The organism is Streptomyces sp. 147326 (genome assembly GCF_045000215.1).
Taxonomy (GTDB): domain Bacteria; phylum Actinomycetota; class Actinomycetes; order Streptomycetales; family Streptomycetaceae; genus Streptomyces.
In genome coordinates this window covers 3,294,420-3,407,804 of record NZ_CP134201.1, presented here as the reverse complement: position 1 = coordinate 3,407,804, position 113,385 = coordinate 3,294,420, and the positions used below count along the sequence as shown (strand labels likewise).

Here is a 113,385-nt window from a genome sequence, read left to right as displayed (position 1 = left end):
GAGAGGATCAGCTCGTCGCGGTAGGCCGCGAAGTCCTGCGCGAAGATCTTGCCGAAGTTCAGCTCGGCCGATCCGGGCGGCGGCCCGTAGTTGTTCGCCAGGTCGAAGTGGGTGACGCCGAGGTCGAAGGCGCGGCGCAGGATCGCCCGCTGGGACTCCAGGGACTTGTCGTCGCCGAAGTTGTGCCAGAGGCCGAGGGAGATCGCGGGGAGCTTGAGGCCGCTGTGGCCGGTGCGCCGGTACTCCATGGAGTCGTAGCGCGAGGGCTCTGCCCGATAGGGATTGGTATCAGTCACGTTGTCCTCCCTATCACGGACTTGTGACAGACCGAGTTGGGTACCCCATCCCGCCGCGCAGTAATGTGGCCGCCTCGGGGGAGACCGCAAATGGCACGGGGGCATTGCACGGAGGGGCTGGAAGATCGTGAAGCTGCGCGACCTGGTGTACAGGCTTTACGCACGCCGGGTGGAAGGCCGCCTCGACCATGACGCGGCGCCCAAGCACATCGGCGTCATCCTGGACGGCAACCGTCGCTGGGCGAAGGCGTCCGGAGGTACGACGGAGCAGGGCCACCAGGCCGGAGCCGACAAGATCTCCGAGATGCTCGGCTGGTGCACCGAGACGGACGTCGAGGTCGTCACCCTGTGGATGCTGTCCACCGACAACCTGGACCGGCCCGAGGTCGAGCTCCGCCCGCTGCTCAACATCATCGAGAACACCGTCCGGGGCCTCGCCGCGGACGGCCGCTGGCGCGTCCACCACGTCGGCAACCTCGACATCCTGCCCGCCGGGACGCAGACGGTGCTCAAGGAGGCCGAGCAGGCCACCCACGACGTCGACGGGATACTCGTCAACGTCGCCGTCGGCTACGGCGGCCGTCAGGAGATCGCGGACGCCGTCCGCTCGCTGCTCCTGGAGCACGCGCGGAAGGGCACCTCGTTCGAGGAGCTCGCCGAGATCCTCGACATCGACCACATCGCCGAGCACCTCTACACGCGCGGCCAGCCCGACCCGGACCTCGTGATCCGCACCAGCGGCGAGCAGCGGCTGTCCGGATTCATGCTGTGGCAGAGCGCGCACTCCGAGTACTACTTCTGCGAAGTCTTCTGGCCGGCCTTCCGCAAGGTCGACTTCCTGCGGGCCCTGCGCGACTACGCGGCCCGCCACCGGCGCTACGGCACCTGAGCCCCGCGGGCCCCCGCGAGCCGTCGCGGGCCGTCGCAGCTCCCCCTCGGCCCCCTTCCGGAACCCTTCACCAGGGATTCACCGAGCGTCCGTCATATGCCATGGCATGGCCTGGCCTGATCGGGGAATATCCCTTTCAGGTCGATGCCCGATCCACGGGTGTCGAGTCTCAGCGGACGGCATGGGGTCGTCCGCCCGGGAGGCCCTTTGCACCAGGACGCACGTGCGGTTCGCACGGACGAAGTGGGAGGGCCGGAAATCGGCCCCGGCATGGGTGCCGATGACCGGTCCGGTCTTCATGGCCCGACCTCTTCCGAGGGGGTACGTCCTTCCGTGGTGACCAGCACAAAGCGCCGCCTGCCCGACAGGCGGACCTACGTCCTCGACACCAGCGTCCTGCTGGCAGACCCCAACGCGATCTCCCGCTTCGACGAGCACGAGGTCGTGCTCCCGATCGTGGTGATCACCGAGCTGGAGGCAAAGAGGCACCATCCCGAACTCGGCTACTTCGCGCGCCAGGCCCTGCGCCTGCTCGACGACTTCCGGGTCCGGAACGGTCGCCTCGACGCCCCCATCCCGCTGGGCGATCTGGGCGGCACCCTGCGTGTCGAGCTCAACCACTCCGACCCGGGCGTCCTGCCCGCCGGCTTCCGACTGGGGGACAACGACTCGCGGATCCTCGCCGTCGCCCGCAATCTGCAGGCCGAGGGCTACGACGTCACGGTGGTCTCGAAGGATCTCCCGCTGCGCATCAAGGCCTCCTCCGTGGGGCTGATCGCGGAGGAGTACCGGGCAGAGCTCGCGATCACCGATGCCGGCTGGACGGGCATGAGCGAGGTCGCCCTCTCCGGAGAGCAGGTCGACCTCCTCTACTCGGAGGAGCGGCTCTACGTGCCGGAGGTCGCCGAACTGCCCGTGCACACCGGACTGGTCCTGCAGTCCGAGCGCGGCAAGGCGCTCGGCCGGGTCACCGCGGACGGCAACGTGAAGCTCGTACGGGGCGACCGCGAGGCCTTCGGGCTGCACGGCCGCAGCGCCGAGCAGCGCATCGCGCTGGACCTCCTCCTCGATCCCGAGATCGGGATCATCTCGATGGGCGGCCGGGCCGGCACCGGAAAGTCCGCGCTGGCCCTGTGCGCCGGCCTGGAGGCGGTGCTGGAGCGGAGGCAGCATCAGAAGGTGATGGTCTTCCGGCCGCTGTACGCGGTGGGCGGCCAGGACCTCGGCTACCTGCCCGGGGACGCCTCCGAGAAGATGAGCCCCTGGGCGCAGGCGGTCTTCGACACCCTCTCGGCGGTCGCCGGGCGCGAGGTCATCGAGGAGGTGCTGAACCGCGGGATGCTGGAGGTCCTGCCGCTCACCCACATCCGCGGCCGTTCGCTGCACGACGCCTTCGTGATCGTGGACGAGGCGCAGTCGCTGGAGCGGAACGTCCTGCTGACCGTTCTGTCCCGGATCGGGGCGAATTCGCGGGTCGTTCTGACCCACGACGTGGCCCAGCGCGACAACCTGCGGGTCGGCCGGTACGACGGAGTCGTCGCCGTGGTCGAGAAGTTGAAGGGGCATCCGCTCTTCGCGCACGTCACCCTCACGCGGTCCGAGCGCTCCCCGATCGCCGCACTGGTCACCGAGATGCTCGAAACCCTCTGACCCCGGCGGCCCCCTTCCGGGCAGTCGAAACGGTCAAAAACCACATAGCGGGAAGGTGAGTTGGCGCCGCCCGGCAAAGGCCCGAGAGCCTAGCCGGGCGGCGTCGTGCTGCACAGCCCTTTGGTGAAATCGACGGCGACATGCCAGGTGTGACCTTTCCCACGCAACGGAGAATTGCCTTGCGGTGTCGCGTTCCGGCAGAGTCTGGTTTCCGTCAGGCCCCGCATACGGCACTCCCCCAGACTTCGTCCGGGGGGACCCCCAGTACCTCCCGTGAGGTACGACGCAGCACCACAACTCCACAGTCGAATGCCGTATGCCGCCCGGAGTTTCACGGAGCAGCCCCCGCGAGGGAGTTGCCCACGGGCCCGCGCCTCCAGTGACCGTAGAACCACGGAGGCCAGAGTCGAGGGGCACTTTTGCGCCCGCGCGGTCACTGCGGACGCTGCTGGAAGGACACCGTGTGAGCCGGATCTCGGTCCGGGGGTTCGCCGTGGCTTCGGCCACCGCGGTCACCACCGTCGGCGCAGTCGTGGGCGTTGCCACCGGCGACCCCACGAACGATCTCGAGACGACCGCTTCCGGCGCGACTCTCCTTGCCGAAATCCCGGTCGGCGATCAGGCGCAGGTCCAGAGCGCGTCCCTGACGCAGCAGGCCGACACCATCGCCCACGCCGCCGACGCCGACGCCAAGCGCTCGGCCGAGGAGGCCGCACGCCTGCAGGCCGCCGAGGACGCCAAGGCGAAGAAGGCCGAAGCGCAGAAGGCCGCCGACGAGAAGGCGAAGAAGGAACGCGAGGCGAAGGAAGAGGTCGCCAGCCGCTCCGCCGCCCGCGACGCCGGCGACTTCGCCCCCCAGAGCTCCTACACGGTCGCCCAGGTCAAGGCCATCGCCCAGCAGATGGTCCCGGCCGGCCAGTTCCAGTGCTTCTCGAACATCATCAACCAGGAATCCACCTGGAACTACAAGGCCGTGAACTCGTCCTCGGGCGCCTACGGTCTGGTCCAGGCGCTGCCCGGTTCGAAGATGGCCTCGGCCGGCGCGGACTGGCGCACGAACCCCGCCACGCAGATCAAGTGGGGCCTGAACTACATGAACGTCCGCTACGGCAGCCCCTGCGGCGCGTGGAGCTTCCACCAGGCCAACGGCTGGTACTAGAAGCACGCTCAACCTCGGGGAGCCCCGCACCGTCCTACGGTGCGGGGCTCCCCGCGTGTACGGTCTCGTGGTGTGCCCGTAGACGGGGGCGGGGGAAGGAAGTGACATGGCGAAGCGGGAAGGCTGGCTCGGCCGGCTCGGGAACAAGCTGAACCGGATGGAGGCGCGGCTCAACGAGCGGCGCGCCGAGGTCGAGGCCGAGACCATCGGGGACCCGCGGGGTGCCGCCGCGTCCGCGCCGGCGGAGCCCGAGCCGCCCGCCACCGCGCCGCCCGTTGCCGACCCGCCGCACCCGGCCCCGCCGGCCGTCCCCGAGCGCCCCGACCCGGCGAGCGTGGTCCCGTGGGGGATGCGCGTCGCCGCCGAGGCCAGCTGGCGGCTGCTGCTCCTCGCCGGGATGCTCTGGGTGCTGATGAAGGTGATCAGCGAAGTCCGCCTGGTCGTCCTCGCCTTCGCCGCCGCGATGCTCGTCACCGCGATGCTCCAGCCCTTCGTCGTCCGGCTGCGCCGGCTGGGCCTGCCGCGGGGGCTGGCCACGGCCGTCACGGCGATCCTCGGCTTCGTGGTCATCGGGCTCGTCGGCTGGTTCGTGGTCTGGCAGGTCATGGAGAACCTCGACGACCTCTCCGACCGGGTCCGCGACGGCATCAACGAGCTCAAGCTCTGGGCACTGGACAGTCCGTTCCACGTGACCGAGAAGCAGATCAACGACATCGCGAAGAACCTCAGCGAGACCATCGGCACGAACACCGAGCAGATCACCTCCGCCGGCCTGCAAGGCGTGACGGTCCTCGTCGAGGTCCTCACCGGCATACTGCTCGCGATGTTCTCGACGCTCTTCCTGCTCTACGACGGCAAGCGCATCTGGAACTGGGCCCTGGGCCTCGTCCCGTCCGCCGCCCGGGCCGGTGTCGCCGGGGCCGGTCCGCGGGCCTGGCGCACGCTGACCGCGTACGTGCGCGGCACGGTCATCGTCGCCCTCATCGACGCCATCTTCATCGGCCTCGGCATCTACTTCCTGGACGTGCCGATGGCGGTGCCGCTGGCCGTCTTCATCTTCCTCTTCGCCTTCATCCCGCTGGTCGGCGCAGTGGTCTCGGGCGCCCTCGCGGTGGTCGTGGCGCTCGTGACCCAGGGCGTGTTCACCGCCCTGATGGTGCTGCTCGTGGTGCTGGCGGTGCAGCAGATCGAGGGGCACGTGCTGCAGCCCTTCATCCTCGGCCGGGCGGTACGGGTGCACCCGCTCGCGGTGGTGCTCGCGGTGGCCGCCGGCGGCATGATCGCGGGCATCGGCGGTGCGGTGGTCGCCGTTCCGCTGGTGGCGGTCACCAACACGGTGGTCGGATACCTGAGGGCGTACTCGCGCGAGCAGCTCCGCCACGGAGCCGGCATGGTCGGTCCGGCCCCGCACGGCTCGACGGCCCTGGGCGTCGTACCCGACAGCGAGGACCGCAAGTCCTAGCCCGAATCGATCGATTCGCCCCTGCCCCGACGTCGAGGAGGTCAGGGCTGCAATGATCAACGACGCGCGCATGCCGGTGGCGGCGCTCAGGACTTGGGACTGCAGGGGGCGGACATGATCACCGATCCGGAGCTCGACGCGGAGTGGGACACGGCGGAGCCGGCGGAGGTGGCGGAGCCGCTCGCGCCGCGCGAGCGCGCGGCGGCGGGCACTTCGCGGCCGTGGCTGTGGGCGCTGGGCGGGGTGGTGGCGGCGTCGGCGGTGTGGGCCGGCGGGCTGTACGCCCTCGGGGACCGGCCGGCGGCGCCGACGCTCTCGTACCGGGCGACGGAGAACCTGTGCGAGGACTTCAAGGCTCAGACGCTGGGCGGGCTGGCCGGAGACCTGCACAAGAAGAGACCGATGAACCAGGAGAGCGACCACCCTGCCGTGTACGGGGCAGCGTGCGTGAGGAACAACGTCGATGGCATGCCGGACTTCATCGTGACCGCGCGGGTCGACCTGCACAAGAAGGTCGACCCCTCGACCGAGTTCGAGGTGCCGCCGCTCAGGGCGATGGCCGACACCGGCGACGTGCGCAGGGAAGCGGTGCCGGACCTCGGTGAGGATGCCGTCATGATCGTGTCCGCCTCTGGTCAGCTGCAGGAGCTCAAGGTGCTGGACGGCGCTGCGGTGTTCACCGTCGAAGTGTGGGCCGGCACCTACGCGGAGAAGAACGACCGACCCGCCACTGACGCCACCGCGGTCCAGGCGGCGATGATCGAGGACATGCGCGAGCTCATGGTGGCGCTGAAGAACTAGGGGGACGGGATGATCACAGAGCCCGAGTTAGACGGGGAGTGGGAGTCGGCGCGGCCGGCCGAGGTCGCGCAGGACACCGTGGTGCACGAGGCGAGGGGGCCCCGCCGGCCGTGGTGGCCGGTGCTGGTGGCCGTGGTGGCCACCTCCGCGCTGTGGGCGGGCGGGGTGTACGCCTACGGGGACCGGCTGAAGGAGCCGGAGATCCGCTACCGGGTCACGGAGAACCTGTGCGACCAGTTCAAGGCGCCGGCCCTGGCCGGGGGGCTGGGCGGGTTCACGGACTCCGCCCCGCAGAAGGGCGGCCGGCATCCGGCCATGGACTGGGCTTCGTGCAGCCACAACGGTGACCGTTCGGTGGCCGCCGGGGGGTTCTTCGTCGCCGCGGTGGTGGAGCTGCACAAGAAGACGGATCCGGCGCCCGAGTTCGAGCTCGGCTCCCGGTACGACCGGGTGCTCGGCGAAGGCGTTGCCGACCACTGGGAGTCGGTCCCCGGTCTGGGGGAGCAGGCTCTCCTCAGTACCCCCGGTGCCGCCGACGGCCTCCAGCTGAGGGTCCGTGACGGTGGCGCGGTGTTCACCTTCGAGGTGATGTTCTACGACCGGACCGAGGACGATCCGGACCCGCAGGCGAGGCTCTTGGCACGGCCCGGCCGGGACACGCTGGCAGCGGCGGCGGTCGAGGACGCGCGGGCGCTGATGGCCGCACTGAGGAAGTGAACGCGCAGGGCCCCCGCGGCCGGAGACGGCTGCGGGGGCCCTGACGGTCGTACGCGTGCCTACTCGGCGGCGAGGGCGGCCTCGGCGTCGAGGGTGACGGCGACGGCCTGGATCACCGAGGCGATCTTGAAGGCCTCCTGGATCGTCTCGCGGTCGACGCCGGCCTTGCGCAGGACCTGCTCGTGCGAGTCCAGGCACTGACCGCAGCCGTTGATCGCGGAGACCGCGAGCGACCACAGCTCGAAGTCGACCTTCTCCACGCCCGGGTTGCCGATGACGTTCATCCGCAGGCCGGCGCGCAGCGTGCCGTACTCCGGGTCGGAGAGCAGGTGCCGCGTGCGGTAGAAGACGTTGTTCATCGCCATGACCGCGGCGGCGGACTTGGCGGCGGTGTACGCCTCCGGGGAGAGGTTCGCCTTCGCCTCGGGCTCCAGCTCACGCAGGACGCGCGGGGAGCGGGCGGCGATCGCGCAGGACAGGACGGTGCCCCACAGCTGCTGCTGCGGGAGGTCGCTGTTGCCGATGACCGAACCGAGGTTCAGCTTCAGGTCCTTGGCGAAGTCCGGTACGGCCGACTTCAGGGCGTCCAGGGACATCCGTCACTCACCGGCCAGCAGCGCGCCGGCGTCGATGGTGGCCTCGCCCTTGTTCCAGTTGCAGGGGCACAGCTCGTCGGTCTGCAGGGCGTCGAGGACCCGCAGGACCTCCTTGGGGTTACGGCCCACGGAACCGGCGGTCACCATCGAGAACTGGATCTCGTTGTTCGGGTCCACGATGAAGACGGCGCGCATCGGGAGGCCGTCCTCGCCGAGGATGCCGAGCTCGGCCGACAGCTCGCGCTTGATGTCGGACAGCATCGGGAAGGGCAGGTCACGCAGGTCGGCGTGGTCCTTGCGCCAGGCGTGGTGGACGTACTCGGAGTCCAGCGAGAAGCCGAGGACCTGCGCGTCGCGGTCGGCGAACTCGTCGTTCAGCTTGCCGAAGGCGGCGATTTCGGTCGGGCACACGAAGGTGAAGTCGAGCGGCCAGGCGAAGACGACCTTCCACTTGCCTTCGTAGGTCTTGTGGTCGATCTGCGCGAACTCAGCTCCGGCCTCGAGCGAGACACAGGCGGTCAGGTCGAAGGCCGGGAACTTGTCACCAACAGTGAGCACGCGCTCTCCTTGAGAATAGGAAAATAGCCCCTTTTGGGGGTTTTCCGAGGGGGTTGGACGTATCTCACATGCTGACACACCTGCATTGATTGCAGAAATAGCTAGTCTTGTGGTGGGTGATCGGAGGTACCTATCAGTGGCCGTGGGTAACAGGGGAGCGAAGCAGCCGACCCTCGCACAGTTGCGCGCCTTCGCGGCCGTCGCCGAGCACCTGCACTTCCGGGACGCCGCCGCGGCCATCGGGATGAGCCAGCCGGCGCTCTCCGGAGCCGTCTCCGCGCTGGAGGAGGCCCTCGGCGTGCAGCTGCTGGAGCGCACCACCCGCAAGGTGCTGCTCTCCCCGGCGGGCGAGCGGATCGCGGCCCGGGCGCAGGTGGTGCTCGACGCGGTGGGCGGGCTGCTGGAGGAGGCCGAGGCGGTACGGGCCCCCTTCACCGGGATCCTGCGGTTCGGGGTGATCCCCACGGTGGCCCCGTACCTGCTGCCGACCGTGCTCGGGCTCTTCCACCGGCGCTACCCCCGGATGGACCTCCAGGTGCACGAGGAGCAGACCGCGACCCTGCTGGAGGGGCTGGCCACCGGACGCCTGGACCTGCTCCTGCTGGCGGTGCCGCTGGGGGTCCCCGGGGTCACCGAACTGCCCGTTTTCGACGAGGACTTCGTCCTGCTCGCGCCCAGGGAGCACGCGCTGGCCGGGCGCCGGGACATCCCGCTGGAGGAACTGCGGGGACTGCAGCTGCTGTTGCTGGACGAAGGGCACTGCCTGCGGGACCAGGCCCTCGACATCTGCCGGGAGGCGGGGCGCACCACCGGGGCGGACGTGACGACGACCGCCGCGGGGCTCTCCACCCTCGTCCAGCTGGTCGCCGGGGGGCTCGGCGTGACGCTGCTGCCGCGCACCGCCCTGCGCCTGGAGACCGCCCGCAACGAGTACCTGTCCACCGGGTACTTCGCCGAGCCCGCGCCCTCGCGGCGCATCGCCCTGGCCATGCGCACCGGGACCGCCCGCCAGGAGGAGTTCCGGACGATCGCCGCCGCGCTGCGCGAAGCCGTACGCCCGCTCCCGGTGTGGCCCACCGACTAGGGGGAGCCGCGGGCGCCACCGGGAACGGGCGTACGGGTCAGGGGCGTACGGGTCAGGGGCGGCGTCAGGCGCGTACGGGGGTCACTCCGTGCGCAGGCCGTCCGGGCGCATCAGCCGCAGCAGCGGCGGCAGGCTGAGCAGGGTCACCACGACCACCACACCCGCGCCGGCCGCCGTCATCCCGAGCACCGACGCCCAGTCGATCCGGACCGGCTGGGCGGCCATGCTCATCAGGACGGCGCCCAGCCCCACGCCCGCCCCGGCCGCCAGCACCAGGCCCAGCACGATCGGCACGGCCGTCTGCCACAGCACCGACAGGCTCAGCGTGGAGCGCTTGGTGCCGAAGGCGACCAGGGAGGAGAGCAGCCGCCGGCGCTCGCGCAACTGCTCCAGCTGGGAGACGAGCAGGCTTGCGCCGATCAGGACCAGTACGGCGGTGGCGCCGAAGAACAGCCCCGTGCGGATCGAGGAGTAGCCGGCGGCTTCCGTGGTGTGCCGCAGCGTCATCGCCGTGGCGAACGGGTCCGCCTTGAAGACGGCGGTGCGCGCCCGGTCCAGGGGGTCCGGACCGGACTCGTCGACCTGGACGAAGATCCGCGCGTCCGGGAATGCACCGATCTCCTTCGGCGCGGCCGACGGGGTCACCAGCAGGCCGCTGCGCAGCTGCCCGGTGGGGTCCTCCCGGCTGGGGACCGTGCGGGCGTCCGCCGGGACCTTCCACTTCGCCGGACCGGGCCGGTCGGCCGTCCCGGACCCGTAGCCCCTGACGTTGCCGACGAACAGCTCGTCGCCGGGCTTCGCCGTGGCCCCGTAGACGTCCTCCGACGTGGAGCCGGTCAGGACGAAGGCGTCGCCGTCCTTGCAGGAGTCGAGTGTCGCGACCTCGCCGAGCGCGTCGCAGGTGCCGATGGTCACCTGGACCGTCTCCTCCGCCGCGGGCACCTGGTGGGCGGCCTGAGCGGAGGTCAGCGGGACGGCGCGGGTGACGCCCGGCACGGCGGAGATCCGCTGCGCGAGGTCGTCCATGCGCGTCTCCGCATCGCGGTTCACCATGACCGCGACGGCGGCCCTGCCGGGATCCTGGCCGGTCGACTTGGTGTAGTCGCCCTCGACGCCCGCGAAGAGCATCTGGAGGGCGATGGCGCCCGCGACGGCCACGGCGATGCCGTTGACCAGGCGGGCGGCCGCGCCGCTGTTGACCTGGAGCCGGCGCACGGCCAGCTGCCAGGAGACCGGGCCGGCGGACATCCTCGCGACGAGACGTTCCAGCAGCCAGGGGAGCAGCACGGTGATCCCGACCAGCAGCAGCACCACGCCTCCGGCGACCTGCCACTGGTTGAACCTGCCGTGGTCGTTGCCGCGGCCGCCCATGGGCACGAGCAGAGCGAGCCCGACCAGCGGGAGCAGCAGCCGCCACCAGATCCGGCGCCGGGAGGGCTTGGCCGTACGGACGACGCCCAGCGGCTCGATGACCACACCGCGCAGCGCGAACAGGGTCACGGCCACCGCCGCCGCGGGCACCGCGAGGGCGACCAGGACGGCGAGCCAGGGCGCCGGGTCGAGGTCGGCGGGGAAGACGCTGCGCTGCTGGAGGCTGACGCTGCCGACCAGGGAGCGGCCGACGGCGAAGAAGCCGGTGCCCAGCACCAGTCCGACCAGAGAGCCGGCCAGTGCCTCGCCGGCCGCGATCCGGCGCACCATCCTGCTGTCGGCGCCGACCAGCCGCAGCGCGGCGAGCCGCCGGTCGCGCCGCTCCCCGCCGAAGCGGACGGCGGTGGCGATGAACACGGCGACGGGCATCAGCAGGGCGACGAACGTCAGGACGACCATCAGCATGAGCACGGGGTCGAGGCCCTCGCGCTCCGCGTCGTAGCCGAAGGTGGTGACGCGCTCGACGCGGTAGTCCTCGGGGCCGTTCTTCCGGAGGGTGTCGCTGCCCAGGTAGAAGATCAGTTCGCCGGGGCCGACCAGCCCCGGGGCGCCGACGATCTCACTGACCCGCGCGTCGAGCCGCTCGCGCAGCAGGGCGCCGTCGGAGGAGTTCAGCAACGCGTCGAGGGCGGGGGAGAGGGCCATCTCGCCCGGGCCGGGGATCCGCTTCAGACCGGGCGGCAGCGGGGCGTGGGGGCCCTCGGCCCGGACCACGTGCCCCTCGATGTCCTTGCGCTGGTACGTCTGGCCGATGCGGGCGATCAGCAGGGTGTCGGGCCCGGGGGCGTCGGCCCGCTCGGAGCTCATCGTCGACCGTGCGTCGCCGCGCTCGTACCGCGCGGCGAGGGCGCCGGGGATCGCGGTGCTGATCAGCAGCAGCGCGACGCCGAGACCGACACCGACACCGGTGAGCAGGGTGCGGATCCATCCCTCGCGGCCGCCGCCGAAGGCGAAGCGGGTGCCCATGCCGAGATCGCGGGCCCAGACCTGGAGCCGGCTCATACGAGCCGCTCCATGTCGCGGGACTTCCCGTCGCGCACGACGATCTCACGGTCGGAGTAGGCGGCCACGCGCGTCTCGTGGGTGACGAGCACGACGGCGGCGTTCGCGGAGCGGGCGGTCTCCGTGAGCAGCTGCATGACGAGTTCGCCGTTGAGGGAGTCGAGGGCTCCGGTGGGCTCGTCGGCGAAGATCACCCGGGGGCGGGTGACCAGGGCGCGGGCGACGGCCACGCGCTGCCCCTGACCGCCGGATATCTCGCCGGGCCGCTTGGCCCCGAGGTCCTCGACCTGGAGCTGCTCCATCCAGTGCAGGGCGGTGCGTTCGGCCTCCTTGCGCTTGACGCCGGTCAGGCGCAGCGGGAGGGCGACGTTCTCCACGCAGGTCAACTCCGGTACGAGCTGGCCGAACTGGAAGACGAAGCCGAACTCGGTGCGGCGCAGCTCGCTGCGCTCGGCATCGCTCATGGAGGTGAGCTCGCGTCCGGCGTAGGTGATGGAGCCCGAGTCGGGAGGGACGATGCCCGCGAGGCAGTGCAGCAGCGTCGACTTGCCGGAGCCCGAGGGGCCCATGACGGCGACGACCTCGCCGGGGTGGATGGAGAACTCGGCGCCGTCGAGGGCCTTGGTGGTTCCGAACGCCTTGCGCAGGTCCGTCGCGGCGAGGAGGGAGCCGGCCGGGGTCATCATCGGCGGACCTCCCGCGCGAGCTGGTCGAGGCGGGCCGCGGTGAGCTCCAGCCACCGCAGGTCCGCCTCCAGGTGGAAGAGGGCGTGGTCGCAGACGAGCTGGTCGGCTATGTCGCCCTTGCGCTTGCGCTGGGTGAGGATGCGCATGAGGCGCAGGTGCTCGGCGCGCTGGGTGTCCAGCAGCTCGTCGGCGCGGCGGCCGGTGAGCAGGGCGAGGACGACCTTGGTGTAGAGGGTGGAGTGGAGGTAGGGCTCGGGCTTCTCGGGCTGGGAGAGCCAGGCCTCGACGTCGGTGATCCCGGCGTCGGTGATGGCGTACCGCTTGCGTTCGGGCCCGCCGCCGCTCTCTATGCCGTCGACCTCGACGAGGCCGTTCTTCAGGAGGCGGGACATGGTCGAGTAGACCTGCCCGTAGGCGAGGGGGCGGTCGTGACCGAATTTCTCGTCGAAGGCGCGCTTGAGGTCGTAGCCGTGGCGCGGGCCGGCCTCGAGGAGGCCCAGGAGCGTGTGACCGATGGACATGACGGCGACTCTACACCGTGTGTATACGCGGAGTGTATAGAGGGAGGGGAGGCGGGGGCCGGACCGCGCCGAGCGCGGTCCGGCCCCTGGACGTGGTCAGTCCGCGGACTTCGGGGGCCGGCCCCGGCGGGGGATGGGGCCGGGGCTGGAGGGGAGGCGGCCGGCCTCGGCGAGGGCGCGGCGGAGCAGGAACTCGATCTGCGCGTTCGCGCTGCGCAGCTCCTCGCCGGCCCAGCGGGCCAGCGCCTCGTACACCTGCGGATCGAGCCGCAGCAGTACCTGCTTGCGCGCCTGCCGGCCCGCTGCCGGGCTCTGCTCGCCGCCGGGGGTCACTGGTAGAGGGTTCCCGTGTTGACCACCGGCTGGGCCGCGCGGTCACCGCACAGGACGACCATCAGGTTCGAGACCATGGCCGCCTTGCGCTCCGGATCCAGGTCCACGATGTCCTGCTCCGCCAGACGGGTCAGCGCCAGCTCGACCATGCCCACCGCACCCTCCACGATCTGCTTGCGTGCCGCCACGACCGCGCCCGCCTGCTGGCGCTGGAGCATCGCGGAGGCGATCTCCGGAGCGTACGCGAGATGCGTGAAGCGGGACTCGATGATGTGCACGCCGGCCGCCTCGACGCGCGCGTGCAGTTCGACCGCCAGCTTCTCGGTGATCTCCTCGGCGTTCCCGCGCAGCGACAGGCCGCCCTCCTCGTGCGAGTCGTAGGGGTACTCGATCGCGATGTGCCGGACCGCCGCCTCGGTCTGGGTCTCGACGAACTCCGTGAAGTCATCGACCTCGAAGACGGCCCGCGCGGTGTCCTCGACCCGCCACACCACGACCGCCGCCAGCTCGATCGGGTTGCCGTAGGCGTCGTTGACCTTCAGGACGGCCGTCTCGTGGTTGCGCACCCGGGTGGAGATCTTCTCGCGCGAGGTGAGCGGGTTGACCCAGCGCAGTCCGTCGGCGCGGATCGTGCCCCGGTAGCGGCCGAAGAGCTGCACGACCCGGGCCTCGCCCGGCGCCACCGTGTTCAGGCCGCTCATCGCTATGACGGAGCCGAGGATCGTGAGGACGCCGAGGGCGATCAGCGCCGCCTTGGCCGCGACGGCCGTCGCCGCCGCGCCCGCCGCGATGAGGCCCCCGCCCGCCAACAGGCCCGCCAGTCCGAGGAGTAGGGCCAGACCGCCACCCACGCTGCGCGCGGTGAACTCCCGTACCCCGTCCGGTGTGGCGATTTGGTTCGTCATCATTTGCCCCGTTTCTGTGGTCACGGCCGCTCGGACCGCCTAGCAAATTGATATCACTTTTTTGCGTTGCGGCAACCCTTCGGCTTAGGTGAGCGTCGGTTCCAGTGATGTGGGTGCTCATTCTCACGTCCGGATTGACCGGTATTGGTAAGGGTTGACCATCCTTTGTCACAGCCTGCGGTGTTAGCTTTCTGAGCTGACGTCGGGGGGGTAATCGAGCGGAGCGGGAGCGATGGGCCGAGCAGAAGTGCGTAAGGCGCAGCAGCGCGGTGCGGGGCGTGCGCCGAGCAGACGCGCCAACGGCGCCAACGGCGCCAACGGCAAGGGCGGCGCCGGCAAACGCAGCGGCATACGTCGCCTCTTCACGTGGAAGAAGATCCTCGGGGCGTTCCTCGGGACGATCCTCCTCCTCATGGCCGCGGCGATCGTCCTCTACTTCTCGGTGGACGAGCCCACCGACCCGAACGACCAGGCCACGCTCCAGAGCAACACCTACCGCTACTCCGACGGCTCGATCATGGCCAGCACCGGCACGAAGAACCGCGAGCTCGTGCCGATCGACAAGATCCCCGAGGACGTCCGCACCGCGTTCATCGCCATCGAGAACAAGTCCTTCTACAGCGACCGCGGCATCGACGTGATGGGCGTGGCCCGGGGCCTGTTCAACACGGCCACCGGCAAGGGCAAGGCCGGTGGCTCGACGATCACCCAGCAGTACGTCAAGAACTACTACCTGACGCAGGACCAGTCGGCGACGCGCAAGCTCCGGGAGCTGGTGATCTCCCTCAAGGTCGACCAGCGCATGGAGAAGGACGACGTCCTCGTCGGCTACCTGAACACGAACTTCTACGGCCGCAACGCGTACGGCATCCAGGCCGCGGCCCAGGCCTTCTACGGGGTCGACTCCGACAAGCTCACCCTGGAGCAGGGTGCCTACCTCGCCGCCGTCATCCAGGCGCCCAGCCAGTACGACCTGGCGACGGCCGGCCCGAACGGCAGGCGGCTGGTCAACATCCGCTTCGACGCCGTCCTCGACAACATGGTCGAGATGGGCAAGCTGGACCCGGCCAAGCGCAAGACCATGACCCTCCCGCCGCCGATCAAGCCCAAGCCCCGCCCGGGCATGGACGGCCAGAAGGGCTACCTGGTCCAGGCCGCCAACGACGAGCTGAACAAGCAGAACATCACCGACGCCCAGATCGCGGCCGGCGGCTGGAGCATCACGCTCAACGTCGACAAGGCGAAGCAGGCGGCGCTGGAGAAGGCCGTCGACGACGAGCTGGAGTCGAAGCTCGACCGCAAGGACACCAAGGGCCGGCCCCAGGACCAGAGCGTCCAGGCCGGCGCGACCTCCGTGGACGCGAAGACCGGTGCGATCGTCGCCATGTACGGCGGCCAGGGCCTGACGGAGAAGTCCGAGAGCAACGCCCTGCGCAAGGACTACCAGCCGGGCTCGACCTTCAAGCCGGTCGTGCTCGCCTCCGCCCTGGAGAACGGGTCGAAGACCCAGGACGGCAAGCCGATCACCCCGAACTCGCTCTACGACGGCACCAGCAAGCGCCAGGTGGTCGGCAGCAAGATCCCGTTCAACCCGCAGAACCAGGACAACCTGAACTACGGCGAGCCGTTGATGACGGTCCAGGAAGCCACCGACTTCTCGGTGAACTCCGTCTACGCGCAGATGATCGTGGACGTGAAGCCGCCCAACGTGAAGAAGACGGCCCTGGCACTCGGCATGGTGGACCGCGAGGGCTGGCCCGAGGACAGGCCGGCCATGGCGCTCGGCACGATGACCGCGAGCACCGTGGAGATGGCCGGCGTCTACGCCAGCTTCGACAACCACGGCAAGAAGGTCACGCCGACGATCATCAAGAGCGCCGAGCACAAGGAACGCGAGTTCACCCCCCAGCAGGCCATCGGCAGCCAGGCCATCAGCCGCAAGACCGCCGACACCGTCACCAAGGTGCTCCAGGGCGTGGTCAACGACGAGGGCGGCTCCGGCAACAAGGTCAGGAGCAGCTCCTACCAGGCGGCCGGCAAGACCGGTACCAGTGAGTCGAACTTCTCCGCCTGGTTCACCGGCTACACGCCCGAGCTGGTCACGGTCGTCGCGATGTTCGGCGAGGAGCCGGGCAGCCACACCCAGGTCACCTTGACCGGCACCGCCGGCCTGGGACGCGCGGGCGGTTCCAGCTTCCCCGCCTCGATCTGGAAGGCGTACACGCTCGCCGCGCTCAAGGGCGTGGACACGGGCAAGTTCGACACGTCGGACGCGGAGATGGGCCCGACGCAGGCGCCGTCCCGCAGCACCTCCCCGTCGCCCACGACGAGCCAGTCCTCCAGCCCGCCGGCGTCCAGCAGCAGCCCGGCGCAGTCCCCGACGACGCCGGTGAGCCCCACGCCGACGAAGACCGGCCCGACGCCGACGACCACGCCGACGGCGACGCCGACGACCACGCCGACCAAGACCGGCGGTCCCAAGCCGCCGGACCCGCCGATCTTCGGTGGGAACGAGGGACGCTGACAGACCGCCGCCCCGCAGCCTTCACGCTGCGGGGCGGCGGTTTTTTCACAGGCTCCCGGTCTTGCGGGCCTCAGGAGCCCGACACCGCCGCCGCGATCCGGTCGCCGATGCCGCGTCACTTCCCTGCAGGGGTCGGTCGGTTCGCTGCCTGGTCAACGCCGCTCCTGTGCCCCCGGCAACGAGAGCTCGAACCAGACCACCTTTCCGCTGCTCAGACGGGTCGCACCCCAGCGGCGGGCCATCCGGTTGACCAGGAACAGGCCGCGGCCGCCCTCGTCGGTGTCCCGCGCCCGGCGCTGGCGGGGCAGCTGCGGGGAGTCGTCGCCGACCTCGCAGCGCAGCACGTCCGTACGCAGCAGGCGCAGGGTCACGGGCCGCTCCGCGTACCGGACGGCATTGGTGACCACCTCGCTGACCAGCAGCTCCAGCGAGTCGCTCAGCTCCTCCAGGCCCCAGCGGGTCAGTGCGCGGCGGGCGAACCGGCGGGCCCGGCCCGGAGCGGTCTCCTCCGGGTCAAGGAACCAGTACGCGACGTCACTGGGCGCGATCCCGTCGAAACGGGCCGCGAGCAGCGCGATGTCGTCGTCCCGGTCGCCCGGACCGAGCATGTCCAGCACGTCGTCGCACAGGGCCTCCAGCGGCGGCGGGTGGTCCAGGCCGGTCAGCTGGGCGGTGGTGGCCAGCCGCTCCCGCAGCTGCTCGATGCCGGTCCACACGTCCCGCAGGCGCGACTCCACCAGGCCGTCGGTGTAGAGCAGCAGGGTGGCCCCTGCGGGCGCGTCCAGCTCCACGGCCTCGAAGTCCACGCCGCCGACGCCGATGGGCGCGCCGGGCGGCACGCGGAGCACCTCGGCGCGGCCGCCCAGGTGCAGCAGCACCGGCGGCGGGTGGCCGGCGTTGGCGATGGTGATCCGGTGAGCGACCGGATCGTAGACGGCGTACAGGCAGGTGGCCATGCGGTCGGAGCCCAGGCGCTGCGCCTGCTCGTCCAGATGGTGCAGGACCTCGGCGGGCGGCAGGTCCAGCTGCGCGAGGGTCTGCGCCGTGGTCCGGAGCTGGCCCATGATCGCGGCGGAGGTCATGGAGTGGCCCATGACGTCGCCGACGACGAGCGCGACACGGCTGCCGGGCAGCGGTATGGCGTCGTACCAGTCGCCGCCGACCCGCGCCGTCTCGGCGGCGGGCAGGTAGCGGGAGGCCAGGCGCACCCCGGTGGGCTGCGGCAGGCTGTCGGGCAGCATCGTGCGCTGCAGCTCGTCCGCGATGTACGCCTCACGGCCGTACAGGACGGCCTTGTCGATGCCCAGCGCGGTGTGGGTGGCCAGCTGGGCGGCGACCAGGAGGTCGTTCTGCTCGAAGGCGGGACGCTCGGGGCTGCGCAGGAAGACGGCGGCGCCGATCACCCGCCGGCGGCCGCGCAGGGGCGCGAGCACGGCCCGGTTGCCGCGCGGCAGCGGATGGTCCACGCCGAGCAGCTCGGGCAGCGCCGCCCGGGCGGCGGCGGAGGACCCGAAGACGGGCCGTACGCCGCGCAGCACTTCGGCGAGCGCGCCGCCGGGCCGGATCTCGCACAGCTCGGCCGCCGGCAGGTCACCCTGCGGGCCGACCAGCGGCAGCTGGCTGAAGTCGAGCTCGCCGGTGGCCCCGGCGGCCCCGGCGAGGTCCATCCCCGCGCCGATGGTGCTGCTGATGTCCGTCAGGTCGTCGATCGGCCGGAGCCGGTCGGTGCGCCGGAGCCTTAGAACGACCGGGCCGACGGGCCGCTCGTCACCGACCGGGAGCGGGTCGCGCAGGTAGACGAGGATGGCGTCCGAGAAGGTGGGCACGGTGGCCCGGCACAGGCCGAGCACGATCTCGTCGAGGTCGATGCCGCGGGCGATCCGCCGGGTGGCGGCGCCCACGAAACGCAGCCGGTCACCTTCGCGGCGCGCGGCGGTCGCCTCTCCGGCGCCCCCGCCCGGTATGCCGGTCCCGCCGCCGTGGCGGTCGCCTCCGGTGCGGTACCCGCTGTTCTGCCCGGCACTCTCGTCCGCGCCGGGCGCGGTGCCGCCGCTCGTGGTGCCGGGGTCGAGGTCGTCTCCGCGCGGGCGGGGCGGCTCGGAGGGGGCGCCGTGTCCGGCGGTGGCGCCCGCGGCGTTGCGGGCGGCCGCGCCGTCCCGCAGCCGGACGCCGTCCTGGTCCTGGCCCTGGAGCGGGTCCGAGGAGGCCGGGACACCGGACTCGCCCGGCGCGGAAGCCTTGCGGCGGGGCCGGGGGAGTCCGGCGGCGCCGCCCGCGGAGCGGGCCGAGCGCGCGTCGGAAGCCGCCGCGGCCGCGCCGCCGCCCGGCTCTGCGGCATGCCCGGCGCCGGCGCTCGGCGCATGCGTGCGTACGGCCTCGGAGGCGATGGGCGCCTTGCCGTGGCCGGCCTCGTCCGTACCTCCGCCGGAGGCGACGGGCTGCGGGCCCTCCTGGGAGGTGGGGTACTCCGTCACGCGTGGAATTCCGTCCGTTTGCGCTCGATGTGCGCTGCACTCAACTCGGTCAGTCGCGGTATACCCGCTCAGCGGCCCGGGCACCATCGCCCCGAGGTTCCTCTTTGCTCCCGCCCCCGCGCCGACCTCCCGTCAGGTTCCGCGTGTGGCGCGACACTTGTGGATGCACGGCCCGAACGCACCGTCCCGCGCGCGCGACCTCGCGGAGCACGATCCTACGTTTGAACCCCGGGGGCGCATCAAGGGTCTCATGAGGTCATATGCGCCGGGGTGCGGTCCCAGTCCTCCGGAAGGGCCGGAATTCTCCAGGCGGGATCCGGCCGCCAGTCCTGCCAGTCGCCGGAGAACGGAGTTCCCCATTCCTTGATCACCTCGACCGCCGCGCGACCGGCGTGCCGGACCCGCAGCGCCTGCTCCCGGTCCATCAGGCCGGACCGCTGCGCCTGGGCGAACTCGTCCTCGTCCAGCCACTTCCAGCTGCGGTCCGGGTAGACGGCGATGTCGAGGAAGTGGTCCACGGAATCCACCCCGCCGGCCCACCGCGACCGGGGCTCCTCCAGGTTCACGTACCAGTTCTTGAACCGCCAGCCGTGTCCCCAGAACAGCCATACCGACCACGGGTCCCCGGGCCGGGCCAGCTTCAGCACCCCGCCGCCGAACCAGCGCGAGCGCACGGTCGTCCGCGGCGCGGTGTAGCGGGTGGCGAGCGGTTCCTCGTGGACGGGGGTGCCGTCGGCCAGGACCGGCTTGACGCACTCGGTGCCCGGGGCCATCCAGACGGCCAGCAGCTCGTCCGTGTCCTGAACCACCGTCACCGGGCGGCAGATGTGCACCGGGCCCTTCAGCCCCGGGGCGTGGTCGCGGTAGCGCCAGAGGATCTGCTCCCCGGGCGCCCAGCGCGTGCCCTGCGCGGGGCCCTGCGGCGCGCCGTGCGCCGAGCCGCTCCCGGGCTTGAAGGTACCTGTCATGCGGAGATCTTAGGGCGGGGGCCCGCGCCCCCGCTGCGGTGCAGGTCACTGGGGGGTTGGCGGACGGGAATCGACCGGATCCGGCCCCCGCCCGGGGGCCGGGTCCGGCGGGTCACGGGTGCGTCATGCGCAGCACGTCCAGGGCCTCGTCGAGCTGCTCCAGGGTGAGGGCGCCGCGCTCCACGTAGCCGGACTCCAGGACGACCTCCCTGATCGTCTTGCGCTCGGCGAGGGACCTCTTGGCCACCTTGGCGGCCTCCTCGTAGCCGATGTAGCGGTTGAGCGGGGTCACCACGGAGGGCGAGGACTCGGCGTATTCCCTGGCCCGCGCCTCGTTGGCGGTGATCCCGTCCACTGTGCGGTCGGCCAGCAGGCGGCTCGCGCTGCCGAGCAGCCGGATCGACTCGAGGAGGTTCCTGGCCATCACCGGGAGCATCACATTGAGCTCGAAGTTGCCGGCCGCGCCCGCCACCGCGACGGTGGCGTCGTTCCCCATGACCTGTGCGGCGACCATCAGGACGGCCTCCGGGACCACCGGATTGACCTTCCCGGGCATGATCGAGGAGCCGGGCTGGAGATCCGGGAGATTGATTTCGGCCAAACCGGTACGCGGCCCGGACGCCATCCAGCGCAGGTCGTTGGAGATCTTGGTGAGCGAGACGGCGACCGTACGGAGCATCCCGGAGGTCTCCACCAGCGCGTCCCGCGCCCCCTGGGCCTCGAAGTGGTCGCGGGCCTCGGTCAGCGGCAGCCCGGTGGTGGCGGCCACCTCGGCGATCACGGCGGCGGAGAACCCGGGCGGGGTGTTGATGCCGGTGCCCACCGCGGTGCCGCCCAGCGGCAGTTCGGCGAGGCGGGGGAGGGCCGCGCGCAGCCGCTCGACGCCGTAGCGGATCTGGGCCGCGTACCCGCCGAACTCCTGGCCCAGGGTGACCGGGGTGGCGTCCATCAGGTGGGTCCGCCCGGCCTTGACCACCTGCGCGAACTCGGCCGCCTTGCGCTCCAGCGCGGCGGCGAGGTGCTCCAGGGCCGGGATCAGCTCGCCGGTGACGGCGGCGGTGGCGGCGATGTGGATGGACGACGGGAAGACGTCGTTGGAGCTCTGCGAGGCGTTGACGTGGTCGTTGGGGTGCACCTCCCGGCCGAGCCGTTCGGTGGCGAGGGTGGCGATCACCTCGTTGGTGTTCATGTTGGACGAGGTCCCGGAGCCGGTCTGGAAGACGTCCACGGGGAAGTGGTCGTCCCAGCGGCCGTCCGCGACCTCGGCGGCGGCGGACCGGATCGCGTCGGCGACGTCCTGGCCGACGACGCCGAGCCGCGCGTTCACCACGGCGGCCGCGGCCTTGATGCGGGCGAGGGCCTCGATGTGGGCGCGTTCCAACCGCTGCCCGGACACGGGGAAGTTCTCCACCGCGCGCTGGGTCTGGGCGCGCCATTTGGCGTGCAGGGGCACCTGTACGTCGCCCATGGAGTCGTGCTCGATCCGGAACGCGTCGGCCTGCTGATGTTCGGTCATTTTCCTGGCCTCCTCAAAAACTTGAGCAATTGTCTTGTTCGAAGTGTTCCCAACTCCCCTACCGGCCAGTAAATACCGTGGGTAACACTGACATCTGGGGAGGCGTTCATGGCACGTGCACGTACGAGACCCATGCTCAGATCTACCTTCGCCGCCGTCGCGGCGATCGCGGCCGCCCTGGGCGGCGTCACCGCCGTCACCCCCATGGCCCAGGCGGCGGCCCCCGCGGGGGCCGTCACCCCCCTCTCGCCCGAGCTGGAGGCGATCCGCGCCGCGGAGTCCACCAGGATCTACGGCGACGCCGCCGTCCGCCCGCTGAACGAGCGCAAGACCGGCCTGATCTCGCTGGGCGACAGCGAGATATCGGGCGAGGGCGTGGGCAACTACGACCCCGCGACCAACACGCCGAACAACCAGTGCCACCGCTCACCCGACTCGGCGATCCACCGCACCGGCATCCCGGCCGACCTGACCTTCAACGTCGCCTGCTCCGGCGGCTACACGGGCAACATCAGGATCGGCGGCAGCAAGCAGTACGCCGACGAGCTGGTGCAGAGCGACAGCCTGGCCATCAAGGCCCGCAACACGAAGATCAAGATGGTCCTGCTGGTCGCCGGCGCCAACGACGACCTGCAGTTCGGCCCGGTCATGACCGACTGCGTGACCCGCTGGGTGCTCAGCCAGGGCACCTGCGAGCCCAAGTACGGGCCCGGCTGGCAGGGACGCGTCGACGGGCTCAAGCCGAAGGTGGAGGCCACCGTCGCGGACCTCAGGACGGTCATGCGCGACGCCGGTTACGCCGACTCCGACTACAAGCTGGTCGTGATGGGCTACCCCAGCCCCATCGGGCCCGACTTCTACGACAACCCGAGCTTCCCCGGCAAGCTGCCCGGCGGCTGCGCCGGCTACGACTCCGACGCCACCTGGGGCCGCAACTACGCGGTGCCCACCTTCGAGAAGGGCATGCGCGCGGCGGCCCTCGCCTCCGGCGCCACCTACCTGGACAACTCGCGGCTCTTCCACGGGCACGAGGTGTGCATGGAGGACACCTGGGCCCGCGGGCTCTACCTGGACCTCGGGGACCACTTCCCGTGGGACGAGAACACCGCCCGCCAGTCCTTCCACCCCAACTACCGGGGCCACGGCGCCTTCGCGTCCTGCCTGACCCAGCTCTACGACTCGGGCCTGCGCGAGGCATCCTGCGCCGACCCGGCGAGCACCGGGACGCCCGTCCTGCAGGCCGGGGCCTGGGACGACAAGTTCAAGCCCCTGAAGAACGAGGCGACCGGCAACTGCCTCGACTCCTTCGGCGGCTCCAGCGCCAACGAGACGAAGATCGTGGGCTGGGACTGCCACGGCGGCCGGAACCAGGGCTGGTGGTACGACGCCGCCCGCGAGTCCGTCCACATCGAGCTGACCCAGGACCGCTGCCTCGACGCCCCCGGCGCCAACTACGGCTCCGGCTCCGGCCTGATCATCTGGAACTGCCACGGCGGCGCGAACCAGCGGTTCGTCCGCGACGGCGCCACCCTCCGCCCCGCCGCCGCCCCGGGCATGTGCCTGACGGTGGCCGCCGCCCACGAGCCGCTGCGCCTGCAGACCTGCAACGGTTCCGCCAACCAGCGCTTCGTGTAACCCCGATCCGCCCGTACGACCCCCCACGCCCGGCCGGCGCACCCCGGCCGGGTGTCACATGTCGCGCAGCAGCTTGCGCACCTCGCGCGGCCGGTTGGTGATCAGCGTGTCGACGCCGAGGCGCACGCACAGCTCCACGTCCTCCGGCTCGTCCACGGTCCACACCCGTACGGACAGCCCCTTGGCCTTCAGCCGGGCCACCATTCCCGGGTCCCGGCGCACGAGGTCGATGCCCGGGCCCGCGTGCGTCGCGTACGGGGGCCGGACCGGGCGCAGCCGCCGCTCCATCAGGTAGACGGCGGGCAGGCCGGGCGCGAGCCGGTGCAGCCGGGTCAGCGCGCTCCGCGAGAAGCTCATCACCTCGACGCGGCCGCTCGCTCCGTCGGCAAGCCCGTACTCCCGGAGCATCCGCACCAGTTCGGCCTCCAGCCGGCCGCCCGCCCGCGTCGGGTGCTTGGTCTCGACGGCCAGCCCCACGGGCCGGGGCGCGGCCAGCGCCTCCCGGAGCAGGTCCTCGAAGAGCAGCACCCGGGCCCCGCGGTGCTCGTCGCCCTTCCACCCGCCGAAGTCGAGGGCGCGCAGCTCCTCGTGCGTCATCCCGGAGACGACCCCCCGCCCGTCGGAGGTCCGCTCGACGCGCCGGTCGTGCACGCACACCAGCCGCTGATCGGCGGTGAGCCGCACATCGCACTCCAGCGCGTCGGCCCCGTCGGCGATGGCCTGCCGGTAGGCGGCCAGGGTGTGCTCGGGGTGCTCGTGGGAGGCCCCGCGATGGGCGACCACGCGCACGGCCCGGTCGGTGCGGAGATGCGTCTGCGTCATGCCCCAGACGTTATCCGGATGCGCGGGACGCACCGGTACCGCATCCTGCCCGGATGGACGAACAGCAGGTGTACGTGACCTTTCACTGCGAGCCGTGCGAGGAGTGCGTCCAGGAGGACTGGCAGTTCATCCGGGACGGCGAGCTGCACTGGGCGGGGTTCGAGCACTGCCCGCGGTACGAGGCCTACGCCTGCGACGACGGCCGGGGCGTACCGCCGCCGTGGGTCCGGGAGCGCATCGTGGCCCGGGAGGGCACGGTCCACGTGCCGGTCGGCGGGCCCGACGGGGTGCCGATCGCGCTGCTGCGCCGGGTGTACGGGCTGAGCATCGCCGAGGTCATGGCCGCGCGGAAGGAGGGGTACCGGGCCACCCCCGTTGAGGCCCGGTACCTGTCGGGTCCGACGCCGTGACTACGGCTTCGGGGCGAGTGGGGCCGGGGTGACCTTGTAGCCGCCCTTGGTGACCTCCGTGAAGGGGGCCGGGGCCATGCAGGTGCCGGCCGGGGGCTCGGTGAAGGAGCCGTCGGGCTTCGGGTCGAAATTGGCGATGCCCCACGAGAAGCCGACGCGGTCGGGCTCGCCGCGCGTGCCGTCCTGGACGCTGAGGCCGATCCGCAGGCCCTCCCAGCCGACGTTCGAGGTCTTCACCACCGCGGTGACCGTGGCCGCCCTGCCGCCCGTGACCACGCAGTCCACCTCCGCCTCGGAGACGGCGGTGAAGCCCGTCGCCTTGACGTGGTGGTAGACGGTGACCTTGCCGACGGCGTCCGTCGGCAGGCCCTTCTCCCCGCCCTTGGCCTGCAGAGGCCGGCTCCAGGGGGCCGACGTCGCGTCGACGGTGAAGCGGATGTCGTCCTCGGGGGCGTACGGGTAGAACACGGTCCCGAGCCCGTGCACCGAGGCGGGCTTCGCCCCGGCCGGGGCCGCCGGGGCGGGGGCCGCGGCCATCAGGGTCCCGAGCAGGGCGGCGGATCCGGCGACGGCCAGGGCGCGCGTGCGGTTCTTCATCGTGAACTCCCGTGCGGTGAAGGTGGAGAGGCCCGAGGGCTGCTCGGTCACGGGTAAAGCCTCTCCGTCCGCCGCCCCCCGATCCATCCGCCGATCGGCACGAACGCCCGAGGGACCCTCTGCCGATCGGCAGAGGGCCCCTCGGGGACGTGGCTACAGACCCGGGCCGCGGACCGGGATGTGGGTGAACGTCGGCTCCGGGGCCGGGTTCTGGAAGAAGTCGTTGCCCTTGTCGTCGACGACGATGAAGGCCGGGAAGTCCTCGACCTCGATCTTCCAGACCGCCTCCATGCCGAGCTCCTCGTACTCCAGGACCTCGACCTTCTTGATGCAGTCCTGCGCCAGGCGCGCCGCCGGGCCGCCGATCGAGCCCAGGTAGAAGCCGCCGTGCGTGCCGCACGCGTCCGTCACCTGCTGGGAGCGGTTGCCCTTGGCCAGCATGACCTTGGAGCCGCCCGCCGCCTGGAACTGCTCGACGTAGGAGTCCATGCGGCCGGCCGTGGTCGGGCCGAAGGAGCCGGAGGCGTAGCCCTCGGGGGTCTTCGCGGGGCCGGCGTAGTAGACCGGGTGGTCCTTGAGGTACTGCGGCATCTCCGCGCCCGAGTCCAGCAGTTCCTTGATCTTGGCGTGCGCGATGTCGCGCGCCACGACCAGCGGGCCGGTCAGCGAGAGGCGGGTCTTGACCGGGTGCTTGGTCAGCGTCGCCAGGATCTCCTCCATCGGCTGGTTGAGGTCGACGGAGACCACGTCCGCGGACTCGTCGAGGTGCGAGTCCGTGGTGTCGGGCAGGAAGCGCGCCGGGTCCGTCTCCAGCTGCTCCAGGAAGACGCCCTCGGCGGTGATCTTCGCGGTCGCCTGGCGGTCGGCCGAGCAGGACACGGCGATGGCCACGGGCAGCGAGGCGCCGTGGCGCGGCAGGCGGACGACGCGGACGTCGTGGCAGAAGTACTTGCCGCCGAACTGCGCGCCGATGCCGATCTTCTGGGTGAGCTCGAAGACCTTCTCCTCCAGGCCGAGGTCGCGGAAGCCGTGGCCCGTGGCGGAGCCCTCGGTGGGCAGCTCGTCCAGGTAGTGCGCGGAGGCGTACTTGGCGGTCTTCAGCGCGTGCTCGGCGGAGGTGCCGCCGACGACGATCGCCAGGTGGTAGGGCGGGCAGGCCGCCGTACCGAGCGAGCGGATCTTCTCCTCCAGGAACTTCATCATGGAGGCCTCGTTGAGGACCGCCTTGGTCTCCTGGTAGAGGAAGGACTTGTTGGCCGAGCCGCCGCCCTTGGCCATGAAGAGGAACTTGTACGCGCCGCCGTCGGTCGCGTACAGCTCGATCTGCGCGGGCAGGTTCGAGCCGGTGTTCTTCTCCTCCCACATGGTGATCGGGGCCATCTGCGAGTAGCGCAGGTTCAGGCGGGTGTACGCGTCGTAGATGCCGCGCGACAGCGCCGCCTCGTCCGCGCCCTCGGTCAGCACGTTCTGGCCGCGCTTGCCCATCACGATCGCCGTGCCCGTGTCCTGGCACATCGGCAGGACGCCGGCCGCCGCGATGTTCGCGTTCTTCAGGAGGTCGAGCGCGACGAACTTGTCGTTCGAGGAGGCCTCGGGGTCGTCGATGATGCGGCGCAGCTGCGCGAGGTGCGCGGGGCGCAGGAAGTGCTGGATGTCGTGGATGGCCTCTTCGGCCAGCTTGCGCAGCGCCTCGGGCTCGACCTTGAGGAACGTACGGCCGTCCGCCTCGAAGGTGGACACGCCCTCGGCGGTCACCAGCCGGTAGGGGGTGGTGTCCTCGCCCAGGGGCAGCAGGTCGGTGTACGCGAACTCCGGCATCGTGTGGCCAATCCTCACTCGGCAGACAGCGCTGGCGACCAATTGGCAGCGCAGTCCACCAGCGTAGAACCTCCCGCCGGGGACGTGTCTGTGAGGTAAGGCTCACTCGGCAGTATCGCGATCTATCGTGTCTCGCTATGCTGGGTGCCGTGGACCTGGAAAAGCAACCCGCCTCCCCCGCAGCAGCAGCCTCTCCCGCCGAGCTGCGCGCCTCCGATGCCGACCGGGACCGGATCGCGCAGATCCTCGGCGACGCCCTCGCCGAAGGCCGGCTGACCTCCGACGAGCACTCCGAGCGCCTGGACTCGCTGTACGCCTTCAAGACGGTCGGCGAGCTGGAAGGTCTCGTACGGGATCTGCCCGCACCCGGCGGCTCCCATGCCCCGTTCCCGCAGCCGGGTACCACGGCGCCGCCCGGCGCCGTGGTACCCGCCGAGACGATCGTCGCCGTGTGCAGCAGCTCCGCCCGCAAGGGCCGCTGGCGGCCGGGTGCGCACACCCGTGCGGTCTCCGTGATGGGCGACATCACCATCGACCTCACCGAGGCCGTCTTCGAGCAGCAGGTCACCGAGATCAACGTGACCTGCGTCCTCGGCAACGTCGAGGTCCTGGTCCCGGAGAACGTCACCCTGCGCGGCTACGGCAGCGGCGTCCTCGGCAACTTCGAGGTGCGCGGCGAGGGCCGCGGGGAGAGCGACCCGCAGGCGCCGGTGGTGATCGTCCGGGGCTTCGCCCTGCTCGGCAACATCGAGGCACGGCCCAGAATGGGCGCGCGCCTGGTCGATCTGGCCCGCAAACTGCGCAAGCGCCTGGACGGCTGAAAGCCGCTCACGGCGGGGGTCGCGTTTCGGACGAACCCCCGGCGCCCGGCGGCACCCGGTGCATAGGGGCGCGTGCAGCGGGTAGGGACAGGTGCATCGTCTCTCGCTCGCGTACCCGTCGTCAGGAGTAGACCGTGCCGCATCCGCCGCATCAGTCCCTGAAGGTTGCCGCCGTGCCGAAGCCGCGGGTGCCGGCGAGGGCTGAGGACGGCCCATGGCATGCGGAGGCGGTGTGCCGCAGGGACGAGGCGGGGCTGTTCTTCGCCCCCTCCAAGGAGCCCACGGCGGCCCGGCTCTCCCGCGAGGAGGCCGCCAAGCGCGTCTGTGCCCGCTGCCCGGTCATGGTCGCCTGCCGGGAGCACGCACTCCTCCAGCCCGAGCCGTACGGAGTCTGGGGCGGCCTCACCGCCGCCGAGCGCCGGGTGGTGCTGGCGCGCATGCGCCGCAGGTCGGCCGAGCTGCGCCAGGCACCGGCGGCCAGCCCCGTCGCAGCCGCGGGCTAGCTCCCGCCTGCGGCCGGCCCGGGGCGCGCGCAGCCCCGTACGAGCCGCGTGGACGCGGCAAGAGCCGCTTGGACACAGCAGAGGGGCGGTCACCGCCGCACACGGTGACCGCCCCTCTCGCTGTGGACGCGCGCTGTCGGCCTGCTGCAGGCCTACTGCGCGCGGTCGAAGTCGATCGCGCTGTACGCGCGCAGCTTCGACAGGCGGTGCGTGGAGTCGATCTGCCGGATCGTGCCCGACTTCGAGCGCATGACCAGCGAGGACGTCGTCGCGGTCTCCGAGCGGTAGTGGACGCCGCGCAGCAGCTCGCCGTCCGTGATGCCGGTGGCGACGAAGAAGACGTTGTCGCCGGACACCAGGTCGTTGGTGTGCAGGACCCGGTCCAGGTCGTGACCCGCGTCGATGGCCTTCTGGCGCTCGGCCTCGTCCTTCGGCCACAGCTTGCCCTGGATGGTGCCGCCGAGGCACTTGATGGCGCAGGCCGAGATGATGCCCTCGGGGGTGCCGCCGATGCCGAGGAGCAGGTCCACGCCGGTGCCCTCGCGCACGGCCATGACCGAGCCCGCGACGTCGCCGTCCGAGATGAACTTGATCCGGGCGCCGGTCTCGCGGATCTCCTTGACGATGCCCTCGTGGCGGGGGCGGTCCAGGATGATGACGGTGACGTCCTCGACGGCCATGTTCTTGGCCTTGGCGACGCGGCGGATGTTGACCGAGACGGGGGCGTTGATGTCGACGAAGTCGGCGGCCTCGGGGCCGGTGACGAGCTTCTCCATGTAGAAGACCGCGGACGGGTCGAACATGGTGCCGCGGTCGGCGGCCGCGAGCACGGCGATGGCGTTCGGCATGCCCTTGGCGTTCAGGGTGGTGCCGTCGATCGGGTCCACGGCGATGTCGACCTCGGCACCGGTGCCGTCGCCGACCCGCTCGCCGTTGAACAGCATCGGGGCTTCGTCCTTCTCGCCCTCGCCGATGACGACGACGCCGTTCATCGAGACGGTGGAGATCAGGGTCCGCATCGCGTTGACCGCGGCGCCGTCGGCGCCGAGCTTGTCGCCGCGCCCGACCCACCGGCCCGCGGCCATGGCGGCGGCCTCGGTGACCCGGACGAGTTCCAGGGCGAGGTTGCGGTCGGGGGCCTCCGGAGAGACTTCGAGCTGGGGCGGCAGGTTGTGCTCGGTCATCGGAGCGCACCTTTCTGTACGGCGACGGCCGGGAAGTGAGGGTGCTGGAACTCTATCGGTACGTCGACATATTGAGCAGGGCGGGTCACGTATGAGCGGAATATCGGTCAGGCGTTTGGCCTGAGCGGACACCTTGCGGGCCCGTGGGGCAATCTCAAGCGTCCGCCGTGCGGCCCGCCGGCGCGACCCCGGCGGTGATCGCCCCCCTGTGATGCGGGACGATGGTGCCGTGGCAGGTATGAAAGGCAAGCAGACGGTCTGGGACATGGTCCGGTCGCTGGGGGTGATCGGCATCGTCGTCGCCGGGATCTACCTCTTCGTCCCCCATGACGAGGAGGCCGATCCGATGCGCGCGGTCGACTACCGGGTGGAGACGATCACGGCTCGGCGCGCGGCCCCGTACCCGGTGGCGGCCCCGGTGGGGCTCCCGGAGCAGTGGCGGGCGACCTCGGTGACGTACGAGCGCAAGAACGCCAGCGCCTGGCACCTGGGCTTCCTCGACCCGGAGAAGCAGTACGTGGCGGTGGAGCAGTCCACGGACACCTCGCCCAAGTACCTCGCCCGGGTCACCCAGCAGGCGACGGCCACCGGACAGACCCAGCAGGTCGGCGACACGGCCTGGGAGCGCTGGGGCGGCGAGAAGTACGACGCCCTCGTCCGCCGGGAGCAGGGCCACGTCACGGTGGTGACGGGGACGGCCTCGTTCGAGCAGCTGGGCGCGATGGCGGCGGCGCTGGAGTTCAAGCAGGGCAGCTAGGTCCTGCCCCGTACCGTCCCGTGCGGGCCGGTCCCGTGCGGGCCGGTCCCGTGCGGGCCGGTCCCGTGCGGGCCGGTCCCGTGCGGGCCCGGACCGGCCGGCCGGCGCAGATGTGCGAGAAGGGCCGTGCGCCCAGGGATCCCGGGGCGCACGGCCCTTCTCGCGTACTGCAACCCCGCGGCTACGGCCGCGGCCGGGCTCAGACGGTGGTGACGACCTCGTCGAAGGCCAGGCGCGGGGAGCGCGGGAAGGCGGCGTCCTCGCCCGGCTTGCCGATGTTGACGACCATCAGCGGGGTGTGGTCGGCGTCCAGGAACTCCTTCTGGATGCCGCCGAAGTCGGCGCCGGTCATCGGGCCCGCGGCCAGACCGGCGGCGCGGACGCCGACGATGAAGTACGCGGCCTGCAGGGCGGCGTTCAGCAGCGCGGACTGCTCGCGGACCGGGCGCTCGGCGAAGAACATGTCCTTGGCCTGCGGGAAGTGCGGCAGCAGCTGCGGGAGCTCCTCGTGGAACTCGTTGTCCGCGGAGAGGATCGCGACCAGCGGCGCGGTGGCGGTCTTCGCCGCGTTGCCCTCGGCCATGTGCTTGACGAGGCGCTCGCGGGCCTCGGGGGAGCGGACCAGGGTGATGCGCAGCGGCGTCTGGTTGAACGCGGTGGGGCCGAACTTCACCAGGTCGTAGATCGCCTGGACCTGCTCCTCGGTGACCGGCTCGTCCGAGAACGAGTTGGCCGTGCGGGCCTCGCGGAACAGCAGGTCCTGCGCGGCGGAGTCAAGAACGAGAGACATCGGAAAGCCTTCTTCCATACGGAGGTGAAGCGATGTCCCAGACTCTACGGCCGAAGTAGATGAATTTTCAACTAAATCTCCCTGATGGTGACCGGGATCACTCCTCCTCGGCCGGCTCGCGCGCCGCCAGCGCGGAGTCCAGGCGGGCCCGGGCGCCCTCCAGCCAGTGCCGGCAGACCTTCGCCAGCTCCTCGCCGCGCTCCCAGAGCGCCAGCGAGTCCTCCAGCGAGGTACCGCCCGCCTCCAGCTTGCGGACGACCTCGATGAGCTCGTCGCGGGCCTGCTCGTACCCCAGCGCGGTCTCGGCCTCTGCCATTCCCTTTTCCACCCTATGTGTGTAGTGCAACCAGTTGGTTGCGGCCGTGTGTCGTGTTTCCGGGTGCCGCTGCCCGCTGCCCGCTGCCCGCTGCCCGCTGCCCGCTCCTCGCTACTCGGGCGGAGCGACCCGTACGGAGAAGGTGCCCTCCGCCACCCGTGCGCGCAGCACCTCGTCCGCCGCGAGCCCCTCCGGCGAACGCACCACATGGCCGTCGGCCCGCTGCAGTACGGCGTACCCGCGCTCCAGGGTCGCGGCCGGGGACAGCGCCACCACCCGGGCGAGCGTGTGGGCGAGCTCCGAGTCGGCCCGGTCCAGCAGGTGCCCGAGCGTGCGCCGGCCGCGCGCCAGCAGCGCGTCCAGCTCGTCCTCCCGGATCTCCACCATCCGCTGCGGGTGGACGAAGACCGGCCGGGCGAGGGCGTGCGCGAGCCCCCGCTCCTCCCGTTCCAGCAGACCGGTCACCGCGCGCAGCCCCCGGCCCTGCAGCTGGCGTACGCGCTCCAGCTCCTCGCCCACGTCCGGGACCACCTTCTTCGCCGCGTCCGTGGGCGTGGAGGCCCGCACGTCCGCGACCAGGTCCAGCAGCGGGGAGTCGGGCTCGTGGCCGATCGCCGAGACCACGGGGGTGCGGGCCGCCGCGACCGTGCGGACGACCTCCTCGTCGGAGAAGGGCAGCAGATCCTCCACGCTGCCGCCGCCGCGCGCCACGATGATCACGTCGACCTCGTCCAGGGCGTCGAGCTCCTTGACCGCCTGGATCACCTGGGGCACCGCGTGCACCCCCTGGACGGCGACGTTGCGCACCTCGAAGCGGACGGCCGGCCAGCGGCGCCGGGCGTTCTCCAGTACGTCCCGCTCGGCCGCCGAGGCCCGCCCGACCACCAGCCCGATCAGCTGCGGCAGGAAGGGCAGCGGCTTCTTGCGCTCCAGCGCGAAGAGCCCCTCGGAGGCCAGCGACCGCTTGAGCCGTTCCAGCCGGGCGAGGAGCTCACCGATGCCGACGGGCCGTATCTCGGTGGCCCGCAGGGACAGCTGCCCGCGCGGGGCGTACCACTCCGGCTTGGCCAGCAGGACGACCCGCGCGCCTTCCGAGACCACGTCCGCGACCTCGTCGAAGACCTGGCGGAAGCAGGTCACGCTGACCGAGATGTCGTGCGAGGGGTCGCGCAGCGTCAGGAAGACCACCCCCGCTCCCGGCCGCCGCGAGAGCTGCGTGATCTGCCCTTCCACCCACACCTGACCGAGCCGCTCGATCCAGCCCCCGATGAGCCGGGACACCTGGCCTACCGGCAGCGGCGCCTCGGCCGACGTATTCAGACCCATGCACGCAGGCTAACGGGCTCCGCTGACAGCGTCTCAGGCTCCGGGGCGGGTGTCGGGTCCCGCGGCCGCGGAATCCCCGGGTCCGCCCGGTGTGCGAGAGGCGCCCGGTGTGCGAGAGGCGCCGGGTGTGCGCGAGGCTCCTGGTGTCCGCGAGGCCCCGGGTGTGCCGCGTGTGCCCGGTCCGTCCGGTGTGCCGGGTCCGGCCGGTCCGCCGCGCCGGCCGCGCTGGGCGAGGAGCACGCCCAGGCCCACCGCCAGCCACACCGCCCCCACCACCTGCGCCGTCCAGGAGGCCTCCACGATCACCGCGACGGTCACCGCGGCGCCGAGCACCGGCATCACCAGGTGCTTCCACCAGACCGGCGGGCCCTCCCGCCGCTTCACCACGAACCACCCCACCACCGACGCGTGCAGCAGGGTGAAGGCCACCAGCGCGCCGACGTCCACGACGGACACCAGGTGGTCCAGCCCGTCGTCGCGCCGGGCCGCCCACACGGCGGCGGCCAGCGTGATGGCGGCCGCCACCAGCAGGGCGAGCCGCGGGGTGCCGTCCGAGGTCCGCGCGAGCGCCCGCGGCAGCCGCCCCTCCCGGGCCATCGCGAACACCAGCCGTCCGGCCGCCGCCTGCCCCGCCAGCGCCGCGAAGGCCGCCCCGATCGCCTTGCTGACCGCCACCAGGTCGTGCAGCCAGGTGCCGACCGAGGACTCCACCGCGTCGTAGAAGGCCGGTCCCTGCAGCCCCGGATCGGCCGCCAGCTCCGCCGCGGACACGGGCATGAGCAGCGCCGCCAGGTAGCTCTGCGCGACGAACAGCAGCCCGGCCAGCGCCAGGCAGAAGAGCACCGCCCGCGCCACGCGCTCCGAGCCGTCCGCCCGTCGCCCGCCACCACCCTTCCGAGGAGCTTCGCGCCCCTTCTCGCTCACCTCCTCGGCGAAGGAGGCGATCGCGTCGAAGCCGAGGTACGACAGCACCGCCACCGACACCGCGCCCAGCACCGCGGCCGTGCTGAAGCCGAGCGAGCCGTCACCGGTCAGCGGCGAGAGCCAGCCGCGCCGCGCCCCGCCCTGGGCCAGTACGGTCACCGCGGCGACCAGGAAGACGAGCAGCACGAGGATCTCCAGGGCCAGCACCGCGAAGCCCACGCGCGCGGCCGCCCGTACGCCCCACAGGTTGAGGAGCGTGGTGATCACGACGGCCAGGGCCGTCCACACCCACGGGGAGACCTCCGGCACCAGCGCGTTCATCGCGATCCCCGAGAAGAGGTACGCGACCGCCGGGATCAGCAGGTAGTCGAGCATCGCCATCCATCCGGCGATCAGCCCGGGCCCCTCGCCCAGGCCCTTGCGGGCGTAGGTGAAGACCGAGCCGGCCTGCGGGGCGACCCGCACCATCTGGGCGTAGGAGAAGGCCGTGAAGGCCATCGCGACGGTCGCGGCGAGGTAGACGAGGGCGACCGCGCCGTGCGACTTGGCGTCCAGCGTGCCGAAGACCCCGACGGGGGCCATGGGGGCGATGAAGAGCAGCCCGTAGACGACCAGGTCCCGGAAGCCGAGGCTGCGCCGCAGCGGGCCGGCCGGGGCCCGCTCCGGTGGCGGTGCCGCCGTACTGGGATCCGGACCCGGCACCATCGGCCCTCCGAGGGATGCTGTGAACACGCTTGCGATCAAGTGTGGGACGGACGGGGGACGAACGGCCTGCTGGGGACCCCCGTACGATGGAGGGCATGACTGCTGCCGCTTCCCGCCGTGTCCTGCTCGCCGCCCCTCGCGGCTACTGCGCGGGCGTCGACCGAGCCGTGATCGCTGTCGAGAAGGCTCTCGAGCAGTACGGCGCGCCGGTCTACGTCCGCCACGAGATCGTGCACAACAAGTACGTCGTCCAGACGCTGGAGAAGAAGGGCGCCATCTTCGTCGAGCGGACGGAGGAGGTGCCCGAGGGCTCCATCGTGATGTTCTCCGCGCACGGCGTGGCGCCGGTGGTGCACGAGGAGGCGGCGCGCGGCAAGCTCGCGACCATCGACGCCACCTGCCCGCTGGTCACCAAGGTGCACAAGGAAGCCGTCCGGTACGCGAACGAGGACTTCGACATCCTCCTCATCGGCCACGAGGGCCACGAGGAGGTCATCGGCACCTCCGGCGAGGCCCCGGACCACATCACGATCGTCGACGGCCCGGACGACGTCGCCAAGGTCGAGGTGCGGGACGAGTCGAAGGTCGTCTGGCTGTCGCAGACCACCCTCTCGGTCGACGAGACGATGGAGACGGTCGACGCGCTGAAGACCAAGTTCCCGCTGCTGGTCTCGCCGCCGAGCGACGACATCTGCTACGCCACCTCGAACCGGCAGGCCGCCGTCAAGGTGATGGGCGCCGACTCCGACCTGGTCATCGTGGTCGGCTCGAAGAATTCCTCGAACTCCATCCGCCTCGTCGAGGTCGCCCTGGACGCCGGCGCGGGCGCCGCGTACCTCGTCGACTTCGCGAGCGAGATCGACGAGGCCTGGCTGGAGGGCGTCACCACCGTCGGCCTCACCTCGGGCGCCTCGGTGCCGGAGGTCCTGGTCGAGGAGGTCCTGGAGTGGCTCGCGGCGCGCGGTTACGCGGACGTGGAGATCGTCAAGACCGCCGAGGAGTCGATCGTCTTCTCGCTGCCCAAGGAACTCCGTCGCGACCTGCGCGCGGAGGCTGCCGAACTGGTCGCCGACAAGTAACTCCTTTCGTACGGTATGTCCATGCAGATCTTCGGCGTGGACATCGGCGGATCCGGGATCAAGGGCGCTCCCGTGGACCTGGACCGTGGCGACCTGGCGCTAGAGCGCCACAAAGTACTGACACCGCAGCCGGCCACCCCCGACGGGGTGGCCGGCTGCGTCGTCGAGGTGGTGCGCCACTTCGACTGGGACGGCCCGGTGGGGGTCACCTTCCCCGGGGTGGTCACGGGCGGCGTGACCCGTACGGCGGCCAACATGGACAAGGCGTGGATCGGCGTCGACACGGCGGACCTGCTCTCGGGGCGCCTGGGCGGCGGGCCGGTCACGGTCCTCAACGACGCGGACGCGGCGGGGATCGCGGAGATGACGTACGGGGCCGGGAAGGGGCGGGACGGCACCGTCATCCTCCTCACCCTGGGCACGGGCATCGGGAGCGCCCTGTTCCGGGACGGGCTGCTGGTCCCGAACACCGAGCTCGGCCACCTGGAACTGAAGGGCCACGACGCGGAGACGCGGGCCTCGGTGAAGGCCAAGGAGGACCACGGCCTCACCTGGGAGCGCTGGGCGCACCGGGTGCAGAGGTACCTGGAACACGTGGAGATGCTCTTCTCCCCCGACCTCTTCATCATCGGCGGCGGCGTCAGCCGCAAGCCGGAGAAGTTCCTCCCGCTGATCGAGGACGTACGGGCCGAGATCGTGCCGGCGAAGCTGCAGAACAACGCGGGGATCGTGGGCGCGGCGATGGCGGCGAAGGGGTCCGCCGGGGCCGGGGCCGGGAGGGGTTAGGAGGTCGAGGCGGTCCGGCGGGGGAGCCGCCTCTTCCCGATCAGCACCGCCTTGCGCACGACGACGATCAGCGCGGCGACCAGCGTGCCCGCGTACAGCCAGCCGGCGTGCAGGGACAGGGCGGACACCAGCCCCATCAGCTGCCCGCCGAAGCCGCCGGAACCGCCCGAGATGGGCCACACCCCGGCGGCGAAGGCGATGGGGGCGCTGATCGGCGCGGTGATCAGGTCGGCGGGCCGCACCCAGAGCGCGGCGGCGGCCGCGACGGGCACGAAGAGCAGCCCGTAGACGAAGAGCGAGGAGCCGAAGAGCAGCCAGCAGATCCCGGCGACGAGCACCATGCCGGCGCACGCGAACAGCCCGCCGCCGAGCCCCGTCAGCCGGGGCCGGGGCATCCGCCGCGCCGGCACGGGCCGCGGGGCGCCGCCCTGGGCGGGCACGGCCGTCGGCGGCCGCCGACGCTGGGCCGGAGGTCGCTGCGGGTGAGGGGCCGGTCGCGTGCTGTATTGCTCCACCCCACCAAACTAGGCGGGGAGGCGGCCGGATCGGGCCCCGGACACGCGTACATCGACCGCCACTCATCGGAAAGTAAACTGTCCGGTGGCCCACCTCCGGGCCGCCGCCCCCTCCAGCTACGGGAAGTCGCCAACGTGTCGCTCACGATCGGAATCGTCGGCCTGCCGAATGTCGGCAAGTCGACCCTGTTCAACGCCCTGACCAAGAACGACGTGCTGGCGGCCAACTACCCGTTCGCCACGATCGAGCCGAACGTCGGCGTCGTCGGCGTCCCGGACCAGCGCCTCGCCGTGCTGGCCGGCATCTTCGGCTCGCAGCGGGTCCTCCCGGCGACGGTCGACTTCGTCGACATCGCGGGCATCGTCCGCGGCGCCTCGGAGGGCGAGGGCCTGGGCAACAAGTTCCTCGCGAACATCCGCGAGTCGGACGCCATCTGCCAGGTCATCCGCGCCTTCAAGGACGAGAACGTCGTCCACGTCGACGGCAAGGTCTCGCCGAAGGACGACATCGAGACGATCAACACCGAGCTGATCCTCGCCGACCTCCAGTCCATCGAGAAGGCGGTGCCGCGCCTGACGAAGGAGTCCCGCCTCCAGAAGGAGAAGGTCGCGGTCCTGGCCGCCGTCGAGAAGGCCCAGAAGATCCTGGAGGAGGGGCACACCCTCTTCTCCCGCGGCATCACCAAGGGCACGGAGCAGGGTGACCTCCTCCACGAGCTCCACCTCCTCACCACCAAGCCCTTCCTCTACGTCTTCAACGTGGACGAGGACGAGCTGACGGACGACGCGTTCAAGGCGGAGCAGTCCGCGCTGGTCGCCCCGGCGGAGGCGATCTTCCTGAACGCCAAGCTGGAGGCGGACCTGGTCGAGCTGGACGACGAGGAAGCCCTCGAACTCCTCCAGTCGGTCGGCCAGGACGAGCCGGGCATGGCCACCCTGGGCCGCGTCGGCTTCGCCACCCTGGGCCTGCAGACCTACCTGACGGCCGGCCCGAAGGAAACCCGCGCCTGGACGATCAAGCAGGGCGCCACCGCCCCCGAGGCGGCCGGCGTGATCCACACCGACTTCCAGCGCGGCTTCATCAAGGCCGAGGTCATCTCCTTCGCGGACCTGGTCGACTGCGGCTCGGTCGCCGAAGCCCGCTCCAAGGGCAAGGCCCGCATGGAGGGCAAGGACTACGTCATGCAGGACGGCGACGTGGTCGAGTTCCGCTTCAACGTCTGAGCGGATGAAGTAACACCACGTCACTGACGTGGCGGACATGCAGGTCAGAAGGGGTCGGGCTCCGATGAGCCCGACCCCTTCGTCGTCACCGTGTTGGATGGGCGCTGGATGTTCCGACGTGGAGTCAGCGGCAATCGGGTCTCGTGAACGGTGGACCGGTGTCCCACGTGAACGGCCCAGACCACCAGCTCCCCGTTGTCGATCGTGTAGACGATGCGGTGGTCGCCGACGCGCAGACGGCGTCGTTCGGGCTGGGACACGAGTGCGGTGGTGTTGAAGCCGAGGGGGTCGGTTTCCAGCTCGGTCAGCTTGGCCAGGATGCGCAGCGCCATGTCGCGGGGGATCTTCCGAAGCTCGGCCTGCGCCTCGGGGCGGAACACGGTTCGGTACTCACTCACCGCGTGCCAGCGTCTCCCTCATGATGTCCTCGATCGGGATGCCGGGTGCGGGGTTGGCCATGCGCTCGTCGATGATCCGATTGATCTCGCGCTCTTCCCGCTCCTGGTACTTGCGCAGCACCTCGATGGAGACGACGGCGGCGACCTCCTTGCCTCGGCGCGTGATCACTGTGGGCACGTCGTCGCGGTCTGCGCGCTCCACGACCTCCGCCAAATGCGCACGCACGTCGCGGATGGACTCTATGGGCAGTGGCTGCGTCATGCGCCCAAGGGCACCGAGTGTCCCATGTGTACACAATGACGGTAGGTATCCCACCTCGGGCGGTCGCGGGTGCTGGATGAACGCGCCCGGTGCGTTTTCGCAGTTCAGGTCCTGCGCGGGACGTTCCGCTTCAGCATCTGAGTGGATGCTTGCGGTGCAAGGTAGTGGCGGACTATCTTGTGCCGCATGACAAAGGAACTGCCCGCGGCCGGTGACCAACGGCGCAGTCAGCTCCTGCGCGGGGTGCTCGACCTGTGTCTGCTCTCGCTGATCGCCGAGCGGCCGCGGTACGGCTTCGAGTTCGCCGAGGCGCTGGCCGGCGGTGGGATGGAGCTGGTCAGTGACGGCAGCATCTATCCGCTGCTCGCACGGATGGAGCGGGCGGGGCTCGTGTCCTCGTACCGCGCTCCGTCGCCCAGCGGCGGTGCCCCGCGCAAGTACTACCGCCTGACCGAGGCGGGGCGTGCCGAACTGAGCGGGGGCCGGGCCGACTGGCAGGCCTTCGCCGGGGCGGTGGGCCGGATCCTGACCGGCACGGAGTCCACGGGGGACAGCACACCATGACGAACGCGCAGATACTCGCGGCCTGCCGCAGCAACTGGGAGTACCGGGGGGTCGACGGGGCCTCCTTGCGCGAGATGCTCGACGAGCTCTCCGCGCACCTCGAAGACGCGGAGGCCGCCGGCCGCAGCGCGCAGGACGTCGTCGGCCGGGACGTCCGGGCCTTCGCCGCCTCCTGGGCGCGGGCGCGCGCCCCGCTCTCCCGGCGGGCGCCGCGCACGGTGGCCATGGCCTGCTTCGTGGCCGGCTGGCTCCTGCTGGGCGCGTACCTGATCCGGTGGACCACCGAGGTGGACGTGACCGCCGCTTTCCTCGCGTTCTGGCTGGCCACCGGCACCGCCACCGTCGCCTGGGAGCTGCGGCGGGGCAGCATCGGCCTGCGCAAGAGCTGGCTGGTCGGTCTCGCCGTCGGGCTGCCCGCGGCGGTGCTCGCGATGCGGCTGGTCGGTGACGGGGTGCTGTTCACGCTGCCGTTGTGGGCCGCGCCGCTCCTGCTGCTGCCCGGACTGCCGTACGCCGTCGCCGACGCGCGCGCCGCGAGGCGCGGCCGCCGCAAGGTCGGAGCCGAAGCCGAAGCCGATGCCGGAGCCGGAGCCCGCGAGTTGAGCTGAGGACAGCGGAAGCCCCGGCCGGGGATCGGCTCGTGGCCGAGGCCGTCGAGCCGATCCACGAGGCCGCCGCCGCGCTCAGAGGCCGCGGACCGAGGCGATCGTGAACGTGGTGGGGGTGCCCGAGCCCGGGGACATCGGACCGCCCTTGTCGAACTGCGAGCGGACCACCAGCGTGCGGCCCGGGGTGTGGGCGAGGGTGGTGGGGATCTGCAGCGACGGGTCCGTGATCGTACGGGTCAGCCGGGCGCGGGTGCCGTCCGCGGAGAGCTGCCAGCGGGTCAGCGTGTTGGTGGTGTTGTGCGCCACGCGCAAGGTGGCGTCGGGGGAGAGGTCGAGGCCGTCGGCGGCCTTCAGGTCGCCGCCGGTGAGGGCGACCCGGCGGACGGCACCCGTGCGCAGGTCGATGCGGAAGAGCTCGCCCTCCGCCATGTCGACGGTGAGGAGGTAGCGGCCCGTCGGGTCAGAGACGATGCCGTTGAGGCTGAACCCGCCCGCCGGCCGGGGGCGCAGGGCCGGGGTGAGGTCGTAGGCCTCGGTCAGGACGCCGCTGCCGACGGCCAGCTGCTGCGGGGTCACGCGGTAGACCACGCCGCGGAAGCTGTCGGTCAGGTAGGCGGTGCCGTCCGGGGTGATGGCCAGGTCGTTGACGAAGCGGGCGGTGCTCCCCGCGGCCACCTCGAAGTGGGCGATCCGCGCGCCGGTGGCGGTGTCGTAGACCGCCACGCCCGTGGTGGAGTCCGTGACCCACAGGCGGCCGCGGGCGTCGACCCGCAGGCCGTTCGCCGTGTGCCGGCCGTCGGTGCCGGCGGGCAGGAACACCTCCGCCTCGGGCCGGCCGGGGCGCGCCCGGTAGACGGTGCCGTCCGCGTACGAGCCGACGTAAACGGTGCGGGTGCGGGGATCCGTGGCGATGCCCTCGGGGTAGACCTTCGCGCCGGGCAGGGCGAAGGCCGTGGATATCCGGCAGTCGGTCGCCTGCGCGGGTGCCGCGCCCACGGTGAGGGCCGCGGCCAGGGCCGTGGTGAGGGCCATGACCGCGCTGGGCAGGAACTTCTTCTGCGGTGCACGCATGAACAGGTGTCCTCTTCTCGATGTGTGAGGACGAAGATAAGTTAGAGCTCTAATGCATGCAAGGGTCGTAGGATGCGTGAATGACCTCCATGCCCCCCGAGGAGCGCATCGGTGCGCACATCAAGCGCGCCGAGCAGGCACTTCTCGCGGCGAAGAACGTTGCGTGCAAGCCGGCCGCGGTAACGGTTCCGCAGTACGCCGCGCTGCTCTGGCTGGCCGAGAAGCCCGGCATCTCCGCGGCCGCGCTCGCCCGGCTGTGCGGGGTGACGCCGCCGACCATGAACACCGTCCTGAAGAACCTCCAGGAGCGCGGGCTCATCGAGCGGACCCCGCACGAATGGCACCGCAACGTGCTGGAGACCCGGCTCACCGGCGAGGGGCGCGCGGTGATGGAGCTGGCGGACTCAGGCGCCGTACGGGTGGAGCGGGCGCTCGCGGCCGCATTCAGCGCCGAGGAGCGGGAGTTGCTCATCGGGCTGCTCGGGCGCTGCGCGGAAGTGCTCGACGCCCAGCGCTGACAGCTCGGGTTCCGCCGAGATCCCCGTCATTTTTTGCTCGGATTTGGAACTGTGCGGGGGTTTCGCGCATCAGCACTAGGGGATGCCCAGCCGTTCTGCCCTCGGGGCAGTCAAGACCGTTCGGAGCGAAGTTCGTGCACCAGTACCCGCAGCGCCCGCGGCCTGATGACCAGCCGTCGTACGAGGAGTACCCGCCCCGCGGACAGGGACAGGGACAGGGACAGGGACAGGGGCAGGGCCACTACGAGCAGCCGCAGCACCAGGGATACCAGGGATATCAGGAGTACCAGGAGCAGCAGCCGCACACGCAGCACCAGCACCAGCACCAGCAGTACGGCGAGCAGCCCCCCGCCGACGAGTACCCGCAGCCCAGGCGTTCCCGGCGCCGAATATGGATCAGCGCGGTGGTCGCCCTCGCGCTCCTGCTCGGCGGCGGCGGTTTCGCCGCGTGGAAGCTGGACTGGTTCTCGGGCAACGGCGAGGCGGTGAGCTTCGGCAAGAACCCGCCCCCGGCCGCGGAGAAGAGCGAGCCCGGATCCCCGGCCACCCCGGCCAAGCCCTCCGGTGACCCGGACGTGCTCATGCCGACCGGCCCGAAGTCCGACTTCAAGCAGACGGCCAAGCTCGACGACGGCACGATCATCGCCAAGACCCGCCTCGCGGGCGCGAAGTCCGGCTTCGAGGGCGATGTGTGGGTGTGGGCGCCCAAGGAATACGACGACCCGAAGTACGCGAAGAGCGGTTTCCCGGTGCTCATCGCGCTCCCCGGCGGCAACGGCTTCCCGGCCAACTACTGGTCCGACCGCAGCCTCGGCCTCCAGAAGGCCATCAGCGACGGCGTCCAGGCCGGCACCAGCCTGCCGTTCATCGTGATCATGCCGGTGCTGAACCCGGACGCCAAGTACTACTACGACGGCTCCGACATCCCGGGCCAGGCCAAGATGGGCACCTGGATGGCCGAGGACGTTCCGGACTTCGCCAAGGCCAACTTCCGTACGTACAAGTCCCGTGACGGCTGGGCCTTCATGGGTTCCTCCTCCGGCGCCTTCGTCGGCATGAAGACGGTCCTGCAGCACCCGGACAAGTTCAAGGCCGTGATCGCAAGCGGCGGCGAGATCGTTCCCGACTCTCCGCTGTGGAAGGGCCACCAGGCGGAGATGGACGCGAACAACCCGGAGAAGCTCGCGAAGAAGCTGATCGACACCAACGGCCCCGAGGTCTACATCAACTTCCAGATCGGCACGAAGGAGAGCGGGAAGGAGCGGATGACGAAGTTCGTGCAGCAGTACGGCAAGGGACCCGTCAAGACGACCATCCGCGACATCCAGAACGGCGAGCACAACGGCTGGCACTACGTCCGGGGCATGAAGGAAGGCTCCCTGGAGTGGGTCAGCAAGGTGCTGAAGGGCCCGAAGCCCGAAGCCGGCTGACCTCCGCGCGGGCACCGCGAGGCCGCCGTTCGGCCGCCTCGTGGTGCTCACCACGTCCCGCCCGTCCCAGGCAACCCATCCGGTCGTTCATACCTCTGTAAAGGGTGTAAGGGGGACCGATCGGTCCGACCCGCGCTCCGAGGCGAGCGCCGGAGAAGGAACGGGACAAAAACCGTGCAGCATGACCAGCAAGGCGACGGCAGCCCCATGACCAAGGGCAGCAGCCGTCGCCCCCACCGCCTGCGCCTGATTCTGATCAGCGGCGGACTCGCGCTCACCCTCGCCGGTGGCGGAGCGGCCGCCTACAAGTTCGGCCTCTTCTCCGACCTAGGGGATCCGGTCTCCTTCGGGAAGGTCCAGGAGAAGGCCGCCGTCGCGGCCGACGTGCCGCCCGAGGTGCTCATGCCCACCGGGCCGGCCGCCCAGTTCGTCCGCACCAACCGGCTGCCGGACGGCACGCAGATCGGCCGGACCACCCTCACCGGCAAGAAGTCCGGCTTCACCGGCGACGTGTGGGTGTGGGTGCCCAAGGAGTACGACGACCCGAAGTACGCCAAGAGCGGCTTCCCGGTCCTGATCTCCCTGCCCGGCGGCCGCGGCTACCCCACGAACTACTGGGGGACCGGCCCCGGCCTCGGCCTGCAGAAGGCCGTGAGCGACGGGGCCAAGGCCGGCACCAGCCTGCCCTTCATCCTCGTCATGCCGGTGCACAACGCCGACACCAAGCACCACTTCGACGCCTCGGACATCCCCGGAGAGCCCAAGATGGGCACCTGGATGGTCGAAGACGTCCCCGATTTCGCGAAGGCCAATTTCCGGACCTTCACCTCCCGCGACGGGTGGGCCTTCATGGGCTCCTCCGCCGGCGGATTCGGCGCCTTCAAGCACGTTCTGAAGTACCCCGACCGGTTCAAGGCCGCGATCGCGAGCGGGGTCGACATCGTCCCCGATTCCCCGCTGTGGAAGGGGAACACGCAGGCCATGGACGAGAACAACCCCGAAAAGCTCGCCGAGAAGCTGATCAGGGCGGGCGGTCCTGACGTCTACATCAACTTCCAGATCGGCACCGCGGAGAGCGGCCGCGACAAGGCCGAGAAGTTCATGAGCGACTACGGGAGGGGCCCCGTGCACACCTCGCTGCAGGTGATCCAGGATGGTGAGCACAACGGAAAGTCGTACGTGCGCGGCATGAGGGAGGGCTCCCTGGAGTGGATCAGCAAGGTGATGAAGGGACCGACACCCGATCCCGCCGTGCGATGAGCACGGTGGTGAAGGGGGCCTACGCGGCCGCCGCCGCGGGGATCGCGGCCGTGTGCGCCGTCGCGTTCCTGGAGGTGCCCGGCGACCGTCCCGTGCTGCCCTTCCCCACCGTCGGCGTCCTCATGGCGGGCGGCGAGCACTGGTGCACGGCGAGTGTCGTCGACAGCCCGAAGGGCAATGTCGTCGCCACCGCCGCGCACTGCGTGGCCCCCGCCGGCGAGGACGGCCGGCCGGGCGAGGTGGCCCACGACGGCCTCGCCATCGGCGAGCTCTCCTTCGCCCCCGCCTTCTCCGGCGAGGGCGCCGGCACCCAGCCGCTGGGGGTGTGGAAGGTCCGCTCGATCCACGTGGACGACCGCTGGACGAAGTGGGGCGAGGACACCGCCGACTTCGCCTTCCTCACCATCGCGCCGGACGAGGACGGGCGCAGCGTCCAGGACGCCGTCGGCGGCCGCGCCGAGGCCCCGAAGCCCGAATGGACCTCCGGGTACGACCGGGACGTGACCGTCGTCGGCTATCCGGAGTCCGAGCACAACCCGCAGAACAAGCCCGTCTCCTGTACGACGCAGACCCGCCACGACGACGAGGACCCCGACATGCTCTACATGAGCTGCGCCGGGTTCTGGACGGGCACCAGCGGCAGCCCCTGGATCGCCGACCGGGGCGGGGCGGACCACGCCGGACGGCTGATCGGGGTGCTGAGCGGCGGGGACACGGACGTGGACTCCACGGCCGCGCTGTTCGACGAGCACGCGAAGGCCCTCTACGAGAAGGCCGCGCGGGGCTGAGCCCGCGCCCGGGGCTCGCTACTTCTTGCGCTCCGTGCTGACGATCACGCCCACCGCCGCCACGACGATCGCACCGCCGACCACGATCGGCCAGGTCAGGGCCTCGCCGAGGATCAGCGCGCCGAGCGCGACGGCCACGACCGGATTGACGTACGCGTACGTGGCCACCAGCGACAGCGGCGCGGCCTGGAGCAGCCACACGTACGCGGTGAAAGCGACGAGCGAGCCGAAGAGCACCAGGTAGCCCAGGGCCAGCCAGGAGGCGGTGGAGAAGGCCGCCGGGTCCAGACCTCGGTGCTCGCCGCGCAGCAGGCCGACGACCACCCCGCCCACTCCGCCGACGAGCATCTGGTACGCGCTGCCCGCGAACGGATTGCCCGGCAGCGGCAGCTTCGACGCCGAGAACGAGCCCAGCGACCACAGGACGGAAGCCACCACGACCAGCAGCACCCCCGACAACCGCACCGTCCCGCTGAGGCCCGGACTGGTCAGCACCGCGAGGCCGGCCAGGCCGATGAGCACCCCGCCCAGGGTGCGCAGCGGAGGCCGGTCACCGGTGCTCGCCCGCAGTACCACCAGCCACATCGGCACCGCCGCGACCAGCAGCGCGGCCAGGCCGGACGGAACGGAGGTCTCGGCGAGCACCACCAGGCCGTTGCCGCCGAGGATCAGCAGTAGGCCCACCAGCACCGCCGAGCCGAGCTGCGCGCGGGTGGCCTTGAGCGCGGCCGGACCGTACCGCCAGGCGACGGCCGCGGCCAGCAGGAGGCCGGCGGTGATGAAGCGGGCTCCGGCGGAGAGGAAGGGCGGCATGGTCTCGACGACGATCCGGATGCCGAGGTAGGTCGAGCCCCAGACGACGTAGACCAGGGCGAGGGCGATCCAGACCGCGCCGGTGATCCTGCCGTGCGACGCGGCCGCCGCCTTGTTGTCCACCGGAGCTGATGTACGCATGACGGGATCCTATGGTCGTTGCCCCATGCAGGCTTCTGGACGTCTCAGCCCTTGAGCAGGGTGTTCAGCTCGCCGTAGGGGAGGGAGTGGGCGAGGGCTCCGTACGTGCCGTCGGAGAGCAGCTCCTCGGCGGCGCGGCGGACCACGGCGTACGCGGCCTCGGCGACCCAGGAGCCGAGGCTGACGCGGGACACGCCGAGGGCGCCGAGGGCGGCGACGGCCGGGGCGTCGGGGCCGAGGAGGACGTTGAGGGGGGCGTCGATGCCCTTGGCGAGCTCGGCGACGGTGGCCGGGTCGAGCACGCCGGGCACGAAGATGCCGGTGGCTCCGGCGCGGAGGTAGGCGGCGGCACGGACCAGGGTCTCGTCGAGGCGGGTGGCCGGGTCGCCGAGGCCCCTGAGGTACGTGTCGATGCGGGCGTTGATGTAGAGCGGGACCCCGGCGGCATCGGCCGCGGCCCGGGCGGCGGCCAGGCGCTCGGCCATCTCGGCCGGGGCGCGGTGGGCGCCGTCCTCGATGTTGATGCCGACCGCGCCGGCGGCGAGCACCCCGGTCACGGTCTCGCCCACGGCGGCGGGGTCGGCGCCGAAGCCGCCCTCGATGTCGGCGGTGACGGGGACGGAGACGGCGGACACCACGCGGGCGACGAGGTCGAGGGCCCGGTCGCGGGCGAGCGCGTCGCCGTCGGGCGAGCCGAGGGACCAGGCGACGCCGGCGCTGGTGGTGGCGACGGCGGGGGCGCCGGCGGCCTCGACGATGCGGGCGCTGGCGACGTCCCAGGCGTTCGCGAGGGCGAGGGGGTTCGCGGAGGTGTGCAGGTCCGCGAACGCGGTGGCCTTGGCGGCGAGGTCAGGATGCGTGGTCATGGGCCCACTTCACCAGACCGGGCGGACCCGGGCTCGCGGTTTTCCGACATCAAGGCCGCCCCCACCACTGGGCCTCCGCCCCAGCCCCCGTACGGCGCTCCGCGCCCGCGCCTCAAACGCCGGCGGGGCTGAAAGATCGGGGCTCCGCCACGGGTCTGGGCGGAGCCCGGGAAGGCGGCCCGCGGGGGCTTGCGGTGCGGGGTTCGGGCGGAGCCCGGGAAGTGGGCCCGCGGGGGCTTGCGGTGCGGGGTTCGGGCGGAGCCCGGGAAGTGGGCCCGCGGGAGCCTACGGTGCGGGGTTCGGGCGGGGCCCGGGGGTTGGGGTTACGGGGCCAGGCCCGTTTTGGCGCCCGCGCCGCAGAGGGGGATCACCGCGGTGCGGCCCTGCAAGGGGTCGGAGGGGGCGCCCGGCCCCACCGCCGCCCAGCAGGCCGCCGCCGTCGGTTCGACGAAGAGCCCGCGCCGGGCCAGGTCCCGCTGGGCCTCGCGCAGCCGGCCGTCCGGGACCGTCAGGAAGGTGCCGCCGGACTTGCGGACCGCAGCCAGGATCTGCCGGGCGCGCGGCGGCGCGGGGATCGCGATCCCCTCGGCCAGGGTCGGCAGCTGCGGAACCGGATCCGCGTCCTCGGCGCCGGCCGCGAAGGCCGTCGCGAGCGGAGCCACCGCTTCCGACTGCACCGCGATCAGCGCCGGCGGCCGCACCCCGCGCCGGGCCAGCTCCTCCACGGCCAGCGCGGCCCCCAGCAGCAGGGTCCCGTTGCCCACCGGCACGACCAGTACCTCCGGCAGCCGCCCGCCCAGTTCCTCCCACACCTCGTACACGTACGTCTTGGTCCCGTGCAGGAAGTACGGGTTGAAGACGTGGCTCGCGTAGAAGACCCCGGGCGCGTCCGCCTCCGTACGGGCGGCCTGCGCCGCGGCCTCGCGTCCGCCCGGGATCACCCGCACGAGCGCCCCGTGCGCCCGCATCTGTTCGGTTTTCTTCTCCGATGTGCCCTCGGGCACATAGATTTCACAATGGAGCCCGGCCCGGGCGCAGTACGCCGCGATCGACGTCCCCGCGTTGCCGCTGCTGTCCGCCACGACCCGTTCCGGAGCCAGCCGTCGGGCCAGCTCCACGAGCATCACCGCGCCCCGGTCCTTGAACGACAGCGTCGGCATCAGGAAGTCGAGCTTGGCGTGAACCCGCTCCGCCAGCGGCACCAGCGGAGTGTGGCCCTCCGCCAGCGACAGCGAGAACGCCCCCGGCAGCGGCAGCGCCGACCCGTACCGCCAGAGCGAATTCGGCCCGGCGGCGGGCTCCAGCGGCGCGGCCGGATCCGGCGTGAAGTCGAGGTCCCAGGGCCCGCCACAGACCGGGCACCCCCAAGGCGCAGTCCGGACGTCCGCGCGTGTACCGTCCTCGGAGCAGACGTAACCGGGGGTTGCGTGCGTCATGTGCGGATCGCCTTCGCTCGATCATGGCCGCTGTATGGCACGGATGTTACGCGTCCGTTGTCCTCTTGTGGGTCGCGCCGGGGGTGGGCCAACCTTTCGAAGGCGGCAGCCCGTTGGGCCATCTGCATTGTCATGGCCACGCTTGCGCGGCACCGCTCCACCCCCCGCAGTGCACCACCTATGAGGAGGACCCGTCACATGCCCGTGATGCGTCACACGAGCCGGAAAATCGCCGGCATCAGCGCGACCGCGGTCGTGGCCCTCGCGCTCGGCTCGGCCGCCGCGCTGCCCGCCTCGGCGGCCGACATCGGCGTACGGGGCGTGATCCAGAACGCCGGAGCCCCCGGATCGGTCCCCGGCAGCTACATCGTGACCCTGAACGACACCGCCGCCCGCTCGACCGCCCCGAGCGGCAAGGCCGTCGCCAAGCGCTACGGCGCGAAGATCGACAAGACGTACAGCGCGGCCCTCAACGGCTACTCCGTCGAGGTCTCCGAGGCGCAGGCCAAGAAGCTGGCCGCCGACCCGGCGGTCAAGTCGGTCGTGCAGAACCGTACCTTCACCGTCAGCGCCACCCAGCCCAACCCGCCGTCCTGGGGCCTGGACCGCGTCGACCAGCGCGCGCTCCCGCTCAACCAGAGCTACACCTACCCGGACCAGGCGGGCGAGGGCGTCACCGCGTACGTCATCGACACCGGTGTCCGCATCACGCACCAGGACTTCGGCGGCCGTGCCTCCTACGGCTACGACGCCATCGACAACGACAACACCGCCCAGGACGGCAACGGCCACGGCACCCACGTCGCCGGCACCGTCGCTGGCGGCGCGTACGGCGTGGCCAAGAAGGCCAAGATCGTCGGCGTGCGCGTGCTCGACAACAGCGGTTCCGGTACGACGGCCCAGGTCGTCGCGGGCATCGACTGGGTGACCCAGCACGCCGTCAAGCCGGCCGTGGCCAACATGTCGCTCGGCGGCGGCGCGGACTCCGCGCTCGACGCGGCCGTCCGCAACTCCATAGCCTCCGGCATCACCTACGCCGTGGCCGCGGGCAACGAGTCGGGCAACGCCTCCACCAAGTCCCCGGCGCGCGTCACCGAGGCCATCACGGTCGGTGCCACCACCAGCTCCGACGCCAAGGCGAGCTACTCCAACTACGGCACCGTCCTCGACATCTTCGCGCCGGGCTCCTCCATCACCTCCGCGTGGGGTACGGGCGACACCGCCACCAACACGATCAACGGCACCTCGATGGCCACCCCGCACGTCGCGGGCGCGGCCGCCGTCTACCTCTCGCAGAACCCGGCCAGCACCCCGGCCCAGGTGGCCACGGCCCTGGTCAACTCGAGCACCCCGGACGTGGTGACCGGCCCGGGCACCGGTTCCCCGAACCGCCTGCTCAACGTCGGCGCCCAGGGACCCGTCCCGCCGGGCAAGCGCTTCGAGAACGCCGCGGACTACGCGATCAACGACAACGCGACCGTGGAGTCCCCGATCACCGTCAGCGGTGTCACCGGCAACGCCCCCGCGACGCTGAAGGTCCCGCTCGACATCAAGCACACGTACATCGGTGACCTCAAGGTGGACCTGGTGGCGCCCGACGGCACCGTCTACGTCCTGCACAACCGCGCCAACGGCGGTGCCGACAACATCGTCAGGACCTTCACCGTGAACGCCTCGGCGGAGACGGCGAACGGCGTCTGGAAGCTCCGCGTGAACGACAACGCGAGCGCCGACACCGGGAAGATCGACTCCTGGGCGCTCCAGTTCTGAGCAGCCGGGACGGCGGGCATGTGACCCGGCCGTGAGCAACAGCGGGGGCGACCGACTTGTCGGTCGCCCCCGCTGCGTACTATTTCGCGCATTCGTTCGCGCATGCGTTCGCACCCTCCGCGGGTGCCGCCCGTGATGCCCCGCGACGCGCCTGCGATGTCCCTGCGACGCCCGATGCGATGGAGTCCGACCCCGTGAGCACCCCGCCGAGTCCTCCTCCCGGACCGGGCCACTCCTGGCCCCCGCCGTCCCCGCAGCCGGCCTGGGGACCGCCGCCCGGATACGGGCAGCAACAGCCGCCGCCGCTCAACGGTTTCGCGCTCGCCTCGTTCCTGTCCGGGCTGTTCTGCTTCGCGCCGCTCGCCATCGCCTTCGGCATCGCGGCCCTCGTGCAGATCTCGAAGAACCGCGAGCGGGGGAAGGCTCTGGCGATCGCCGGCCTGGTGCTGTCCGTGGTGATGACCGGAGGGCTGTTCCTCGCCGCCGAGCGGGTCTCCTCGGCGGTCGGCGACCCTTTCGACGGGCTGAGCGAGTACACCGAGGTCGAGGGCGTGCTCACGGACGTCGACGAACTGCGTGCGGGCGACTGCTTCAACGTCGAGGACGGTGAACTGCTCGACGAGCGGCCCCTCATGTACAAGATCGACTGCCGGGAGAAGCACCACGGCGAGGTCACCGCGGCGAAGCGGCTCGACGGGGTGGTGGACACCCCCGGCTCGGACGCGGCCCGCCGTGCGTCCGAGGACGCGTGCTGGCAGGCCCAGGACGAGTACGCGATGGACACGTGGGCGCTGCCCGACCAGGCGGAGATGTTCTACTACGCGCCCTCCCGCCAGTCCTGGGGCCAGGGGGACCGGCTGCTGCTCTGTGTGATCGGCACGAACTCGATGGAGCTGCGGGGCAGCCTGCGCCAGGACACCGGAATGCTCAAGCCCGAGCAGGTGGCCTTCCTGCGGGCCGCCAACGCCGTCGAGTTCGTCATGAGCCGGCCGCCCGAGGAGGGGGTCGGCGACACGCTGGGGAAGCACCAGATGTGGGCGCGCCGGGTGCACGCGGCACTGGGCGAGGAGGCGAAGGTGCTCCAGGGGCACGCGGGCCGGCCGGGGCTGGAGAAGAAGGTGCCGGCACAGCTCAAGGAGATCGAGGCGGCCCGCGCGGAGTGGCTGCGCGCCTCGCAGGCGAAGACGCCGGGGGAGTTCGACAAGCAGTGGGACCGCGCCGTGGCCGCGATGTCCATGGAGACGGAGCAGGCGCTGCGCGGTGCGTACGGGCTTTCGATGGCGATCCCGGAGTGGCTGGAGGACGGCGAGGAGGACCCGGAGGACGCGGACGGAGGGCCCGGCCGGGGGCCCTCGAGGGGGGCGGCGTGACGTCGACGGGGTAACGCGCGGTAACGGGTTTGAGTGACCTGGCTTCATCACTTCGGGTGAAACTCTGGCCCTTGCTTGCGGTCTACAACCGTCGGTTGCCAGGGTGTAGCTGTCTGTCAACCTGATGGGAGTGGCCAGTGACTTTCGGTGAGCAGCCGGCCTATCTGCGCGTGGCCGGGGATCTGCGACGGAAGATCGTCGACGGTTCTCTGCCCCCGCACGCCCGGCTCCCCTCCCAGGCCCGCATCCGCGAGGAGTACGGGGTCTCCGACACCGTGGCCCTGGAGGCCCGCAAGGTCCTCATGGCGGAGGGTCTGGTCGAAGGCCGGTCCGGGTCCGGCACGTACGTACGGGAGCAGCCGGTCCCGCGGCGCGTGGCCCGCTCCGGCTACCGCACGGGCGGCGCGTCGACGCCGTTCCGGCAGGAGCAGGCGGACGCGGGGGCGCGCGGCACGTGGGAGTCCAGCAGCGAACAGGCGGCCGCGCCCGCCGAGATCGCGAAGCGGCTCGGCATCGAGCCGGGCGAGCGGGTGATGCGGACACGGTACGTCTTCCGCGACGCGGGGGAGGCGATGATGCTGTCGACCTCCTGGGAGCCGCTCGCCGTGACCGGCCGGACCCCGGTGATGCTGCCGGAGGAGGGGCCGCTGGGCGGCTCCGGGGTGGTGGACCGGATGGCCGCGATCGACGTCGTCGTGGACAACGTGGTGGAGGAGGTCGGCGCGCGGCCGGGGCTGGCGGAGGAGCTCGTGCAGCTGGGCGGGGTGCCGGGGCACGTGGTCCTGGTCATCGGCCGCACGTACTTCGCCTCCGGGCGCGCGGTGGAAACGGCCGACGTGGTCGTCCCGGCCGACCGCTACCGCCTGTCGTACCACCTCCCGGTGCGGTAGCCGCCCGCCGGATGTGCAGGTGCGCCCCCGCTGCCGGGGCTCCGCAATTTCAGCCTCTCCGGCGTTTGAGGAGCGGGGTCTGGGGCGGAGCCCCAGTAGCGGTCCGCACCGGTGAGCGGACAGGGGACGCGAGGGGTGTAACCCGTCGTGACGAGGGGGTGGGGGGTGTAACCGCCGGGCAATGGGCAAGGGTGACGGGCCGTCACGTGCGGGCCATACGGTCCGGCGGTACGGCATGGGCGCCCTCGCCAAGGTGCAGGCCTGGACCCAGCCGGTCTGGCTGATCGGGCTGGTGCTGCCCTTCGTGGTGCTCGCCTTCCACGCCCCCGACGCGTGGGGCGCCTTCGCCGGCTTCGGCGGGACCGAGGGCGCCGGGTCCGGGTTTTCGTGGACCGGCTTCGGGTTCGGGACCGGCATCGCGCTCTCGCTGATCGCGCAGATCGGGGAGCAGGCCGACTACCTGCGGTTCATGCCCGCCAAGACCCCGGCCAACAGCCGCAGGTGGAACCTCGCCGTGCTCGCCGCCGGCCCCGGCTGGGTGGTCATCGGCGCGGCCAAGCAGCTCGGCGGTGCCTTCCTCGCCTTCGTGGCCCTGGAGGCGGTGGGCCGGACGCACGCCCTGGAGCCGATCGCCCCGCAGGTCGAGGCCCTGCGCCCGTGGCTCGGCGGCTTCGCGCTGCCCGCCGCCGCGCTCTTCGTGATCGCCTCCCAGATCAAGATCAACGTCACCAACGCGTACAGCGGATCGCTGTCCTGGTCGAACTTCTTCTCCCGCGTCACCCACCGCCATCCCGGCCGGGTCTGGTACATCTTCCTCAACCTCGGCATCGCGCTGACGCTGATGGAGCTGAACATGTTCGCGATGCTCGGCAAGCTGCTGGGCTTCTACTCCAACGTCGGCATCGCCTGGATCGCCGCGGTCGCCGCCGACCTCGTGATCAACAAGCGGCTCGGACTCAGCCCGCCCTACATCGAGTTCAAGCGCGCCTACCTCTACGCCGTCAATCCGGCGGGTTTCGGCTCGATGGTGATCGCCTCGACCGTCTCGATCCTCGCCTTCTTCGGGCTGTTCGGCACCTACGCGGAGGCCTTCTCCACCTTCATCGCCGCCGGACTCGCCCTCCTGCTGTGCCCGTTGATCGCCTGGATGACCAGGGGGAAGTGCTACCTGGCCCGGCCCAACACGGTGACCGGCCCGGGCGTCGCCGTCGAGGACGTCACCGCCACCCACGTCTGCTCGGTCTGCGAGGCCGCGTACGAACTCCCCAACATCGCCGACTGCCCTGTCCGATCGGGGCCGATCTGTTCCCTGTGCTGCTCGCTCGACGCGACCTGCGGGGACGTCTGCCGCAAGGAGTCACGGGGCGGTGCGGTGATCCTGCCGATGCCGTCGGTGCGCCCCGTCTGAACCGGCGCGCACGGCCCACTCGTACGCATGGCCGGATGCGTACGCCTGCGAGGTACCTCTTCGTGAAAACCCGTATCCGCTGCGTAAAGGTCGGGCGTAAGCTCGGGCATATGCGCAATGCGGTTTCCCGGGCAGGTACGTCGGCGGAGGGTGAAACGCGATGAACGACAGCGGTGCCCTGCTCCCGTGGCTGGTCATACGTCAGGACGACAACGGCAACCGCTACCGGGTGGGCCGGTACGCCACCCGGGCCGAGGCCCAGAAGGTCGTCGACAGCCTCGACGACCGAGGACACAAGCAGCTCTACTGGGTCGAGCGGATCGGTCAGACCGCCACGATGAACTGAGCATCCAGTGTTGACATAGGCTCCGCCCATGACTGTACGAGTGGTCGTGGGCGGAGCCCTTTGTCATGAGGGGCGTCTGCTGGCCGCGCGCCGCAGCGCACCGCCGGAGCTCGCCGGACGCTGGGAGCTGCCGGGCGGGAAGGCCGAACCGGGTGAGTCCGTCCCCGAGGCGCTGGTGCGCGAACTGCGCGAGGAGCTCGGCGTGGAGACCGAGCCGCTGGAGCGGATCCCGGGGGAGTGGCCGCTGAAGCCCGGTCTCGTCCTGCACGTGTGGACCGCGCGGCTGCTGTCGGGAGTGCCCGCGCCGCTGGAGGACCACGACGAGCTGCGCTGGCTCGGACCGGAGGAGCTGGAGTCGGTGGACTGGCTCGACCAGGACCGGCCCGCGGTCGCCGAGGCCGGCCGCCGGCTGCGGCGCGGGGAGGGCGTCCCGGACGGTAGCCCGGACGGCGGTCCGGGCGCCCGCCCGGAAGGAGGTCCGGACGGCGGCGGGGGCGCGTGACGCTCGCGCGGTAGGCCGTCTGTGCCACAGTGCGCCGGTGGGCGGGGATCGAGTGGTACGACGCCTCGAATATCGGGTATGTCGCTATTAATCCCTATCTCGTCCCTCTTTCGTCTCAGACGAACCGGACTGGGGTCGCTGCTGGCCCGGGAAGTGATCGGCGTGATCGACACAGACGGTGAATGCGCCGAGTGGGCCTTTCCCGCCGAGCCCGGTGCCGTCCGCACCGCCCGCCATGCCGTGCGCGGCGCCCTGCGCGCCTGGGGCCTGGAGGCCGTCGGCGATGTGACCGTCCTGCTGGTCAGCGAGCTCGTCACCAACTCCCTGAGGTACGCTTCCGGCCCCATCGGCGTCCGTCTGGAACGGCGCAATCCAGCCGCCGACAGCCCCGCGAGCGGTCCCGCGCTGCTCGTGGAGGTTTCCGATCCGCTTCCGGATCCGCCCCGCGCACGGGTCGCCGAGGCGGACGACGAAGGGGGCCGTGGCCTGCACCTCGTCGCCGTCTCCTCGCAGCGCTGGGGGACCCGCCACGGGAAGTCGGGCAAGACAGTGTGGTTCGAATTGGCTCTTCCTGGTGAGTAACAAGGTGAACGGTGGCGGGGGATCCCCCGGCGGAACCTCCCGGTGGCAGGGGGAGGAGGAGTCCGGGGGAGATCACGCGAGATGGCTCGAAATCATCGAGACCGTGCTGTGATCGTGAACGCCGTGCCGTCCGGGGCCGTGGTGCTGAATACTGCGGTCATGGCCGGTCCGGTTGCGGTGAGCTGGAGGGGACGGTCGCGTGAGCGAAATACCTGCGCAGGCACATCAGGTCAATGTGCCTCGGGAGACATGGCACGACGCCCTGTGGCACAGCAGTCCGCCTGGCTCGATATATGACTACATAAAGGTCGCATCATTCTCGATCGGACCCGACGGGTACATCGACCAGTGGAGTCTGCGCGCCGAGGAACTGTTCGGCCTCACGGCCGCCCAGGCCGTCGGCCGCGACCCGGTCGACGCCTTCATGCCGCCCGAGCTGCGCCCCGACGCACACCGCAAGGTCGCGGAGATCCTCGACGGCAAGGAGTGGACCGGCCTGATCCCCTTCCGGATCCCGGGCGGGGACGGCGCGCACGGAGTGGCCGAGATCTATGTGATGCCCACACAGACCGAGACCGCCGAGCGGGCCGCGCTGTGCGTCGTCGTCGACGTTCGCGCGCTGCGGCGCATCGAGTCCGACCTGGCGGCCTCACAGGCCATATTCGGCCAATCTCCTTTCGGTTTCCTGCTCTTCGGCACGGACCTCACCGTGCAGCGGGCCAACCGCCGCTTCGCCACCGTCTTCGGAGGCAGCGCCGAGGAGCACCGCGGGCGCACCGTGCACGACTACTTGCCGGCGCACGAGGCCGACCGGATGGCCGAGGCCCTGCGCCGGGTGCTGGACACCGGGGACTCGGTCACCGACCTGCGGATCACCGGCGCCGCCCCCGGCAGCCGGGAGAATCGCCACTGGTCCATCAACCTCTACCGCGTGCACGGCGGCACCGGCCGGCCCATCGGCGTCGCCGGCATCGGCACCGACGTCACCCGCCGCCACCTAGCCGCCCGCGAGGCCGCCGGGGTGCGGCGCAATCTCGCCCTGCTCAACGAGGCCGGGCACCGCATCGGGAACTCCCTCGACCTGGAGACCACCGCCCGGGAACTCCTCGACGTCACCGTCCCGGGCTTCTGCGACCTGGCCGCCGTCGACCTCTACCAGGGGCTGCTGCTCGGCGACGACGACCGGCCCGCACGGCCGCAGGGCCCGGGCGTGCCCAGCCTGCCCGGCCAGGGCCCGGCCCGGACCCCGTCCGCCGCGCTGCGCCGGGTGGCCTTCGCCTCCGCCGTCTCGGACGCGCCGCTGTCCGGTCCGGGCGCGCTGGTCTCCGTAGGCGACGTCCACCGGTACCCGGCGGCGTCGCCGGGCGCGCTCGCCCTGCGCACGGCGCGGACGCGGCTGATCGAGGGCGACGGACCGGAGGACCTCGTGCAGTCCACGCTGGTCGTGCCGATGGTCGCCCACGACACCGTGGTCGGGCTCGCGCAGTTCTCCCGTACGAAGGGCAGCGAACCCTTCGGGGAACGCGACCGGGCGGTGGCCGTGGAACTCGCCGCCCGCGCCGCCGTGTGCATCGACAACGCGCGGCTCTACCGGCGCGAGCACGAGAGGGCGTTGATACTGCAGCGCAGCCTGCTGCCCCCCGGCGACCCGGAGGCCGCGGGCCTGGACATCGCCTGCCGGTACCTGCCGGGGAACGCGGCGACGGAGGTCGGCGGCGACTGGTTCGACGTGATCGAGCTGCCCGGGCACCGCACGGCACTGGTCGTCGGCGACGTCATGGGCCGGGGACTGCGGGCCGCCGTCGCGATGGGCGAACTGCGCACCGCCGTACGGACCCTCGCACTGCTGGACCTCGAACCGGCGGAGGTGCTGACCGCGCTGGACGAGATCGCCCGGGGCCTCGGCGCGCCCGGCGGCTCCCAGCAGGCCTCGCGGGCCGCCCTGCACTCGCGGGACGCCGACCGCTCCGAGGTCTACCTCGCCACCTGCGTCTACGCCGTCTACGATCCGGTGACGCGGCGCTGCACGATCGCCAACGCGGGTCACATGCCGCCCGTGCTGGTGGAACCGCCGGACGAGCGCGGGAAGCCGAGGCCCGCACTGCTCCTGGAGGTGCCGCCCGGGATGCCGCTGGGCGTGGGCGGGGAGCCGTTCGAGGAGGTCGAGGTCGAACTCCCCGAGGGCGCCCTGCTGGCCCTCTACACCGACGGGCTCGTGGAGTCCCGCGACCATCCGCTGGAGGAGGGCCTGCGCGGCCTGCGGGCGGCCCTCGCGGACCCGGTCCGCCCGCTGGAGGACGTCTGTGACCACGTGCTGAACACACTGGACACCCGGCACGGCGAGGACGACATCGCCCTGCTGATGGCGCGCGTGCAGGGGCTGCCGGTGGACGCGGTGGGGGACTGGCAGCTGCCGCGCGAGGCCCGGTCCGTGGGGCGGGCGCGGGAGCTGGCCCGGGCCAAGCTCCCGGCGTGGGGCCTGGAGGGCCTGCTGGACACCACCGAGCTGCTGGTCAGCGAACTCGTCACCAACGCGCTGCGCTACGGGGAGGGCGAGATCCGGCTGCGGCTGCTGCTGGACCGGACCCTGGTCTGCGAGGTGTGGGACGCCAACCTGGTGCAGCCGCGCCGGCGGCGGGCCCGCGACACCGACGAGGGAGGCCGGGGCCTCCAGCTCGTGGGCCTGCTGTCCGCCGGGTGGGGCACCCGCCGGACCCACCGCGGCAAGACGGTCTGGTTCGAGCTCCCGCTGCCCGGCGCGGCGGCGGAGGCGGTCGCCGAACTGTCGGCGGAGCAGCTGCTGAGCATGTACGGCTGAGCGGGACCGCGGGCGGCTGCCCCCGGACCCGTCGGGTCCGGGGGCCGCGCTCACTTCGGGTCGGTGTCGCGGAAGCACCGGGAGTAGACGGCGAAGGAGATCAGCGGCTCGCTTCCACTGGCGCCTTTGAGCCACGTGGCCTCAAGCTGGGTGTGCGTCGCCTCGTGTGCGGCGAAGACCTCGATCCGCTTGCTCTCGGTATTGGTGTTCGGGCCGTTCTTCACGACCTTCCAGCCGTTCTCCGGCAGCTGTGCGCCCAGACTCTTCATGCCCTTGTCGAGGCTGTCGTTGTCCACGCCGTAAACGGACCAGACGTGCCGCACGTAGCGGAGACCCTTCTTCTTCTCCTCGCTCGTGCCGCAGGGATAGGTCACCGGTCCCATGTCCGTCACCTTGCCCTTGACCTGGGTCAGGTCGAGGGCCCTGCTCGACAGATCGCCGACCTCCGCCTCCACCTCCTGGTGACTGCGGGTCTGGGGGTCGTACTTGCGCTGGGTGGAGGTCTCGTCGTCCATGAAAGAGCATCCTGCTGTGAGGGTCAGGGCGCCCACGAGCGCCAGTGCCGTGACGTTACGCCTGTTCCTTCGGTCCACTAGCGGGCCTTCCTCTCCAGGTCGACTTCGTCGTACTGCCCGGCTATGACGAGTGCCTGGTTCAGCAGGCTCTGAGACGGCTCGCCGTTCTCCTCGTCCCAGAAGTTTCCGTGGCCCGGGGAATCGCTTCTCATCTTGTTGGCGCCGAAGGTCTCGTCCGTGGGAATGATCCCGTTCTCACCGAGAATGAACCGACCGCCTTCCGTGACCCCGTTGTCGTCGCCCCCGCCTTCCATGGCCCACGTGTGCTTCGGCTTGAACCCCAGGTCCGCCGCATGGTCCGCCTGCATTCCGGGGCTGCCGACCGCGATCACGTCGTCGACCGGCAGGGGATTGGACCACCAGGTGTCGGCGTAAGGACTGCGGTACTTCGCCGTGTCGCCGATCAGCGTGGATCCGTAGCTGTGGCCGATGAGCGTCGTGTGCGAGCTGTCGCCACTGGCCGACTGATGGGCCGCCTCGCTGCCGTCGAGGAACCGCCGCAGCGTCGGCGACCCGTTCTCCGCGTACTTGTCGTAGATGGCCTGGGGGATGGTGTCAGGGGCGTCGTAGTCGAACCAGGTGATGGTCGACACCGACTGTCCGGGCGTCCGCAGCGAGGTCTCGCGCCACAGGGCGTCGCTCTTCGCGGCCTCGTCCGAGATGCTCCCCAGCGTCGTCTTCGTGCCCGGCACGAAGATGGCCGTGTGGTCCGCGGTGTCCGGATTCCCGTTGGCCAGGATCACGCGCCCGTCGTGGTTCGCCTCGGGGTCGAAACCGAGCAGGTACGCCTCGGGCAGTCCCCGCTCGCCGGTGGCGTCGAAGCGCTTCTGGATGGTCTCCATGCCGAACAGGCGGTCCTTCAGATGGTCCCTCCGGTCCCCGTGCTTGTCGTTCCAGGCGCTCCACGCGTCGGTCTCTTCGCGCATCCACGCGCGCCCGCGCTGGACGTAGTGGTACTTGGGCTGCGGTTCCTTGGGGATCGCGTCCAGTTCCACCTGGTAGGCGCCGTGCTTCTCGGCGAGCACCGTACGGTTGGCGCTGTCGCGGACGTCCGCGGGGAGCCCGTCCATTGCGCCGATGCCCGCCGGCTGGAGGGTGATGTAGGCCTCCCTCTCCTCCTCCGAAAGGCCCTTCCACCACTCGGCGTTCAACCGGGGGTCGCTGTTCTTGGGGGGCGGGGGCTTGATGTGGTCCAGGTAGTCCTTCGCGCCGCTCTGGACATCGGCCATGTCGCTCTGCGCGTCGGCCCAGTCCGAGTCGGAGACGACGAGGTCGTCATCGGCCTTGAGCTTGCGCAGGCGGGGGGCCCACTGGGTGTCGGCCTCGGTGGCCTCGGCGACGGCCTGCGCGATCCGGTTGGCTATCTCCACCGCCTTGCCGAAGTTCGGGTTGGGGTGGATGTTCGCCGCCTGGCGTTCCAGGGCGGCGGAGAGGTCGTTGGCGTCCTTGGTGGGGTCGATGACGTTCCCGGACGGCTTGCCCTTGGCGCTGCCGCTGACCGTGCCGCCCTCGGGCAGCTTGCCGTCCTTCTCCGTCCCGCCCGGCGGGAAACTCACCGAACCGTCGGCGCCGACCGAGAACTTCTGGGCCTCGGCGTCACTCACCGCCGCGTCCAGCTTCCGCTTCGCCTCGGTGAAGGAGGCGGCGAGCGCGTTGAGGGAGGTCGCGGCGAGTCCGCATTCGACCTGTGTGTAGTGGAAGTTCTGCGCGAGGCCCCGCAACTGCACCAGGGCCTCGTCCACGGCCTTCCCGCTGAGGCCGGCGCGCAGCCGGGCGGTGATCTGGCCTTCGGCGCTGCCGTAGGCGTGGTCGGCCATGGCGCTGACCGACTGGTAGCCGTCGGCGGCCTCCGTGAACTCCGACGGCTTGAGCGCCTTCAGGGTTGCGTAGTCCATGCCCGCGCTCACCGGCCCCCGTCGTTGCCGCCGGTGGCGGGCGTGTCCTTGTACGTGTCGGTCATGCGGGCGAAGTCACCGCGCAGGGTCTCGTCGTTGGAGACCTGGCCCTTGCCCGCCGAGATCATCGGGCCCTGCAGCGTCGTGCACTTGCCCACCAGACCGTCGAGGTACGTCTTCCACGACTGGTACAGCTCGCCCTGCGCGGCGGCGCTCTCCACGCCGGTGACGGCGGCGCCCTTCTGGCTGGTCTCGAACCCGGTGAGGGCCTTCTTGATCGCCGTCACCAGCTCGCCGACGTCCTGGCTGCCCTTCTTCCAGACCGCCATGTCGGACTTGAGGTCCTCACCGCCGGACCCGCCGCCACCGCCGTCGGGCGCGGCGCTCGCCAGCCGCATCTGCGCGTCGGCCCCGGTTCCCTGCTTGAGGCCCGCCCACTCCGCGTCGAAGGACGTCATGCTCACCCGAGCCCCCGTAAACACTCTGCTATTGCAATGATCGGGTGATCCTAATACCTCGACAGCGCTGCGCCTCCCACCCGGTGTTGCCCCGCCGCACCTGCCCGGCCCCATGACGGACCGTAGCGTTCCGTAACGCCACGACCGGTTTCCCCGAGGTGGCGGTCAGGCGGCGCGCCCCTGCTTCAGCGCGGCGAGCCTGGCCTCGATCTCCGAGGACTTCCCGAGGTCCTCCAGGTACTCGAACTGGGCGTCCAGCGAGGAGGCCGCCAGCTCCTGCCTGCCCATCGCCATGGCCTCCTCCCGCCGGACCTTCTCCTCGAAACGGTTCAGGTCGCTCGTCGGGTCCAGGACGTCGATGTTCTTCACCGCGTCCATCATCGTGTTCTGCGCCTGAGCGGTCCTGGCCCGCGCCACCAGCTCGTCCCGCTTGGACTGGAGCTCCACCAGCTTGCTCTTCATCGAGTCCAGACCCGACTTGAGCTTGTCGACGACCTCGGTCTGGGCGGCGATCGTCGGCTCCGCCGTCCTCGCCTCCTTCTCCGACTGCATCTGCCGGCCCAGCGCCACCTTCGCGAGGTTGTCGAACCTGTCGGCGTCCGCCGTCGCCCCCGACGCCCGCAGCTCGTCGCCCTTCCTGCTCGCCGCGAGGGCCTTGACGCCCCACTCGGAGGCCGCCTCCACGTCCTCCTTGTGGTCCGCCTCCAGCATCCGCAGGTTGCCGATCGTCGTCGCGACGGCCTGCTCCGCCTCCGAGATGTTGTTCGTGTAGTCACGGATGAGCTGGTCCAGCATCTTCTGCGGGTCCTCCGCCTGGTCCAGCAGCGCGTTGATGTTGGCCTTGGCGAGCTGGGTGACGCGGCCGAGGATGGTCTGCTTGCTCATGACTCGTCTCTCCTGGTGAGGGATGGGCTTCCGTTGCAGGTTCAGAAGCGGCCGCCGCCGCCCATGCGGCCGCGGGTTCCGCCGCCGCCGAAGGAGCCGGGGCCGCTGCCGCCCCCGCCGAAACCGCCCCCGAAGCCCCCGCCCCCGCCGAAACCGCCCCCGAAGCCCCCGCCGCCCCGCAGGATCTCGCCGAGGATGATCCCGCCGAGCACGGCGCCGCCGTGGCCGCCCCGCCGGCCCGCGTACGGGTCCTGGTACGCCCGTACGTCCTGCTCCGCCAGCTGCTGCGCCTCCCGTGCCATCGCGTCCGCCCGCTGGGCCTCCGCCAGCGCGCCCGACGGGTCGGCCGCCGCCAGGGATCCCGCCCGCTCCAGGTGCCGGCCGGCCTCCGCCAGCCGGGTGCGGGCCTGGCTGCCGATTGCGCCCCGGCTGGTGGTGACGTAGTCCGTCGCCGCGCCGATCGCGCTGCGCGCGGAGAGCACGGCCTGGTCGAGCAGGGCCACCGCCCGCTGCCGGCCCGACTCCCGCTCCCGCGCCCCGGAGAGGGCCTCGTCGAGGGCCGCGTCGGCCTCCTCGACCCGGCGCAGGGCGTCGATCGGGTCGTACCGGCCGGACGCCTCCTCCTGCCGTACGTCGGCCAGTACGGCCTCCGCCCGCCCGATCCGCCCGCGCAGGTCCGCCGTCGAGGTGCCCTCCGTGGTGCCCGTCACCAGCCCGCGGGCGTCCGCGAGGTCGGTCTCCGTCTCGTTCAGCGCGCCCGGCAGCTTCCCGGCCGCCTCCGCCAGCTCCTGCGCCCGCCGCTCGACCGCGTCCAGCAGGGTCGCCGCCTGGTCCACGGCTCCCTCGCCGGCCCGTACGTGCACGGCCGCCGTACCGTTCTGACCGGCGTCGAGGGCCGCGTGGGACAGGCCCAGGTTGGTCGCCGCGAACAGCAGCCGGTCCTTTGCCTGTTCGGGGCTGGAGACCACGGGCGCGGAAGCGGAGTCCGCGTACCGCCGGGTCAGTGCGGTCAAGGTCGCCTCGGCGGTGGTGGCGCGCCCGGTCAGCTCCAGGTAGCGCTCCTCCACGGCCGCCAGCGCCTGCGGGGCGTTCTTCTCCAGGTCCCGCAGCCGGTCGAAGTCCGCCGACTCGGCGTCGAGCCGCCGGTTCGCCTCGGTGCAGCGGGCGACGATCTCGTCCAGCATCCGGCGCCGGGTCGCGTCGTCCTCCGGGTAGGCGTCGTCCAGCTGCTGGCGCAGCCGGAACGCGTGGGTCAGCTCGCCCTTGGCGTACTCCACGGCCTCGGTGAAGGGGCCGACCGCCTCCTCGCCGAACTGCGCCGATGCGAAACCGAGTTCCTCCGTGCTGGTGCGGACGGCGTCGTCGGTCTCCACCAGCAGGGTCTTGGCCCTGCCGTCCAGTTCCGGCAGCGGAAGCCGGTCCGGTGCGCCTTCGGGCCAGCCCGGCCCGGTGGTCGTACCGCGACCGCCGCCGGCGGCCGCCTTCCGCTTGCGGCGGGTGTACGCGTACGCCGCGAGCGCCCCGGCCGCGCCGACCGCGACCACCGGCAGCACGAAGTCCCCGGCGCCGTTCTCGCCGCTCGCACCGCCACCGGGATCGGCCGGGCCGGGGGTGATGGCGGGCACGGGCACGGGCTGCCCGCCGAGCACGGCGTCGTACCCGTTCGCCGCGCCGATCGCGGCGCCCGCCCAGTCGTTCTGCTTCAGGGCCGGCTCGACGGCCGTCTGCGCGACGGCCGCCAGTTGCTGCTCGGTGAACCCGGAGTCGACGTCGGCCGAATAGGCGTACTGGCGGGCCCCCGTCGCCACGGCCAGCAGGAGGTCGTTCTGGCCGAGCCCGTTCTTCTGCGCGGTGGCGTCGGCCCAGCTCTGGGCGGAGCGCCCGGAGAAGTCGTCCACGTACGCCACGAAGAGCTGGATCCGCCGGTCGGCGTAGAGCTTGTCGAGCGCGGCGGCGACGGCCGCCTGCCGGTCCCCCAGCGCCCCGACCCGGTCGGTGATCTGGCCCTGCCGGGACAGGGTGACGGGGTCCTCGGCCCGCGCGGGCGTCGCCTGGGCAACGCCCCAGCCGCCGAGCGCCAGCAGTCCGGCGGCCAGGGCGAGCCCGGCCCGTACGCGTACCTGGCTTTTCGGCTCGCTTCTCGGCGGGGTCACATTTGGGAGGGTATGAGCGGTTTCCCGTGCCCGCATCCGGAGCAATGCGCACTGGCGCGCCGCGGCCCCGGTCGTCGGCACACCCGCTGACCGGCACGGGGCCGGGATCCCTCCGGAGAGGGTCCCGGCCCCGGTCCTCAGTCCCGCCGGCGCCCGATCCTGCTGCCCAGCCACACCAGCGGGTCGTACTTGCGGTCCACCGCCCGCTCCTTCAGCGGGATCAGCGCGTTGTCGGTGATTTTGATGCCCTCTGGGCAGACCTCCGTGCAGCACTTGGTGATGTTGCAGTAGCCGAGCCCGTGCTCCTCCTGTGCGGTGCGCTTGCGGTCCAGGCCCGCCTCCGCCGCCGCGTCCAGGGGGTGCATGTCCAGCTCCGCGACCCGCATCAGGAAGCGCGGACCGGCGAAGACGCCCTTGTTCTCCTCGTGGTCGCGCACCACGTGGCAGGTGTCCTGGCACAGGAAACACTCGATGCACTTGCGGAACTCCTGCGAGCGCTCCACGTCGATCTGCTGCATCCGGTACGCGCCCGGGGCCACTCCCTCCGGCGGCACGAAGGCCGGGACCTCCCGCGCCTTCTGGTAGTTGAAGGACACGTCCGTCACCAGGTCGCGGACGACCGGGAAGGCCCGCAGCGGGGTGACCGTGATCGTCTCGGACCGCTCGAAGGTCGACATCCGCGTCATGCACATCAGCCGCGGCCGGCCGTTGACCTCCGCGCTGCACGAGCCGCACTTGCCCGCCTTGCAGTTCCAGCGCACCGCGAGGTCCGAGGCCTGCGTGGCCTGGAGCCGGTGGACGATGTCCAGGACCACCTCCCCGTCGTGCACCTCGACGGTGAAGTCGCGCAGCTCCCCGCCCTCCGCGTCGCCCCGCCAGATCCGGAAGCTCGCGTCGTACGTACTCATTCGTACAGCTCCTCTTCGGCGAGGTACTTGACCAGCTCTTCCTTCTCGAAGAGCGCGAGCAGGTCGGGACGGATGGGCTCGGTGTGCGTGCGTACGAGGGCGATCCGGTCGGCTGCCGGGTCCGCCGGGGGCGGGTCGACGGGGCGGCACAGCAGGTTCACCGGGCGCCAGGCGCGCTCCATCGACGGGCAGTCCTCGCGGGTGTGCCCGCCCCGGCTCTCGGTGCGCTCCAGGGCGGCGCGCGCCACGCACTCGCTGACCAGCAGCATGTTCCGCAGGTCCAGGGCCAGGTGCCAGCCCGGGTTGAACTGCCGGTGCCCCTCGACCCCGGCCCGGGAGGCCCGTACGCGCAGGACCGCGAGCTTCTCCAGCGCCGCGGCCATCTCGCCCTCGCGCCGGATGATGCCGACGAGGTCGTTCATGGTCGTCTGGAGCTCCTGGTGGAGGGTGTACGGGTTCTCCGCGCCCTCGGCGGCGTGGAAGGGGGCCAGCGCCTCCGCGGCCGCCGCGTCGATCTCCGCCTGGGAGACCGCCGGGCGCTCCCCGGTGGCCGTGGCGTGCTCCGCCGCGTGCAGTCCGGCCCGCCGCCCGAAGACCAGCAGGTCGGACAGGGAGTTCCCGCCGAGCCGGTTCGAGCCGTGCATTCCGCCCGCGACCTCGCCCGCGGCGAACAGCCCCGGCACCCCGACGGTGGCCGCCGTCTCGGAGTCGACCGCGATCCCGCCCATCACGTAGTGGCAGGTGGGGCCCACCTCCATCGGCTCCGCCGTGATGTCCACGTCCGCCAGCTCCTTGAACTGGTGGTACATCGACGGGAGCCGCCGCCTGATCCGCTCGGCGGGCATCCGGGTGGACACGTCGAGGAAGACCCCGCCGTGCGGGGAGCCGCGGCCGGCCTTCACCTCGGAGTTGATGGCCCGCGCCACCTCGTCGCGCGGCAGCAGCTCGGGCGGGCGCCGGTTGTGGTCCGGGTCCTCGTACCAGCGGTCGCCCTCCGCCTCCGACTCGGCGTACTTCTCCTTGAAGACGTCGGGCACGTAGTCGAACATGAACCGCTTGCCCTCGGAGTTGCGCAGCACCCCGCCGTCGCCGCGCACCGACTCGGTGACGAGGATGCCCTTCACCGACGGGGGCCAGACCATGCCGGTCGGGTGGAACTGAACGAACTCCATGTTGAGCAGGGGCGCGCCCGCGAGCAGGGCCAGCGCGTGGCCGTCGCCGGTGTACTCCCACGAATTCGACGTGGTCTTGAAGGACTTGCCGATCCCGCCCGTGGCCAGCACCACGGCCGGGGCCTCCAGGACGAAGAAGCGGCCGGACTCGCGTTCGTAGCAGAAGGTCCCCGAGACCCGCTGCCCGTCCTTGAGCACGCGCGTGACCGTGCACTCCTGGAAGACCTTGAGCCGCGCCTCGTAGTCCCCGTACTCCTTGAAGTCCTCCTGCTGGAGCGCGACGATCTTCTGCTGGAGGGTGCGGATCAGCTCCAGGCCGGTGCGGTCGCCGACGTGCGCGAGGCGCGGGTACTCGTGGCCGCCGAAGTTGCGCTGGGAGATCTTCCCGTCGGGCGTCCGGTCGAAGAGCGCGCCCCAGGTCTCCAGCTCCCAGACCCGGTCCGGGGCCTCCTTCGCGTGCAGCTCCGCCATCCGCCACTGGTTGAGGAACTTGCCCCCGCGCATGGTGTCGCGGAAGTGCACCTGCCAGTTGTCGCCCTCGTTGACGTTGCCCATGGAGGCGGCGATCCCGCCCTCCGCCATCACCGTGTGGGCCTTGCCGAAGAGGGACTTGCAGATCACGGCCGTACGGGCGCCGCGCTCGCGGGCCTCGATCGCGGCCCGCAGCCCGGCGCCGCCCGCGCCGACCACGACCACGTCCCACTGCTGCCGTTCCACTTGAGCCATCTCAGAAAATCCTCGGGTCGGTGAAGGCGCCGCTGGCCAGCAGGTACACGTAGAAGTCGCACAGGGCGACGCTGATCAGGGAGGCCCACGCCAGCTGCATGTGACGGGTGTTGAGCCGGCTGACCCAGCCCCAGAGCCGGTAGCGGACCGGGTGCTTCGAGAAGTGCTTGAGCCGGCCGCCCATGATGTGGCGGCAGGAGTGGCAGGACAGCGTGTAGGCCCAGATCAGCGTGATGTTGACCAGGAACAGCAGCGTCCCGAGGCCCATGTGGCCCCACTCGTAGTGCTCGTCGCGGAAGGTCAGCACGGTGTCGTAGGTGAGGATGCCCGCGACCGGGACCGCCGCGTAGAAGAAGTACCGGTGGACGTTCTGGAGGATCAGCGGGAAGCGGGTCTCGCCGGTGTACTTCGTGTGCGGTTCGGCGACGGCGCAGGCGGGCGGCGAGGCCCAGAAGCCCCGGTAGTAGGCCTTGCGGTAGTAGTAGCAGGTCAGCCGGAACCCGAGCGGGAAGATCAGGATCAGCAGGGCGGGGGAGAGGCCCCACCAACTGCCGAAGATCTCCCAGTTGGGCCCGCCCTTCATCGGGACGCAGTTCTCCGCGAGGCACGGGGAGTAGAAGGGGGAGACGTACGGGGCCGCGTAGTAGTCGGCGTTCGCGAAGGCCCGCCAGGTCGAGTAGACGATGAAGGCGAGCAGCCCGGCCGCGGTGACGGCGGGGGAAAGCCACCACCGGTCGGTCCGCAGGTGCCGGGCAGCGATCGCGGCCCGGGAGGCGTCGTGGACGCCGCCGGGCCGCTGCTGGGGTGGTTGTGTTCCTGTGGCCAAAGAGGACTCCGGGAGGAGTGATGAGGGGTGGCCCCAGGGGGCCCGGCCGCGAGCGGCCGGGCCGGATGGGGTGTACGGGGGGCTGTGGGGTCGCGTACGCCGGTCAGGGCGCGCGGCGGTCGCGGGCGCCGAGGCCCTCGTCGTCCGAGTCGGTCCACAGCGAGCTGTCGTACGGGGTGTCCGGGACCGTCACCATCCGGGACGGTTCCGGCGGGGACGCCGGCGTCGAGCTCCCGGGCTTCTGCCGCCCGGCCCGCTGCTCCAGCTGCTCGACCTTGCGGGTGAGCTCGTCGAGGTTTCGCCGTACGGCACTCAGATCGTCTTGCAGGGACATGATTTGCCCTCACTTCCGCCATGGTGCGGTGGCAACGCTCATGTGCGCCTGCGAGTGTCGCGCTTCCCGTCCCCCGTTGTGAAGGGACGTGCAGCGATTGCGGGCGCGCAGGCGCGAACTGTGCGCCCCTCCCTGCCCCCCATTCTCATCCCTCTCCCGGGGGAACGCCCCTTCGGCACGCAAGCCGGATTGGTCCGCACGGGTGGGGTTCGCGGCGTGGCGAGAGGCGGCTGCGAAGGGTGCGGCGGACCGTCGATTTCAGTGGGATCCGGCAACCGGTGTGATCAGCTCCATATACCGCCGAACGTGATCATGCTTCCCCCACGCCCCGCCCCGGAGGTACCACCCATGTCCCAGCGCAGGCGCAGGTCCTTGGCGCTCCTGACCTCGGGAGTCCTCGCACTGCCGCTCCTCACGGGCTGCGGCGCGGGTGAAGACGAGGGCGGCCCCGTCGCCGCAGGACAGGACATCGCCACGACCGCCCGCGAGAAGGTCGCGGACGGGGGTGTGCTGCGCTGGGCCGTCGACACCCTGCCGGACACCCTGAACACCTTCCAGGCCGACGCGGACGCCACCACCACCCGTATCGCCGGGGCCGTGCTGCCGCAGCTGTTCGTGCTGGACGCCAAGGGCCGGCCCGTGGTCAATCCCGATTACCTGGAGAAGGCCGAGATCGTCGAGCGGGAGCCCAAGCAGGTCGTCCTTTACAAGCTGAACCAGCAGGCGGTGTGGAGCGACGGGCGCGAGATCGGCGCCGCCGATTTCGTGGCGCAGTGGCGGGCCCTGAACGGCAAGGACTCGGCGTACTGGACGGCGCGCAACGCCGGCTACGAGCGGATCGAGAAGATCGAGAAGGGAAAGACCGACCTGGAGGTCAGGGTCACCTTCGCCAAGCCGTACGCCGACTGGCGCTCCCTGTTCAGCCCGCTCTACCCGAAGCAGGTCACCGGCACCCCCGACGCCTTCAACGAGGGCGCCCGCGGCGCCCTGAAGGTCACCGCCGGCCCCTTCGCCCTCGGCGCGATCGACAAGAAGACCGGCACCGCGGCCCTCACCCGCAATCCGCGCTGGTGGGGGCGGCAGGCCAAGCTGGACACGCTGGTCCTGACGGCGGTGCCCCGGGCGGAGCGTCCGGCGGCGCTGGCCGCCGGGAAGCTCGATCTGGCCGAGATCGACCGCACCGGGGCCGACCGGATCGCCCTGGCCCGCCGGGACGCCGCAGCCAAGGGCGCCGCCGGCAAGGGCGGCGCGGGCTCGGGCGGCGCCCCGGCGCACGGCCCGGGAGCCGCGCTGACCCCGGCGCAGGCCACGCTGTCGTGGGCGGTCGCCTTCGGGGCGGACGAGGACAAGGCCACGGCGGAGAAGGAGAGCCGCGACAAGCACGTCGCGGCGGTGAAACGGTACGCCGACGAGCAGACGGCCCTGCGGAACTTCACCGTCCGCAAGTCCCTGGAGCCCGCCTACACCCAGCTCGCGATGAACGGGGCCTCGGGCCCGCTGGCGGACGAGCGGGTGCGCCGGGCGATCGCCCGGGCGCTGGACCGCAAGGCGCTGGCCGAGCTCGTGCTCAAGCCGCTCGGCCTGCCCGCGCAGCCGGTCGGCAGCCACGTGGCGCTCGCCGGGCAGCGGGCGTACGCCGACAACAGCGACGCCCTCGGCGGCCAGGACACCCAGGCGGCCCAGGCCCTCCTCGCGGACGCGGGCTGGCGCCGGGACGGCAAGATCACCGAGCCGGCGGGGGCCAAGGCCGGTCCGGAGAGCGCGCCGCAGGACGACGGGAAGACCCCGTCGGGCCCGGGCACCGGAAACGACGGGCTCTACATCGTGGGCCAGGACGACGAGGCCAACGGCGACCTGCGCTCGGCCGCGGGGCAGCGTCCGCAGGCCCGTCCGGGCGCGCGCGGCGAGCGCCCCCTCGCCGCGGCCCCGGAGGGTGCGCAGGACCGGACCTCCCCGGTGCTGGCCCCCGCCCCCTTCGGCGCCCAGCAGGAGGCTTCCCTCCTCGCCCAGGCCGCCCGGGTGGCGCCCGTCGACGACGGCAAGCGCAGCGCGGCCCGCGACGGCGACGCGGCGGATCCCGCCAAGGCCTCCCCGGCCCCGGCCAAGCAGGCCACCCGCACCTCCGGCGCCATGCTCGCCAAGGACGGCAAGGCGCTCACCCTGCGCTTCGTCCTCCCGTCCGGTCCCGGCTCGGAGTCCCTGCGCACGGTCGGCGAGCGGATCGCCCAGATGCTGAAGAAGCTCGGCGTGAACACCGAGACGACCAAGGTGGCCGACGACAGCTTCTTCAAGGACCACATCGCCTCGGGCCAGTACGACCTGGCCCTCTACTCCTGGCCCGCGACCGCCTACCCCGCGACCGACGCCCGGCCCATCTTCGCCAAGCCGGAGCCCGCCGCGGACGGCTCGCTCCTCGTCGAACAGAACTACACACGGGTCGGCACCGATCACATCGACCAGCTCTTCGACCAGGCGGTCGGCGAGCTGGACGAGGACCAGTCCCGCGAGCTGATCCGCAAGGCGGACGCCCGGATCTGGGCCGCCGCCGGCTCCATCCCGCTCTACCAGCGCCCGGAGCTGGTGGCCGTCAAGCCGGGCCTGGCCAACGCCGGCGCCTTCGGCCTCGGCACCCCCCGCTACCAGGACATCGGTTGGAAGAAGCCGCCGACCGCCAAGGACAAGAAGAAGTAGCGTGGGCGAAGAAGTGGTGACAAAGGGGTGCCTGTCAGGTTGACCCGCGGGTAGCAAGCTCAGATGTGACTCAAGTCCCTTGCCCGCCGGATCTCCGGCGGGCAAGGTCGTGCCATACCCATTGACCCGGCCGTTGACCCGCATGATTACCGGCAGGATGGGCGGCCGGGGCACCCCACGCAGCACTCGGCAGCGCTCATTCATCCGGCCTCTTGACAGACCCCCCGGCAGGCGGTTCCCGCCACGCGACGTACCATGGGGTAAGGCCGTGGCAGGTTTTCGCCCGGCCGAGGCGCGCGTGCCAGGCCGTACGCGACGCCATCCACGATCCCGGGAGAAGCGCCGAAGTGCCCACGCGCCACGACATCCGTAACGTCGCCATCGTCGCCCACGTCGACCATGGCAAGACGACCATCGTCGATGCCATGCTCAAGCAGGCCGGTGCCTTCGCCGCCCACCAGCACCTCGACGACCGCATGATGGACTCGAACGACCTGGAGCGTGAGAAGGGCATCACGATCCTCGCCAAGAACACGGCGGTGAAGTATCACCCCAAGGACGGCGGGGCCCCGATCACGATCAACATCATCGACACCCCCGGCCACGCCGACTTCGGTGGTGAGGTCGAGCGCGGTCTGTCGATGGTGGACGCCGTCGTTCTGCTGGTGGACGCCTCCGAGGGTCCGCTGCCCCAGACCCGCTTCGTCCTGCGCAAGGCTCTGCAGGCGAAGATGCCGGTCATCCTCTGCATCAACAAGACCGACCGTCCGGACTCCCGGATCGACGAGGTCGTCAACGAGACGTACGACCTCTTCCTCGACCTGGACGCGGACGAGGACCAGATCGAGTTCCCGATCGTCTACGCCTGCGGCCGTGACGGCGTCGCCTCGCTGACCAAGCCCGAGGACGGCACCGTCCCCGCGGACAGCGAGAACCTGGAGCCGTTCTTCTCCACCATCCTGGAGCACGTCCCGGCCCCGGTGTACGACGAGGAGGCCCCCCTCCAGGCGCACGTCACCAACCTGGACGCCGACAACTTCCTCGGCCGCATCGCGCTGCTCCGCGTCGAGCAGGGCGAGCTGCGCAAGGGCCAGACCGTCGCGTGGATCAAGCGTGACGGCACGATGTCCAACGTCCGCATCACCGAGCTGATGATGACCGAGGCGCTCACCCGCAAGCCGGCCGAGGTGGCGGGCCCGGGTGACATCTGCGCGGTCGCCGGTATCCCCGACATCATGATCGGCGAGACCCTGGCCGACCCGGAGAACCCGATCGCGCTCCCGCTGATCTCGGTCGACGAGCCGGCGATCTCCATGACCATCGGTACGAACACCTCCCCGATGGTCGGCCGCGGCGGCAGCGGCAAGGGCGCGGACGCCAAGTCCGCGGTCAAGGACCGCAAGGTCACCGCCCGCCAGGTCAAGGACCGTCTGGACCGCGAGCTGGTCGGTAACGTCTCGCTCCGCGTCCTCGACACCGAGCGCCCGGACGCCTGGGAGGTCCAGGGCCGCGGTGAGCTCGCGCTCGCCATCCTGGTCGAGCAGATGCGCCGCGAGGGCTTCGAGCTGACCATCGGCAAGCCGCAGGTCGTCACGCAGGAGATCGACGGCAAGGTCCACGAGCCGGTCGAGCGCATGACGATCGACGTTCCCGAGGAGCACATGGGCGCGGTCACGCAGCTCATGGGCGTCCGCAAGGGCCGCATGGACAACATGTCGAACCACGGCTCCGGCTGGGTCCGCATGGAGTTCGTCGTCCCGTCGCGCGGCCTCATCGGCTTCCGTACCGAGTTCCTGACCGGTACGCGCGGCACCGGCATCGCCCACTCGATCCACGAGGGCCACGAGCCGTGGTTCGGCCCGCTGGTGACCCGTAACAACGGTTCGCTGGTCGCCGACCGCGCCGGCTCGGTCACGCCGTTCGCGATGATCAACCTGCAGGAGCGCGGCGTCCTGTTCACCGACCCCGGCACCGAGGTGTACGAGGGCATGATCGTCGGCGAGAACTCGCGCTCCGACGACATGGACGTGAACATCACCAAGGAGAAGAAGCTCACCAACATGCGTGCGGCTTCCGCGGACAACACGGAGAACGTGATTCCGCCCCGCAAGCTCTCCCTGGAGCAGTCCCTGGAGTTCTGCCGCGACGACGAGTGCGTCGAGGTGACCCCGGAGGCCGTCCGCATCCGCAAGGTCGTGCTGGACCAGAAGGACCGCTCGCGCACCGCGTCGCGCGCCAAGTCCGCCAAGTAGCAGTAGAGGCCGTACGCAGCAGGGCGGTTGTGCCGCCCGTCCCGGGTTTGCTCGGGCGGGTGGCCCCGTCGTGGGCGGTCGGTCGCAGTACCCCGGATATGCAGCAGCCCCTCTCGTCACGGAGTCCGTGAAGGGAGGGGCTGTTCGCTTTTGTCAAGCGGATTTTTGCGTTCTGGTGTCCGCATACCGACCGTGACACTCCGGAAGATGAGCTAACCGTCCGTTTCGCACGTGTCTGTCTCCTATCCGTTTGTCCGGATTTCGGGTTTCTGCCGCGGATCGATGTTGTGAAAACGAGACCACCCAAGTGTGGTTTACGGCCTGGCAGTCCCTGAGGATGGCTCCATTGAGCTCGGGTCAATGGGTCACGCGCTGTGGGGAGCGCGCCGACTCACGAGCACACTATGGGCAGGAAATCGCTCGCCGTCAGGGGTGTCGGCGAGGTTTTTTTGCCCCTCAAGTCGATCAGTGGACTCATGAGGAGGAAACCCATGCGCGGTGCCAAGAGCGCCAAGTGGGTCGTGGGCGCGGTTGTCGTCGCCCTGGCCGCTACTGCCTGTGGCGGCGGTGACGGTGACAGCAAGGACAAGGGTGCAGCCGGGGGTGGCACGTTCCGCCTGGGCAGCACCGAGCCGGACACCATCGACCCGGGGCGTGCCCACGAGTCCACGGGCATCCTGCTGGCCAACGCCCTGTTCACCGGCCTGTACTCGAACACGCCGGACGGCCTGGCCGAGCCGGCGCTCGCCGAGTCGGCGAGTTCGGACGAGGGTTGCACGTCCTGGACCTTCAAGCTGAAGCCGGACACCAAGTTCTCCAACGGCGAGGTCGTGGACGCCGAGGCGTTCTCCCGTGGCTGGGCCCGTGCCGCGCACAAGGCCGCCGCGTCCGACGTCGCGTACCACTTCGCCGGCATCAAGGGCTACGCGGAGCTGCAGGACGGCTCGGCCAAGACCTTCTCCGGCGTCACCGCCCCGGACGCGCACACCATCAAGGTGGACCTGTCCAAGGCGGACTGCGAGTTCGTCCTGAAGACGGCGCACGCCGCCTACAGCCCGGTCCCGAAGTCGGCCAAGGTCGGCGAAGAGGACAAGGCGTTCGGCGAGGCCCCCATCGGTAACGGTCCGTTCAAGATGGACGGCACCTGGGAGCACAACAAGGCGATCAACCTCGTCCGCAACGACGAGTACTCGCTGACCAAGGCCTCCCTCCAGAAGGTCCAGGTCACGCTCCTCAACGACAAGACCGCGCACCAGCTCGAGTACGACGGCTTCCAGGCCGGCACCTTCGACTACGCGCACATCCCCGTGCCGATGCTCAAGGTCGCCGAGGCGAAGTACAAGCCGCAGAACAAGTGGTTCGCCAAGGACACCAACGGCATGGACTTCGTCCTGCCGATCGGTGACAACGGTCCGACCAACTCCAAGGACGCCCGTCTGGCGATCTCCTACGCGATCGACCGTCAGGCCATCGCCAAGGGTGTCTTCCAGGGCTACAAGACCCCGTCGACCACCATCGTGCCGCCGGCGTTCCCGAAGGCGTACCAGAAGGACCTGTGCGTCTCCTGCATCAAGCAGGACCCCGCCAAGGCCAAGGAGCACGCCGAGAAGGCGGGCCTGAAGCCGGGCACCGAGCTCAAGTTCAGCTTCAACACCGGTGCGGGTCACGAAGAGTGGGTCCAGGCCGCCGCGAAGCAGATCGAGGACGTCCTCGGCCTCAAGGTCAAGCTGGACGGCAAGGACTTCCCGGGCATGCTCAAGGAGCAGCAGGGTTCCCAGGCCACCGGCGTCTACCGCTTCGCGTGGGGCGCGGACTACCCGACTCCGGAGAACTTCCTCTTCCCGCTCCTGCACTCGTCTTCCATGGCGAAGGACGCTGAGGGCAACGTGACCGGTGACAACCGCGTCCGTTACAACAACCCGGAGTTCGACAAGCTGATCGACACGGCCCGCGCCACCAAGGACGAGGCCGCTCGCATCAAGATGTACCAGCAGGCCGAGAAGATGGCCATGGACGACATGGCGCTCATCCCGACCTTCAACCGTTCCCAGTTCCGCCTGATGGCGACCGACAAGTTCAACGGTCTGGACGACATCAACTTCAACGAGGACCCGATCCTCGAGAAGATCTCGATCAAGAAGTAATCGGTTCGGACGGTATATCCGTCAGGAGCGAACGTGCCGCGGCCCCCGGGTGACCGGTGGGCCGCGGCCCCGCTCGGCAGGCCGTTTTCACTTCGGCACCCCTCACATCCGCGGGCAACCCCCGCAGGCCGAGAGCCGGCCCGTTCCTTGGGCCGGAGGCCGCTGCTCCCAGAAGCGGCCAGGTAGAGAGGCAAAACATGGGAAGGTACGTCGCCCGTCGCCTCGGGCAGATGGTCATAGTCCTCATCGGCGCGACCATGGTTCTGTTCGCGTGTCTGTTCGTACTCCCCGGCGATCCCGTGGGTTCGATCGCGGGCAGTGACAAGGCACGCGACCCCGCAGTGGTCGCGGAACTCAAGGCGCGTTACGGGCTCGACAAGTCGCTGCCCGAGCAGTACGTGAACTACGTTGCGAAGGTTGCCACCGGCGACCTCGGCGAGGACTTCGTGCAGCGCCGCGAGGTTTCCGAGATCCTCGCCCCCAAGCTTCAGAACACGGCGAAGCTGGCCATCCTGGCCATCGCGCTCGTCACCGTGTTCGGTATGGGCGTGGGCATCATCGCCGCGCTCTACAGATACAGCATTCTCGACATGGCCACGACATTTTTTACGACGATGGCGGTCGGCTTCCCCACCTTCGTGATCGGCATGCTGCTCATGAAGTACTTCGCGGTGGAGCTCCAGTGGTTCCCGCAGCTGGGCGGCGACAAGCTCATCGGCATGGTCCTTCCCGCGATCACCCTCGCGATCACCGACATCGCCTTCGTCGCACGCCTCACCCGCGGCACGATGCTCGAGGTGCTGCGGGCGGACTACGTCAAGACGGCCGTGGCCAAGGGGCTTCCGCGACGCCGCGTGCTGTTCAAGCACGTGCTGCGCAACTCGTCCATTCCCGTGGTCACTTACCTGGGCATTTCGTTCGGCGGACTCCTCGGTGGTGCGCTCATCACTGAGGCGATCTTCAACTGGGACGGTGTCGGTCTGGCACTGGTTCAGGCGATTCAGCAGCAGAACAACCCGATCGTGATCGGTGTCGTGACCTACAGCGTCGCGATCTTCGTCGTCCTCAGCCTCATCGTGGACCTGCTGTACGCGGCCCTCGACCCGCGTATCCGCCTCAGCTGACCGCCCCCAAGGAGGATTTCCTCATGTCTGAGCTCGCAACGAGCCCGGCGATCGGGGACGAGAACCCCGTGTCGTCCGCTTCGGCCCCGGCCGAACCCGCACCCAAGCAACTGAGCCAGTGGGGCGAGATCCGTCACCGCTACGTCCAGAACAAGCTGGCCGTCGTCGGTCTCGTGATCATCTCCCTGCTGTTCCTGACGGCGATCTTCGGCGACATGCTCGCCCCGTTCGACCCGACCGCCCAGGACCTCGAGAACACCCTCGCCTCACCCAACGGCACGCACTGGATGGGCACCGACGCCCTGGGCCGCGACATGTTCTCGCGCCTCATAGCCGGTACCCGCGTCGCCATGTTCGTCGGCCTCGCCTCGATCTTCTTCGCGGTGCTGATCGGTGTCGCCCTCGGCGCCATCGCCGGCTACTTCGCCGGCTTCGCCGACACCCTGGTCATGCGCATCGCGGACGTGTTCCTCGCGTTCCCGCTCATGATCGGTGCCGTCGTCATCATCCTGGTCACCGGCCGTGGCATCACCCCGGTGGTCATCTCGCTGGCCATCTTCTCCTGGGCCACCGTTTCCAGGCTCCTGCGCAGCTCGATCCTGTCGGTGCGCGAGATGGACTACGTCCACGCGGCCAAGGCGCTCGGCGCCGGCGGCTGGCGCGTCGTCCGCACGCACATCCTGCCGAACTCGCTGACCGCCGTTCTGGTCTACGCGACCTTCAACGTCGGCACCACGATCGTCGGCGTCGCGGCCCTCTCCTTCCTCGGCGCCGGCGTGCCCGTCGACGTCCCGGAGTGGGGCAACATGCTGGCGGCCGGTCAGGCCTTCATCGGCGTCAACGACTACCTCTGGGTGTTCCCCAGCATGTTCGTCGTCGTCACCGTGCTCGGCTTCGCCTTCGTCGGCGACGGCCTGCGTGACGCGCTCGACCCGAAGCTCCGGTAGGGCCGCGCGATGCCCCGAGACAACATCAGCAAGCAGGACGAAGGTGGCGGCGTGACGACGTCGGAGATTCTCAGCGTTGCGGAGACGGGTGGCGGGTCCGCCGTGCCGCTGCTGGAGGTGGACAACCTCCAGGTCGAGTTCAAGACCCGTGACGGGGTCGCCAAGGCCGTCAACGGCGTGAGCTACAGCGTCAACGCCGGCGAGACCCTCGCCGTGCTCGGCGAGTCCGGCTCCGGCAAGTCGGTCACCGCACAGGCGATCATGGGCATTCTCGACAGCCCGCCCGGACGGATCGCCGGCGGCGAGGTGCGCTTCCACGGCAAGGACATCCTCAAGATGTCCGACGAGGAGCGCCGCAAGCTCCGCGGCAACAAGATGGCGATGATCTTCCAGGACGCGCTGTCCTCCCTGAACCCGGTCTACTCGGTGGGCGACCAGCTCGGCGAGATGTTCCGGGTCCACCGCGGCATGTCCAAGAAGGACTCGAAGGTCAAGGCCGTCGAGCTCATGGACCGCGTGAAGATCCCCGCCGCCAAGGCGCGCGTGGGCGACTACCCGCACCAGTTCTCCGGCGGTATGCGCCAGCGCATCATGATCGCCATGGCGCTGGCCCTGGAGCCGGACCTGATCATCGCCGACGAGCCCACCACGGCTCTCGACGTGACGGTCCAGGCGCAGGTCATGGACCTGCTCGCGGAGCTCCAGCGCGAGATGAACATGGGCCTGATCCTGATCACCCACGACCTCGGCGTCGTCGCCGACGTCGCGGACAAGATCGCGGTCATGTACGCGGGCCGGATCGTCGAGACCGCTCCGGTCCACGAGATCTACAAGCGCCCGTCCCACCCGTACACCCGCGGCCTGCTCGACTCGATCCCGCGCCTGGACCAGAAGGGCCAGGAGCTCTACGCGATCAAGGGTCTGCCGCCCAACCTGCTCCGCATTCCCGCGGGCTGCGCCTTCAGCCCCCGCTGTCCCAAGGCGCAGGACATCTGCCGTACGGAGATCCCCGTACTGCACCCCGTCACCGAGCAGGACGGCACCGAACTGCCCGGCCGCGGCAGCGCGTGCCACTTCTGGAAGGAGCAGATCCATGGCTGAGCTCACCAAGAACGCCACCGAGCGCGAGCCGATCCTCCAGGTCCGCAACCTGGTCAAGCACTTCCCGCTGACCCAGGGCATCCTGTTCAAGAAGCAGGTCGGCGCGGTCAAGGCGGTCGACGGGATCTCCTTCGACCTCTACCAGGGCGAGACCCTCGGTATCGTCGGCGAGTCCGGCTGTGGCAAGTCCACGGTCGCCAAGCTCCTGATGAACCTGGAGCGGGCCACCTCCGGCCAGGTGCTCTACAAGGGCGAGGACATCAGCCGGCTGTCCGGCAAGGCCCTCAAGGCCGTCCGCCGCAACATCCAGATGGTGTTCCAGGACCCGTACACCTCGCTGAACCCGCGCATGACGGTCGGCGACATCATCGGGGAGCCCTTCGAGATCCACCCCGAGGTGGCTCCCAAGGGCGACCGGCGCCGCAAGGTCCAGGAGCTCCTGGACGTCGTGGGCCTGAACCCGGAGTACATCAACCGGTACCCGCACCAGTTCTCCGGCGGTCAGCGCCAGCGCATCGGCATCGCCCGCGGCCTGGCCCTGCAGCCCGAGATCATCATCTGCGACGAGCCGGTCTCCGCGCTCGACGTGTCGGTGCAGGCGCAGGTCATCAACCTGATGGAGAAGCTCCAGGACGAGTTCAACCTCTCCTACCTCTTCATCGCGCACGACCTGTCGATCGTCCGGCACATCTCGGACCGCGTCGGCGTCATGTACCTGGGCAAGATGGCCGAGATCGGCTCCGACGCCCAGATCTACGAGCACCCGACGCACCCGTACACCCAGGCGCTGCTCTCCGCCGTCCCGGTCCCGGACCCGGAGGCCCGCGAGGGCCGCGAGCGCATCATCCTCACCGGTGACGTCCCGTCGCCGGCCAACCCGCCGTCGGGCTGCCGCTTCCGCACCCGCTGCTGGAAGGCCGAGGACAAGTGCTCCACCGAGGAGCCGCTCCTCGCCATCCCGGAGCGCTTCAAGGGCCACACCGGCCCGGCCGCGCACGAGTCGGCGTGCCACTTCGCGGAGGAGAAGGCCATCCTGGCCGTCTGACCTCCGACGGACCGTACGGCCACGGCCGGTCCCCGGTGCTTCGCGCACCGGGGACCGGCCGTTTCCGTACGGGTCCCGGAAACCCGGTTGCGGCTCCGGGAGCGCGGGACGGAGAGTGAGGCAATGATCCTCACCGTACGGCCCGCCGGGCCCGGGGACGCGGCCGACATCTGCGCCCTCCTCAATGCCGTCGACATGATCGAGATCGGCCGCCCGGAGACCGACCTGGGCACCGTCGAATCCGACCTCAACGCCCCCGACGTCGACCTGGCCACGGACTCCTGGCTCGCCTTCGAGGACGGCCGGCTCGTGGCCTACGCCCTCGTCTGGGCGGACTCCGGTCCGGGCCGCGTCGACGGGGACCACTACGTACTGCCCGGCCACGACGAGGCCGCCGTCCTGCTGCTGGAACGCATGGAGGCCAGGGCCCGGGAGCTGACCGCCGGTTCCGGCGTGCTGAGACTCCAGCTCAACGTGGAACCCACCCTCGACCTCTCCCTCCTCACCGCGCGCGGCTACCGCACCATCCGCCGCTACCAGGTCATGACCCGCTCCCTGTCGCCGGCCGCCGACCTCCCGCCGGCCGTCCCTGCCGGGCTCACCCTGCGCCACTGCGCCGACGACGAGGCCGACCGCCGCCGGGCCCACGCCCTGATCGAGGAGACCTTCGCGGCGCACTTCGGCCATGTGGACCGCCCGTACGAGTCCTGGCTGGACCACATCGACGGCCGCAGGCTCGACTGGTCCCTGGTCTGGATCGCGAGCCTGCCCGGCCACGGCGACGCGGCCGTCCTGCTCAGCCGGGACGACCGGACCAGCATGGGCTGGGTCGGCCACATCGGCGTACGCAAGGAGCTGCGCGGCGGCGGCCTCGGCGGCTTCCTGCTGCGCCACTGCTTCGCGGTGTACGCCGCGCGCGGCCGGGACACCGTGGGCCTCGGCGTGGACATCCACAACGAAACGGGCGCACTCGGGCTCTACGAGGCACACGGCATGGGCCTGCACTACGCGGTCGACTCCTGGGAGCTGCCGTTGCACTCGCAGGGGTGACAGGCGCGTGACGCGCGGGTGCAATCGGTCCAACGGGAGTGTGCGGGCCCCCACATAGGGTGACATTGGCCCCTAAGCGAGTCCGGGACCCCCTAGGAGGCACTCCATGCGCGGAGCCACCCACGCCAAGTGGGCCGCATGTGCGGTGGCCGTCGCCCTCGCGGCGACGGCCTGCGGCGGCGGAAGCGACAGCGGCGGAGGCGGTGGCGAGGCCGGGATCGTCAGCTCGTCCTGGGGTGACCCGCAGAACCCGCTGGAGCCCGCCAATACCAACGAGGTGCAGGGCGGCAAGGTTCTCGACATGCTCTTCCGGGGTCTCAAGCGCTACGACCCGAAGACCGGCGAGGCGAACAACATGCTCGCCGAGAAGATCGAGACGACGGACAGCCAGAACTTCACGATCACGCTGAAGGACGGCTGGAAGTTCAGCAACGACGAGCCGGTCACCTCCCAGTCGTTCGTGGACGCCTGGAACTACGGCGCGGACGTGCGCAACAAGCAGAACAACTCGCCGTTCTTCTCCGACATCGTCGGCTACCAGGACGTGCACCCGGCCTCCGGAGAACCGAAGGCGAAGACGATGTCCGGCCTCGTGGTGAAGGACCCCAAGACCTTCACCGTCGCCCTCAAGAACAAGTTCTCCACGTGGCCCGAGACGCTCGGCTACCAGGCGTTCTCCCCGCTGCCCAAGGCCTTCTTCACCGACCACACCGCCTGGCTGAACAAGCCCGTCGGCAACGGCCCGTACACGGTGGACTCGTACACCAAGGGCACCGGTATGAAGCTGCGCAAGTGGGACGCGTACCCCGGTGCGGACAAGGCGCAGAACGGCGGAGTGGACCTGAAGGTCTACACCGACAACAACACCGCCTACACCGACCTGATCTCCGGCAACCTCGACCTCGTCGACGACATCCCGGCGCAGCAGCTGAAGAACGTCAAGAACGACCTCGGCGACCGGTACATCAACCAGCCGGCCCTCATCATCCAGACCCTCACCTTCCCGCTGTACGACGCGCAGTGGAGCAAGCCGGGCACGGAGAAGGTCCGCCAGGGCATCTCCCGGGCGATCAACCGGGACGAGATCACCAAGCAGATCTTCCGCGAGACCCGCACTCCCGCCAAGGACTGGACCTCGCCGGCGCTCGGTGAGAAGGGCGGCTTCTCCGCCACGGTCTGCGGCGACGCCTGCGTCTACGACCCGGCCGAGGCCAAGAAGCTCATCCAGGAGGGCGGCGGGCTCCCCGGGGGCAAGGTCACGCTGACCTCCAACGTGGACACCGGCTCGCACCGCGACTGGATGGACGCCGTCTGCAACAGCGTCAACAACGCGCTGGGCGAGGGCCCGGTGTGCACGGTCAACCCGATCGGCACCTTCGCCGACTTCCGCAACCAGCAGAGCGCGTTCAAGCTGACCGGACCCTTCCGCTCCGGCTGGCAGGCCGACTACCCGCTGATCCAGAACTTCCTCCAGCCGCTCTACTACACGGGCGCCTCCTCCAACTACGGGAAGTTCAGCAACCCGGACTTCGACAAGCTCGTCGACGAGGCCAACCAGGAGAGCGACCAGGCCAAGGCCATCGCGAAGTTCCAGGACTCCGAGAAGATCCTCGCCGAGCAGATGCCGGCCATCCCGCTCTGGTACCAGAACGGCAGCGCGGGCTACGCCGAGCGGCTCTCGGACGTGGCGCTCAACCAGTTCAGCGTCCCGGTGTACGACCAGATCAAGGTCAGCTGACCGACGTTTCGGATCGATCCTGGAGCAGTCCATGGGACGTTATGTGATCCGGCGGCTGCTCCAGATGATCCCGGTGTTCATCGGCAGCACGTTCCTGATCTTCTTCATGGTGTACGCGCTCGGCGATCCGGTCGCGGCCCTCTTCGGCGACAAGGCGCCCGACCCCGCCACCGCCGCGCGCATCCGCAAGGACCTCTACCTCGACCAGCCCCTGTGGAAGCAGTACCTCCACTACATGGGCCAGATCTTCCAGGGCGACTTCGGCACGGCCTTCAACGGCCAGGCCGTCACCGAGCTGATGGCCAGCGCCTTCCCCGTGACCCTGCGCCTGACCATGGTCGCGATCTTCTTCGAGGTCGTCATCGGCATCACCCTCGGCGTGATCAGCGGCCTGCGCCGCGGCAAGACCGTCGACACCTCCGTGCTCGTGGCCACCCTCGTGGTCATCTCGGTGCCCACCTTCGTGACGGGCTACCTGCTCCAGTACCTCTTCGGCGTCAAATGGGGCTGGGTGCGGCCCACCGTCTCCCCGGACGCCCCCCTCAACGAGCTGATCCTGCCCGGCATCGTCCTCGCGCTGGTCTCCCTCGCCTACGTCACCCGGCTGTCGCGCACCTCCATCGCCGAGAACGTCAAAGCCGACTACGTACGCACCGCCGTCGCCAAGGGACTGCCGCGCCGCCGGGTCGTCACCCGCCACCTGCTGCGCAACTCGCTCATCCCCGTCGTCACGTTCATCGGCACCGACATCGGCGCGCTGATGGGCGGCGCCATCGTCACCGAGCGGATCTTCAACATCCACGGCGTCGGCTACCAGCTCTACCAGGGCATCCTGCGCAACAACTCCCCGACGGTGGTCGGCTTCGTGACGATCCTCGTCATCGTCTTCCTGCTGGCGAACCTGCTCGTCGACCTGCTCTACGCGGTCCTGGACCCGAGGATCCGTTATGCCTGAGCCCGAGCCTCCCGAGCGCGCCGAAGGCCCCGGCGGATACGACCCCGTCGGCCCCCGCCGGCACGAGGCGATCTCCCCCACCGGCCAGGGAGGACCCATGGATCTCGCGCTGGAGGAAGCCGAGAGCGTCGAGGGCATCGAGAAGACCGCCGGGCCGACCGGCCCCGGGCCCCGGGAGAAGGCCCGCTCCCTGTGGTCCGACGCCTGGCACCAGCTGCGCCGCAACCCCGTCTTCGTCATCTCCTCGCTGATGATCCTCTTCCTCGTGATCATCTCCATCTGGCCGCAGCTCATCGCGAGCGGCGACCCGCTCCAGTGCGACCTGTCCAAATCGCAGCAGGGCTCCTCCCCGGGCCACCCCTTCGGCTACGACACCCAGGGCTGCGACGTCTACACCCGCACGGTGTACGGGGCGCGTGCCTCCATCACCGTGGGCGTCTGCGCCACGCTCGGCGCCGCCCTGCTCGGCTCCGCGCTCGGCGGGCTCGCCGGATTCTTCGGCGGCTGGGGAGACGCGCTGCTCTCCCGGGTCGCCGACATCTTCTTCGGCATTCCGGTGGTCCTCGGCGGCCTGGTCTTCCTGTCCGTCGTCACCAGCACCACCGTGTGGCCCGTGGTCGGCTTCATCGTGCTCCTCGGCTGGCCGCAGATCGCCCGCATCGCCCGCGGCTCGGTGATCACCGCCAAACAGAACGACTACGTCCAGGCCGCCCGGGCCCTGGGCGCCGGCAACGGCCGGATGATGCTGCGGCACGTGGCGCCCAACGCCGTCGCCCCGGTCATCGTCGTCGCCACCATCGCGCTCGGCACGTACATCGCCCTGGAGGCCACCCTGTCCTTCCTCGGCGTCGGCCTGCGCCCGCCCACCGTCTCCTGGGGCATCGACATCTCCAACGCGGCCTCGCAGATCCGCAACGCCCCGCACATGCTGCTCTGGCCGGCGGGCGCGCTGAGCATCACGGTGCTCGCCTTCATCATGCTCGGCGACGCGGTGCGCGACGCCCTCGACCCCAAGCTGCGCTGAGGAGCCCCGCACATGCTGCTCGAAGTCCGCGACCTGCACGTGGAATTCAAGACGCGCGACGGAGTCGCGAAGGCGGTCAACGGTGTCGACTACTCGGTGGACGAGGGCGAGACGCTCGCCGTGCTCGGCGAGTCGGGCTCGGGCAAATCGGTGACCGCCCAGGCCGTGATGGGGATCCTCGACATGCCGCCGGGCCGGATCGCGGGCGGCGAGATCCTCTTCAAGGGCAAGGACCTCCTCAAGATGAAGGAGGAGGAGCGGCGCAGGATCCGCGGCGCCGACATGGCGATGATCTTCCAGGACGCGCTCTCGTCCCTGAACCCGGTCCTGAGCGTGGGCAAGCAGCTCGGCGAGATGTACGAGGTCCACCGCGGGATGTCCCGCAAGGACGCCAAGGCCAAGGCCGTCGAGCTGATGGACCGGGTGAAGATCCCGGCGGCGAAGCAGCGGGTGGGGGACTTCCCGCACCAGTTCTCGGGCGGCATGCGCCAGCGCATCATGATCGCCATGGCGCTGGCCCTGGAGCCCTCGCTGATCATCGCGGACGAGCCGACGACGGCCCTGGACGTGACCGTCCAGGCCCAGGTGATGGACCTGCTGGCCGAGCTGCAGCGCGAGCTCAACATGGGCCTCATCCTGATCACCCACGACCTGGGCGTGGTCGCCGACGTGGCCGACAAGATCGCTGTCATGTACGCGGGCCGGATCGTCGAGGCGGCCCCCGTCCACGAGATCTACAAGGCGCCCGCCCACCCGTACACGCGCGGACTGCTGGATTCCATCCCGCGCCTGGACCAGAAGGGCCAGGAGCTGTACGCGATCAAGGGCCTGCCGCCGAACCTGCTGGCCATCCCGCCCGGCTGCGCCTTCAACCCGCGCTGTCCGATGGCCCAGGCCCTCTGCCGCGCCGAGGTCCCGCCGCTCGCGCAGGTGGCCGGGGAACGGACCAGCGCGTGCTTCTTCTGGAAGGAGTGCCTCCGTGGCTGAGTCCCTTCTGGAAGTGAAGGACCTGGTCAAGCACTACCCGCTGACCCAGGGGATCGTCTTCCGCAAACAGGTCGGCGCGGTCAAGGCCGTCGACGGGGTCTCCTTCGACCTGCGCGCCGGCGAGACGCTGGGCATCGTCGGCGAGTCCGGCTGCGGAAAGTCGACCGTGGCCAAGATGCTGGTCAACCTGGAGCGGCCGACGGCGGGTTCGATCCTCTACAAGGGCGAGGACCTCACCAAGCTGTCCGGCCGCGCCCTGAAGGCCGTGCGCCGCAACATCCAGATGGTGTTCCAGGATCCGTACACCTCGCTGAACCCGCGCATGACGGTCGGCGACATCATCGGCGAGCCCTACGAGATCCACCCGGAGGTGGCTCCCAAGGGCTCGCGCCGTCAGAAGGTCCAGGACCTCCTCGACGTGGTCGGCCTCAACCCGGAGTACATCAACCGCTACCCGCACCAGTTCTCCGGCGGCCAGCGCCAGCGCATCGGCATCGCCCGCGGCCTCGCGCTCCGGCCCGAGATCATCGTGGCCGACGAACCGGTCTCCGCGCTCGACGTCTCCGTGCAGGCACAGGTCATCAACCTCCTGGACCGTCTCCAGAACGACTTCAGCCTGTCCTACGTCTTCATCGCGCACGACCTGTCGATCGTGCGGCACATCTCCGACCGGGTCGGCGTCATGTACCTGGGCCGGATCGTGGAGATCGGCACCGACACCCAGATCTACGACCACCCCACCCACCCGTACACCCAGGCCCTGCTTTCGGCCGTTCCCGTGCCCGACCCGGAGGCGCGCGCCCACCGCGAGCGGATCATCCTCTCCGGCGACGTGCCGTCCCCGGCCGACCCGCCGTCGGGCTGTCCCTTCCGCACCCGGTGCTGGAAGGCCCAGCCCCGCTGCACGGCCGAGGTTCCGCTGCTGGCGGTCCCGGAGGTCTTCCCCTCGGGTCCGGCGGCCCACCCCTCGGCGTGCCATTTCGCGGCGGAGAAACAGGTGGTGCCGCCCCCGCCGCCGAAGGGCGCGGAGGACTAGCTCCCGCCCCGTCCGTCCTGTCCTGTCCGTGGGACGGACTCCCCGTTAACCGATCATTTCCGGCCACCCGCGGGGTGTGAGACGCGGGTGTGGACACCGCCCCGCAACGCGGTTTACACGGGGGCAACTTGACCGTTTCTGCCCCGAGATCTGGGGCATGCAGCCTGGGTGGCGTGCGGCCGTGCGGGTGCCGACAGCCGGCCGGGGAGGCGTACAGCCTCCCCGGCCGGCCTCCCCGTGACCCCGCCCGTGCGCGCCATGCGCCCCTCGTGCTGCCGGATTTCGATCGATGCGCTGGCACGGATAGTTATGATCCGTAGCGCACGGTGGGTATGACTCTCGCCGAGCGCGAATACGCGTACCGATGTCCGCTCGACGTGGAGGTGAAACGCCGTGGCACTCTCGATCTCCGCCGTGGTGCTGCTGGCGATCATCGTCTTCCTGCTGGTCCGGAGGGCCGGCCTGAAGGCGGGACACGCGGTCGTCTGCGTACTGCTCGGCTTCTACCTGGCGAGCTCCACCGTCGCGCCGACCCTCAGCCAGCTCACCTCGAACGTGGCGACCATGATCAGTGGCCTCAAGTTCTAGCCCTGGCCTCGTAGGCTAGGTCCATGAACGGTCTTCCCGCCCGTCGTCTGCTCCTCGTGCACGCGCACCCGGACGACGAGTCGATCAACAACGGCGTCACCATGGCCAAGTACGCGGCCGAGGGCGCCCACGTCGCGCTGGTGACCTGCACCCTCGGTGAGGAGGGCGAGGTCATCCCGCCCGCCCTCGCCCACCTGGCGGCCGACCGCGACGACACCCTGGGCGCCCACCGCGTCGGCGAGCTCGCCGCCGCCATGGCCGAACTGGGCGTCCACGACCACCGGTTCCTCGGCGGCCCCGGCCGCTTCCGGGACTCCGGGATGATGGGCGCCCCGCAGAACCAGCGCCGGGGGGCCTTCTGGTCGGCCGACGTGGACGAGGCGGCCGCGTACCTCGTGGAGGTGATCCGGGAGCTGCGCCCGCAGGTGCTCGTGACGTACGACCCGGACGGCGGCTACGGGCACCCGGACCACATCCAGGCCCACCGGGTCGCCATGCGCGCCGCCGAACTGGCCGCGGAGACCGCGTACCGGCGCGACCTCGGCGGTCCGCACGCGGTCGGGAAGATCTACTGGAACCGCGTCCCGCTCTCCGTGGTCGAGGAGGGCTTCGCCCGGCTGCGCGCCGCCGGAGCCGGGAACCCCTTCCCGGGACTGGGCTCGCCCGAGGACGTGCCGGGGGTCGTCGCCGACGAGCGGATCACCGCCGAGATCGGGGCCGAGGAGCCCTTCGTGGCGGCGAAGGCGGCCGCCATGCGGGCCCACGCCACCCAGATCGCCGTGGACGGGCCCTTCTTCGCCCTCTCCAACGACCTGGCGCAGCCGCTGTTCACGCGCGAGTACTACGAACTGGTCGAGGGCCGTCCCGGCGCCCCGGCGGGGACGCGCGAGCACGACCTCTTCGCGGGGGTGCAGGCGTGACCGGCTCCCTGACGGCGGGCCGGATCGCCGGCTGCCTGGGCCTGGTGGTCGCGGGCGCGCTGACCGGCGCGGCCGGCTGGCTGGTGGTGGACCTGTGGTTCCCCGGCGGCCTGCTGCTCGGCCTGCTGGCCCTCTTCGGTCTCTTCCTCGGGGGCCGGATCGCCCTCGGGACCGCCCTCGGGGTGGGCGGGGCCGCGGCGGGCTGGTTCCTCGCGTACGTGATGCTCAGCGTCCCGCGCCCCGAGGGGGACTTCCTCCTTAGTTCGTCCGGAATCGGTATGTACGTCTACCTATTGGGTGGAACGGTGCTCGCTGTGATGTGTGCCACGATGCGCGGCCCGCTGGACCGGCCGGTTTCGGCCGCGCGGTCTGCCAAGTGACGTGGTGTCGGACCTTGTAGGGAGGTCGGCGCAGGGGGCGCGCAGGGGCTCTCGGGGCGGTTCAGGGGGGTTTGGCGGGCGTGATGGGGAACCCCTGATTCCCGGCCGTCAGTTGCGCGCGGGCGGCGGCCAGTATGGTGGACGGGCCGCCGAGCTGCCCGCGCACGGTATGACGGGCGGCGGAGCCAACCGGGAGAACCTGCCTTGAGTCGTGAAACCGACAGTTCGTCCTCCGGGCCCAAGGGGCACGGCGGAGCCGCATACCCCTCGGGGACGCCGCCGTATGGAACCGGCCAGCACCCGTCCACGACTGTGCCGTCCGGACCTGGCGCGCCGACCGCTCCGGAGGAGAACCCTGTGACCTCGAAGCCGTCCACGCCCGAATCCGACGGGCCCAAGACCGAGACCACCCTGACGACCCGGATCCGGATCAACATCCCGGGTTCCCGGCCGATCCCGCCGGTGGTCGTGCGCAAGTCGATGGGCACCAGCTCCGGCCCGGCCGCCGGCGCGCCGGAGCAGGGGCCGCAGCCCACGCCCGAGCCGAGGCCCGAGCCGCCGCTCGCGCAGCGCCCCAAGCCCCAGCCGACGCGGATCGAGGCCGAGCGGGAGCCGGAGCCGACCCGCGCCCAGGGCCCGGCCGAAGCCGAGGAGCCGGCCGCCAGCAACTGGTTCGCCCCCCGCAAGCCGGCCGGCGCCGCGCCCGCCGCCCCGGCGCCCGCTGCCGCGCAGATGCCGCCGGCCGCGTCCGCCCCGCCGCCGCCCCCGCTCGCGCAGCGGCCCGTGCCCGGCGCCGCGCCCCGTCCGACGCCGCCTCCGCCCGTGCAGGGAGGCGGCTACGCGCCCCCGCCGCACACCCAGGCCCCGCCGGCGGCGCCGGACAGCGCCTACGCGCCGCCGCGCACCCCGCCGCCGCCCGTGGCGGAATACGGCACCGGTTACGCCCAGGCTCCGGCGCCCGCCCCCGCCGCCCCGATGGCCGGCGGCCCCGGCGTCGGGTCCACCCAGGGCTTCCCGGTGTACGGAAGTGACCAGGGCGACGGCGGCCCCGTCACCGAGGCCTTCCCGGTCTACGGCAACGGGCCCGGCGGCCCCACCGGACCCACCGGCGGTCCCGGCTTCGGCACCGGCCCGGTCGGCGGCCCCGGCGGCGGACCCCGCGCCGAGGAGGCGTCGAGCTGGCCCGGCCCCGAGCTGGACGCTCCGCTGCCCACCCCCGTACCGGCACCGGCCGCCCCGCGCCCCGTGCCCACGCCGCAGAAGGCCGGGGCCGCCAAGCCGGCCAAGCCCGCCAAGAAGGGCCGCTCCAAGCTGGTCCTGCTCGGCGGCGGCATCGTGGCCCTGATCGGCGTGGCCTACGGCGCAGGGCTGCTCCTGAACCACTCCGACGTCCCCAAGGGCACCACCGTCCTCGGCGTCGACATCAGCGGCAGCCGCGACGAGGCCGTGTCCAAGCTCCAGACGGCCTTCGGCACCCGCGCCACCACCCCGATCCAGCTCAGCGTCGGCGGCAAACAGGTCGAGCTGAAGCCCGACAAGGCCGGGCTCACCCTGGACAGCCAGACCACCGTCCGCAACGCGGCCGGCAGCGACTACAACCCCGTCACCGTCATCGGCTCCCTGCTCGGCAACGAGCGCGTCGCCGACCCCGTGATGCCGGTCGACGAGGAGAAGCTCCAGGTCGCGCTCCAGGAGCTGGCCGGCACGGCCGGCTCGGTCACCGAGGGCACGATCACCTTCGACACCGGCAAGGCCGTCGCCGTCCCCGGCAAGCCCGGAACCACCCTGGACGTGGACGCCTCCGCCGAGCTGGTCAACAAGGCCTTCCGCGACCAGGTCGCCACCGGCAAGGCGGCCGTGGCCGAACTGCCGACCACCACCAGGGAACCGGTCGTCAACCAGGCCGAACTGGACCGGGCGATGAAGGAGTTCGCGGAGCCCGCGATGTCCGCCATCGCCACGGTCAAGGCGGGGGGCAAGTCCCTCCCCTTCGGCTCCAAGTCCCTGCCGAAGTTCCTCAGCATGCAGGCCGTGGACGGCCGCCTCACCGAGAAGTTCGACCTGGAGGCGCTCAAGGCGGTCTACGGGAACACCTTCGACGGTGTCCTGATCACCCGCGGCACCGGCGCCAAGACGGCGGTCACCCCGCAGGACGTCGCCGGCGCCCTCGGCAAGGCCCTGCGTGGCAAGACCACGGCCGAGCGGACCGTCGTCATCGACACCGACGCGAGCTAGCCTCCGCCCCGCCACAGCAGACCAGTGCCCCCGCCCGGAACCCGGGCGGGGGCACTGTCACGTCCGCCGCATGACATCTGTCATCCGGCACGCACGACGCCCGCCACTGCCGCGCGGGACCCCGTACGGGCGAACCTCTTCCCATGACGACGACCGCCTTCCTGGTCAAGGACGCCCCGGCCGCGCAGCTGGCGGCGGCCGTGCGCAAGGTCCTCCTGGGGGAGCGCGTCATCGACCGCACGCTCGCGGCGGCGGCCCTGGCGGAGGGCGCGAACCCGCTGACCGACCGCGAACGGGAGGTCCTGCGGGAGGCGGAGACGGGCGCCACCAACGCGGAACTCGCGGCGCGGCTGCACCTGTCGGCGGGTACGGTCCGCAACTACCTGTCGACGGCGATCCGAAAACTGGCGGCGCGCAACCGCGCCGAAGCCGTGCGCGTGGCCCGCGAAAAGGGCTGGCTCTAGCCGCGCCGCCGTTTCCGGGGCTCCGCCCGGACCCCCTACGGCGCTCCGCGCCCGCGTCTCGAACGCCGGCGGGGCTGAAAACACCGAGCCGGGTCAGTTCAGCAGGGCGCGGGCGGAGACGGCCTCCGCGTGGATGCGGGCCGCCGCGTCGGGGTCGATGGCGGCGACGACGTCCGCGTACGCGTCCAGCGCCGCCGCCCCCTCCTGGAAGGAGCCCCGTTCCACCAGCAGCCGCGCCCGCTCGTACCGCAGCGCCGCCGGATGCGACGGCAGCAGCAGCGACAGTTCGAGCGCCCACAGGGCCACCCCGGACTGTTCCGGGCGGGTCGACGCCCACGCCCGGATGTTGCCCAGGATCCGCAGCACGATGTCCAGGGTGCCGGCCGGCGTGCGCGGCCCCGCCGCCAGCTCCGCGGGCCCGGCGCCCAAGGACGCGCCGCCCGCGAAGGGGTCCACGACCACGCCCTCCTCCGGGTCCCCGAAGCCCACCACGAAGTGCCCCGGCAGCCCCAGCCCGTACACCGGCGCCCCCGCCCGCCGGGCGACCTCCAGCCACACCACCGACAACAGGATCGGCAGGCCGCGCCGCCGCCGCAGGACCTCGTGCAGCAGCGAGGACGACAGCCGGCCGTAGTCCGCGGGGGTGCCGTGGAAGCCGAGCCGCCCGCCCAGCAGTTCCGTCACGGCCGACGCCCACGCCCGCGCGCCCCGCAGCCCGTACGGCAGCATCCCCGCGAGCCGGTCCAGCTCGATCTGCGCCCAGTCCATGGCGCGTTCGTCCAGGTCCGGGTCCGCCTCCGTCGCCAGCAGCAGGCACAGCAGTGCCAGATCGGGCCGCTCCGACCGGGCCTGCGCCGCGAACTCCTCCCGCCGGTCCGCCGGACTCACCCCGCCGCCCGGTAGTGGTGGTAGGTGTGGTGCGTCGCGAAGCCCAGCCCGTCGTACAGCGCCAGCGCCCCCGCGTTGTCCGTCTCGACCTGCAGCCACGCCGCCGACGCGCCCTCCTCCAGCGCCTTGCCGGCCAGGGCGGCCATCACGGCCGTCGCCAGGCCCTCCCGGCGCTGCACGGGATCGACCGTCACGGCCGAGAAGCCGGCCCAGCGCCCGTCCACCACGCACCGCCCGACCGCCCGGCCCCCGTCCAGCGACGCGAACCACACCGACGGGCCCTCCACCAGCAGCCGCCGGGCCACGTCGAGGTCGTCGACCTTCCCGTAGCGCCGGAGCCACTCCTCGTCCGGGACACGGGTCAGTCGTACGGATCCGGCGGCGGGCGCCGCCACGTCGGCCGCCGTCGCCAGCGCCCCGATCCGTACCTCCGCCGACACCTCGGACGCCCAGCCCCGCCGTTCCAGCTCCGCGCAGAGCAGCTCCTGCGTGCCGGCGGCTCCGGTCGCGGCCTGCACATAGGCCGGAAGCCCTCGTTCCGCGTACCAGGAGGTCACTCGCGCGAGTGCTTCGTCCAGTGGTATCCCCGGGTCGCCCACGGCCAGCACCGAATTGGCCCGCCGGGTGAATCCGGCGGCCGCCCGCAGCGTCCAGTCGCCCAGCAGCTCGCTCTCCAGCGGCTGCCAGGATCGAGCCGCGACCCGCGACAGCTCCTCGAAGGAGGCCGCCGGACCCCGCCGCCGCGCCGGCGCCGGAGGCACCGTCTTGCCCGCCACCAGGGAGGATTCCGCGATGCGGACGGACTGCCCGTTCTTCTTTGTGATCAGCAGCACACCCTGGGCCCAGGATGTGAGCACACCGACCGTGTCCGTGAACTCGGGTGATCCGCTCAGCCCGGCCTCCACCCGTCGTACAGAGACACGTTTACCCACGTCAGCCGGGGTGATTCGGACCTCCAGCAGTCCACCGGCATTGATTTCCACAGCTCTGTCCGCCCCTCCTGTTCGGATCGTGCCCGGGAACGGAGATACTAGGTGCGGGCATCGACGACGCCGCGCTCCCGCGCGATATGGAAAGCCCTACCGAGGAGGAACGAGAGCGTGACCTACGTCATCGCGGAGCCTTGTGTCGACGTCAAGGACAAGGCATGCATCGAAGAGTGCCCCGTCGACTGCATCTACGAGGGCCAGCGGTCCTTGTACATCCACCCGGACGAGTGCGTCGACTGTGGTGCGTGTGAGCCGGTCTGCCCGGTCGAGGCCATCTTCTACGAGGACGACACTCCGGAAGAGTGGAAGGACTACTACAAGGCGAACGTCGAGTTCTTCGACGAGCTCGGTTCGCCCGGTGGTGCCTCCAAGCTGGGCCTGATCGAGCGCGATCACCCCTTCGTCGCTGCGCTGCCTGCCGGTATCAACGGCGAGCACTGACCCTTTCCGGCAGACGCGCCCCTCGGTCCCGTACGGCCTCGTCGCCGCACGGGACCGAGGCGTTTGCGGACCAGCTACCAGCCAGTACCCAGAGAGAGCAGAGACCATCGTGGCCGCAGTATCCGACCGTCTTCCCGCCTTCCCCTGGGACAAGCTGGAGCCGTACAAGAAGACGGCGGCGGCCCACGCGGACGGCATCGTCGACCTGTCCGTCGGCACGCCCGTGGACCCGGTCCCGCCGCTGATCCAGCGCGCCCTGATCGGGGCCGCCGACTCCCCGGGCTACCCGACGGTGTGGGGCACGGCCGCCCTGCGCGACGCGATCACGGGCTGGGTGCGCGGGCGCCTCGGCGCGAGCGCCGCCGAGCACCGCAACGTCCTGCCGGTCGTCGGCTCCAAGGAACTGGTGGCCTGGCTGCCGACCCAGCTGGGCCTCGGGGCCGGCGACAAGGTCGCCTACCCGCGGCTCGCCTACCCGACCTACGAGGTCGGCGCGCGGCTGTGCGGCGCCGAGGCCGTCGTCTACGACGACCCCACCGAGCTCGATCCCGCCGGTGTGAAGCTGCTGTGGCTCAACTCCCCGTCCAACCCCACCGGAAAGGTCCTCCCCAGGGAGGAGCTGATCCGGATCGTGGCCTGGGCGCGCGAGCACGGGATCCTGCTCTTCAGCGACGAGTGCTACCTGGAGCTCGGCTGGGAGGCCGAGCCCGTCTCCGTCCTGCACGACGAGGTGTGCGGCGGCTCGTACGAGGGGATCGTCGCCGTCCACTCCCTCTCCAAGCGCTCCAACCTGGCCGGTTACCGGGCGGCCTTCATCGCCGGTGACGCGGACGTGCTCGGCGAGCTCCTGGAGATCCGCAAGCACGGCGGCATGATGACCCCGGCACCGGTGCAGGCGGCCACGGTGGCGGCGCTCGGCGACGACCGGCACGTCGAGGAGCAGCGCGAGCGCTACGCGGCCCGCCGCGCGGCACTGCGTGCGGCACTGGAGGCGCACGGCTTCCGGGTCGAGCACAGCGAGGCGAGCCTCTACCTGTGGGTGACCCGGGACGAGCCCTGCTGGGAGACGGTCGCCCACCTCGCGGACCTGGGCATCCTGGTGGCGCCGGGCGACTTCTACGGCGAGGCGGGCGCGCGGTTCGTACGCGTCGCCTTCACCGCCACCGACGAGCGCGTCGAGGCGGCGGTCAAGCGCCTCGGCTGAGCGCCGGGCGGGGCCGGGAACGGCCCGAGGGGGCCGGGAGTGCGAACTCCCGGCCCCCTCGGTGTTTTCCGCGGGCGTCAGCCGCCCAGCGGTGCGCCGGGCAGTCCCGCCGGCAGGACACTGCCCACGGGCAGCTCGGACACCGGCAGTTCGGACACCGGCAGTTCGGACACCGGCAGCTGGGACACGGGGAGCTCGGACACGGGCAGCTCCTTCGTCGTGGGCAGTCCGCCGAGCAGACCCCCCGCCTTGCCGGCCACGTCGGCGGCCGGGGCCGGCAGGGTCTCGGCGGTGGAGCCCACGGCGTCGGTGGCCGCGCCCGTGGTCGCGTCGGTGGCGGCTTCGGGCGCGTCCTGCGCGGTGAGTGCGCCCAGCTGCGGCACGGACTCCAGACCGGCGGCGCTGGCCGCGCCGGCCGCACCGACCACGGGCGCTGCCCCGGCTGCGAGGAGCAGCGCGGCACGGGCGATCCGACGGGTCAGGGGGAGAGACATGTTGCTCCTAAGCGGTAGCGGCTGAGTACGCCGTGACTAACCGCTCGCGGGGCGGGTGGGGTTGCGGTGCCGGACGGTAAAGGATCGGTAACGCATCGTTTAATCGGCTTCCGCGACAAGCGCATCGGATGCGGGCCGACCAGGGCTTCCGTGCTTCCCGCGGGCCTTGGCCCACTGAATGGATCACCCTCGCAGGGGTGATCGCTCGCACGTGCGCCCGGATGTCCGTCCCCGGCGTGTCGCGCAGGGGCCCGCCGGATGACCGGCGCCGGTCATCCGGCACGCCGTGGAGGTCAGCGGGCCATGAAGATCCGTACCTCGCCCGGGTTCGCGTTGCGGGGATCCCCGTCGCCGTCCTTGGCCCCCGTGCCACCCTTGTGCTGCCACTGCCCCCGGGCCTGGCCCGCGATCCAGGCGCGCAGGCCGTAGGACACCCGGGAGATGCCCAGTTCCTTCGAGTTGGCCACCGCCCAGTAGGCCATCGCCCGGCTGCGGCGCGTGGCGGCCTCACCGCCGTTCGCCTTCTCCACCAGGGTGACCTCGGCCTCCGGGCCGCCCTTGCCCCCGCCGCTGTTCCGGCCGGCCTGGCCCGCCTGGCCGGTCTGCGGGGCAAGGGTGTGCAGGCCCTCCTTGCCGAAGATCCGGGTCATTTCGTTCCGTACCTTCTCCGGGTCGCCCGGCCCGGTGGGTGCGGGGCCGCCGCAGTCCAGGGTGCCGTCGCCGCCGAAGGCCGCCGTCAGCACGGTCGCGTCCGGCTCGTGCTTCGCGTACGCCTGCGGGAACCCGCTGCGCTGCACCTTCTGCGCGGCCACCGTGAGCGGCAGCCGCGAGTACCCCGGCACGTCGACGAGGTGGTCGTAGAAGATGCCGGCCGAGTAGACCGGGTCCGTGATCTGCTCCGGGGTGCCCCAGCCCATCGAGGGCCGCTGCTGGAAGAGACCCAGCGAGTCCCGGTCGCCGTGGTCGAGGTTGCGCAGCGCGGACTCCTGCATGGCCGTCGCCAGCGCGATGGTCACCGCCCGGTCGGGCAGGCCCTTCGCGACGCCGACGGCGGCTATCGTCGCCGCGTTCGCCGCCTGCTCCGGGGACATTTCGTACGATTCAGAGGTTCCGTCGTGGTTGCCCGCGTTCACGCTGGCCACGCAGAACGGGGCGCCGCCACCGCCGTTCGAGGCGCGCTGCACGGCGAAGTAGCCGATCACCGCGAGGAGAACGAGCAGACCGACGGCCGCGCGCAGCGGCCGGCGGCGGCGAGGACGGGAATCACGGTTCTCGGACACGCGGCCCACCGTACTTGAGGCATATGACGCGTCCACCGGCCGGACGGCGAGGCCCCGCCCCAGTCCGGGGCGTTAGGGTCATTCCATGTCCGAATCCGAGCTGGACCTCACCCTGGACGCCGCCGAGCTGACCGCCCGGCTCGTCGACATTCCGTCCGTGAGCGGCGACGAGAAGGTACTCGCCGACCTCGTGGAAGACGCGCTGCGCGGCCTGCCCCACCTCACCGTGGACCGCTTCGGCAACAACGTCGTCGCCCGCACGCACCTCGGCCGCGCCGAGCGCGTCGTGCTCGCCGGCCACCTCGACACCGTGCCGATCGCCGACAACGTCCCGTCCCGCCTCGACGAGAACGACGTCCTGTGGGGCTGCGGCACCACCGACATGAAGTCCGGTGTCGCCGTGCAGCTGCGCATCGCCGCGACCGTGCCCGAACCCAACCGGGACCTCACCTTCGTCTTCTACGACCAGGAGGAGGTCGCCGCCGACCTCAACGGCCTGGGCAAGGTCGCCGAGGCCCACCCCGACTGGCTGACGGGCGACTTCGCGGTGCTGCTGGAGCCCTCCGACGCCGAGGTCGAGGGCGGCTGCCAGGGCACCCTGCGCGTCCTGCTGCGCACCGCCGGCGAGCGCGCGCACTCGGCCCGCAGCTGGATGGGCTCCAACGCCATCCACTCGGCGGGCCCGATCCTGGCCCGCCTCGCGTCGTACGAGCCGCGCAAGCCGGTCATCGACGGCCTGGAGTACCACGAGGGCCTCAACGCGGTGCGCATCGAGGGCGGCGTCGCCAACAACGTCATCCCCGACGCGTGCACGGTGACGGTCAACTTCCGCTACGCCCCCGACCGCAGCGAGGCCGACGCGCTCGCGCACGTACGGGAGGTGTTCGCCGACTGCGACATCGCCGAGTTCGTCGTCGACGACTCCTCCGGCGGCGCCCTCCCCGGCCTCTCCCACCCGGCGGCCGCGGCTTTCATGGAGGCCGTGGGCGGCCGCGCCATGCCGAAGTTCGGCTGGACGGACGTCTCCCGCTTCAGCGCGCTGGGCGTCCCGGCCGTCAACTACGGCCCGGGCGACGCCCTGCTGGCCCACAAGGTCGACGAGCGGGTCGAGACGAAGGCCATCCTGCACTGCGAGGAACGACTCCGCGCCTGGCTGACCTCCTGAATTCCGCTTCTCGTCACCTTTGTGCGCCTACCCTGATCCAACGATCAGCAGGAGGGAGCACATCATGGGCAACCCCGAAGGTACCGCTCGTCGTCGGCCCGAGGAGCAGCAGCTCGGGCCGGTGCTGAGGAGGCGGAGCCAGATCAAGGCGGGCAGTACGACGGACCAGCGGCTGCTGGACTCCGCCGGGCCCTCCGAGTGGGTGCACACCGATCCCTGGCGGGTCCTGCGCATCCAGTCGGAGTTCATCGAGGGCTTCGGCACGCTCGCCGAGCTGCCGCCCGCGATCAGCGTGTTCGGGTCGGCCCGCACCGCGGCGGGCACGCCCGAGTACGAGGCGGGCGTACGGATCGGCGGCGCGCTGGTGGACGCCGGCTTCGCGGTGATCACCGGCGGCGGTCCGGGAGCGATGGAGGCGGCCAACAAGGGCGCCCGCGAGGCCAACGGCATCTCGGTCGGCCTCGGCATCGAGCTGCCGTTCGAGCAGGGGCTCAACCAGCACGTCGATCTCGGGCTGAACTTCCGGTACTTCTTCGTCCGCAAGACGATGTTCGTGAAGTACAGCCAGGGCTTCGTCGTCCTGCCGGGCGGCCTGGGCACGCTGGACGAGCTGTTCGAGGCGCTGACCCTGGTCCAGACCCAGAAGATCACCCGCTTCCCGATCGTGCTGTTCGGCACGGAGTACTGGAACGGCCTGATCGACTGGCTGCGGGGCACGGTGATCGCCCAGGGCAAGGCCTCGGAGAAGGACCTCTACCTGTTCCACGTCACGGACGACGTGGACGAGGCGATCGCGCTGGTGACGAAGGAAGTCGGCAAGTAGCCCCCGCCGGCCCGGGCCCGGCCGACGGCGCCCGGCCCGGGCCGCTCACCCCTCCCGTTCCCGGGTCACGGATGTTCAGGCCAGGCCGCGGCGGGCGACGGCCGGCGGGCGGTGGCCCTGGATGGAGCGGACCATGTCCAGGATCTGCTTGGTCTCCGCGACCTCGTGGACGCGGTAGACCTGCGCGCCCAGCCAGGCGGACACGGCCGTCGTGGCCAGGGTGCCCAGCAGGCGCTCCTTGACCGGCTTGTCGAGGGTCTCGCCGACGAAGTCCTTGTTGGACAGGGAGACCAGGACGGGCCAGCCCGTCGCCGTCATCTCCTCCAGCCGGCGCGTGGCCTCCAGCGAGTGGCGGGTGCTCTTCCCGAAGTCGTGGCCCGGGTCGATCATGATCGCGTCGCGGCGGACGCCGAGTGCGGCGGCGCGTTCGGCGAGGCCGACCGTGACCCGCAGGATGTCCTCCATCACGTCCTCGTACGCGACCCGGTGCGGCCGGGTGCGCGGCTCGACCCCGCCCGCGTGCGTGCAGACCAGGCCGACGTCGTAGCGCGCCGCGACCTCCGCCAGCTTGGGGTCCACCCCGCCCCACGCGTCGTTCAGCAGGTCCGCCCCGGCCTCGCACACGGCCTCGCCGACCTCGTGCCGCCAGGTGTCCACACTGATCACCACGTCCGGGAAGCGGCGCCGGACCTCGGCCACGAAGCCGACCGTGCGCCGGGCCTCCTCGGCCGCGTCCACGTGCTCGCCGGGGCCCGCCTTGACCCCGCCGATGTCGATGATCGCGGCGCCCTCGGCGACCGCCTGCTCGACGCGGTCCAGCGCCGGCTCGTCGCGGAACGTCGCGCCCTGGTCGTAGAAGGAGTCCGGAGTCCGGTTCACGATGGCCATGATCACCGGCTCGTGGGTGTCGAACTCGCGCCTGCCCAGTCGCAGCATCCTGCTCTTTCCTCCTTCGGCGGCCCTCGCGCCTCGCCTGCGACCTTAACCTGGTGGCCGGAGTCTCTCAGGGGAGTTGATCGTGTTCTTCTTCTTGATGATCGCGCTGGTCGTGGTCGTGGCGGCGGTCACCCTGGCCGTGATCGGGGGCGGCTCGGAGGCCGTCCTGCCGGAGGCGGAGCCGGACCGCGTGGCGGACGGGCTGCCGGAGAGCCGGCCCGTCGTACGCGCGGACATCGACGCGCTGCGGCTGCCCGTCGCGCCGCGCGGCTACCGGATGGCCGAGGTGGACGACGTACTGGAGCGGCTCGCGGCGGAACTGGCCGAGCGGGACGCACGGATCGCGCAGCTGACCGCCGCGGCGGCCGGGCCCGCCACCGCCCCGGCGGACGGGGCCGACCGCGTGGACCTCGGCAAGGGCGGCGAGCGGTGAGCGGCGTGCTGGCCGGAACGGACGGGCTGCTGCGCTGCCCCTGGGCGCTGTCCACGCCGGACTACGTCGCCTACCACGACACCGAGTGGGGCCGTGCGGTCCACGGCGACGACGCCCTCTACGAACGGCTGTGCCTGGAGGCCTTCCAGTCGGGGCTGTCCTGGCTGACGATCCTGCGGCGCCGTGAGGGCTTCCGCAAGGCCTTCTCCGACTTCGGGATCGAGGCGGTCGCCGCGTTCGACGAGCGGGACGCGGAGCGGCTGCTGGCCGACGAGGGGATCATCCGCAACCGGGCCAAGATCGAGGCGACCCTGGCCAACGCGAAGGTCCTCGCCGGGTGGGAGCCGGGCGAGCTGGACACCCTGATCTGGTCCCACGTCCCGGAGGAGCCCGCACCCGCCCCGCGGACGGTCACCGAGGTCCCGGCCATCACCCCGGAGTCCACCGCCCTCGCCAAGGCCCTCAAGAAGGCCGGCATCCGCTTCGTCGGCCCCACGACGGCCTACGCGCTGATGCAGGCCTGCGGCCTCGTCAACGACCACCTGTCGGACTGCACCTCCCGCGCCCCCGCCTGATCCGGCGCGGGTCAGTCGGGGTCCGCGAGAGACGGGCTAGCGGCCGAGGTACTTCGGCGGCTGCTTCGCGAGGAAGGCCTGGACCGCGATGCCGTGGTCCTCGGAGGCCCCCGCACGGGTCTGGAGGACGTCCTCGCGGGCCAGGGACTCCGCGAGGGAGTGGGAGGCCCCGTACGCCAGGGACTCCTTCAGCGCGGCGTACGCGACCGTGGGGCCCGCGGCGAGGGTGCGGGCCACGGCCTCGGCCTCCGCGTGCAGGGAGTCCGAGGGCACCAGGCGGTTGACGATGCCGAGCTCGTACGCCTCCTGGGCCTTGACCGAACGCGGGAAGAGCAGCAGGTCCGAGGCGCGGGAGGCGCCGATCAGGCGGGGGAGGGTCCACGAGACCCCGGAGTCGGCGGTCAGCGCCACCCCGGCGAACGAGGTGTTGAAGGAGGCGGTGTCGGCGACCACCCGGAAGTCCGCCGCCAGCGCGAAGCCGAAGCCGGCCCCGGCCGCGACGCCGTTCACCCCGGCCACCACGGGCTTCGGCATCTCGGTGAGCGCCCTCACGATCGGGTTGTAGTGGTCGGCGACCGTGGTCATGGTCAGCGAGGAGCCCGTCTCGCGGTCCGAGGCGAGGTTCCCGACGTGCTCCTTGAGGTCCTGGCCCACGCAGAAGGCCCGGTCGCCGGCCGCGGTCAGCAGGACGGCCCGTACCGCCGTGTCCCCGGCCGCGGCCTGGACCGCGTCGCGCAGGGCGACCTTGGCCTCGGTGTTCATCGCGTTCATCGCGTCCGGACGGTTGATCGTGATGGTCGCGAGTCCGTCGGTCACTTCGTAGAGCACGCTGTCGGCCATGGCAGGGGGTCCCCCTTCGTCGCGGGCTTGGCTACCGGCCGGTACCGGCCGGTGCAAGGGCCAGCATGGCGGACCGGACGCGACGCGCACATGTGATGTGCGTCAAAGAAAGCCGATGCCGTTCCCGCGGTGCGGCGGCGAAGTATCGCAGGCGGGTCCCCGAAATGAGTGGTTTTGGTCAAGCGCGTTGCCCAAGCGTTCCCGGCCGATGTTGGTCATCGGGTCCTGACATGCGGGATAATGGCTGGGAAGCAATGTGTTCGATGCCGGGTATTAGGCGCCTGAATGGGGCCGTCGGCTGACGATGAGCTGGTTTCAGGAAGGGGAACGAGCATGGCGGCCATGAAGCCGCGGACGGGCGACGGCCCGCTCGAGGTCACCAAGGAGGGGCGGGGCATCGTCATGCGCGTACCGCTCGAGGGCGGCGGTCGGCTTGTCGTCGAGCTGACCCCCGATGAGGCGGACGCCCTGGGTGACGCCCTGAAGAAGGTCGTCGGCTGACCCCCCAAGGACGCTGACAGCACTTCCACCTTCTGCATTCTGCATTCTCTGCGCTGCCCCGACCGCGATCAGCGGCCGGGGCAGCGTTGTGTCGTGTTCGAGGACAGATCCCCTCCGGAGCCACGCCGTGACCTTCTCCCCGCCCGCGCCGCCCGCCTTCGCCGACTGCAGCCCCCGCCAGAAGGCCGCCCGGGTCCTCTCCGACGTCCTGGCGCCGGCGAACCTGGTGGTGGCCCTGCTCCTGCTGATCGGGTGGCACAGCACCACCTCGTGGACCGGGCTCGGCTGGGGCCTGCTCGGCGCCCTGTTCTGCGGCGTGGTCCCGATCGGCATCATCGTCCTCGGCGTCCGCCGCGGGGCGCTGACCGACCAGCACATCCGGGTGCGGCGCCAGCGGCTCGTCCCGATGGGCCTGAGCCTGCTCTCCGTGATCGCCGGGATCACCCTGCTGCACGTCCTCGGCGCGCCCCGGGACGTCTTCGCGCTCGTCGTCGCGATGCTCGTGGGGCTGGTCTCGTCCCTGCTGGTCACGGTCGGCTGGCAGATATCCGTCCACATGTCGGTGGCGGGCGGCACGGTGATGATCCTGGCGCTCGCCTTCGGCCCGCCGGCGCTCCCCGCGGCCCTGATCGCCGCCGCCGTGGGCTGGTCCCGCCTGGCGCTGAAGGCGCACACGACGGCTCAGCTCCTCGCGGGTACCGCCCTGGGCGGCACGGCCGCCCTCACCTTCGCGCTCCTGAGCTGACCGTACGAGGGGCCGGGCGCCCGGCGCCCGGCGCTCAGCGGCGGACGGCGCAGAGCAGTCCGTCGCCCACCGGGAGCAGCGCGGCCTCCAGGGCCGGGCTCTCCCGGACGCTGCGCAGCAGCTCGCGGACGCGGAGCACCTCCACCGGCTGGGCCGCGGAGTCGACCGTACGGCCGTCGGAGAAGACCCCCTCGAAGCACACCAGCCCGCCGGGGCGCAGCAGACGCAACGATTCAGCGAGGTAGTCGAGGGATTCGGTGGGGTCCCCGTCGCAGAAGACGAGGTCGTATCCGCCGTCGGCGAGCCGGGGCAGGACGTCGAGGGCGCGGCCGGGGATGAAGCGGGCGCGGTTGCCCGCGAAGCCGGCGGCGCGGAAGGCCTGGCGGGCGAAGGCCTGCCGGTCCGGCTCGGGATCCACCGTGGTCAGCACCCCGTCGGGGCGCATGCCGTGCAGGAGGTGGATGCCGGAGACGCCCGTTCCGGTGCCGATCTCGGCGACCGCCTTGGCGTCCGCGGTGGCGGCAAGCAGGCGCAGCGCGGCCCCGGTGCCGGGGGAGACGGAGCGCAGGCCCGCTTCCCTGGACCGGTCGCGGGCCCATCGCAGAGCGTCGTCCTCGGCGACAAACGCGTCGGCGAACGCCCAGCTCGTCTGCCGGTTGCCGGTAATGACCCTCTCCTGTCCCCATAGTTGGCGCAACGGTGACTGTATCCGCTGACGTCGGGAACCCGCAGATGGGACCGGGCGTTGTGAGGGGTGGAGGCGGGATGAGAAGGACGGTGCCGGGCAGATCGGCGGCCGGGACCGCTCCGGGGCCTAAGTCCCGCGTAAAGATACTGCAAAAACGCTTATCCGGAGCTGACAGAGGGGGTGGCTATGGTAGGGACTCCACTGGACACCACCAGAGCCGACAGGGGAGGTGCGGCTGCGCCTGTGGATCGTAGGGGCGTGCTGAGACGCCTCTTCTGGTCGGCGGGTGAGCCGAAATCCGTGACCTACATTGCTGACCGCTTCCACACCGCCGACGCCGCAACCACCGCGACCTTTGCCGCCGATGCGGGCTCCCAGGCGTGGACCCCTCCCTCGTGGGAGGAGATCGTCAGCACGCACAGCGCGCGGGTCTACCGCCTTGCCTACCGTCTGACGGGGAACCAGCACGATGCCGAGGACCTGACCCAAGAGGTCTTCGTCCGCGTCTTCCGCTCGCTCTCCACATACACGCCCGGCACGTTCGAGGGCTGGCTGCACCGCATCACGACGAACCTGTTCCTGGACATGGTCCGCCGCAAGCAGCGGATCCGCTTCGACGCGCTCGGCGACGACGCCGCCGAGCGGCTGCCGAGCCGCGAGCCGTCCCCGCAGCAGGTGCTGCACGACACCCACTTCGACGCGGACGTCCAGCAGGCGCTGGACACCCTCGCGCCCGAGTTCCGCGCGGCCGTGGTGCTGTGCGACATCGAGGGCCTGTCGTACGAGGAGATCGCCGCCACGCTCGGCGTGAAGCTCGGCACCGTGCGCAGCCGTATCCACCGGGGCCGTTCGCACCTGCGCAAGGCGCTCAAGCACCGGTCTCCCGAGGCCCGTGCCGAGCAGCGCGCCCTGGCGGGCGTGTCGATGGGCGCCCCCGGCGCCGGGGGAGAGGGCGGAGCCGAGTGAGCGAAGTCAGTCCGTCCCCTGCCGAACAGCACCTGGGCGACCGGCTTGCCGCCCTGGTGGACGGGGAGCTGAAGCACGACGCGCGGGAACGGGTCCTGGCCCACCTGGCGACGTGCGCCAAGTGCAAAGCCGAGGCCGACGCCCAGCGCCGCCTGAAGACCATGTTCGTCGAGAGCGCGCCGCCACCGCTGTCCGCGGGACTGCTGGCGCGGCTGCAGGGGCTGCCCGGCGGCGGCCCTGACGGCCCGTCCGGCCCCGCGGGTCCACCGGGCCCGGGCCCGACCGCGGCCGACCCCTTCGAGGCCTTCGCGTACGGGCTGCACGCGACCGCCCGGCCGCAGCAGCAGGGCTTCCGCATCCACGAGGTGGGCCGGCCGCGCCGCCGGTTCGCCTTCGTCGCCGCCGGAGCCGTGTCGCTGGCCGCGCTCGCGCTGGGCGGCGGACTGCCGCAGGAGGCCGCGGACCCCAACGTCCGGGGGGATTCCCCCGCGCCCGCCTCCAGGCCCGGCCCCGCGCTGCCCGTGGCCGACGCGGCGGTGCGTGAGCGCATGCCCACGCCCGCGGCCGTCCCGAGCCTCCTGTCCACCGCCGCGACCCCGCTGCCACCCGTGCACCCCGCCCCGCCGAGCCCGGCGCGTCCGGTCTCCCTGCTGCGCTGACCCCGGAGCTGGTTGAATCTGTGGCACATGCGCATAGGTACGCGGGGAGCGCCCATGGCCGACAGGCAGCAGACCGATCCGGCTCCACAGTGGTGGAGCCGGCCCGAGGGCACGGCTGACGGCCGCTCCGGAGGAGTGCCCGCCCCGCGGCCCGGAGCCGAGGACGGTGCCCCGGCCGTCCAGGACGCCGTCCCGGCATCCCCGGAGGGCGTCCCGCCATCACCGGACGCCGGCCCGGACGGGGCGGCGCCGGCCCGCGAGGTGCGGTACGACCCCTGGGGCGGGCAGCCGCTGCAGGTCGTGGACCGCGGCAGGGAACGGCGCGGCTTCCGGCTGTGGCAGGTGGCGGCCCTCAGCGCCGGAACCGCCCTGCTCGCCGGCGGGATCGGCGGCTACGTCGGCGTGCTCGCCGAGCGGCAGAGCGGCACGCGGCTGGAGCTCCCCCAGGCCGCCGTCGCCGACAAGGGCCGGGCGCCCGGGAGCGTGGCCGGGATCGCGGCCACCGCGCTGCCCGGAGTGGTGACCCTGCACGTGCGGGGCGAGAAGGGCAGCGGCACGGGCACCGGCTTCGTCCTCGACGAGCAGGGCCACATCCTGACCAACAACCACGTGGTCGCCGACTCCAAGGAGATAGCGGTCACCTTCAGCACCGGCGAGAGCGTCACCGCCGAGCTGGTCGGCCGCGACTCCGGGTACGACCTGGCCGTGGTCAAGGTCAGCGGCGTACGGGGCCTGCGGCCGCTGAGCCTGGGGAACTCCGAGAACGTGCAGGTCGGCGACCCGGTGGTGGCCATCGGCGCGCCCTTCGACCTCTCGAACACCGTCACCTCCGGCATCATCAGCGCCACCGGCCGGCCCGTCACCGCGGGCGGCGACAAGGGCGACGGCAGCGACATCAGCTACGTCGACGCCCTGCAGACCGACGCCCCCATCAACCCCGGGAACTCCGGCGGCCCCCTCCTCGACGCCAAGGCCCACGTGGTCGGCATCAACAGCGCGATCCGCGGAGCCGACAAGGACGACCCCACCCGCCAGGGCGGCTCCATCGGGCTCGGCTTCGCCATCCCCATCAACCAGGGCAAGCGCGTCGCCGAGGAGCTCATCCGCACCGGCCGCGCCACGCACCCCGTCATCGGGGTCACCCTCGACATGGACTACACGGGCGACGGAGCCCGGGTCGGGGACAAGGGCGAGGACGGCAAACCGTCCGTAGTCTCCGACGGGCCGGGCGCGCGCGCCGGGATCAAGGCCGGCGACGTGATCACCAAGGTGGACGGCCAGCGGGTCCGGGGCGGAGACGAGCTGATCATCAAGATCCGGGCGCACCGCCCGGGCGATCCGCTGACCCTCACCGTGCTGCGCGAGGGCCGGGAACGCACCCTCCAGGTGGTCCTCGGATCGGCGAACGGATCATGAGCGCGGGGTGACGTCCGGGTCACCTCCCGGACGAAGTCTGGGGGCGAAACGGCCACGGAGTGGTACGCAGGTATGGGTGTGAGGACAACGCCGGGTACCGTGTGTTCGGGCCCGAAGTGGTACAGAGCCGAGGAGCGGCAAGGTGTTCAACGACATAGGCGCACTCGAACTCGTCACCATCGTGGTGCTCGCCATTCTCGTTTTCGGCCCGGAAAAGCTGCCCAAGGTCATTCAGGACGTGACGGGCGTCATCCGGAAGATCCGCGCGTTCTCGGACAGCGCGAAGCAGGACATCCGCTCCGAACTCGGCCCGGAATTCAAGGACTTCGAGTTCGAGGACCTGAATCCGAAGACGTTCATCCGCAAGCAGCTGACCGAGAACGAGGACCTCAAGGAGATCCGCAGCAGCTTCGACCTCCGCAAGGAGCTGAACGACGTCACCGACGCCGTGAACAGCGACGAGGCCACCCCCGCCGCGGCCGCCCCGTCGGCCGCCGCCACGCCCATCGGCACCGGCCCGGATCTGCTGAAGAAGCCAGTCTCCCCGGCCCCGGAACAGCGCTCGCGCTTCGACGCCGACGCCACGTGACGCGCGGCCTGCCCGGCGATCCGCGGTCGGGTGGCTATCCTCCATCTGTTGTCCGGACCCAGGACGCCCGAGGGAGGGGGTCCCCCCAGCCCAGCGAGGGGGAGGGCCGTTCCGGACCCCACGGAACGAGAGGCCGCTCAGATGGAGACGACGAGCAGTAGCCGGGTCGGGGCGCAGACCGCCGAGGCACCCGCCACCGCCGCCGCACCCGCGCAGGAACCGCAGACCGATGCGGTGACCGGCGCGCAGACCGACACACAGCCGCAGGAGGCCGCCGCACCCGGCTCGGCCGCCCGGCGGACGGCCGAGGGCTTCCTGGCCGCAGACTTCCCCTGGTACGGGCTGGACGGGGCCTTCAGCGGCCCCCGCTGGCTGATGCAGGTCGGCACCGCCGCCGACGGGACCGTGGAGCACGGCTCCACCGGTCACGGCGACGAGCCGTCCGCCCGGGGCGAGATCGCCACCGGCGAGAAGGAACGCTTCGCGGTGGTCATCACCGTGGCGAGCAACCCGCTGCGCCGCAGCGCCGACGGCACCGGCGTCCTGGAGGCCACCTCGGTCTCCTCGGCGGCCTGGCTGGCCGGCTCCGGGCTGCTGGCCTACAGCTGGCCCGGGCAGATGGACCACTCCCTGCGCGACGACTGGCTCGACCAGCAGACCGAGGCCGCGTGGGAGCTCGCGGACGACCTCGCCGGGGACGACTGGTCGACGCTGTCGCTGCCGGTCGACGGGGAGCCGACGCCGTTCCACTACCGGGAGTCGGAGTTCGGCTGGGTGCTCGCGGGTTCCACTGGGAGCGGGGTGCACCTGGGCGCGTACGGGCGGGGGATGAGCGCGTACGGGCTCGGGTTCTCGGCGATCGCGGACCTCGGCACGTACGAGTAGCAGCCGGGCGAGCATGCGGAAGGGCACCGCCGATCGGCGGTGCCCTTTGCGCTGTGCGGCCCGTGCGGGCCCCGGTCGGCTAGAACTTGTTCCGGGGGGTGATGCCCAGGGACATGCCCGAGAGACCGCGGGTGCGGCCGCCGAGCTTGCCGGCGATGGCGCGCAGGGCCGCGCCGGCCGGGGAGTCGGGGTCGGACAGGACGACCGGCTTGCCCTCGTCGCCGCCCTCGCGCAGGCGGACGTCGATCGGGATCGAGCCCAGCACCGGCACCGTCGCGCCGACCGTCTTGGTCAGCCCGTCGGCGACCTTCTGGCCACCGCCCGAGCCGAAGACGTCCACCATCTCGTCGCAGTGCGGGCACGGCAGGCCCGACATGTTCTCGACGACGCCGACGATCTTCTGGTGGGTCTGCACGGCGATCGAGCCGGCCCGCTCCGCGACCTCGGCCGCGGCCTGCTGCGGGGTGGTGACGACCAGGATCTCGGCGTTCGGCACCAGCTGGGCCACCGAGATCGCGATGTCGCCGGTGCCCGGCGGCAGGTCCAGCAGCAGGACGTCCAGGTCGCCCCAGAACACGTCCGCCAGGAACTGCTGCAGTGCTCGGTGGAGCATCGGGCCGCGCCACACCACCGGGGCGTTGCCCGGGGTGAACATGCCGATGGAGATGACCTTCACGCCGTGCGCCGACGGCGGCATGATCATGTTCTCGACCTGGGTGGGACGGCCGTCCACACCCAGCATGCGCGGCACGCTGTGGCCGTAGATGTCGGCGTCGACCACGCCGACCTTCAGACCGTCGGCCGCCATCGCCGCGGCCAGGTTGACCGTGACCGAGGACTTGCCGACACCGCCCTTGCCGGACGCGACCGCGTACACGCGGGTCAGCGAGCCCGGCTTGGCGAAGGGCACCTCGCGCTCGGCGGTGCCGCCGCGCAGGGTGGCCGCCAGGTCCTTGCGCTGCTCGTCGCTCATCACGTCGAGGGAGACGGCGACCGAGGTGACGCCCGCGACCTTCTCGACGGCCTCGGTGACGTTCTTGGTGATGGTCTCGCGCATGGGGCAGCCCGACACCGTGAGGTAGACGGTGACGGCGACCGCGCCGCCGTCGCCGATCTCCACCGATTTCACCATGCCGAGCTCGGTGATCGGCCGGTGGATCTCGGGGTCGTTCACCGTCGCCAGAGCGTCCAGGATCGCGTCCTGCTCAGGCACGGCGGCGGAGCTTGTGTCGGTAGCCATGCCCCGATGGTACGGCTCGGTAGCACGGCTCAGGAAAGCCCGTCAGCGGTCGCCTTCATCACGTTCCGCCGGGAATAGGCGCCGCTCGTCCATCTCCTTGATCAGGTCCTGGAACTCGGACCTGATCCAGTCGCGCGTGGCGACCTCGCCCAGGCCCATCCGCAGGGCCGCGATCTCGCGGGTCAGGTACTCCGTGTCGGCGATGGAGCGCTCGTTCTGCTTGCGGTCCTGCTCCAGGTTCACCCGGTCGCGGTCGTCCTGCCGGTTCTGCGCGAGCAGGATCAGCGGAGCGGCGTAGGAGGCCTGGAGCGACAGCATCAGCGTCAGGAAGATGAAGGGGTACTTGTCGAACCTGAGATCGTCCGGCGCGAAGATGTTCCACAGCACCCAGACCACGATGACCAGGGTCATCCAGACGATGAACCGGCCCGTGCCGAGGAACCGTGCCACCTTCTCCGACAGCCGCCCGAAGGCCTCCGGGTCGTACTCGGGCAGCAGCGAGCGGCGCGGCGCGCGCGGCAGGTCCAGTCGCACCCGCGACCGGGTCAGCGCGCTCGACCCGGTCGACGTGGCGGCCTTGGCCCGCTCCGTCCGCTCGCCGGCCTCCACCGACAGCCCGTGCTCGCGGGCCTGCAGCCGTGCCTGTTCGCGCCGCTCCCGGATCTGCTCGCGGCGCCGCTCGCGCGCCTGCTCGCCGCGCCCCCGGTCGAAGCGCCCTCTCTCATTGGCCACCCACGGCCTCCTCGGAATGGAATTCCGTCTCCCGCCAGTCGTCCGGCAGCAGGTGGTCCAGCACGTCGTCGACCGTCACCGCGCCCAGCAGGGAGCCGCTCTCGTCGACCACCGGCACCGCGACCATGTTGTAGGCGGCCAGGTGCGTGGTCACCGCGGGCAGCGAGGCGTCCGGCCGCAGCGGCGGCAGGTCCGTGTCCACGATCGAGCTGACCAGCGTGAACGGCGGGTCCCGCAGCAGCCGCTGGAAGTGCACCGTGCCCAGGTACTTGCCCGTGGGCGTCTCGTCCGGCGGCCGGCACACGTACACCTGCGCCGCCAGGGCCGGCGAGAGGTCCGCCTGCCGTACGCGGGCCAGCGCGTCCGCGACCGTCGCGTCCGGCCGCAGCACGATCGGCTCGGTGGTCATCAGGCCGCCCGCGGTGTTCTCCTCGTAGGAAAGCAGGCGGCGCACATCGGCGGCGTCGTCCGGCTGCATCAGCGTCAGCAGCCGCTCCTTGTCGTCCTCCGGCAGCTCGGAGAGCAGGTCGGCCGCGTCGTCCGGGTCCATCGCCTCCAGGACGTCGGCGGCGCGCTCCTCCTTCAGCTTGCCGAGGATCTCCACCTGCTCGTCCTCCGGCAGCTCCTCCAGCACGTCCGCGAGCCGGTCGTCGTCGAGGGCGTTGGCCACCTCGGCGCGCCGCTTCGGCGTCAGGTGGTGGAGCACGTTCGCCACGTCGGCCGGGCGCATCTGCTCGAAGGTGGCGACCAGGTTCTCGGCGCCCTGCCCGTGCTCCTCCAGCGAGAAGCCCGTCACCGCCGACCACTCCACCGTCAGCGTCTCGCCCCGCCGGCGCAGCGCCCCCGACTTGCCCTTCCGCACGAAGATCCGGTCGATCTCCCAGTCGCGGCGGGCCGGCAGCTGCTGGATGGCCACGTCGAGGACGGTGACCTCCTCGCCGCTGCCGACCAGCGTCACGCGGCGGTCCAGCAGCTCGCCCAGGACCAGCCGCTCGGTGGGGCGCTGCTCGAAGCGCCGCATGTTGACGACGCCGGTGGTGATGACCTGCCCGGACTCCACGCCCGTGACGCGGGTCATCGGCAGGAAGATCCGGCGCCGGCTGACCACCTCGACGACCAGGCCCAGCAGTCGCGGCGGGCGGCCGCCGACGCGCAGCATCGCGACCAGGTCGCGGACGCGCCCGACCTGGTCGCCGTTGGGATCGAAGACGGGCACACCCGACAGATGCGAGACGAAGATCCGCGGGGCGCCTGCAGCCATCCGAGCGCCTCCTAGAGCGTCCATCAACAGTCGTACGGGCCCTCAGGCTAGCCCGTGCCGCGAGGAAGCGTCCTGGTGGGCGGTCCGCCCGGGGTCCGGCGGGGTCCGCCCCCCTCACCTGGGGCGCGGTCGCGGGCGGCGGCGTACGGGCGGGTACGCTGCCTGCTGCTCGCAGACGACCGACGAGAGGCACCTGCCCGTGACCGCCTACTTCCCCGCCGCGCGGCTGCGCCGGGCCGCCTTCATCGGTGTCTTGTGCGCGGGTCTCGCCGTCACCGGTACGGGCTGCGGGGAGGACCCCGACGAGGGCACGAACGGTGTCGGCAAGCTCTCCGCGGACAAGATCGAGGCGAAGGCGAAGGCGGCTGCGACGGAGGCCGACTCGGTGCACCTGTCGGGCACGCTGGTGAGCGGCGGCAAGTCCTTCACCCTCGACATGCGGCTGAAGTCGGACGGCGGCTCCGGCGAGGTGAAGTCGAAGGACGACACCTTCCAGCTGCTGCGCGTGGGCGAGCAGCTGTACCTGAAGGCGAGCGCGGCGTTCTGGGGGCAGTCCGACTCGGCCGGCAAACTCGGCGACAAGTACGTGAAGGTGCCCGAGGGCGACCCCTCGTACAAGCAGTTCCGCGGCTTCACCGACATGGACGTGCTGCTGGACGGGCTGCTCGGACTGGAGGGCAAGCTCGCCAAGGGCTCGTACACCAAGGTCGGGCACACCCGCGCGGTCCAGGTCACGGCGGACGCGGGCAAGGGCGGCAAGCTCTCGGTATCCTTGGAGGGGACCCCGTACCCGCTGCTCATGGAGCGCGCCGGCGGCGCCGGCCGGGTTGAACTCGCGGAGTGGGGCCAGCCGTTCCAGCTGGACCCGCCCGCGCAGGACCAGACGGTCGACTACGGCACCCAGCTGCCGACGACGAAGGACCAGAGCGGCGAGCCCGCCCCAGCCCCTTCCAAGGGCTCCGGCCAGGGCGCGAACCCCACCAAGCCTTAAGCCGCCCCCGGGATCCCGGCTTCGTCACGTCCCGAAATCCCTGTGCATGCCCCCGCGAGGTGCCTCCGGCCTGCCGGAAGGGACACGGGCGCGACAAGGTGACCCCCACCACCCCCCACCAGCGGGAGGAACCGTGACCCGCAAGATCAAGAAGAACTCCGTCCGTCTCTGCATCGCGGCGATCGCGGCGTCGGCCGCGGCGGCTGCGGGAGGAGACGTACTCCCCGCCACGACGGCGACCGCGGCCCCGACCACCGGGGTGAACGCCGCCCCGTTCGCGGAAGATCCCGATGCGGACGGCGACACGGGCGAGGCAGACTCCGACGCAGACCCGGAGAGCTCCGAAGAGATGACCCGCCCGGGGGCCCCGACGGAGGAGCCGACGGACCCCCCGGAGGAGCCGACGGAGCCCCCGGAGGAGCCGACGGAGCCCCCGGCGGAGCCGCCCACAGAGCCGCCGGCGGAGCCGCCGACGGAGCCGCCGACGGAGCCGCCCACGGAGCCGCCCACAGAGCCGCCGACGGAGCCCCCGACGGAGCCGGAGCACCCTGAATTCCCCACCAAGGCCCCGCCGAACCCTTACGAGCCGGAGGACCCCCCCGGCGGAGAGTGACGGCAACCCCGGCCGTCGGCAGGGGCGGCGGAGCGGTCCGCCGGAACGCCCTAACTCCGGGCGGCCTTCTTGCGCTTGAGCAGGAGCTTCGGCAGGTGCGCCGGGATCGGGCGGCGGGTGATCGCCGGGGACGCGAGCGGGGCCGCGGCCAGCGAGCCGCCGGGCAGCTCGGAAACCGACTCCGGCTCCAGCCGCAGCAGCCGGCACTCCCGCGCCCACCGCTCCGTCATGTCCTCGGAGTCGGGCGCGTTCAGCCGCTTGCCCTTGAGCTCGGCCACCGCCGCCGCCCACTCCTCGCCGCGCGGCGGGAGCTCGCGCACGGTCGCCGTCCAGGCCACCAGCCGGCCGCCCTTGTCCTTGCTCCGCACGGTCACCTCGGCGGCCGCGCCGTCCGCGAGCCCCGGGAACGGCTGCTCGCCGGGCCCGTCGCCCAGGACGTGGGCCGCGCCGTCCACCCAGGCGTGCCACAGGGCGCGGTCGGCCCCGGCGCCGCGGACCCAGATCAGGCCGGACTTCTTGGTGGCCTCCTCGACGAGGGCCAGGTCGAGCGTGCTGAGAGTCATGCGGACAGGGTAGGGGGTCGCTCCGCGCGCCCTACAGCCAGCCGTGGCGGCGCAGCGCGCGGTGGATGGTGAAGCAGGAGGCGGCGATCGCGGCCATCACCATCGGGTAGCCGTAGCGCCAGTGGAGCTCGGGCATGTGCTCGAAGTTCATCCCGTAGACCCCGCAGATCATCGTCGGCACGGCGATGATCGCCGCCCACGAGGTGATCTTGCGCATGTCCTCGTTCTGGGCGACCGTCGCCTGCGCGAGGTTGGCCTGCAGGATCGAGTTCAGCAGCTCGTCGAAGCCCATCACCTGCTCGTGCACCCGCGCCAGGTGGTCGGCGACGTCCCGGAAGTACTTCTGGATGTCCGGGTCCACCAGCCGCATCGGCCGCTCGCTCAGCAGCTCCATCGGGCGCAGCAGCGGCGAGACCGCCCGCTTGAACTCCAGCACCTCGCGCTTGAGCTGGTAGATGCGGCCCGCGTCGCCGCCGCGCGTACTGCCCTTGGCGGGGGCGGCGAAGACGTCGCTCTCCACCTCGTCGATGTCGTCCTGCACCGCAGCCGCGACCGCGATGTACCCGTCGACGACGTGGTCGGCGATGGAGTGCAGGACCGACGAGGGGCCCTTGGCGAGGAGGTCGGGGTCGCCCTGGAGCCGGTGCCGCAGCCCCTTGAGGGAACCCTGGCCGCCGTGCCGCACGGTGATCACGAAGTCGGGGCCGGTGAAGCACATCACCTCGCCCGTCTCCACGATCTCGCTGGTGGCGGTCAGTTCGGCGTGCTCGACGTAGTGGATCGTCTTGAAGACGGTGAAGAGCGTGTCGTCGTAGCGCTCCAGCTTCGGACGCTGGTGCGCGTGCACCGCGTCCTCCACGGCCAGCGGGTGCAGTCCGAAGGTGGCGGCGATCCCCGCGAACTCGGCCCCGGTCGGCTCGTGCAGACCGATCCACGCGAAGCCGCCGTCCTCGCGGACCCGGCGGATCGCCTCACGGGGCGTCAGGCACGCCGGCCCCAGCATCCGCCGGCCGTCGCGGTACACGGCGCAGTCGACCACCGCGCTGCTCGCCGACGGGTCACGGGTGGTGTCGTAGCCGGGCTGGGCGGGGGTGGACTTGCGCAGCGACGGGCGGACGGCCGCACGCAGGTAGGGCAGCATCGACATGGCAGGCTCCTTCGCACGCACGGCTGCGGACCGTACGGGTGGGAGACCCTCCGGGGCCGCGGGCGGGCAGGCCCGGGCGCGGG

Annotated in this window: 107 protein-coding genes and 3 pseudogenes (1 of these 110 cut by a window edge); 63 read left to right on the top strand and 47 right to left on the bottom strand. The window is 71.3% G+C overall.

Translation table 11 applies throughout. The annotated features are described in order from the left end of the window. A protein-coding gene (gene mgrA, locus RIU97_RS14915; protein ID WP_404956975.1) for an L-glyceraldehyde 3-phosphate reductase crosses the window boundary here: on the bottom strand, positions 1–296 show its beginning. The gene continues 742 nt to the left of window position 1, outside the view; 296 of the gene's 1,038 nt are visible here — the first part of the coding sequence; the start codon lies at positions 294–296; its stop codon lies beyond the left edge, outside the window. Positions 297–423: 127 nt separating this feature from the next. On the opposite strand from mgrA, the gene RIU97_RS14910 reads away from it, so the two are divergent. From RIU97_RS14910 to RIU97_RS14885, 6 genes are all read left to right on the top strand, one after another. Continuing rightward, on the top strand, positions 424–1,185 hold the full coding sequence (locus tag RIU97_RS14910; protein ID WP_030850457.1) for an isoprenyl transferase: 762 nt from the start codon (positions 424–426) through the stop codon (positions 1,183–1,185). 333 nt (positions 1,186–1,518) lie between these two features. Beyond that, the gene (locus RIU97_RS14905) at positions 1,519–2,835 is read left to right on the top strand and encodes a PhoH family protein (RefSeq protein ID WP_361769722.1); all 1,317 of its coding nucleotides are present in this window, start codon (positions 1,519–1,521) and stop codon (positions 2,833–2,835) included. A 463-nt stretch (positions 2,836–3,298) separates the two neighbouring features. Continuing rightward, the gene (locus tag RIU97_RS14900) at positions 3,299–3,994 is read left to right on the top strand and encodes a transglycosylase SLT domain-containing protein (protein WP_404956972.1); all 696 of its coding nucleotides are present in this window, start codon (positions 3,299–3,301) and stop codon (positions 3,992–3,994) included. 106 nt (positions 3,995–4,100) lie between these two features. Further along, complete coding sequence (locus RIU97_RS14895; RefSeq protein WP_404956970.1) at positions 4,101–5,456, top strand: AI-2E family transporter; 1,356 nt, start codon at positions 4,101–4,103, stop codon at positions 5,454–5,456. A 114-nt stretch (positions 5,457–5,570) separates the two neighbouring features. Beyond that, complete coding sequence (locus RIU97_RS14890) at positions 5,571–6,257, top strand: hypothetical protein (protein ID WP_404956968.1); 687 nt, start codon at positions 5,571–5,573, stop codon at positions 6,255–6,257. 9 nt (positions 6,258–6,266) lie between these two features. Continuing rightward, complete coding sequence (locus RIU97_RS14885; RefSeq protein WP_404956966.1) at positions 6,267–6,974, top strand: hypothetical protein; 708 nt, start codon at positions 6,267–6,269, stop codon at positions 6,972–6,974. Positions 6,975–7,033: 59 nt separating this feature from the next. Here RIU97_RS14885 and RIU97_RS14880 read toward each other — a convergent pair whose 3' ends face one another. Continuing rightward, on the bottom strand, positions 7,034–7,570 hold the full coding sequence (locus RIU97_RS14880; protein ID WP_404956964.1) for an alkyl hydroperoxide reductase: 537 nt from the start codon (positions 7,568–7,570) through the stop codon (positions 7,034–7,036). Between the two features lie 3 nt (positions 7,571–7,573). Continuing rightward, on the bottom strand, positions 7,574–8,128 hold the full coding sequence (locus RIU97_RS14875) for a peroxiredoxin (RefSeq protein WP_404956962.1): 555 nt from the start codon (positions 8,126–8,128) through the stop codon (positions 7,574–7,576). Between the two features lie 136 nt (positions 8,129–8,264). On the opposite strand from RIU97_RS14875, the gene RIU97_RS14870 reads away from it, so the two are divergent. After that, on the top strand, positions 8,265–9,212 hold the full coding sequence (locus tag RIU97_RS14870) for a hydrogen peroxide-inducible genes activator (RefSeq protein WP_404956960.1): 948 nt from the start codon (positions 8,265–8,267) through the stop codon (positions 9,210–9,212). An 81-nt stretch (positions 9,213–9,293) separates the two neighbouring features. On the opposite strand, the gene RIU97_RS14865 is transcribed toward RIU97_RS14870, so the two are convergent. From RIU97_RS14865 to RIU97_RS14845, 5 genes are all read right to left on the bottom strand, one after another. Then, positions 9,294–11,645 carry an FtsX-like permease family protein gene (locus tag RIU97_RS14865; protein WP_404956958.1) on the bottom strand — a complete coding sequence of 784 codons (2,352 nt, stop codon included), beginning with the start codon at positions 11,643–11,645 and terminating at the stop codon, positions 9,294–9,296. After that, a complete protein-coding gene (locus RIU97_RS14860; RefSeq protein ID WP_404956956.1) occupies positions 11,642–12,331 on the bottom strand; it encodes an ABC transporter ATP-binding protein in 690 nt (229 codons plus the stop codon). The genes RIU97_RS14865 and RIU97_RS14860 overlap by 4 nt, the downstream gene beginning before the upstream one ends. Next, a complete protein-coding gene (locus tag RIU97_RS14855) occupies positions 12,328–12,852 on the bottom strand; it encodes a PadR family transcriptional regulator (RefSeq protein ID WP_361769738.1) in 525 nt (174 codons plus the stop codon). The genes RIU97_RS14860 and RIU97_RS14855 overlap by 4 nt, the downstream gene beginning before the upstream one ends. A 96-nt stretch (positions 12,853–12,948) precedes the next feature. Next, on the bottom strand, positions 12,949–13,185 hold the full coding sequence (locus RIU97_RS14850) for a hypothetical protein (protein ID WP_404956954.1): 237 nt from the start codon (positions 13,183–13,185) through the stop codon (positions 12,949–12,951). Then, positions 13,182–14,090, bottom strand: a complete 909-nt coding sequence (locus RIU97_RS14845; protein WP_404962843.1) for an SPFH domain-containing protein — start codon at positions 14,088–14,090, stop codon at positions 13,182–13,184. The genes RIU97_RS14850 and RIU97_RS14845 overlap by 4 nt, the downstream gene beginning before the upstream one ends. Positions 14,091–14,322: 232 nt before the next feature. On the opposite strand from RIU97_RS14845, the gene RIU97_RS14840 reads away from it, so the two are divergent. Then, complete coding sequence (locus RIU97_RS14840) at positions 14,323–16,614, top strand: transglycosylase domain-containing protein (RefSeq protein WP_404956952.1); 2,292 nt, start codon at positions 14,323–14,325, stop codon at positions 16,612–16,614. A 152-nt stretch (positions 16,615–16,766) separates the two neighbouring features. On the opposite strand, the gene RIU97_RS14835 is transcribed toward RIU97_RS14840, so the two are convergent. The 3 genes from RIU97_RS14835 to RIU97_RS14825 all read right to left on the bottom strand — a co-directional run bounded on the left by RIU97_RS14835 (position 16,767) and on the right by RIU97_RS14825 (position 21,572). Further along, a complete protein-coding gene (locus RIU97_RS14835; RefSeq protein ID WP_404956950.1) occupies positions 16,767–19,088 on the bottom strand; it encodes a SpoIIE family protein phosphatase in 2,322 nt (773 codons plus the stop codon). 248 nt (positions 19,089–19,336) lie between these two features. Next, positions 19,337–20,056 carry a DUF402 domain-containing protein gene (locus tag RIU97_RS14830; protein WP_404956948.1) on the bottom strand — a complete coding sequence of 240 codons (720 nt, stop codon included), beginning with the start codon at positions 20,054–20,056 and terminating at the stop codon, positions 19,337–19,339. A 112-nt stretch (positions 20,057–20,168) separates the two neighbouring features. Then, positions 20,169–21,572 carry a class II fumarate hydratase gene (locus tag RIU97_RS14825; protein WP_404956946.1) on the bottom strand — a complete coding sequence of 468 codons (1,404 nt, stop codon included), beginning with the start codon at positions 21,570–21,572 and terminating at the stop codon, positions 20,169–20,171. Between the two features lie 108 nt (positions 21,573–21,680). Between RIU97_RS14825 and RIU97_RS14820 the strand changes: the two genes are divergently transcribed. Next, positions 21,681–23,207 (top strand): ricin-type beta-trefoil lectin domain protein, encoded by a 1,527-nt coding sequence (locus RIU97_RS14820; RefSeq protein ID WP_404956943.1) that lies wholly within the window; start codon positions 21,681–21,683, stop codon positions 23,205–23,207. 54 nt (positions 23,208–23,261) lie between these two features. Here the strand turns inward: RIU97_RS14820 and RIU97_RS14815 are convergent, their stop codons facing one another. Beyond that, positions 23,262–24,029, bottom strand: coding sequence for a glycerophosphodiester phosphodiesterase (locus RIU97_RS14815; protein ID WP_404956941.1), 768 nt, complete (start codon positions 24,027–24,029; stop codon positions 23,262–23,264). 53 nt (positions 24,030–24,082) lie between these two features. Between RIU97_RS14815 and RIU97_RS14810 the strand changes: the two genes are divergently transcribed. Continuing rightward, complete coding sequence (locus RIU97_RS14810) at positions 24,083–24,439, top strand: hypothetical protein (protein ID WP_404956939.1); 357 nt, start codon at positions 24,083–24,085, stop codon at positions 24,437–24,439. On the opposite strand, the gene RIU97_RS14805 is transcribed toward RIU97_RS14810, so the two are convergent. Further along, complete coding sequence (locus RIU97_RS14805; RefSeq protein WP_404956937.1) at positions 24,440–25,087, bottom strand: hypothetical protein; 648 nt, start codon at positions 25,085–25,087, stop codon at positions 24,440–24,442. It abuts the gene before it with no gap. A gap of 102 nt (positions 25,088–25,189) precedes the next feature. After that, positions 25,190–26,854: a fumarate hydratase gene (locus RIU97_RS14800; protein WP_404956935.1), complete on the bottom strand. Its 1,665-nt coding sequence runs from the start codon at positions 26,852–26,854 to the stop codon at positions 25,190–25,192. Between the two features lie 149 nt (positions 26,855–27,003). Here RIU97_RS14800 and RIU97_RS14795 point away from each other — a divergent pair, with 149 nt between their 5' ends. Next, positions 27,004–27,675, top strand: coding sequence for a DUF1707 domain-containing protein (locus RIU97_RS14795; RefSeq protein ID WP_404956933.1), 672 nt, complete (start codon positions 27,004–27,006; stop codon positions 27,673–27,675). 134 nt (positions 27,676–27,809) lie between these two features. Further along, complete coding sequence (locus RIU97_RS14790; protein ID WP_404956931.1) at positions 27,810–28,178, top strand: WhiB family transcriptional regulator; 369 nt, start codon at positions 27,810–27,812, stop codon at positions 28,176–28,178. A gap of 152 nt (positions 28,179–28,330) precedes the next feature. On the opposite strand, the gene glpX is transcribed toward RIU97_RS14790, so the two are convergent. Then, positions 28,331–29,362: a class II fructose-bisphosphatase gene (gene glpX, locus RIU97_RS14785; protein WP_030159594.1), complete on the bottom strand. Its 1,032-nt coding sequence runs from the start codon at positions 29,360–29,362 to the stop codon at positions 28,331–28,333. Positions 29,363–29,600: 238 nt separating this feature from the next. On the opposite strand from glpX, the gene RIU97_RS14780 reads away from it, so the two are divergent. After that, positions 29,601–30,119: a DUF4245 domain-containing protein gene (locus RIU97_RS14780; RefSeq protein ID WP_404962842.1), complete on the top strand. Its 519-nt coding sequence runs from the start codon at positions 29,601–29,603 to the stop codon at positions 30,117–30,119. 199 nt (positions 30,120–30,318) lie between these two features. Here the strand turns inward: RIU97_RS14780 and RIU97_RS14775 are convergent, their stop codons facing one another. From RIU97_RS14775 to RIU97_RS14760, 4 genes are all read right to left on the bottom strand, one after another. Continuing rightward, positions 30,319–30,909 (bottom strand): malonic semialdehyde reductase, encoded by a 591-nt coding sequence (locus RIU97_RS14775; protein ID WP_327416096.1) that lies wholly within the window; start codon positions 30,907–30,909, stop codon positions 30,319–30,321. A gap of 97 nt (positions 30,910–31,006) precedes the next feature. Continuing rightward, positions 31,007–31,225: an exodeoxyribonuclease VII small subunit gene (locus RIU97_RS14770; RefSeq protein WP_319723379.1), complete on the bottom strand. Its 219-nt coding sequence runs from the start codon at positions 31,223–31,225 to the stop codon at positions 31,007–31,009. Positions 31,226–31,336: 111 nt separating this feature from the next. After that, positions 31,337–32,551: an exodeoxyribonuclease VII large subunit gene (gene xseA / locus RIU97_RS14765; protein ID WP_404956927.1), complete on the bottom strand. Its 1,215-nt coding sequence runs from the start codon at positions 32,549–32,551 to the stop codon at positions 31,337–31,339. Positions 32,552–32,584: 33 nt separating this feature from the next. Further along, on the bottom strand, positions 32,585–34,180 hold the full coding sequence (locus RIU97_RS14760; protein ID WP_404962841.1) for an APC family permease: 1,596 nt from the start codon (positions 34,178–34,180) through the stop codon (positions 32,585–32,587). A gap of 86 nt (positions 34,181–34,266) precedes the next feature. On the opposite strand from RIU97_RS14760, the gene RIU97_RS14755 reads away from it, so the two are divergent. Both RIU97_RS14755 and ppgK read left to right on the top strand, forming a co-directional pair. Further along, positions 34,267–35,259, top strand: coding sequence for a 4-hydroxy-3-methylbut-2-enyl diphosphate reductase (locus RIU97_RS14755; protein ID WP_404956925.1), 993 nt, complete (start codon positions 34,267–34,269; stop codon positions 35,257–35,259). A 21-nt stretch (positions 35,260–35,280) separates the two neighbouring features. Then, positions 35,281–36,045, top strand: a complete 765-nt coding sequence (gene ppgK / locus RIU97_RS14750; protein WP_404956923.1) for a polyphosphate--glucose phosphotransferase — start codon at positions 35,281–35,283, stop codon at positions 36,043–36,045. On the opposite strand, the gene RIU97_RS14745 is transcribed toward ppgK, so the two are convergent. Next, complete coding sequence (locus RIU97_RS14745) at positions 36,042–36,440, bottom strand: DUF6542 domain-containing protein (protein ID WP_404956921.1); 399 nt, start codon at positions 36,438–36,440, stop codon at positions 36,042–36,044. The genes ppgK and RIU97_RS14745 overlap by 4 nt on opposite strands. Positions 36,441–36,695: 255 nt before the next feature. Between RIU97_RS14745 and ychF the strand changes: the two genes are divergently transcribed. Next, entirely contained in the window at positions 36,696–37,784 is a 1,089-nt protein-coding gene (gene ychF / locus RIU97_RS14740) for a redox-regulated ATPase YchF (RefSeq protein ID WP_361760489.1), read from the top strand. 137 nt (positions 37,785–37,921) lie between these two features. Here the strand turns inward: ychF and RIU97_RS14735 are convergent. Together RIU97_RS14735 and RIU97_RS14730 are read right to left on the bottom strand one after the other, a co-directional pair. Beyond that, positions 37,922–38,182 (bottom strand): annotated as a pseudogene (locus tag RIU97_RS14735) (type II toxin-antitoxin system RelE/ParE family toxin); the annotation flags it as partial. Then, positions 38,175–38,444 carry a type II toxin-antitoxin system Phd/YefM family antitoxin gene (locus RIU97_RS14730; RefSeq protein ID WP_404956918.1) on the bottom strand — a complete coding sequence of 90 codons (270 nt, stop codon included), beginning with the start codon at positions 38,442–38,444 and terminating at the stop codon, positions 38,175–38,177. The gene RIU97_RS14730 and the pseudogene RIU97_RS14735, both read right to left, overlap by 8 nt. Before the next feature lie 186 nt (positions 38,445–38,630). Here RIU97_RS14730 and RIU97_RS14725 point away from each other — a divergent pair, with 186 nt between their 5' ends. Further along, the gene (locus RIU97_RS14725) at positions 38,631–39,008 is read left to right on the top strand and encodes a PadR family transcriptional regulator (RefSeq protein WP_404956916.1); all 378 of its coding nucleotides are present in this window, start codon (positions 38,631–38,633) and stop codon (positions 39,006–39,008) included. Beyond that, complete coding sequence (locus tag RIU97_RS14720) at positions 39,005–39,616, top strand: hypothetical protein (RefSeq protein ID WP_404956914.1); 612 nt, start codon at positions 39,005–39,007, stop codon at positions 39,614–39,616. The genes RIU97_RS14725 and RIU97_RS14720 overlap by 4 nt, the downstream gene beginning before the upstream one ends. Positions 39,617–39,691: 75 nt before the next feature. Here RIU97_RS14720 and RIU97_RS14715 read toward each other — a convergent pair whose 3' ends face one another. Continuing rightward, positions 39,692–40,687 (bottom strand): SMP-30/gluconolactonase/LRE family protein, encoded by a 996-nt coding sequence (locus RIU97_RS14715; protein ID WP_404956912.1) that lies wholly within the window; start codon positions 40,685–40,687, stop codon positions 39,692–39,694. Positions 40,688–40,767: 80 nt separating this feature from the next. Between RIU97_RS14715 and RIU97_RS14710 the strand changes: the two genes are divergently transcribed. From RIU97_RS14710 to RIU97_RS14695, 4 genes are all read left to right on the top strand, one after another. Continuing rightward, the gene (locus RIU97_RS14710) at positions 40,768–41,205 is read left to right on the top strand and encodes a MarR family winged helix-turn-helix transcriptional regulator (protein WP_404956910.1); all 438 of its coding nucleotides are present in this window, start codon (positions 40,768–40,770) and stop codon (positions 41,203–41,205) included. A gap of 134 nt (positions 41,206–41,339) precedes the next feature. Continuing rightward, entirely contained in the window at positions 41,340–42,635 is a 1,296-nt protein-coding gene (locus RIU97_RS14705) for an alpha/beta hydrolase (RefSeq protein WP_404956908.1), read from the top strand. A gap of 174 nt (positions 42,636–42,809) precedes the next feature. After that, positions 42,810–43,895, top strand: coding sequence for an alpha/beta hydrolase (locus RIU97_RS14700; protein ID WP_404956906.1), 1,086 nt, complete (start codon positions 42,810–42,812; stop codon positions 43,893–43,895). Then, complete coding sequence (locus RIU97_RS14695; protein WP_404956904.1) at positions 43,892–44,683, top strand: trypsin-like serine peptidase; 792 nt, start codon at positions 43,892–43,894, stop codon at positions 44,681–44,683. Before RIU97_RS14700 ends, RIU97_RS14695 begins: the two co-directional genes overlap by 4 nt. An 18-nt stretch (positions 44,684–44,701) precedes the next feature. On the opposite strand, the gene RIU97_RS14690 is transcribed toward RIU97_RS14695, so the two are convergent. The 3 genes from RIU97_RS14690 to RIU97_RS14680 all read right to left on the bottom strand — a co-directional run bounded on the left by RIU97_RS14690 (position 44,702) and on the right by RIU97_RS14680 (position 47,939). Continuing rightward, a complete protein-coding gene (locus tag RIU97_RS14690) occupies positions 44,702–45,637 on the bottom strand; it encodes an EamA family transporter (RefSeq protein WP_404956902.1) in 936 nt (311 codons plus the stop codon). Positions 45,638–45,681: 44 nt separating this feature from the next. After that, positions 45,682–46,503, bottom strand: a complete 822-nt coding sequence (locus RIU97_RS14685; RefSeq protein WP_404956900.1) for an isocitrate lyase/phosphoenolpyruvate mutase family protein — start codon at positions 46,501–46,503, stop codon at positions 45,682–45,684. Between the two features lie 323 nt (positions 46,504–46,826). Beyond that, positions 46,827–47,939: a threonine synthase gene (locus tag RIU97_RS14680; protein WP_404956898.1), complete on the bottom strand. Its 1,113-nt coding sequence runs from the start codon at positions 47,937–47,939 to the stop codon at positions 46,827–46,829. 198 nt (positions 47,940–48,137) lie between these two features. Between RIU97_RS14680 and RIU97_RS14675 the strand changes: the two genes are divergently transcribed. The 8 genes and pseudogenes from RIU97_RS14675 (at position 48,138) to RIU97_RS14640 (ending at position 57,625) form a co-directional block, all read left to right on the top strand. Then, positions 48,138–49,709, top strand: a complete 1,572-nt coding sequence (locus tag RIU97_RS14675) for a S8 family peptidase (protein WP_404956896.1) — start codon at positions 48,138–48,140, stop codon at positions 49,707–49,709. A 194-nt stretch (positions 49,710–49,903) separates the two neighbouring features. Continuing rightward, positions 49,904–51,079 (top strand): DUF4190 domain-containing protein, encoded by a 1,176-nt coding sequence (locus RIU97_RS14670; protein ID WP_404956895.1) that lies wholly within the window; start codon positions 49,904–49,906, stop codon positions 51,077–51,079. 137 nt (positions 51,080–51,216) lie between these two features. Further along, positions 51,217–51,969 carry a GntR family transcriptional regulator gene (locus tag RIU97_RS14665; RefSeq protein ID WP_319723417.1) on the top strand — a complete coding sequence of 251 codons (753 nt, stop codon included), beginning with the start codon at positions 51,217–51,219 and terminating at the stop codon, positions 51,967–51,969. 232 nt (positions 51,970–52,201) lie between these two features. Continuing rightward, positions 52,202–53,377: pseudogene (locus RIU97_RS14660) on the top strand (purine-cytosine permease family protein); the annotation flags it as partial. 160 nt (positions 53,378–53,537) lie between these two features. After that, positions 53,538–53,723 carry an SPOR domain-containing protein gene (locus RIU97_RS14655; RefSeq protein WP_030029543.1) on the top strand — a complete coding sequence of 62 codons (186 nt, stop codon included), beginning with the start codon at positions 53,538–53,540 and terminating at the stop codon, positions 53,721–53,723. A gap of 28 nt (positions 53,724–53,751) precedes the next feature. After that, positions 53,752–54,225: a (deoxy)nucleoside triphosphate pyrophosphohydrolase gene (locus tag RIU97_RS14650; protein WP_404956891.1), complete on the top strand. Its 474-nt coding sequence runs from the start codon at positions 53,752–53,754 to the stop codon at positions 54,223–54,225. Positions 54,226–54,378: 153 nt separating this feature from the next. Beyond that, positions 54,379–54,807, top strand: a complete 429-nt coding sequence (locus tag RIU97_RS14645; RefSeq protein ID WP_404956889.1) for an ATP-binding protein — start codon at positions 54,379–54,381, stop codon at positions 54,805–54,807. A gap of 199 nt (positions 54,808–55,006) precedes the next feature. Next, positions 55,007–57,625 (top strand): SpoIIE family protein phosphatase, encoded by a 2,619-nt coding sequence (locus RIU97_RS14640; RefSeq protein ID WP_404956887.1) that lies wholly within the window; start codon positions 55,007–55,009, stop codon positions 57,623–57,625. Between the two features lie 50 nt (positions 57,626–57,675). On the opposite strand, the gene RIU97_RS14635 is transcribed toward RIU97_RS14640, so the two are convergent. The 9 genes from RIU97_RS14635 to RIU97_RS14595 form a co-directional block, all read right to left on the bottom strand. After that, positions 57,676–58,140 carry a hypothetical protein gene (locus RIU97_RS14635; RefSeq protein WP_404956885.1) on the bottom strand — a complete coding sequence of 155 codons (465 nt, stop codon included), beginning with the start codon at positions 58,138–58,140 and terminating at the stop codon, positions 57,676–57,678. A 77-nt stretch (positions 58,141–58,217) separates the two neighbouring features. Continuing rightward, the gene (locus RIU97_RS14630) at positions 58,218–60,095 is read right to left on the bottom strand and encodes an alpha/beta hydrolase (RefSeq protein WP_404956883.1); all 1,878 of its coding nucleotides are present in this window, start codon (positions 60,093–60,095) and stop codon (positions 58,218–58,220) included. A gap of 8 nt (positions 60,096–60,103) precedes the next feature. Beyond that, complete coding sequence (locus RIU97_RS14625; protein ID WP_404956881.1) at positions 60,104–60,559, bottom strand: hypothetical protein; 456 nt, start codon at positions 60,557–60,559, stop codon at positions 60,104–60,106. A 159-nt stretch (positions 60,560–60,718) separates the two neighbouring features. Continuing rightward, entirely contained in the window at positions 60,719–61,438 is a 720-nt protein-coding gene (locus tag RIU97_RS14620; RefSeq protein ID WP_404956879.1) for a PspA/IM30 family protein, read from the bottom strand. 41 nt (positions 61,439–61,479) lie between these two features. Beyond that, complete coding sequence (locus tag RIU97_RS14615) at positions 61,480–63,627, bottom strand: TPM domain-containing protein (RefSeq protein WP_404956877.1); 2,148 nt, start codon at positions 63,625–63,627, stop codon at positions 61,480–61,482. A 101-nt stretch (positions 63,628–63,728) separates the two neighbouring features. Beyond that, positions 63,729–64,499: a succinate dehydrogenase/fumarate reductase iron-sulfur subunit gene (locus RIU97_RS14610; RefSeq protein WP_404956875.1), complete on the bottom strand. Its 771-nt coding sequence runs from the start codon at positions 64,497–64,499 to the stop codon at positions 63,729–63,731. Beyond that, positions 64,496–66,397, bottom strand: coding sequence for a fumarate reductase/succinate dehydrogenase flavoprotein subunit (locus tag RIU97_RS14605; protein WP_404956873.1), 1,902 nt, complete (start codon positions 66,395–66,397; stop codon positions 64,496–64,498). The genes RIU97_RS14610 and RIU97_RS14605 overlap by 4 nt, the downstream gene beginning before the upstream one ends. A 1-nt stretch (position 66,398) precedes the next feature. Continuing rightward, positions 66,399–67,223, bottom strand: a complete 825-nt coding sequence (locus RIU97_RS14600) for a hypothetical protein (protein ID WP_404956871.1) — start codon at positions 67,221–67,223, stop codon at positions 66,399–66,401. A 103-nt stretch (positions 67,224–67,326) separates the two neighbouring features. Beyond that, positions 67,327–67,557, bottom strand: coding sequence for a hypothetical protein (locus RIU97_RS14595; RefSeq protein WP_361769162.1), 231 nt, complete (start codon positions 67,555–67,557; stop codon positions 67,327–67,329). Between the two features lie 348 nt (positions 67,558–67,905). On the opposite strand from RIU97_RS14595, the gene RIU97_RS14590 reads away from it, so the two are divergent. The 18 genes and pseudogenes from RIU97_RS14590 to RIU97_RS14505 form a co-directional block, all read left to right on the top strand. Then, positions 67,906–70,248 carry an ABC transporter family substrate-binding protein gene (locus tag RIU97_RS14590; RefSeq protein ID WP_404956869.1) on the top strand — a complete coding sequence of 781 codons (2,343 nt, stop codon included), beginning with the start codon at positions 67,906–67,908 and terminating at the stop codon, positions 70,246–70,248. 347 nt (positions 70,249–70,595) lie between these two features. Then, positions 70,596–72,500 carry a translational GTPase TypA gene (gene typA / locus RIU97_RS14585; RefSeq protein ID WP_365474782.1) on the top strand — a complete coding sequence of 635 codons (1,905 nt, stop codon included), beginning with the start codon at positions 70,596–70,598 and terminating at the stop codon, positions 72,498–72,500. A 491-nt stretch (positions 72,501–72,991) separates the two neighbouring features. Next, the gene (locus RIU97_RS14580) at positions 72,992–74,644 is read left to right on the top strand and encodes an ABC transporter substrate-binding protein (RefSeq protein WP_404956866.1); all 1,653 of its coding nucleotides are present in this window, start codon (positions 72,992–72,994) and stop codon (positions 74,642–74,644) included. Positions 74,645–74,841: 197 nt separating this feature from the next. Continuing rightward, positions 74,842–75,768 (top strand): ABC transporter permease, encoded by a 927-nt coding sequence (locus tag RIU97_RS14575; RefSeq protein ID WP_404956864.1) that lies wholly within the window; start codon positions 74,842–74,844, stop codon positions 75,766–75,768. Between the two features lie 23 nt (positions 75,769–75,791). Next, complete coding sequence (locus tag RIU97_RS14570) at positions 75,792–76,715, top strand: ABC transporter permease (RefSeq protein ID WP_404956862.1); 924 nt, start codon at positions 75,792–75,794, stop codon at positions 76,713–76,715. A 9-nt stretch (positions 76,716–76,724) separates the two neighbouring features. After that, entirely contained in the window at positions 76,725–77,816 is a 1,092-nt protein-coding gene (locus tag RIU97_RS14565) for an ABC transporter ATP-binding protein (protein ID WP_078893002.1), read from the top strand. Continuing rightward, a complete protein-coding gene (locus RIU97_RS14560) occupies positions 77,809–78,861 on the top strand; it encodes an ABC transporter ATP-binding protein (RefSeq protein ID WP_404956859.1) in 1,053 nt (350 codons plus the stop codon). The genes RIU97_RS14565 and RIU97_RS14560 overlap by 8 nt, the downstream gene beginning before the upstream one ends. Before the next feature lie 123 nt (positions 78,862–78,984). Then, entirely contained in the window at positions 78,985–79,911 is a 927-nt protein-coding gene (locus RIU97_RS14555; RefSeq protein WP_404956857.1) for a GNAT family N-acetyltransferase, read from the top strand. Positions 79,912–80,017: 106 nt separating this feature from the next. Beyond that, positions 80,018–81,649: an ABC transporter substrate-binding protein gene (locus RIU97_RS14550; RefSeq protein WP_404956854.1), complete on the top strand. Its 1,632-nt coding sequence runs from the start codon at positions 80,018–80,020 to the stop codon at positions 81,647–81,649. 31 nt (positions 81,650–81,680) lie between these two features. Next, positions 81,681–82,604 carry an ABC transporter permease gene (locus RIU97_RS14545; protein ID WP_404956852.1) on the top strand — a complete coding sequence of 308 codons (924 nt, stop codon included), beginning with the start codon at positions 81,681–81,683 and terminating at the stop codon, positions 82,602–82,604. Next, positions 82,597–83,628, top strand: a complete 1,032-nt coding sequence (locus tag RIU97_RS14540) for an ABC transporter permease (RefSeq protein ID WP_404956850.1) — start codon at positions 82,597–82,599, stop codon at positions 83,626–83,628. The genes RIU97_RS14545 and RIU97_RS14540 overlap by 8 nt, the downstream gene beginning before the upstream one ends. Before the next feature lie 12 nt (positions 83,629–83,640). Further along, on the top strand, positions 83,641–84,615 hold the full coding sequence (locus RIU97_RS14535) for an ABC transporter ATP-binding protein (protein WP_404956848.1): 975 nt from the start codon (positions 83,641–83,643) through the stop codon (positions 84,613–84,615). Next, positions 84,608–85,651: an ABC transporter ATP-binding protein gene (locus RIU97_RS14530; protein ID WP_404956846.1), complete on the top strand. Its 1,044-nt coding sequence runs from the start codon at positions 84,608–84,610 to the stop codon at positions 85,649–85,651. The genes RIU97_RS14535 and RIU97_RS14530 overlap by 8 nt, the downstream gene beginning before the upstream one ends. Positions 85,652–86,044: 393 nt before the next feature. Continuing rightward, positions 86,045–86,239: a hypothetical protein gene (locus tag RIU97_RS14525; RefSeq protein WP_361770372.1), complete on the top strand. Its 195-nt coding sequence runs from the start codon at positions 86,045–86,047 to the stop codon at positions 86,237–86,239. Between the two features lie 23 nt (positions 86,240–86,262). Further along, positions 86,263–87,159 carry an N-acetyl-1-D-myo-inositol-2-amino-2-deoxy-alpha-D-glucopyranoside deacetylase gene (gene mshB, locus RIU97_RS14520; RefSeq protein WP_404956843.1) on the top strand — a complete coding sequence of 299 codons (897 nt, stop codon included), beginning with the start codon at positions 86,263–86,265 and terminating at the stop codon, positions 87,157–87,159. Further along, positions 87,156–87,539, top strand: coding sequence for a DUF6113 family protein (locus tag RIU97_RS14515; protein ID WP_361770378.1), 384 nt, complete (start codon positions 87,156–87,158; stop codon positions 87,537–87,539). Before mshB ends, RIU97_RS14515 begins: the two co-directional genes overlap by 4 nt. Positions 87,540–87,896: 357 nt before the next feature. Continuing rightward, the gene (locus tag RIU97_RS14510; RefSeq protein WP_404956841.1) at positions 87,897–89,774 is read left to right on the top strand and encodes a hypothetical protein; all 1,878 of its coding nucleotides are present in this window, start codon (positions 87,897–87,899) and stop codon (positions 89,772–89,774) included. Positions 89,775–89,929: 155 nt separating this feature from the next. Then, positions 89,930–90,238: pseudogene (locus RIU97_RS14505) on the top strand (response regulator transcription factor); the annotation flags it as partial. Positions 90,239–90,331: 93 nt separating this feature from the next. On the opposite strand, the gene RIU97_RS14500 reads toward RIU97_RS14505, so the two are convergent. Both RIU97_RS14500 and RIU97_RS14495 read right to left on the bottom strand, forming a co-directional pair. Then, positions 90,332–91,126, bottom strand: coding sequence for a tetratricopeptide repeat protein (locus RIU97_RS14500; RefSeq protein ID WP_404956839.1), 795 nt, complete (start codon positions 91,124–91,126; stop codon positions 90,332–90,334). Then, complete coding sequence (locus RIU97_RS14495) at positions 91,123–92,109, bottom strand: GNAT family N-acetyltransferase (protein WP_404956837.1); 987 nt, start codon at positions 92,107–92,109, stop codon at positions 91,123–91,125. The genes RIU97_RS14500 and RIU97_RS14495 overlap by 4 nt, the downstream gene beginning before the upstream one ends. 117 nt (positions 92,110–92,226) lie before the next feature. Here RIU97_RS14495 and fdxA point away from each other — a divergent pair, with 117 nt between their 5' ends. Both fdxA and dapC read left to right on the top strand, forming a co-directional pair. Beyond that, on the top strand, positions 92,227–92,556 hold the full coding sequence (gene fdxA, locus RIU97_RS14490; protein ID WP_030011906.1) for a ferredoxin: 330 nt from the start codon (positions 92,227–92,229) through the stop codon (positions 92,554–92,556). Positions 92,557–92,665: 109 nt separating this feature from the next. Continuing rightward, the gene (gene dapC / locus RIU97_RS14485) at positions 92,666–93,760 is read left to right on the top strand and encodes a succinyldiaminopimelate transaminase (RefSeq protein WP_404956834.1); all 1,095 of its coding nucleotides are present in this window, start codon (positions 92,666–92,668) and stop codon (positions 93,758–93,760) included. 77 nt (positions 93,761–93,837) lie between these two features. On the opposite strand, the gene RIU97_RS14480 is transcribed toward dapC, so the two are convergent. Then, the gene (locus tag RIU97_RS14480; protein ID WP_404956832.1) at positions 93,838–94,254 is read right to left on the bottom strand and encodes an ATP-binding protein; all 417 of its coding nucleotides are present in this window, start codon (positions 94,252–94,254) and stop codon (positions 93,838–93,840) included. 293 nt (positions 94,255–94,547) lie between these two features. Next, a complete protein-coding gene (locus RIU97_RS14475; protein WP_404956830.1) occupies positions 94,548–95,543 on the bottom strand; it encodes a hypothetical protein in 996 nt (331 codons plus the stop codon). A 76-nt stretch (positions 95,544–95,619) separates the two neighbouring features. Here RIU97_RS14475 and dapE point away from each other — a divergent pair, with 76 nt between their 5' ends. Together dapE and RIU97_RS14465 are read left to right on the top strand one after the other, a co-directional pair. Then, positions 95,620–96,699: a succinyl-diaminopimelate desuccinylase gene (gene dapE / locus RIU97_RS14470; RefSeq protein ID WP_404956828.1), complete on the top strand. Its 1,080-nt coding sequence runs from the start codon at positions 95,620–95,622 to the stop codon at positions 96,697–96,699. 64 nt (positions 96,700–96,763) lie between these two features. Then, entirely contained in the window at positions 96,764–97,522 is a 759-nt protein-coding gene (locus RIU97_RS14465; protein WP_404956826.1) for a TIGR00730 family Rossman fold protein, read from the top strand. A gap of 75 nt (positions 97,523–97,597) precedes the next feature. On the opposite strand, the gene folP is transcribed toward RIU97_RS14465, so the two are convergent. Next, positions 97,598–98,458 (bottom strand): dihydropteroate synthase, encoded by an 861-nt coding sequence (gene folP, locus RIU97_RS14460; RefSeq protein WP_404956824.1) that lies wholly within the window; start codon positions 98,456–98,458, stop codon positions 97,598–97,600. 76 nt (positions 98,459–98,534) lie between these two features. On the opposite strand from folP, the gene RIU97_RS14455 reads away from it, so the two are divergent. Then, positions 98,535–98,891: a DivIVA domain-containing protein gene (locus RIU97_RS14455; RefSeq protein ID WP_404956822.1), complete on the top strand. Its 357-nt coding sequence runs from the start codon at positions 98,535–98,537 to the stop codon at positions 98,889–98,891. After that, positions 98,888–99,466: a DNA-3-methyladenine glycosylase I gene (locus RIU97_RS14450; protein WP_404956820.1), complete on the top strand. Its 579-nt coding sequence runs from the start codon at positions 98,888–98,890 to the stop codon at positions 99,464–99,466. The genes RIU97_RS14455 and RIU97_RS14450 overlap by 4 nt, the downstream gene beginning before the upstream one ends. Positions 99,467–99,502: 36 nt before the next feature. On the opposite strand, the gene RIU97_RS14445 is transcribed toward RIU97_RS14450, so the two are convergent. Next, entirely contained in the window at positions 99,503–100,306 is an 804-nt protein-coding gene (locus tag RIU97_RS14445; RefSeq protein WP_404956818.1) for an enoyl-CoA hydratase/isomerase family protein, read from the bottom strand. Between the two features lie 333 nt (positions 100,307–100,639). On the opposite strand from RIU97_RS14445, the gene RIU97_RS14440 reads away from it, so the two are divergent. Continuing rightward, positions 100,640–100,807 (top strand): DUF3117 domain-containing protein, encoded by a 168-nt coding sequence (locus RIU97_RS14440; protein WP_003966491.1) that lies wholly within the window; start codon positions 100,640–100,642, stop codon positions 100,805–100,807. 127 nt (positions 100,808–100,934) lie between these two features. Further along, positions 100,935–101,552 carry a hypothetical protein gene (locus RIU97_RS14435; RefSeq protein WP_404956816.1) on the top strand — a complete coding sequence of 206 codons (618 nt, stop codon included), beginning with the start codon at positions 100,935–100,937 and terminating at the stop codon, positions 101,550–101,552. 34 nt (positions 101,553–101,586) lie between these two features. Here RIU97_RS14435 and RIU97_RS14430 read toward each other — a convergent pair whose 3' ends face one another. Beyond that, positions 101,587–102,249: an O-methyltransferase gene (locus RIU97_RS14430; protein WP_030710037.1), complete on the bottom strand. Its 663-nt coding sequence runs from the start codon at positions 102,247–102,249 to the stop codon at positions 101,587–101,589. 177 nt (positions 102,250–102,426) lie between these two features. On the opposite strand from RIU97_RS14430, the gene sigE reads away from it, so the two are divergent. The 5 genes from sigE (at position 102,427) to RIU97_RS14405 (ending at position 106,755) form a co-directional block, all read left to right on the top strand. Beyond that, complete coding sequence (sigE, locus tag RIU97_RS14425; protein ID WP_404956813.1) at positions 102,427–103,206, top strand: RNA polymerase sigma factor SigE; 780 nt, start codon at positions 102,427–102,429, stop codon at positions 103,204–103,206. Further along, complete coding sequence (locus RIU97_RS14420; protein WP_404956811.1) at positions 103,203–103,865, top strand: zf-HC2 domain-containing protein; 663 nt, start codon at positions 103,203–103,205, stop codon at positions 103,863–103,865. Before sigE ends, RIU97_RS14420 begins: the two co-directional genes overlap by 4 nt. Positions 103,866–103,919: 54 nt before the next feature. Next, positions 103,920–105,281 carry a S1C family serine protease gene (locus RIU97_RS14415; RefSeq protein ID WP_404956809.1) on the top strand — a complete coding sequence of 454 codons (1,362 nt, stop codon included), beginning with the start codon at positions 103,920–103,922 and terminating at the stop codon, positions 105,279–105,281. Between the two features lie 142 nt (positions 105,282–105,423). Then, positions 105,424–105,870, top strand: a complete 447-nt coding sequence (locus tag RIU97_RS14410; protein WP_404956807.1) for a sec-independent translocase — start codon at positions 105,424–105,426, stop codon at positions 105,868–105,870. Between the two features lie 141 nt (positions 105,871–106,011). After that, on the top strand, positions 106,012–106,755 hold the full coding sequence (locus tag RIU97_RS14405; RefSeq protein WP_404956805.1) for a hypothetical protein: 744 nt from the start codon (positions 106,012–106,014) through the stop codon (positions 106,753–106,755). A gap of 79 nt (positions 106,756–106,834) precedes the next feature. Here the strand turns inward: RIU97_RS14405 and RIU97_RS14400 are convergent, their stop codons facing one another. The 3 genes from RIU97_RS14400 to RIU97_RS14390 form a co-directional block, all read right to left on the bottom strand. Then, positions 106,835–107,995, bottom strand: a complete 1,161-nt coding sequence (locus RIU97_RS14400) for an Mrp/NBP35 family ATP-binding protein (protein WP_404956803.1) — start codon at positions 107,993–107,995, stop codon at positions 106,835–106,837. 42 nt (positions 107,996–108,037) lie between these two features. After that, positions 108,038–108,544: a DUF1003 domain-containing protein gene (locus tag RIU97_RS14395; RefSeq protein WP_383563839.1), complete on the bottom strand. Its 507-nt coding sequence runs from the start codon at positions 108,542–108,544 to the stop codon at positions 108,038–108,040. A gap of 172 nt (positions 108,545–108,716) precedes the next feature. Next, a complete protein-coding gene (locus RIU97_RS14390) occupies positions 108,717–109,988 on the bottom strand; it encodes a magnesium transporter MgtE N-terminal domain-containing protein (protein WP_401606756.1) in 1,272 nt (423 codons plus the stop codon). A 199-nt stretch (positions 109,989–110,187) separates the two neighbouring features. On the opposite strand from RIU97_RS14390, the gene RIU97_RS14385 reads away from it, so the two are divergent. Both RIU97_RS14385 and RIU97_RS14380 read left to right on the top strand, forming a co-directional pair. Beyond that, on the top strand, positions 110,188–110,979 hold the full coding sequence (locus RIU97_RS14385) for a hypothetical protein (RefSeq protein WP_404956800.1): 792 nt from the start codon (positions 110,188–110,190) through the stop codon (positions 110,977–110,979). A gap of 133 nt (positions 110,980–111,112) precedes the next feature. Next, entirely contained in the window at positions 111,113–111,592 is a 480-nt protein-coding gene (locus RIU97_RS14380; protein ID WP_404956798.1) for a hypothetical protein, read from the top strand. Positions 111,593–111,642: 50 nt separating this feature from the next. Here RIU97_RS14380 and RIU97_RS14375 read toward each other — a convergent pair whose 3' ends face one another. Both RIU97_RS14375 and RIU97_RS14370 read right to left on the bottom strand, forming a co-directional pair. Beyond that, a complete protein-coding gene (locus RIU97_RS14375; RefSeq protein ID WP_404956796.1) occupies positions 111,643–112,155 on the bottom strand; it encodes a hypothetical protein in 513 nt (170 codons plus the stop codon). 31 nt (positions 112,156–112,186) lie between these two features. Beyond that, on the bottom strand, positions 112,187–113,302 hold the full coding sequence (locus RIU97_RS14370; protein WP_404956794.1) for a magnesium and cobalt transport protein CorA: 1,116 nt from the start codon (positions 113,300–113,302) through the stop codon (positions 112,187–112,189). Positions 113,303–113,385: the final 83 nt, after the last annotated feature.

Bases quoted from the DNA above. Each gene is read 5' to 3' on its own strand.
- RIU97_RS14895 (WP_404956970.1), top strand. From the start codon at position 4,101: ATGGCGAAGCGGGAAGGCTGGCTCGGCCGGCTCGGGAACAAGCTGAAC.
- RIU97_RS14890 (WP_404956968.1), top strand. From the start codon at position 5,571: ATGATCACCGATCCGGAGCTCGACGCGGAGTGGGACACGGCGGAGCCG.
- RIU97_RS14885 (WP_404956966.1), top strand. From the start codon at position 6,267: ATGATCACAGAGCCCGAGTTAGACGGGGAGTGGGAGTCGGCGCGGCCG.
- RIU97_RS14880 (WP_404956964.1), bottom strand. From the start codon at position 7,570: ATGTCCCTGGACGCCCTGAAGTCGGCCGTACCGGACTTCGCCAAGGAC.
- RIU97_RS14865 (WP_404956958.1), bottom strand. From the start codon at position 11,645: ATGAGCCGGCTCCAGGTCTGGGCCCGCGATCTCGGCATGGGCACCCGC.
- RIU97_RS14860 (WP_404956956.1), bottom strand. From the start codon at position 12,331: ATGATGACCCCGGCCGGCTCCCTCCTCGCCGCGACGGACCTGCGCAAG.
- RIU97_RS14855 (WP_361769738.1), bottom strand. From the start codon at position 12,852: ATGTCCATCGGTCACACGCTCCTGGGCCTCCTCGAGGCCGGCCCGCGC.
- RIU97_RS14845 (WP_404962843.1), bottom strand. From the start codon at position 14,090: ATGACGAACCAAATCGCCACACCGGACGGGGTACGGGAGTTCACCGCG.
- RIU97_RS14840 (WP_404956952.1), top strand. From the start codon at position 14,323: ATGGGCCGAGCAGAAGTGCGTAAGGCGCAGCAGCGCGGTGCGGGGCGT.
- RIU97_RS14830 (WP_404956948.1), bottom strand. From the start codon at position 20,056: ATGACAGGTACCTTCAAGCCCGGGAGCGGCTCGGCGCACGGCGCGCCG.
- RIU97_RS14825 (WP_404956946.1), bottom strand. From the start codon at position 21,572: ATGACCGAACATCAGCAGGCCGACGCGTTCCGGATCGAGCACGACTCC.
- RIU97_RS14820 (WP_404956943.1), top strand. From the start codon at position 21,681: ATGGCACGTGCACGTACGAGACCCATGCTCAGATCTACCTTCGCCGCC.
- RIU97_RS14815 (WP_404956941.1), bottom strand. From the start codon at position 24,029: ATGACGCAGACGCATCTCCGCACCGACCGGGCCGTGCGCGTGGTCGCC.
- RIU97_RS14810 (WP_404956939.1), top strand. From the start codon at position 24,083: ATGGACGAACAGCAGGTGTACGTGACCTTTCACTGCGAGCCGTGCGAG.
- RIU97_RS14800 (WP_404956935.1), bottom strand. From the start codon at position 26,854: ATGCCGGAGTTCGCGTACACCGACCTGCTGCCCCTGGGCGAGGACACC.
- glpX (WP_030159594.1), bottom strand. From the start codon at position 29,362: ATGACCGAGCACAACCTGCCGCCCCAGCTCGAAGTCTCTCCGGAGGCC.
- RIU97_RS14780 (WP_404962842.1), top strand. From the start codon at position 29,601: ATGAAAGGCAAGCAGACGGTCTGGGACATGGTCCGGTCGCTGGGGGTG.
- RIU97_RS14775 (WP_327416096.1), bottom strand. From the start codon at position 30,909: ATGTCTCTCGTTCTTGACTCCGCCGCGCAGGACCTGCTGTTCCGCGAG.
- RIU97_RS14770 (WP_319723379.1), bottom strand. From the start codon at position 31,225: ATGGCAGAGGCCGAGACCGCGCTGGGGTACGAGCAGGCCCGCGACGAG.
- xseA (WP_404956927.1), bottom strand. From the start codon at position 32,551: ATGGGTCTGAATACGTCGGCCGAGGCGCCGCTGCCGGTAGGCCAGGTG.
- RIU97_RS14760 (WP_404962841.1), bottom strand. From the start codon at position 34,180: ATGGTGCCGGGTCCGGATCCCAGTACGGCGGCACCGCCACCGGAGCGG.
- RIU97_RS14755 (WP_404956925.1), top strand. From the start codon at position 34,267: ATGGAGGGCATGACTGCTGCCGCTTCCCGCCGTGTCCTGCTCGCCGCC.
- ppgK (WP_404956923.1), top strand. From the start codon at position 35,281: ATGCAGATCTTCGGCGTGGACATCGGCGGATCCGGGATCAAGGGCGCT.
- RIU97_RS14745 (WP_404956921.1), bottom strand. From the start codon at position 36,440: ATGCCCCGGCCCCGGCTGACGGGGCTCGGCGGCGGGCTGTTCGCGTGC.
- RIU97_RS14730 (WP_404956918.1), bottom strand. From the start codon at position 38,444: ATGACGCAGCCACTGCCCATAGAGTCCATCCGCGACGTGCGTGCGCAT.
- RIU97_RS14725 (WP_404956916.1), top strand. From the start codon at position 38,631: ATGACAAAGGAACTGCCCGCGGCCGGTGACCAACGGCGCAGTCAGCTC.
- RIU97_RS14720 (WP_404956914.1), top strand. From the start codon at position 39,005: ATGACGAACGCGCAGATACTCGCGGCCTGCCGCAGCAACTGGGAGTAC.
- RIU97_RS14715 (WP_404956912.1), bottom strand. From the start codon at position 40,687: ATGCGTGCACCGCAGAAGAAGTTCCTGCCCAGCGCGGTCATGGCCCTC.
- RIU97_RS14710 (WP_404956910.1), top strand. From the start codon at position 40,768: ATGACCTCCATGCCCCCCGAGGAGCGCATCGGTGCGCACATCAAGCGC.
- RIU97_RS14695 (WP_404956904.1), top strand. From the start codon at position 43,892: ATGAGCACGGTGGTGAAGGGGGCCTACGCGGCCGCCGCCGCGGGGATC.
- RIU97_RS14690 (WP_404956902.1), bottom strand. From the start codon at position 45,637: ATGCGTACATCAGCTCCGGTGGACAACAAGGCGGCGGCCGCGTCGCAC.
- RIU97_RS14685 (WP_404956900.1), bottom strand. From the start codon at position 46,503: ATGACCACGCATCCTGACCTCGCCGCCAAGGCCACCGCGTTCGCGGAC.
- RIU97_RS14680 (WP_404956898.1), bottom strand. From the start codon at position 47,939: ATGACGCACGCAACCCCCGGTTACGTCTGCTCCGAGGACGGTACACGC.
- RIU97_RS14675 (WP_404956896.1), top strand. From the start codon at position 48,138: ATGCCCGTGATGCGTCACACGAGCCGGAAAATCGCCGGCATCAGCGCG.
- RIU97_RS14655 (WP_030029543.1), top strand. From the start codon at position 53,538: ATGAACGACAGCGGTGCCCTGCTCCCGTGGCTGGTCATACGTCAGGAC.
- RIU97_RS14650 (WP_404956891.1), top strand. From the start codon at position 53,752: ATGACTGTACGAGTGGTCGTGGGCGGAGCCCTTTGTCATGAGGGGCGT.
- RIU97_RS14635 (WP_404956885.1), bottom strand. From the start codon at position 58,140: ATGGACGACGAGACCTCCACCCAGCGCAAGTACGACCCCCAGACCCGC.
- RIU97_RS14630 (WP_404956883.1), bottom strand. From the start codon at position 60,095: ATGGACTACGCAACCCTGAAGGCGCTCAAGCCGTCGGAGTTCACGGAG.
- RIU97_RS14620 (WP_404956879.1), bottom strand. From the start codon at position 61,438: ATGAGCAAGCAGACCATCCTCGGCCGCGTCACCCAGCTCGCCAAGGCC.
- RIU97_RS14615 (WP_404956877.1), bottom strand. From the start codon at position 63,627: ATGCGGGCACGGGAAACCGCTCATACCCTCCCAAATGTGACCCCGCCG.
- RIU97_RS14610 (WP_404956875.1), bottom strand. From the start codon at position 64,499: ATGAGTACGTACGACGCGAGCTTCCGGATCTGGCGGGGCGACGCGGAG.
- RIU97_RS14605 (WP_404956873.1), bottom strand. From the start codon at position 66,397: ATGGCTCAAGTGGAACGGCAGCAGTGGGACGTGGTCGTGGTCGGCGCG.
- RIU97_RS14595 (WP_361769162.1), bottom strand. From the start codon at position 67,557: ATGTCCCTGCAAGACGATCTGAGTGCCGTACGGCGAAACCTCGACGAG.
- RIU97_RS14590 (WP_404956869.1), top strand. From the start codon at position 67,906: ATGTCCCAGCGCAGGCGCAGGTCCTTGGCGCTCCTGACCTCGGGAGTC.
- RIU97_RS14580 (WP_404956866.1), top strand. From the start codon at position 72,992: ATGCGCGGTGCCAAGAGCGCCAAGTGGGTCGTGGGCGCGGTTGTCGTC.
- RIU97_RS14575 (WP_404956864.1), top strand. From the start codon at position 74,842: ATGGGAAGGTACGTCGCCCGTCGCCTCGGGCAGATGGTCATAGTCCTC.
- RIU97_RS14570 (WP_404956862.1), top strand. From the start codon at position 75,792: ATGTCTGAGCTCGCAACGAGCCCGGCGATCGGGGACGAGAACCCCGTG.
- RIU97_RS14565 (WP_078893002.1), top strand. From the start codon at position 76,725: ATGCCCCGAGACAACATCAGCAAGCAGGACGAAGGTGGCGGCGTGACG.
- RIU97_RS14560 (WP_404956859.1), top strand. From the start codon at position 77,809: ATGGCTGAGCTCACCAAGAACGCCACCGAGCGCGAGCCGATCCTCCAG.
- RIU97_RS14555 (WP_404956857.1), top strand. From the start codon at position 78,985: ATGATCCTCACCGTACGGCCCGCCGGGCCCGGGGACGCGGCCGACATC.
- RIU97_RS14550 (WP_404956854.1), top strand. From the start codon at position 80,018: ATGCGCGGAGCCACCCACGCCAAGTGGGCCGCATGTGCGGTGGCCGTC.
- RIU97_RS14545 (WP_404956852.1), top strand. From the start codon at position 81,681: ATGGGACGTTATGTGATCCGGCGGCTGCTCCAGATGATCCCGGTGTTC.
- RIU97_RS14540 (WP_404956850.1), top strand. From the start codon at position 82,597: ATGCCTGAGCCCGAGCCTCCCGAGCGCGCCGAAGGCCCCGGCGGATAC.
- RIU97_RS14535 (WP_404956848.1), top strand. From the start codon at position 83,641: ATGCTGCTCGAAGTCCGCGACCTGCACGTGGAATTCAAGACGCGCGAC.
- mshB (WP_404956843.1), top strand. From the start codon at position 86,263: ATGAACGGTCTTCCCGCCCGTCGTCTGCTCCTCGTGCACGCGCACCCG.
- RIU97_RS14480 (WP_404956832.1), bottom strand. From the start codon at position 94,254: ATGTCTCTCCCCCTGACCCGTCGGATCGCCCGTGCCGCGCTGCTCCTC.
- dapE (WP_404956828.1), top strand. From the start codon at position 95,620: ATGTCCGAATCCGAGCTGGACCTCACCCTGGACGCCGCCGAGCTGACC.
- RIU97_RS14465 (WP_404956826.1), top strand. From the start codon at position 96,764: ATGGGCAACCCCGAAGGTACCGCTCGTCGTCGGCCCGAGGAGCAGCAG.
- folP (WP_404956824.1), bottom strand. From the start codon at position 98,458: ATGCTGCGACTGGGCAGGCGCGAGTTCGACACCCACGAGCCGGTGATC.
- RIU97_RS14445 (WP_404956818.1), bottom strand. From the start codon at position 100,306: ATGGCCGACAGCGTGCTCTACGAAGTGACCGACGGACTCGCGACCATC.
- RIU97_RS14440 (WP_003966491.1), top strand. From the start codon at position 100,640: ATGGCGGCCATGAAGCCGCGGACGGGCGACGGCCCGCTCGAGGTCACC.
- sigE (WP_404956813.1), top strand. From the start codon at position 102,427: ATGGTAGGGACTCCACTGGACACCACCAGAGCCGACAGGGGAGGTGCG.
- RIU97_RS14415 (WP_404956809.1), top strand. From the start codon at position 103,920: ATGGCCGACAGGCAGCAGACCGATCCGGCTCCACAGTGGTGGAGCCGG.
- RIU97_RS14405 (WP_404956805.1), top strand. From the start codon at position 106,012: ATGGAGACGACGAGCAGTAGCCGGGTCGGGGCGCAGACCGCCGAGGCA.
- RIU97_RS14400 (WP_404956803.1), bottom strand. From the start codon at position 107,995: ATGGCTACCGACACAAGCTCCGCCGCCGTGCCTGAGCAGGACGCGATC.
- RIU97_RS14390 (WP_401606756.1), bottom strand. From the start codon at position 109,988: ATGGCTGCAGGCGCCCCGCGGATCTTCGTCTCGCATCTGTCGGGTGTG.
- RIU97_RS14375 (WP_404956796.1), bottom strand. From the start codon at position 112,155: ATGACTCTCAGCACGCTCGACCTGGCCCTCGTCGAGGAGGCCACCAAG.
- RIU97_RS14370 (WP_404956794.1), bottom strand. From the start codon at position 113,302: ATGTCGATGCTGCCCTACCTGCGTGCGGCCGTCCGCCCGTCGCTGCGC.